Source organism: Mycobacterium sp. 2YAF39, from assembly GCF_052114565.1.
Classification (GTDB): domain Bacteria; phylum Actinomycetota; class Actinomycetes; order Mycobacteriales; family Mycobacteriaceae; genus Mycobacterium.
Genome location: NZ_JBFREZ010000011.1, coordinates 1 through 112,948, shown reverse-complemented (window position 1 = coordinate 112,948; position 112,948 = coordinate 1). Strand labels below are relative to the sequence as shown.

Here is a 112,948-nt window from a genome sequence, read left to right as displayed (position 1 = left end):
CTGGACGGCGGCACGATCACCCACATCGGCACCCACGCCGAGTTGCTCGCCACGGTCCCGCAGTACCGCTATCTGCTGGCCGCCGACGATGAGCTCGACGACGGCTGCGAGCGTGCGTGCGACTGGCAGGAGGACGAGGACCGCGGCAGGCTCGGCCAGGCCTACGAGGAGGCCGAAGCGCTCGACCGTCAGCGCGTCGAGCGGCGGTTCGTGACGTCGGAGGCTGAGGGCCGATGACCACGACCGAATGGCGCGGCAAGTTCGACGAGGACCAGAGCGACGACCTGCCGATCGACGAGAACCTCCCGCGGCGCCGCGAGGCCCGCGCGCTGCTGGGCTCGCTGTTACGGCCCTATAGCGGCACCGTTGCGCTGCTCGCGCTCGTCGTCGTGGTGGAAAACGCTGCACGCCTTTCTGTTCCGCTTCTGGTGCAGCGGGGCATCGACCGCGGCATCCCACCGATCGTCGATGGCGGTTCGGCGCGCATCCTCATGACGGTGGTGGCGACGCTGGGCGTCGTGGTGCTGGTGCAGGCCATCAGCAGGATGTTCTTCCTGCGGCGGTCGGGCCGCATTGGGCAGAAGGTTCTGCTGGAGTTGCGCCGCCGCGTGTTCCGGCACTTCCAGCGCCTCGACATCAAGTTCCACGACCGCTACACCTCGGGCCGGGTGGTGAGCCGGTCCACCAACGACGTCGAAGCCATCCAGGACATGCTCGAGACGGGTTTCGACAGCCTGATCACCGCGGTGCTCACGCTGATCGGGACGTCCATTCTGCTTGTGACGCTGGATGTTCGGCTCGGCCTGATGTGTCTGGCCGCCTTCCCGATCCTGGTGGCGCTGGTCTGGTGGTTCCGCGCCGAGTCGGCCAAGGTCTACCGCAAGGTCCGCGAGAGCGCGGCGCTGGTGATCGTTCAGTTCGTCGAGACGATGACGGGCATCAAGGCGGTGCACGCGTACCGGCGTGAACCCCGCAACCAGGAGATCTTCGAGGACATCGCCGACGATTACCGCGAGATCAACGAGAAGACCTTCCGGTTGCTCGCGATCTTCATGCCTGGCGTGAAACTGGTCGGCAACGTCACCACCGGTGTGGTGCTCCTGTACGGCGGCTACCGCGTGCTGCACGGCGAGATGACCATCGGCACGCTGGCGGCGTTCCTGCTCTATCTGCGGATGTTCTTCGAGCCGATGCAGGAGATCTCCCAGTTCTTCAACACCTTCCAGTCCGCCTCCTCGGCGCTGGAGAAACTGGCGGGCGTGCTCGCCGAACGGCCGGGAATCAGCGACCCGGAGCACCCCGTCGCGCTCGATAAGGTGCGCGGTGACGTCGCGTTCCACGATGTGCAGTTCTCCTACGTCGAGGACCGTCCGGTCCTACCGGACCTGGACTTCGCGGTGCCCGCGGGCCAGACCGTCGCACTTGTGGGGACCACCGGGGCGGGCAAAACGACGATCGCGAAACTCATTGCGCGCTTCTATGATCCGGTGTCGGGGTCGGTGACCCTTGACGGCGTGGACCTCCGTGACCTCGCGCAGACAGAGCTGCGTCGCCACGTCGTGATGGTCACGCAGGAGAACTTCATGTTCGACGGAACCGTGGCCGACAACATCCGGTTCGGCAGGCCCGACGCGACCGATGAGGAGGTCGTCGCGGCGGCCGCGGCGGTCGGCGCGGACCGGTTCATCGACGCGCTTCCCGACGGCTACGACACCGATGTCGCCAAACGCGGCGGACGCCTGTCGGCGGGCCAGCGCCAGCTGGTCGCCTTCGCCAGGGCCTTCCTTGCCGACCCCGCGGTGCTGATCCTCGATGAGGCGACGTCGTCGCTGGACATCCCCAGCGAGCGGATGGTGCAGCGCGCGCTGGAAACGGTGCTGGCCGACCGCACCGCACTGGTCATCGCGCACCGGCTGTCCACGGTGCAGGTCGCCGACCGGGTGCTGGTGCTCGAGCATGGCCGGATCATCGAGGACGGTGCGCCCGAGGAGCTGATCACGCGCGACGACGGCCGGTATGCCGCGCTGCACCGCGCCTGGGTGGAGTCGCTCGCCTGAGCGATTTGTGTGCGTTCGGGAGCGCTCACCGCTCCGAAACGCACACAAATCACGTGTCGGCCTGCGCCAGAAGGGTTTCCAGCTTGTCGTTGATGATGGGCATTTGCGACGTCAACACGGAGATGATCTTCTCGCGGGCCTTCTCGCTCACTCCTCCGGCGACGTGGTGCAGCACGTTGAGCCGCGACCTGTCGACCCACGCCATCATCTCGGGGTCGGTGAACCACTGCAGCTGGTTCTTGTTGAACGCCCGCATCATTCGCAGCCAGTCGATGGGATCGGACGGATAGGGCACGGGGTTGCAGTACGCGTTCTTCGTGGCGTCATCGGGGTACGTCGCTTCGACATGGCCGATGACGGCGGCACTGAACGCCGGTTGGCAGGTCCGCACCGCCTGCAGCGCGATCTGCTCATCAGTGAACACCGTCGCCGGTTCGATGTGGGCGAAACCGTCTGCGCTGCAGTCGATATAGAGCGCTGAGCCGTCGATGTCGAGGGTCCCTCCTTCGAGGGTGATGTGGCCCGGTTCGATCGACTTGACGTGGCCCATCCGGACGACGTCGGAAATCCGCCGGAGCTCTTCGACCTCGGCCTGCGACAGAATCGCGCACCGGTACATCGTGGGATCGATGGAGGCGTCGATGCGCATCAGGCAGCCCTTGGCCTCCAGACGGTCGAACAGGTCGGGAAGCGACTCCGCCTCGAGCACCGCGTTGAGCTGGGCGGAGAAGTCGCGCAGCACACGCTTGGCGAATTGCGAGCCCGGCTGAATCGCGGCGCGGTCCAGGATCCAGGAGTCGCGGGGTTTGATCCATGTCAGCCGTTCGGGCGGGACGCCGTGGCGCAGCAGCCACACGCACGAGTCCATCGCGGTCTTGCCCGCGCCGACGATGACGTAGCGATCGCGGGTGTCGCGGATGCGCGGCAGGTCGTTGGGCGGCACGCACTGGACACGATCGTCGACGGCGTAGGACGGGCCGCGCATCGACGGCACGATGATCTCGACGTGGGTGGTGACGAGGCGCTGCGCGCGCACTTCGAAGTCCTCGCCGCTGAATGTGCGCACTCGGCCGTCGCCGACGTACTCGCTCATCGGCAGGTAGGTCACCCGGCCCGTCGGCAGCAGATGGTTGCGCATCACGGCGTCGAAGTAGGCGCAGACCTCGCCGCCGCTGGCCAGCTCGTAGTAGCCCGCGTTGAAGCCGGTCTGGTCGATGGTGTCGCTGCCCAGGTTTCGCGAGTTCACACCGTAATACGCCGACGGCTGATGAAGCCGCACGAACGGATAGGCCGTGGTCCAGTGGCCACCGGGCTGATCGTGGCGATCGACGATCACCACCGTGGCGTCGGACTCGGCCACCAACGTGTCGGTGAAGGCCAGCCCCATCGCGCCCGCGCCCACGACGAGGTAGTCGGCCTCGATCGTCTGTCCCATTTAGCGGATCCCGTCGAAGAAGGTGGCCACGTCGTCGACGAAGAGCTCCGGCTGTTCGAACGCCGCGAAGTGGCCACCGCGCGGCATATCGGTCCAGTGGGTGATGTTGTAGCCGGCCTCGCACCACTGGCGCGGTGCCTTGAGGATCTCCTTCGGAAACGACGCGATTCCTGTCGGCAGTTCGACACGGTCGAACCCGCCGAAGAAGTTGAAGCTCTCCCAGTACAGCCGGGCCGACGACGCACCCGAGGCGGTCAGCCAGTAGAGCATCACGTTGTCGAGCATCTCGTCCTTGGTCAGAACGTTCTCGGGGTCGCCGTCGCTGTCCGTCCAGGACCAGAACTTCTCGACGATCCACGCCAGCTGGCCCACCGGGGAGTCGACCAGGCCATAGCCGACGGTCTGCGGACGTGTCGACTGCTGCTTGGAGTAACCGGAGTCCCAGTCCGCGTAGTACTTACCCGCCTCCAGCGCGGCCTTTTCCTCCTCGGTCGGGTTGTCCAGATTGCCGGAGGGAAAGCCGAGCGGCATGTTCACGTGGATCGCGGCGCAGCGGCCGATGTCGCCGCCGGAGCGGCTCCGGCGGCCGCTATTGCGCCCGATCTGGGTGGTGACGGCCGCGCCCCAGTCACCGCCTTGGGCGCCGAAGCGCTCGTAGCCGAGCCTGCCCATCAGCGTGTCCCACGTCGTCGCGATCTTCTCGATGCCCCAGCCCGTGCCGGTGGGCTTGCCTGAGAAGCCGTATCCCGGCAGTGACGGGCACACCACGTCGAACCCCTGCTCGGTGAGCGGCTCGATGACCTTATGGAATTCGACGATCGATCCGGGCCAACCGTGGGTGATCAGCAGGGGAAAGGCATTCTCGCGCTTGGACCGCTGATGGATGAAATGGATGTTCAGACCGTCGATTTCGGTGGTGTAGTGATCGAAGCGGTTCAGCGCTTCTTCGCGGGCGCGCCAGTCGTAGTCGTTGGCCCAGTACTCGGCCAGCCTGCGGGTGTAGGCCAGCGGTATGCCCTGGTTCCAGTCGTCGACGCATTCGGGGTCCGGCCATCGCGTGCGGGCCAGGCGGGCCTTCAGATCGTCGAGATCGGCGTCTGGAATCGCGATGCGAAATGGGTTGATCAGCGAGGACTCGGCCATGCCCCCATCCTGAACCCCTTCGATGCCGACACTGCGGCCAGGGCGCGTATTTCTGCCGAATCGCGATCTGTGCGCAGTTTCGAGGCGACGATGAGTCGATGAGGTCATCCGACGCGGGCCCCACAGACATCCAGATCCTCGAGGAGACGATCGGCGCGAACTTCGAACGCACCGTCGAGGCCAACCGCGACGGTGATGCGCTCGTCGACATGGCAAGCGGCAGACGCTGGACATACGCCGAACTCAACGATGAGGTCGACGTGATCGCCCGCGGTCTGATGGCGCTGGGAATCGAGCGCGGCGAACGGATCGGCATCTGGGCGCCAAACTGCCCCGAATGGACGATCGTGCAGTACGCCACCGCCAAGATCGGCGCGATCCTGGTCAACATCAACCCGGCGTATCGGACGCACGAACTCGCCTACGTGCTGAAGCAGTCGGGTATCCGCACCCTGGTCTCTGCCACGGCGTTCAAGACGTCGGACTACGTCAGCATGGTCGACGAGGTGCGAGCCGACGCACCTGATCTGACCGAGGTGCTTTATCTCAGCACCGACGACTGGCGCGATCTGCACCGGCGTGCCGACTCGGTGCCCGCCGAGGACCTGCGGGCGAGGTTGGACTCGCTCGACAACAACCAGCCCATCAACATCCAATACACCTCGGGCACAACCGGTTTCCCGAAGGGTGCCACGCTGTCGCACCGCAACATCCTCAACAACGGATACTTCACCACCGAGCTCATCAACTTCGGCCCTGGCGACCGGCTGTGCATCCCGGTGCCCTTCTACCACTGCTTCGGCATGGTGATGGCCAATCTCGGGTGCACCAGCCACGGTGTCACGATGGTCATCCCCGCGCCGGCATTCGATCCGGCACTCACCCTGGATGCCGTCGAATCCGAAAGGTGTACCGCGGTTTACGGGGTGCCCACGATGTTCATCGCCATGCTCGGGCAGCCCGATCTCGCGCAGCGCGACCTGTCATCGCTGCGGACGGGCATCATGGCCGGATCGGTCTGTCCCGTGGAAGTCATGAAGCGCTGCGTCAGCGACATGAACATGACCGAGCTCGCCATCGCCTACGGGATGACCGAGACGTCGCCGGTGTCGTGTCAGACGCTCATCGACGACGACCTCGAACGGCGCACCAGTTCGATCGGCCGGGCGCATCCGCACGTCGAGATCAAGATTGTCGACCCCGAGACCGGTGAGGTCGTCGAGCGCGGGCAGACCGGCGAATTCTGCACGCGCGGTTACTCGGTGATGCTCGGCTACTGGCAGGACGAGGCCAAGACGTACGAGGCGATCGACGCCGACGGATGGATGCACACCGGCGATCTCGCCGTCATGCGCGACGACGGCTACTGCAATGTCGTGGGGCGCATCAAGGACATGGTGATCCGCGGCGGCGAGAACATCTATCCGCGCGAGATCGAGGAATTCCTGTACACCCATCCCGATGTCGACGATGCGCAGGTCATCGGAGTCCCCGACGAGAAGTACGGCGAGGAAGTCTGCGCGTGGGTGCAGATGAAGCAGGGCAAGCCCCCACTGGACGCGCAGGCGTTGCGCCAATTCGCCAGCGGCAAGCTGGCCCATTACAAGATCCCGCGGTATGTCCACGTGGTCGACGAGTTCCCGATGACGGTCACCGGCAAGGTGCGCAAAGTCGAGATGCGCGCGGAAACGATCAAACTTCTCGGACTCGACACTGAAGAGGGATGAATTCTGACGCCCGCCGGAGTCTCCATCTGTATGACATCAACGGTTGCACGACGCGCATGCGCGGCGCTTGCCGTCGCATCGGCTGGCCTACATGCGGCGATGCTGGGTCATACGTCCAGCGTCGTCGCGGCGGGGCTGCTCGCGGCGATGATCGTGGCATGCCTGTACTGCGCGCGCGAGCTGTGGCGTGACGGCACGGCGCGGGCCTGGGTGGTCGTCGCCCTGATGAACCTCGCGATGATCGCGCTCCACCTGCCCGCTCCCGCGCATCATCACGGTGTCCCGAATGCAGAGGCACCACCGTCGTCGACGCTCATGACGGTGGCGACTCTGCTGGCGCTTGCCGAGGTGACGGCCGCGGCCACCGCGTTGTACGTCGGCAGCCGCGGGCGCGTGATCCAGTTCAGCGGTACACCAGACCGCTGAGCCGGCGGGCGAGCGCGACGCGAACTGCAGGTATCCGCCCGACCAGGCTGATGACGGCATTGCGAAGCGGACGTGCCGCCCGCGGCAGCGTCGCCAGCCGGGTCAGTCGATCCGTCATCGCCACAACGTCTTTCGCGATCGGGCGGCGAACAGCGCTGTAGTCGTCCAAGACACTGTCCGGCGCACCGCCCAGCACGGCGGCGAGCGCGTCGCCCAACGCGATCGCATCCTGGATGCCCAGATTCATGCCCTGCCCACCGGCGGGGCTGTGCACATGGGCGGCGTCACCGGCGAGCAGCAGACGACCCGCCCGGTAGGTGTCGGCGACACGGTGATGAACGCGGAATCGCGAACCCCAGATCACGTCGGTGACCACCAACCGGCCCGAGCCGACGCGGCTGTCGAGCACCTGCTGAACGAACTCCGCCGAGGGCTCCTCGGGTGCATCGGCGACGGGCGCGACGATTCGGTAGACGCCATCGGGCAGCGGTGCCACCACGGTCAGGCCGGCGGTCGCCCAGAACAGGATGACCTCCTCGTGCGGCGCATCGCCGGTCAGCCGAACGTCGGCCAGCATGAACGACTCGTCGTACACGTCACCCTCGAAACCGATACCTGCCTGTTGGCGCACGATGCTGTGAATGCCGTCGGCGCCAACGGCGTAATGCGCCCGGATGATCTCGCCGTCGTCGAGTGTCGCCGTCACGCCGTCGGCGTCCTGGGTGATCGCGGTCAGCGCCCTCGGCCTCATGACGGAGCCGCCGAGTTCGACGAGCCGCTCGAGCAGCAGCCGTTCGGTCGTGGCTTGCGGGACCATCAGTGAGTACGGATACTCCGTCGGCAGCCCGCTGAAATCGATCGGGATCAGGGTGGCGCCGCGGTCGCGGATCGTGAACACCGGCGCCACGACCCCTTCCTTGACGAGCCGCCGGGACACGTCGAGGGGTTCGAGAACCTCCAGGGTGCGGGCGTTCACCACCGCGGCGCGTGACGTGTTGGCACCCTCGGGCGCGCGGTCGACGACGGTTGTCTCGATGCCGTGGGCCACCAGCGAGGTGGCCAGCGCCAACCCGGTCGGACCTGCACCTATGACCAGAACCTGAGTGGTGTTCATCTGCTTCTCCTTCACTCTGTTTGTCAATGCCAACGCTTGTTGGCATTGACTATTCCCCGACATGCCGCGTATGTCAACACTTGTTGGCCTACAATCGTTGGCATGCGCAGATCGTCCGAACAGACCAAGGCCGTGATCCTGTCGGCGGCCAGGGACAACTTCGCCAAGTCGGGGTTCGAGCGGGCCACGATCAGGGCCATCGCAGCGGACGCCAACATCGACCCGTCGATGGTCATGCGGTACTTCGGAAGCAAGGACCAGCTGTTCGCCGCGGCGGCCGATTTCGATCTGCAGCTTCCGGATCTGTCGGACATCGATCGCGACCAGTTGGGTGCGGCGCTGGTTGACCACTTCATGAACAGATGGGAACGCGATGAGGTACTCGTCGTGCTGCTTCGGGCGAGTGCCACCAATGCCGAAGCGGCGCAACGAATGCGGGCGATGTTCGCGAGCCAACTGCTGCCTGCCGTCGCAAAGATCAACCCCGACCAGCCGGAACGTCGCGCGGCGCTGATCGCCACGCAGACGCTGGGACTGGCGTTGTGCCGCTATGTGCTGGCGCTTCCGCCGATCGTCGCCATGCCCCACGACGAGGCGGTCGCGTGGCTGGGGCCCACCGTTCAGCGCTATCTCGACGCACCCTAGACAATCGGTGGTGATGTGGACCCCAACGCTCGTCCTGATCGCCGCCGCCGCCCTCGTCGCCTGCGCGCTGCTCGGGGGCGGCCTTTACGAAACCGTGGTCGTCGACCCGGCCTGGCCCAAGCGGCCAGGCATCATCCAGGCCCACAACGGCGGGATCTCCCGGCGCCGGTTCTGGATCCCCGCGCACACCGTGTTCGAGGTGCTTCTGATCGTCGCGCTCATTGCCACCTGGCGTGACGCCGACGTGCGGCTGGCGCTGCTGGTGGCGTTGGCCAGCCATGCCGTGATGCGGGTGTGGTCGCTTGTCGACTTCGTGCCCAAGGCGGTGGAATTCGAGAAGGCGGATCCGGCGGCCGTCGACGAGACCGCCGCGGTGGCGTGGACCAGGCGCAGTCTGGTGCGGATACCGCTGGATCTCATCACCTGCGTGGCGATGCTCGCGGCACTGGCGGTCGCCTAGTCCGAAAGAGCCTAGGCCTCGATCTCGCCTGCGATCTTGCGTTCGATGCTGGCGCGGGTGACAGCGGGCAGCACGATCAGCCCGTCGAGTTCCTTGCGGGCGCGCGCATACGCGGCCTTGCGCTCCTCGTTCGTCGCGCCGCCGTCCGATGCCAGGCGCAGCAGGTGCTGAGCGCGCTCGAGGCGCTCCTGTGCTTCGGCCGAGAAGTCACTACGCCGTCTGCGGGTCGCTTCGGCTTCGGCCACGTCGAATGCGGTGACGTACTCGTGCACTGCGTCGCGGTACTCGAGCTGCGCGCCGCGGTCGTCGAGGATGTCGTCGACACTGTCCGGGCGCATCAGGTCCGCGTGGCTGCGGGCCTTGTGGAAGGCAATGGTCAACGGGTCCCGCATATCGGTCATCAACGGGAAATCCAACAGTCTGGCGACGTCGATCTCGTACTCCAGCCAGCGGGCGTCGGTGTTGTCGTGGCGGGCCAGCACTTTCGTCATCTCGCGGCGGTTGGCGGCCTCGTTGGTGCGCGCTCGTCCCGATGCCTCCGCGAGCGCGACCTTGGTCTGCTGTTTGATGCGGTAGCGCTCGAGTCGTCGCTGCGCACGTCGCTCATTGGCCGTCTGTACCGCCCGCAGGCCACCGCCGATCACACCACTGAGCGGGAAGATCACCCACCAGTAGTTGCCCGCGAAATGAAGCAGAGCTTCCACGTTCCCAGAATGCCACGCGCGTTGGTGCTGAGGTGTCCCGCCGGTTCCGGTCGTGCCGCGCTGCTGATCGCGTCAGAGCCCGATCCGGCGGTAGCGCACCAACCTGGCGGTCAGCCGATCGGAGTCGGGCATCGCCCGCAACGCGTGCAGTTCGTTGGCGATGGTCGCCGACAAGCGTTGCGTGAACGCCAGCGGCTCGTCGGCCGCATCGGGTCGTTCGGTCACGATCGCGTCGACGATGCCGCTGCGTAGCAGGTCGGCCGACCGGATTCCTTGCGCCGTAGCGAGTTCCGGGGCGTGCTCGGTGTCGCGGAACACGATCGCGCTTGCCCCTTCCGGGGGCAGCGGAGCCAGCCAGCCGTGCAGTGCGGCCAACACCCGGTCGGCGGGCGCCATCGCCAGCGCAGGCCCGCCGCTGCCCTGGCCGAGCAGAACCGACACCGTCGGCGTGTCCAGCGTGACGAGATCGGCTAGGCACCTGGCGATCTCACCGGCCAGACCGTCCTGCTCGGCCTCGACCGTGAGCGCCGGTCCGGCGGTGTCGATCACGAGCACGAGAGGCAACCGCAGTCCCGCGGCCAGTGCCATGCCCCGTCGCGCTTCGCGCAGCGCCGCCGGGCCGACACGGAGGGCAGGAGCGGAGTGACCCGGGATTGAACCTGGGCCGCCGAGGACCCGCTGCTGACCCAGTACGACGGCCGGCTGGCCGCCGAACCTGGCCAGCGCCAGCAGCGTGGTGGCATCTTCGCCTCGGCCGGTTCCCGACAGCAGCACCCGCTCGGATGTGCCGTGCCGCAGCAGATAACCCACACCGGGACGGTCCGGCCGACGAGAGGCCACCACCGACTCCCACGCCGGCACGTCGGGTACCGGCACGGCATCGGGCAATGGCGGCGGAGACTCGGGAGGGTCGGCGACGACCTTGAGTGTGCGGTCGAGCACCGAGCGCACCGCCTCGAGGGGAACAACCCCGTCGATCACGCCGTGGCGTTCCAGGTTCTCGGCGGTCTGCACGCCCTCGGGGAACGGTTCGCCGTAGAGATGTTCGTAGACCCGCGGGCCGAGGAAGCCGATGAGCGCGCCCGGTTCGGCGCCGGTGAGATGGCCAAGCGAGCCCCACGACGCGAACACCCCGCCGGTCGTCGGATGGCGCAGGTACACCAGGTAGGGCAGATGCGCCCGCTTGTGCAGTTCGACGGCCGCCGCGATCTTCACCATCTGCAGGAATGCGACGGTGCCTTCCTGCATGCGCGTGCCGCCGGAACTCGGCGAAGCGACCAGCGGCAGCCGTTCGGCCGTCGCACGAGCCACCGCGTTGGTGATCCGCTCCGCCGCGGCCACCCCGATCGAACCGGCCAGGAAGTCGAACTCGCAGGCCACCAAGGCCACACGTCGACCGAAAACCGTGCCCTCGCCGGTGAGCACCGACTCGTCCAGGCCCGTCTTGGCGGCCGCGGCGGCCAGTTCGCGCTGGTACTCCTCGCTGCCGTCGACAGCAAGCGGTGTGGTGTCCCAGCTACGGAACGAACCCTCGTCCAGCACGGCATCGCGCAGGTCAAGGGCACCGATCCGGCTCACCCGCAGAGGCTATCGTGGCTACTCTGATTCCATGGCCACAGAGCTGCGCTATGAGCGTTGGTTTCTTCCCTTTTCGGTGCCCTTTGGTCTGGGACCGAAGCACAGTGAGGTCCGCATCGCGGACGGCATCCTGCACGTCAAGTTCGGGTGGGGCTTTCGCACCGCCATCCCGCTGTCCACCATCACCAAGGCAGAGCCCGCTGAAGGTCGGGTGACTTCCTGGGGTGCGCACGGGTGGCGCGGCCGTTGGCTGGTGAACGGATCGTCGAAGGGGATGGTCGAGCTGACCATCGACCCTGCGACGAAAGCTCACGTCATGGGAGTGCCGGTCACCTTGAGCACGCTGTGGGTGAGTGTCACCGAGCCGGAGGCATTGATCGAGGCCTGCACCGCCACGGCCTGACTCGGGTTGTCCCGATAGGGTGGCGCCATGATTGGTGTGACCCGCGACGGCGATGTGATGACGCTGGAAATGCAGCGCGCCGACCGTCGCAACGCGCTCAACGGCGCGCTCGTCGACGGCCTGCGTGAAGCGGTCGAGAAGGCCGCGAGTGACGACGTCCGGGCCATCGTGCTGACCGGCCAGGGCCACGTGTTCAGCTCGGGCGCCGACCTGACCGACGCGGCGGGGGTGGCCGAGGAACTGCCCGACAAGGCCAAGGCATTGAACATCGCGATCGACCAGGCGCCCATTCCGGTCATCGGGGCCATCAACGGACCCACGATCGGTGCCGGAGTCATCCTCTCGATGATCTGCGATCTGCGGGTCGTCGCGCCCGAGGCATACTTCCAGTTCCCCGTCGCGAAATACGGTCTGGCGCTGGATAACTGGAGCATCCGGCGGCTGACCTCGCTGGTCGGGGCCGGGCGGGCGAGGGGCATGCTGCTCGGCGCGGAACGGCTGACCTCCGAGGCTGCACTGCACACCGGTATGGCCAACCGCATCGGCACGCTGGCCGATGCCCAGGCGTGGGCCGCCGAGATCGCCGGCTACGCACCGTTGGCTCTGCAGCATGCCAAGCGCGTGCTTAATGACGACGGCGCCTACGAGGACCCGTGGCCCGGGCACACCGAGTTGTTCGACAGGGCCTGGGCCAGTCAGGACGTCATCGAGGCGCAGGTCGCGCGCATCGAGAAGCGGCCACCGAGGTTCCGGGGCGCCTGATGATCGGGGCGGCGCTGCGCATCGGCTTCGGAACGGCAACGCTTGCCGCCGGCGGCTGGGCATTGCGCGCGCTGCAAGGCACCCCGTCCGCGCTGGGGGCGTCGCCGGTCGAGATCGACGGCATCGCCAAGCGGTCCTCGAACTACCACGACGGCGTCTTCGTCAACCTGGAGCCGGCGAGTCCGGCCAGCCTGACTCGCCAGGAGCAGTTCCTGCTCGTCCGCGAGGTCGTCGGAGGCAGCTCGCGCCAGCATCCGTCCGAACCCGTCCCGCTGGTCACGCCGGACCCCAGCCTGGCAGCGGGCGATCTCGCCGTCACCTGGTACGGCCACTCATCGGCGGTGATCGAAATCGACGGTTACCGTGTGCTGGCGGACCCCGTATGGAGCGACCGCTGCTCACCGTCGAAGACCGTCGGCCCCCGGCGGCTGCATCCGGTGCCCGCCCCGCTGGAGGCGATGCCCGCGATCGACGCGGTCATCATCAGCCACGACCACTACGACCACCTCGACATCGACACCGTCAAACAAGTGGCGCGTACCCAGCGGGCCAAGTTCTTCGTCCCGCTCGGCATCGGTGCCCACCTTCGGGCGTGGCACATCCCCGCCGACCGAATCGTCGAACTCGACTGGAACGAGAGCGCCCGGTTGGGCGACCTCACCCTGGTCTGCACCCCGGCGCGGCATTTCTCCGGTCGCTTTCTGACCCGCAACACCACCCTGTGGTCGTCGTGGGCATTGATCGGACCCGGCCATCGCGCCTTCTTCGGCGGCGACACCGGATATTCGAAGAGCTTCGCCGACATCGGCGCAGAACACGGACCGTTCGACCTCACCCTGATGCCGGTGGGCGCGTATCACCCGGGCTGGCCCGACATCCACATGAATCCCGAGGACGCGGTCCGCGCGCACCGCGACGTCACCGACGCCGGCCTGCTGGTACCGATCCACTGGGCGACGTTCCGCCTCGCGCCGCATCCGTGGTCCGAGCCGGTGGAGCGGCTGATCAAGGCCGCTGAATCCGACACGGTGGCGGTGGCGGTGCCGAAACCGGGGCAGCGGGTGCAGCCCGACACGGCATTGGCGGACGACCCGTGGTGGCGCCTCTAGCCGTGCGCCGAGCGCACGCTTGTTGACGGGTCCACTCGCGATTCGTGTCCAACAAGCGTGCAGTCGACGGGATACGGTGCACGTCATGAATGCACTGGCCAGGCTGGCCGTCGTGGGGTTGATCGTCCTGCTGCCCGGCTGCACAACGGAGAAGCCCGCCGAACCGGCGCCGCCGGCCTCCCCGGCTGAATCGGACATACCGCCGCCGCTGGTGCCCGCGATGCCCTTGCCCGAGAACGCCGTCGACAAGGCCGTCGCCAAACTCGACGGCATCGCCGAGGACCTGATGCGCAAGTCCGGCATCCCCGGCATGTCGGTCGCCGTCGTGCACGGTGGGAAAACCGTGTACGCCAAGGGGTTCGGCGTCAGGGATGTGAAGACCGGCGAAAAAGTGGACGCCGACACCGTCTTTCAGCTCGCCTCGCTGTCCAAGCCACTGACGTCGACGGTGGTCGCGCATCAGGTCGGGGTGGATGCGATCGGCTGGGACACGACCCTCGTGTCGAAGCTGCCCTGGTTCGCCCTCTCCGATCCGGTGGTGACACGGATGGTCACGGTCGGCGACATGCTCTCGCACCGCTCCGGACTGCCCGATCATGCAGGCGACATGCTGGAGGATCTCGGCTACGACCGCCGACAGGTGCTCGATCGGCTCCGCCAGCTTCCGCTCGATCCTTTCCGGATCTCGTACGCGTACACCAACTTCGGGTACACCGCCGGTGCAGAGGCCGTGGCGGTGAGCGCGGGCAAGCCGTGGGAGACCCTCGCCGACGATGTGTTGTTCGACCCGCTAGGCATGACCTCGACCAGTTACCGGTTCGCCGATTACGCGGCCGACCCCGACCGGGCCGTCGGCCACATCCACGTCGACGGACGGTACGAGCCGCAGTACGTGCGCGACGCGGACCAGGAGGGGCCGGCAGGCGGCGCGAGCTCGTCGGTCAATGACATGACCCGCTGGCTGGCGATGGTACTGGCCAACGGGAAGCACGAGGACAAGCAGATCGTCCCCGAGGAGGCACTGTTGCCCGCGGTCACACCCCAGATCGTGTCCAGCCCGGCGAGCGAGCCCGCGATGCGAACGGGCTTCTACGGCTTCGGATTCAACGTCGGCACCACCTCCGGCGCGCGGACGCAACTCAGCCACTCGGGTGCCTTCGAACTCGGAGCCGGGACTAACTTCGTGATCCTGCCCTCGGCCGACGTGGCGATCGTGGCGCTCACCAACGCCACCCCGTCGGGCGTGCCCGAGTCGCTCACCGCCGAGTTCGCCGACCTCGTGCAGTTCGGCGAGGTACGCGAGGACTGGTACAAGCTGTACAGCGCGGTCTTCCAGAAGATGGAGCAGCCGGTGGGCTCGCTGGTCGGTCAGAGCCCGCCCGCGAATCCCGCGCCCGCCGCACCCTTGCCGACATACGTCGGCACCTACAACAACGACTACTGGGGTCCGGCGAAGGTCACCGAGGCGGACGGCAAGTTGACGCTGGCAATCGGCCCGAAGCTGAAGGTCCCTCTGGAGCATTGGGACGGCAACGTCTTCACCTTCAAGTTCGTCGCCGAAAACGCCCCGCCCGGAACGGTTTCCAAAGCCACGTTCGACGGCACCAAGCTGATGCTCGAGTATTACGACGAGGGTGGCAAGGGGACGTTCTTACGATGAGCGCTTCCCCGCGAGTCGAGGCCGCCGGTCTCACCGATGCCGAAGTCGCGCAGCGTGTCTCCGAAGGCAAGACCAACGATGTGCCGACCCGCGCAGCGCGCAGCGTCTCCGAGATCGTGCGGGCAAACGTATTCACCCGCATCAACGCCATCCTCGGTGTGCTGCTGATCATCGTGCTGTCCACCGGGTCGGTGATCAACGGCGCGTTCGGTCTGCTGATCATCGCCAACAGTGGGATCGGCATCATCCAGGAGCTGCGGGCCAAGCAGACGCTCGACAAGTTGGCCATCGTGGGCCAGGCGAAACCCTTGGTGCGCAGGCAATCCGGTACCAAGCCGGTGCTCCCCGGCGAGGTTGTGCTCGACGACATCATCGAACTGGGACCGGGCGACCAAATCGTCGTCGACGGTGAGATCGTCGAAGACGCCAGCCTGGAGGTTGATGAGTCCCTGCTCACCGGCGAGGCTGATCCGATCGTCAAGAGCGCGGGCGATCCCGTGATGTCGGGCAGCTTCGTCGTCGCGGGCAGCGGCGCGTACCGGGCCACCAAGGTCGGCCGGGAAGCGTACGCGGCCAAGCTCGCCGACGAAGCCAGCAAGTTCACGTTGGTGAACTCCGAACTGCGAAGCGGTATCAACAAGATCCTGCAGTTCATCACGTACCTACTGATCCCCGCGGGTCTGCTGATCATCTACACCCAGCTGTTCACCACTGACTCGGGATGGCGTGAGTCGGTGCTGCGGATGGTAGGTGCACTGGTGCCGATGGTGCCCGAGGGCCTCGTGCTGATGACGTCCATCGCGTTCGCCGTCGGCGTCGTGCGGCTGGGCCGCAGGCAGTGTCTGGTCAACGAACTGCCGGCCATCGAGGGACTGGCGCGCGTCGACGTCGTATGCGCTGACAAGACCGGCACCCTCACCGAAAACGGTATGCGAGTCGCGGATCTGAAGAAGCTGGACTCACGTGCCGTGGCGGACATTCTTGCTCAACTCGCCGCCGACGATCCACGACCCAATGCGAGCATGGAGGCCATCGCCGAGGCGTACAAGATGCCGCCCGGGTGGCAGCCCTCGGCGATCGCACCGTTCAAATCCGCCACCAAGTGGAGTGGTGCGTCGTACGGAGAACACGGCCACTGGGTGATCGGTGCGCCCGACGTACTGCTCGAGCCCGGCTCCGAAATCGCCAAGCAGGCTGAGGAAATCGGCGCACAGGGAATGCGGGTGCTGCTCCTGGGGTCCTGCGACGTCGAGGTCGACCACGACGACGCCCCGGGTCACGTCACGCCCGCGGCGTTGGTGGTCCTCGAACAACGTGTAAGGCCCGACGCCCGCGAGACCCTGGATTACTTTGCGGAGCAGAAGGTTTCGATCAAGGTGATCTCGGGCGACAACGCCGTTTCCGTCGGTGCGGTCGCCGGATCGCTCGGTCTCGAGGGTGAGACCATTGATGCGCGTCAGCTGCCCGATGCGCCCGAGCAGTTGGCGGACACCCTCGAGGAATACACCACGTTCGGCCGGGTGCGGCCGGATCAGAAGCGGGCCATGGTGCACGCCCTGCAGTCACGTGGGCACACGGTCGCGATGACCGGCGACGGAGTCAACGACGTGCTGGCCCTCAAGGACGCCGACATCGGTGTGGCGATGGGCTCGGGCAGTTCGGCCTCCCGGGCGGTTGCCCAGATCGTGTTGCTGGACAACAAGTTCGCGACGTTGCCGTATGTCGTCGGTGAGGGCCGCCGGGTGATCGGCAACATCGAACGGGTCTCGAATCTGTTCCTCACCAAGACCGTGTACTCGGTGCTGCTTGCGATTCTCGTGGGCCTCGGTGGGCTGTCCTCCAAGCTGTTCGGCACCGATCCGCTGCTGTTCCCGTTTCAGCCCATCCACGTCACGATCGCCGCCTGGTTCACCATCGGCATCCCCGCATTCGTCCTGTCGCTGGCGCCCAACAACGAAAGGGCGCATACGGGATTCGTGCGGCGGGTCATGACGGCGGCGCTGCCGTCGGGGCTGGTGGTGGGTGCCGCGACGTTCACCTCCTACCTGATCGCCTATCAGGGGCGGCAGGCCACGCCGGTCGAGCAGACGCAGGCGTCGACCGCGGCCCTGATCACCCTTCTGGTGACCGGCGTCTGGGTGCTCGCCGTCGTGGCGCGGCCATACCAGTGGTGGCGCATCGCGCTGGTCACCGTGTCTGGTCTGGCGTATGTGGTGATTTTCTCGATTCCGCTGGCCCGAAAGGCGTTCATGCTCGACCCGTCGAACCTCAAGACCACGTCGATGGCGTTCATCATCGGCCTCGTCGGTGCCGCGGCGATCGAGGTCATCTGGTGGGTCCAGGGAGCCGTACTGGGAGAACGACGGAGGCTGTGGCGCTCAGAGTAGGGTTGGGCGCATGGCATTTCTCGACAAGCTGAAGAACGTGCTGGCCAAGAACGCCGACAAGGTGGACACCGCGATCGACAAGGCCGGTGACCTGGTGGACAAGAAGACGCAGGGCAAGTACGCCCAGCACGTCGACAAGGCGCAGGGCGCCGCCAAGAAGGCGGTGGAGGACAACGCCACCGCCCAGAACCCGCTGACTCCGCCTCCGCCCGCGCCCCCCGCCCCGCCGGCTGCGCCGAACCCCTAGTACGTATGGCGAAACTCTCCGTCTCCGTCGACGTCCCGTTACCGCCGGAGCAGGCGTGGGAGAGCGCGTCCGATTTGTCGCGCTACAGCGAGTGGCTCAGCATTCACAAGGTCTGGCGTAGCAAGCTGCCCGAAACCCTGGACAAGGGCACGGTCATCGAGTCGATCGTGGAAGTGAAGGGCATGCCCGTCCGGATCAAGTGGACCATCGTGAATTTCAAGCCGCCCGAGACCATCACCCTGGACGGCAAGGGCGAGGGCGGTGTCAAGGTGAAACTCATCGGAAAGGTGAAGTCCTGCAAGAAGGTCAAAGGGGGCTCGTCGGTCACCTTCGACGTGCATCTCGGCGGGGCCGCGTTGTTCGGTCCCATCGGCATGGTCGTGGCCAGTGCCTTGAAGAGCGACTTCCGAGAGTCGTTGGACCGCTTCAAGACTGTGTTCGCGCCGGCCTGAGCGCATGCAATTCGAGCGCGCCGTTCCTGTCCTCCGCATCTTCGACCAGGCCAAGGCCGAGGAGTTCTATCTCGATTATCTGGGCTTCACCACCGACTGGGAGCATCGGTTTGCGCCGGACTTTCCGCGGTATGCCCAGATCAGCCGATCGGAGCTGATCATTCACTTGTCCGAGCATCACGGTGATGGCACACCGGGCAGTGTCGTGTTCGTCCCGATGCGCGGCATCCGAGCATTCCACGCCGAAATCACTGCTCGCGATTACCGATTCGCGAAGCCCGGCCTTGAGCATGAGCCTTGGGGGCTGACTGTCGACGTGACCGATCCGTTCGGCAACCAGCTGCGATTCTGCGAACAGGCCGCGGACTGACTCCGGCGAGTGTTGGCTTTTGTCACGATTTTCGTCGCGAAGCGTGACATAACCCAACACTCGAGCCGTGCTTGGCTAGCGGCGAAAGCGCTTGCCGACCAGCTTGGCGAACTCGACCGTCGAGCGGCGGACTGACTCCAGTTCGAGCGACACCAGCAGGGTGTCGACCATCGCGAACGGCAGCGTGGTGACCACCGCGCCCCGGCCGTACTCGATGTGCCACGAGCCGGGGTGGATGGTCAGTCCACGGGCATGACCCTTCTCCAAGCAGGTGTGCTCGCCGGGAAGTAGCGGGGGCAACGGGAGGGTGTCTTCGGATTCGAGGTCGTAGGAATCGATCCGGCCCGCAATCAGGAACTTGTGTATCTGAACGTGCTTATATCGACCCGAGAACCCTTGCGTCCCCGTGGGAGAGCCGAATATCACGATGTACTCACGTGGACTGAAGTAGAGGAAACGGACCTTGCCGAGGATGCCGCCGGCCTTGCTCCCCACCCAGTTCCCGGGCGCGGCGTCGATGAGGTCCGGATATTCGTCGGCGAGCATCTGGGTGGCCCGGGTGATGAGTTCCCCGCCCTCCAGCGGTATCCCGACAACCTTCTTGGCCACCTTCAGCAGCACGTCGGGGTCGATCTTGTAGGCCATCGCCGAACCTTATGTCAGGGCCGGATGACACCGCGGAGCGGCATGAGGCCGAGTTCCCTATGGCTCATGAATCCTGGTGGCGCGTCGACGACCGCGGGTATCGCGTTGGCGGGGCCCATCGCGGTCCAGGTGTATCCGGGCAGCGCGTAGGCACCGTTGGGATCTTGCGCCCCTTGCAGGATCAATTCCGTCGATGCGTCGCCCTCGATCACGATGCGGTAGTGGTAGTGCTGAGGCCAATCCTCCTGCGGCTCAATCGCATCAAACGTGTCCATCGTGTAGATCTCGTGGAACGTGATGAGAGGTTTGCCCTCCACCCAGGTCGTCCACTTGTGATGCTGGCGGGCGACGGTACCCTTCTTGATCACGCCTTTGAAGCCGGGCATGTCGCTGGTCTCGCCCCCTTCGAAGGGGATGTCGCGGGTGGCGACCCCGAGTTCGACGTCGGTGGTGTATCTCTCGACCGTCTTGCCCATTCCCTCGACGATCATGACCATCGATTGAGCGAACAGCGGCCATGCATTTCCGAGAAGGTTCGGTCCCTCGTGGAATTCCTCGGGGGTGTTGCCCATGCCCATTTCGAAGAGGTACTTCAACGTGTCCCTGCCGAAGTTCACCACCTCGTAGATGTGGATGGCGTCGATCTGGCTGACGATCCGGGCCAGTGTCAGCACGAGCAGGTCACCCGCGAAACCGGGATTGACACCGCCCGCATGGAAGGATGTGCCGCCCTCCAGACATGCTGCGTGGATCTTGTCGATGTCGGCCTGGCTGTGCTCGGTTCGGTACCACCACGCGCCGCCCGACGCGACGACGTTCTTACCGCCACGCAGCAGGCGGCATACCTCATCGGGGTCTGACCACAGCGGCGCATAGAACACGCAGTCGGCGTCGAGTGCCTCGATCGCGTCTTTGTCGTTGGTTGCGAGCACGCCGGTTGGCGCCTTGCCGCAGAGTTCGCCGGCGTCCTTGCCGACCTTCTCCGGACGATTGCAGAGCACACCCACCACCTCGTAGGCCGGGTTGTGGACGAAATGGCGCAACGCGACCGTTCCGACATTGCCGACACCCCACTGGATGACGCGGTACTTCTTGTCGGCGGGCGACTTGGCTGTCACATTCTCCGCTTCACTGAGTGTCGTCACTGCATCTCCCTCGCGTGGTTTCGGCGTGCAAGAGACTGATTCTAGTCAGTCAGTGCATCCGGTGCGGCGAAACTGACTGTACGAGTGCTGGTCCACTGCGGCGATTACGGCTGCGCCGAATATCGGCCGCAACGTGCACTATTGGCAGGCAGCATCCTTGCCGACCGTGCAGGCCGTGCACAGGAATCTGTCCGTGTCTTGCCAGCCGCTAGTTGACTGAAGTCATCTGAATCCAGCCGCGTGAATCTCGGTCTACACGGATTTGTAGGGCTTCGGAATGATGCCCAACTGCGCAGCCTCACCGGTGCCTGGGGCTGCCTCCCAGAAGTCGGGAACGATGACCGTCGTGGACTTGTCTACGATGGTCGCGAGGTTGTCCCGTACCGCCTCGGTGGTGAGAGCGACATCGTGGAAGCCGGCATTCATGCCGAAGACCCGCATGGCGACATTCCCGGCACCGACCTCGAGGTAAGACCCAGACACTTCGCACTCCTCATGAGCGAGATACGCCACCGCAGGCGACACGAGGTCGACCGGAAAGTGTTCCTCCATCATGGTATTGAAAGCGCAGTCCTCGTTGAGGTGGTGCATGGCGGTGGTGTTGGCGGCAGGCCCGAGCGCATTGACCTTGATTCCGTGCACGGCGCCTTCGATGGCAAGACTCCGCGTCAGCCCGAAGATGCCGCCCTTCGCGGTGCCGTAGATGGATAGGTTCTCCTGTCCGAACATTCCGCCGGACGTGGTGTTGACGATGCGGCCGTATTCGGCGTCCCGCATGACAGACCACGCCGCACGGCACATCCACAGGGTGCCCATGAGATGCACGTCGATCACTTTGCGGATATCGGTGCTGGAGATCTCATCGAAGTGGGCGATGTGTGCGATGCCTGCGTTGTTCACCAGGATGTCCAGGCGGCCCCATGTGTCGAGCGCGGTTTGAACGATTTCGCGTGCGCCGGCTTCGTCGGCGACGCTGTGCGCATCGGCAACCGCGTCGCCGCCGGCCGCCCGAATCTCGTCGACGACCTGTTCGGCGTTCGACCGGAGGGTGCCGCGCCCGTCTGGGCCGACGCCGAGATCGTTGACGACGATCCTGGTGCCGCGGTCGGCGAGCAGTTTGGCGTGCGACCGACCGAGGCTGGGAGGCTGGCCGCCCGCACCGGTCACGATGGCGACCTTGCCGTCGAATCTCATCTCGCTCACTGCTTCTCCTTCCGGGCAGCGGGCAGCGGCGCGTGGTCGAACTCGACGATCAACTCGGTCGGTCCACTCATGCCGAGCATCGGCTTCCACGGTGCTTGTCCGATGCGGCGCGGGTTCGGCATTCGACCGGCGAGGACATTGAGCGCTCCGGCCAGCTCGATCCTGGCCAGGTTGGCGCCCAAGCAGTAGTGCACGCCGCCGCCGAAGGTCAGTATCGCCGGTGGCGCCTCGCGGCTGATGTCGAAAACGTCCGGATCGTCGTACACGTCCGGATCACGGTTGGCCGCAAAGGTATTGAGCATGATGAACGTGCCGGCGGGGAATGTGTAACCGCCGTACGTCACATCCTCCGACACGGTGCGAACTGTGCTGCACACCGCGGGTGAATGCCGCATGGTCTCCTCGACCGCGCGCATCGCCAGGTCTGGCTGCTCGATCAACATCGCCCACTGCTCCGGATGATCGCACAGGACCTGTACCGACGCGGACAGCTGGTTTCGGGTGGTATCCGTTCCTGCCATCAGCAGGCTGGCTACTGTCATGCGTAGTTCTTCGGCGCTGAGACGGTCGCCGTCATCTTCGGCGCGGATGAGCTCGGAGAGCAGATCGTTGGTCAGACTCTTTCGGCGTTCGTCGATCATCCCGTCGACATAGGCGTCGAGTTCGGCCCATGCCCTCATCACGTCGTCTTGTTCTGCCACGAGATCGGCCTCGAAGTTGGCGAGCTTGAAGATTATTTCTGCCCACCCCGCGAAGGTCGCCAAGTCTTCCTGAGGCGCCCCGAACAGCGTGCAGATGACCGGGAGTGGGTAGGACCGCGAGATGTCGGCGACCACGTCGCATCGGCCGGCGTCGGCCACGCGGTCGAAAAGGTCGTTGATCACCGTGTCGATCGTGTTCTGCAGGCGGGATGTCGCGCGCGGCGTGAAGGCCCGCGACACCAGGCTGCGCAGCCGATGATGCTCGGCGCCCTCTTTACACATGATGCTTGATACGACCTTGTCCCACAACGGACCTGACGTGACGCCCTGTGCAGCGAGATGGATTCCCGGTGGGATCACGAACCTGTTGTCACGCAGGAGACCTCGGGTGAACTCGTAGGAGAGCACTTCGGGGCCCATGGGTCCCATCACGATCGGAGACTTCTGCTGGGCTGCCCGGAGCCGGGCGGATACGTCGAAGGGTGTCTCGGTGACGTCGTATGTCAGCGTCGGCAGGCCCGCGTCGAAGACGCTGGGTGAGGCGGTGTGGACCGTCATAGGAGTTCCCTTCGACCGAGCTCGGTGCTATTCGATGCCAAATTCGATTGGCAGGCTGGTCGGTCCGCTCATACCCAGCAGCGGCTTCCATGGCGGGAATTCGCCACGGCGCGGGTTCGGTAGGCGCCGGGAAAGAATCTTGAGCGCTTCGGCGAGTTCGCGTCGCGCCAGGTTGGCGCCGAGGCAGTAGTGCGCCCCGCCGCCGAACGTCAGGATGGGCGGCGGCGCATCGCGGGCAATGTCGAAGCGAGCTGGATCGTCGTAGATGGTGGCGTCACGGTTGGCCGCATAGGTGTTCACCAGTATGAAAGTGCCTGCGGGAAAGGTGTAGTCGCCGATCGTGATGTCCTCGGTGACACTGCGCACGGTGCTGCACATTGACGGCGAATGACGCATCGTCTCCTCGACGGCGCGCATGGCGAGATCGGGCTTCTCGCGCAGCAGCGCCCACTGGTCGGGATGGTCGCAGAGCACCTGCATCGATGCGGCCAACTGACTGCGCGTGGTGTCGGTACCTGCAATCAGGATGCTGAACGCCAACATACGTAGTCCGCCGGCGTCCAAGCGGTCGCCCGCGTCCCCGATCCGAATCAGTTCGGAGAGTAGATCGTCCGTCAGGTGGCGACGCCTGTCGGCGATCATCTCGTCCACGTAGTCGTCGAATTCACCCCAGGCCCTCAACACCGTGGATTCCTCGGCGGCGAGGTCGATATCGAAGCTCACGATCTTGAAAATGTCCTCGGCCCACAGGGAGAACTGCCGCCAGTCCTCGCGCGGCGCACCGAGTAGCGCACAGATGACCGGGATGGGATACGGCCGGGCGATGTCGGCGACGAATTCGCAGCGCCCCGCGTCGGCGACCTCGTCGATGAGCTCGTTGATGACGGCGTGAATGGTGTCGTCCATTCGTGCCGTCGCGCGCGGGGTGAATGCCTTGGAGACCAGGCTTCGCAGCCGACGGTGTTCGCTGCCCTCCATGTTCAGGATGCTGCCGGTGACCCTGTCCCACAGTGGACCTGACGTGATGCCGTGGGCGGACAGGTGGATTCCGGGAGGGATGACGAACCGTGGATCGCCGAGGACGGTCCTGGCCATCTCGTACGAGAGTACTTCGGGCCCAATGGGTCCCAATGCGATCGGCGCCTCGATCTGAGCGTTTCGGAACTGCGGATAGATCTCCTGCGGGGTGTCGGTGACGTCGTAGGTCAGCGTCGGCAGCCCGGCTTCGAAGACACTCGGTTTGGCGACGACGGTCATGGCACGTTGGTCGACAGCATGGTAAGTGGAAGGCCGAACACCGCCAGTTCGACTTCGTGAAGGTAGGACCCCTCGCCGTCGAAGCTCTGCCGGAAGCGGGTGGTGGACCCGTAGCGCTCAGTGACGGATTCGGCCGCGGAGGCGTCCGGGACCCGAAGCACGACGGTGTACACCCCGTCGCCGTGCCGGTCGAGGAACTCGTTCACCGAGGCCGCCACCGACGCTGTGGAGCCGGGAACCGGGCTGATCAACTCGATGCCGCGATCCCAGTCCAGTGCAACGGTGACACCGAGTTCGGTCAGTTCGGCGGCGTTGAAACTGAATCCGAGGTCGCTGAACATCTGCGCGACCGTCGCCTGCCGCTCCGCTGCCACGGCGAACACGACGTGGTGCAGTTGCGAGGGCTGTGGCTCGGTCACGGGCGCACCAGCCCACGGGGTTTGACGAGGCCGAGATCGAAGTGGTTGACCCAGCCGGGCGGGGCGTCACAGACGTCGGGTATCGCATTGATGGCGCCCATCGCCGTCCAGTCGTAGCCGGGGTGCGTCATTGTCCCGTCCGGCTTTTCGACGCCCGCGAGGGTGAGCTCGGTGTCCGGATCGCCCTCGATGAGGATGCGGTACTGGGTCGTGCCCCAGTCCCACGCCGGGTCCACCTTGTCGCCGGACGTCGTCGTGTACTTCGCGTGGAAGACGATGAGTGGGCGACCGTTCGCCCAGCCCGTCCATTCGTGGTGTTGCGCGGCGACGGTGCCGCGGGGGATCGCACCGAGTTCGTGTGGGATGTCCTCGGTCGCGACGGCCGCCTTCAGGTCCGACGTGACCTCGTCGATCGTGACTCCGAGGCCTTCGGCGATCATGTACATCGACTGCGCAAAGAAGATCTTTCCGAATCCCAGAATGGTTGGCTCGGAGAGGAACTTGTCCTTTTCCTTGCCGAACCCCATCCAGTCGATGTGATCCAGCGGTGCGTCCGTAAGCACGTTGACCACCTCCTCGACCACCACCTTGTCGATCCTGCTGGCCACCCGTGCCAGTGTCAGCGGCAGGATGTCGCCCGCATAGCCCGGGTGGATTCCGCCTGCGTGGAACGACGTTTCACCGTCCCGGCAGGCCGCGCGGATCCGTTCGCCGTCGTCCCGGAAGTCAGGGGAGGGATGGAAGAACCCGCTCGTCGTCACGACGTTCTTCCCCGACCGCAGGAGGCGGCACACGGTGTCGACGTCCATGATGATCGGCGTGTAGAACACACAGTCGGCGTCGGTGGCGATGATCGATTCGACGTCGTCGGTGGCGATCAGCCCGATCGGATCGACACCGGCGATCTCACCGGCATCCTTGCCGACCTTGTCCGCGCTGTGCACCAGCACCGCGACGAGGTCGTACACCGGGTTGTCCGCGAAATGCCGCACGCCGACCTGCCCGACATCGCCTGTCATCCACTGAATGACCCGATATGTCTTGTCAGGCATGGAGAACTCCCCGTGGCAGTAATAGCGGCAGATCGTTGTATGTCGCGATCCCGGGTGGCGCCGCGACGACGGCCGGTATGGCGTTGACGGCGGGTACCGCCGTGATGGTCAGGCCGAGCAGGATGTACTCCTCGATCGTCTCCGCCACGAAATCCGCAGGAGGTTCGAAGGCCAGGGTGGTCTTGATCGTCGGCCGCCCTTCGACCGTGATGTTGTACCCGAACCCCATCTCCCAGGTAGGTTCCAGGGCTTGGCCTTTGGTCCATACTGCCCGTACTTCGACGACGTCTCTGCCTCCGGCATAGCCCTTCCAGCTCACGTCGATGCCCGCCACGCAGCCCTTGGCGATGACCCAGTCGCCGGGCAGGTTGACGTCCTCGGTGGCCTGGGCGTACTTGGCTTCGCAGCGGATGTCGTCGAGGTCCACCCCTAGGGCGTCGGCAACGAGCATGACCGCTTCGCGGAAGATTCCCGATCCCTCCTCGGTCACCGCGAGCAGATTGGGGTGATCGATCGGGTATCCGAACCCCATGATCTTCTCGGTCTCCGGCGAGTTGTAGATCGTGGTGTCGAAGGACTCCTCGATGTACACCCGATCGATTCGATCCGACAGCCCTGCCGACACAATCGCGAAGAGCTGGATGAAGCCGGGGTTCAGTCCGCTGCCGAAGATCGTCGAGCCACCGAGTTCGCAAGCCTTGGCGACGCGTTCGCGTCCGGCGCCGAGCCGGTGGCCGGTGATGAACTCCGATGTGGTGACGACGTTGATGCCCGCTTCGAGAATGCGAACCAAATGGTCGACGTCGGCGAACATCTGGTTGTAGACCACGCAGTCGGGCTCGAGGGCGATCAGCGCATCGACGTCGTCGGTGGCCAACACCCCGAGCGCTTCGATGCCGCACAGTTCCCCCGCATCGCGGCCCACTTTGTCCGGTGACCACGCGTAGCAGCCGACCAGCTCGAGCAGCGAGTTCTCGACGATCGCGTGCACCGACTTCGTGCCGATGTTGCCGGTCGTCCACTGAACGATTCGGTAGGTCATATGGTGGTCCGCGCGCCTGGAGTGAACACGACGGGTATCTGCCGGAACCCGCGCGTCACCGAGTTCCCATGGAAGACCGCAGCATTGCTCGACGCCAAAGTGCAGTCCGGCATCCGAGCCAACACCTGCTCGAGGCCGACGACAAACTCCAGTCGTGCCAGATTGGAACCGAGGCAACGATGGACGCCTGCTCCGAATCCGAGGTGCCGATTCGCCTGCCGATCGAGGACGCAGCGATCGGGATCCGGGAACTCCGAGGCGTCACGGTTCGCCGAGGCGTAGTTAACGATCACCGATTCGCCGGGGCAGAAGGTATGGCCGCTCAGCTCGACGTCCTTCGCGACCGTCCTGGGTATGCCGTGGATCGATCCCGCGAACCGGATGAACTCCTCGACGGCTTTCGGCATGATCTCGGGCTCGGCGATGAGTCGGTCGCGTTCCTCGGGATATGTTGCGACATAGTGGAATGCGAACGACATTGCGCTCGCCGTCGTCTCGAGACCCGCCTGCACGAGGAGCATCGCGTTCGCGACGACGTCGCCGAACGGCAACTTCTCACCGTCGATCTCTGCGGAGAGAAGTACGTCGATCATGTCGTCTCGCGGGGGCTCGCTGGTGCGTGCCGTCACGGCGTCGTGGAGATGCTGATACAAACCGCCCCAGGCGGCCATGCGGGATTCTTCGGTCAATCCGTTGAGCGCTGTGTCAGTCAACTCGATGCACAGGGGGACGTCGTCGATGGGCATGCCGAGCAGGTACTTGAAAAACACGATGCCCGGCTGTCGCCACGCGACCTGTGCGAGATCGCCCTTTCCCTCCTCGATGAAGCTGTCGATCAGAAGGTCGGTCTCGGCTCGGATCTGGGGTCGCAGCGCCTTCATCCGAGCCGGTGAGAAGTACGGGTTGAGGACCTTGCGGAACTTCTGCTGTCTCGGTGGGTCGAGCGTGATCACGAGATCACCCGCGAGTTGTTCGGCTCCTGCGGGGGTCGGATTGCTCGAGAAGTTCTCCCAGTCCTGCAGGATCTTGTAGCACTCCGCATAGCGATTCGCCACCCACGCGCCACCGGGGGTGGCGCTCAGGAACGGTGTATCGGTGTGTGAGAACGGCGTATTCCGTCGCATCACGTCGTACACGTCGTACAGAAAATCGTTGTCGTTGAAGTCCTCGTGGCGAAGGTCCAAGTTCGCCGCATGGTCTTCGGGCGATTTCATCGTCACGGTGCCGCAGCGCCTTCCTGCTCCGCCGCCTGCCGGGCCATCCGCTCGTCATGGATGCGCACCAGTTCGCGCCAACCGATCCGGTTGTACTTCGGCACAGGCTGAATGCCCCATTCATCCTGGGCGGTGTCCTTGCCTTCGGCTCCTTCGGGCGGTCCCAACGGCGGATACGGCACCTTGCATTCCAACGCGTCGTCGGAGTAGCGGACCTTGAGCAGTTCACTGCAGATCTCGGTGAGGCTCAGCGTCGGATAGCCGTAGTACACGGCCATGAACGGCAGCGTGAAGGCGCCTTCGATGACGAGGGCGATCAGGCATACGAGCACCGCCCGCTTGATATACCGGTGCATGCGCGCGTAGTACGGGGTGGTTCCGGCCGGAAGATCCTCGGCCCTTTCCTCTGTGGCCTCGGGTGTGGTGGTCACGGCGCTTCTCCTTAAATCTGTTCAGTCGGTGAAGATTTCGCGATTTACCGTGTGTAGATACGGGATCGCGAGAAAGGGGGTGATGTAGAAGATGTCGTAGAGCCACCAGCCGATGACAGGGAACACGACCCCGGCGAAGCGCACGTCGGCGTACATCGTCATGTTCCATACGTAGACACACCAGATCAGTACACCCATCCAGCAGGTGATGATCATCCACTGGTGGCCCCATCGCTTCATTTGCAGGAATCCGATCGCCGCGGCGCATCGCATCGCGAAGACCGTGAGAATCATCCCGAACACCATGGACTTCTCGCCCGGCCCTGCGGCGCCGCCGACCCAGAATTCGTTGTAGTGCCAGAAATAGCCGCCGTCGAACATGGCACCCCAGCCGACCATAAGGACGCGGTTGATCAGCGTGTGGTTGGCGACGAGGTCCAGGGCCCAGCCCAAGCTGTTGAGCATCCCGTCGATCAGCACCAGATAGCCGATCAGGGTGACAATCATCGGCCGGACCGACAGACCGGCACGCAGCGCTTGTCGCTGCAGCCAGACGCCACGCATGAAGATGGGGAATCCGATCAACCCGGGTGCCCACATCCCCATCAGTGCGGCGCCGACGATCATCCACTTGTCGGCGCGGCGCTGAGCAAGCCGGGATGCGTCGTGGTGTTCCTCGAGGCTGACGGTCCCGTCCGGCGGGGTGACCGACTTGTTCCCCGAAATGCGGTTCAGCAGTGGAAGGTTCACAACTCCCACCACCCCCGTGCGAACGACATGTAGAGCTGGATGCCGAACATCAAGGCCAGATAGCCGTAGACCACGATCTGCAGGATGATGAGCGCCTTCTTGCGCTGCCTCTCCTTTTGGTCCATATCGGGTAGCTCCTTCCTAGTGAGGCGTGCTCGAGCGACCGGCGCCGGCCAGGCTGGCCACCGCGATTTCACGTAGTCCGTCGGTGATCGCACCGTCGGTGGACAGAGGCGCCAGAATGCAGGCCTCGGCGGCTTCCAGTTCGGTGGCACCGGCGGCAATCAACTGCGCGGCGGTGACCAGAACACGGGTGGAGGGTGGCTCGAAGTGGAAGGCGTCGTCTGCGGTCCGGATGGCTGTGGCGCAGGCGACGAGGCGTTGTGCCGACGGCAGCGCGACATTCGCCTCGGCGACAATCACCTCGGCTTCGCGGTCGGCCGGTAAATACCTCATGGGAAGGGTGACGAACCGCTGGCGGAAGGACGGCTTGAGCTCTTTGAGAGAACTGCGGTATGCCGGGTTGTAGGAACAGACGAGCATGAATGTCTCAGGCGCCTCGACGACTTCGCCCGCTCGGTCGAGATAGAGGGATCGGCGATGATCGGTCAGCGAATGAAGGATGGCCAACGAATCGTGGCGCGCTTCCACCACCTCGTCCAGGTAGCAGATGGCACCCGACTTGACCGCGCGAGTGAGGGGGCCGTCCGTCCACACCACGTCACCGCCGGTCACCATGAACCGGCCGACGAGATCCGAACTGGTCAGATCGTCGTGACAGCTGATGGTGACCACGGGCCGGCCGAGTAAGAGGCCCATGTGCTCCACCAGGCGCGTCTTCCCGCATCCGGTCGGGCCGGTGAGCATGACAGGCAGACGTCGATGGTAGGCCTGTTCGAACAACTTGACTTCGCTGTCGTTCGAGTAATAGGTGTCGTTGGTCATCGCTTCCTCGGATGTGTTTCGGTCATGCGGAGACAAGTTGGCGGTGGACGTGGGCAAGCACTCGGGGAAGGTCCTCCACCCGCCGGATACGTTGGGAGCGGCGGGGTCCGAATACCTCGGGCAGCGGGTCGACCCGGGTCGGTCCGACGCCGACGTAGTAGATGGAGACACCCGCGTCGTTGGCCTCCTCGACCGCATGTGCTGCGTCGGCCCACGCGTAGCGGCCCTCGTAGCCCTCATCGGATATCAACCCGTCTCCGATCACGATGAGCAGGCGACGCTCGGACGGTTGAGCCAACAGTCGACTCGTCAAGTGGCGCAACGGCGCACCGAGCCTGGTGTATCCGCCGGTGGCCAGGCCCAGCCGGCTCGGGGGTACGAATCGCCGATCCTCGAAGTCCTTGAGGCAGCTGACTTCGACGCGGTGGCGGGTGTTGCCGGTGAAAACGAAAATGCCGTGCCGTTCGCGCGCGAGCGACATCGCCTTGGACAGCGCATCGGCACAGGCCAGCTCGAGTTTGAAGATCGTTCCGCCGTGCACTCCCAACGACGAACTGCCGTCCAGCAGTAGAGCCGTGGTGACGTCGCGGCTACTGGGTAACAGCTCACGGAAGATGCGCGGCTCGATCGCCTCGCCGGTGGTGAGGTCGATGTAGTGGCGCACGTACTGCTCGACGTCCAGGTCGGAACCATCCTCGAGGCGGCCTTGCATCGCGCGATGGGTGTGTTCGGAGAACCACTTCCGGAGTTCGGCGGATGCCGCTTCGGTCTCGCGGGTCCGGCTGACATGTGCACGTTCGAGGACGGCAACGTGGTCAGGCATGAAACTCTTTGTCCAGGAGTTCCATTCGGGATATGGAATGCCCGGCCGGTGCTCGGGCGTGATGTCGAGGTCGTTTTCGTGCGGCCGGCTCGGCGGCGGCAGATTGGGGTTACGCACGCCCCCGTCGCCGCCGACGGGGACGGAGTGCGCCCGCGGTAGGCGCTTCTGCGTCGTTGTCCAGGGCAACCTGCCGAAGCTGCGGCGCAGCTTGTCGGTCAGACCCTGCGGTGCCGTATAGGCCAGCGGCAATCTGCCCAGCAGCGGATGAAGACTCAGCGGCTGGCTGGCACGCGCCAACGAAACTGCGCGGTCCAGCATCTCGTTGCCGTCCATGTCGGCAGGCAACACCGATAGGCCGGGTAGCACCCGGTGGGCTTCATCGAGCAGACCGGGCCAGTGCGACGCGATCCAGCCCAAAGCGACACCGCCTTCGACGAGGGTCAGTGCGCGGAGTTCGCGCGCCGACAACTCGTTGAGCCGGAATGCGGTGAGCCTGTCTTTGGACGGCGAACATTGAAGAGCGATGCCACAAGTGAGTGTTCGGCGCGTCCAATCGCGTTGTATCGACGGGTACGGGACATGCACGAAGTCCAGGCTCGAACTCAGGCTGAACTCGCGATGCTGACCGGTCACCAGACGCACACCCTCGCGACGCTGGTCGCTCAGGGCGACAGCGGTCACGGCGCAACTGCGTTCGACCGCCATTGCGTGCGCGTCGGAGAGGTCGGTCATCGATGCCTAGAACGTGCCGAGGCTCGAGAACATCCAGTACCAGAACCAGATGACGAGTCCGGTTCCGCCCCACGCTGCGACGTAGCGCAGGATTTCCCAGATCCAGTCCATTGTCAGACCTCCTTGATGATGCCGCGGACGGCGTTGTCGACGAGTTTCGTGAGCATGGTGTCGCGCTGGTCGGCGTCGTCAGTGGTGGTCAGCACGCCGTACACGCCGAGCAGGAAAAATATCGCGGTGTAGAACGCGTCCACCTCAGGATGTACCGAGCCGTCGCCACGGACTCGCTCGATCTCGCGGACCAGCAGCACGATCACGGGATGATCGGTCCAGTCGTCCGCATGGGGCCGGGTCGGTGAAAAGTGCAGCGCTAGTAACTCCTTGAAGAGGACTGGACCCACGCTCTGCTCGAGGCCCTTGATGATGCCGGCTATCTCGGTCAATATCGCACGAAGACTGTGAGCACCTTCCAGGAAGCGCTCGAAGTCGGCGGCCATGCGAGCTTCTTCGCGGTGCTCCAATTCGTAGAGCACGTGTTCCTTGCTCGGGAAGTGGAAGAAGAAGGTGCCGTGAGCCACTCCCGCAGCGGCGGCTATCGCGTTCACATCCGCGCCGCTCATTCCTGAGCGCTTGAACTCGGCGAGTGCGGCGCCGAGTACGCGCTCCCGCGTCTGAAGACGGCGCAACTCGCGCGTCGTCGTCTTGGTCTGTGACGTCATCGTCTGCCTTTTTAGCGCAGTTACTGACCAGAGTCAATGAGTTAAGTCATTGAGTGCTCGATTCAGTCGGTGAATATCTCGCGGTTCACCGAATGCAAGTAGGGAATCGCCAGGAACGGCGTGATGTAGAAGATGTCGTAGAGCCACCATCCGACCACCGGCAGAACGACGCCGGCAAACCGTACGTCGGCGTACATGGTCATGTTGAAGACGTACAGACACCAAATGAGCACGCCCATCCAGCAGGTGATGATCATCCACTGGTGGCCCCAGCGCTTCATTTGGAGGAATCCGATCGCGGCGGCGATCCGCATCGTGAAGACCGTGAGAATCATTCCGACTTCCATGGCTTTCTCACCAGGGCCCGCGGCACCGCCGATCCACAGCTCGTTGTAGTGCCAGAAATAACCGGCATCGAACATTGCACCCCAGCCGTTCAACAGGATTCGGGCGAGAATCGTGTGATTGGCCACCAGATCGAGTGCCCATCCGACGGTGTTGATGGCGGCATCGATGATGACGAGATAGCCGATCAGTGTCACCAGCATCGGCCGGACGCTGAGGCCTTCGCGCTGTGCCTTGCGCAATAGCCACACTCCCCGCAGGAAGAGCGGGAGGCCGAAGATGCCGAGGGCCGCTGTGCCGATGAGGATACTGCCGGAGATGAGCCACTTGTCGGCCTGCCGCTGGGCCAGCCGCGAGCGTTCCATGTGCTCGTCCAGGCCGCTGCCTGACAGTTTCGCCGGCGCAACGGCATCGCGTTTACGGCCCAGATTCAACGTGGGCAAATTCATGGAGACTGACTATAGTCAATCAACTGAAGTAGTCAATCGGCTACTTCGGAGCGATGCTGCGAAGTGTCCTCGTCACGTAGTCCTCGATCATGGCGGTCTGGCCGGGCCAATCGTGTGTCGTCGTCAGCAGCGCGTACAGCCCCAGCAGGAAGAACACCGCGCTGTTCATCGGGGTCACCCCGGGGTCGACATCACCGCGCTTCTGCGCCTGCTCGATCTCCTGGGCCACTTCCACGATCACCGGATGCTGATGGCTCTCGTCCGATGGTGGCCGGGTCTGTGAGAAGTGCAGCGCAAGAAAGTCTTTGAACAAGACGGCACCGAGCCGTCGTTCCAGTCCCATGACGAGACGGACCGCCTCGGTGAGTGTGGCGGGCAGGTCGTGCTTCGCCCCGGTGGAGCGCGCGAGCTGCTTGGCGATCCGCTGTTCCTCGCGCTGCTCCAGCTCGAGCAGCACGTGCTCCTTGGTGGGGAAGTGGAAGAAGAAGGTGCCGTGTGCGACGCCCGCGGCGGCGACGATCGCGCCGACATCGGCGTCGGCCATACCCGCGCGTTTGAACTCGGCGATCGCCGCTCCCATCAGGCGTTCGCGGGTCTGCAAACGCTTGGTCTCCCGCGCGGACGGCTTGTCTACCACTGTCATACACCGACTCTACCGTCTGCAGGCGACAAAGTGCCCCCCGCTCGATTGACTTCAGTCAATTAAGGCCGTTAGATGATCAGCACTCGACGGAGAGGACCGGTATGGCGCTGGAGCAGTTCAATCTCGACGGACAGGTGGCGATCGTGACAGGCGCCGGAAAGGGCGTCGGCCAGGGCATCGCGAGGGTCCTTGCCGAGGCGGGTGCGACCGTTGTCGGCACCGCGCGAACCGAGTCCGACATCGTGGGAACGATCGAGGGAATCGAGAAGGCCGGCGGCAAGGGACTGGCGATTGTCGCCGACGCCATCAGCCGGCCCGACGGTGAACGCGTCGTATCGACGGCGATGGAGCGGTTCGGCCGCATCGACATCCTCATCAACAATGTCGGCGGCTCGTCGTACGCCCGGTTCCTGGACATCACCGACGAGGACTTCAAGCACACGTTCGACTGGTGCGTGACTTCGGCGTTCATCATGAGTCAGCTCGTCGCGCCCCACATGATCGAGGCCGGCCACGGCAACATCGTGAACATCTCGTCGGGATCGGCCCGTTTCGGCATCCGTGCGCTGACGGCCTACTGCGTCGCGAAGGGCGGACTCGAGGCCCTCACGCGGGCCATGGCGCAGGAGCTCGCACCGAAGATCCGCGTCAACGCCATCGCGCTGGGGTCCTTCGCCACCGACGGACTGCAGGGCAGTCTGGACATGATGCCGGGATCGCGGGAGAAAATGGAGGAGACCACGCCCCTGCACCGTCTCGGCGACGTCGCGGACCTCGGGCGGTTGTGTGTTTACCTGTCCACGCGTGACTGCTACGCCACGAACGCTATCTTCCATGTGGACGGCGGCATCGATTCCAACAACTCACCGCTGCCCATCCCCGACTACTGAGCGAGGACCGAGATGCGAAGAGTGGTGCAGTTCTCCACCGGCAACGTCGGACAACATTCACTGAAGGCCATCATCGGGCGGCCCGATCTCGAGCTGGTGGGGGTGCATGCCGCGAGTCCCAACAAGGTCGGACGGGATGCCGCGGAACTGTGCGGGTTGACCGAGCCGACGGGCATCATCGCGACCGATGACGTCGACGCGCTGATCGCGCTGAAGCCCGATTGCGTCGTCTACACCGCACAGGCCGAGACGCGGCCGATGGAGGCCATCGAGCAACTGTCGAAGCTGCTGGCCGCAGGCATCAACGTCGTGGGCTCGTCGATGGTGTGGCTGGTGACACCGAGCCAGGCCGATGACTGGCTGCGGGGGCCGCTGGACAAGGCCTGCGCTGAGGGCAACTCGTCGTTGTATGTGAACGGGATCGACCCGGGCTACTCGGGCGACACGGAGGTGCACACCGCGCTGAGCCTGGTCACCCGCGCTGAGTCCATCCTTGTTCAGGAGATCTTCGACTACGCGAACTACGATGACTTCGAGTTCACCGGCAAGTCAATGGGTTTCGGCCTGACCGCCGATGAGGAACAACCGATGTTCTTCCTGCCCGGCGTGCTGACCACGATGTGGGGTGGACCGGTCCGCAACCTCGCCGACCAACTGGGCATCGAGCTCGACGAGGTGCGGCAGCGGATCGAGCCCTGGTACACCGACAAGAAGATCGAGTGCAAGATGTGCACGGTAGAGCCCGGTGGCATGGCCGCCGTGCGGTTCGCGGTCGAGGGTGTGCACAACGGAGTGCCGGTGATCACGATGGAGCACATCACCAGACTCACCGCCGTTTCCGCGCCGGATTGGGAGTACCCACCCGATGGCAAGCCCGGTGTTCACCGCGTGGTGGTCGAGGGCGAACCTCGCGTCGAACTCAACACCCACGTATCCGATCCGGTCCTCGACGTGACTGAGGCCGGGTGCGTCTCCACCGCGGCCCGCGTCGTCAACGTGATCGACTGGGTCTGCGCCGCCCCTGCGGGATTGATTGCGATCGAGGATATTCCGCAGGCAGAGGTCATCCGCGGCTTGATGTGGTGAGCGCATCTCCCGCCGGACGGGTCGCCGGCAAGCGGGTCCTGATCACCGGCGCCGCGCGCGGTTTGGGCCGCAGCCACGCGGTGAGACTGGCCGAGGAGGGCGCAGACCTCATCCTCGTCGACCTGTGCCGGTCTCTTCCCGAGATCGAATATCCCCTGGCGACCGAAGAGGATCTCGCGGAGACGGTCCGGCTGGTCACTGACCTCGGCCGCCGATGTGTGGGCCGCGTCGTCGATGTCCGCGACGAGGTAGGTCTGAAGTCGGCGGTCGACGACGGCGTCGCAGAATTGGGAGGGTTGGACGGAGCGGTCGCCAACGCCGGTGTCCTTACCGGCGGGCAATGGCACGAGACGACCGGCGAGCACTGGCGCACGGTTGTCGACGTCAACCTCATCGGGGTTTGGAACACGTGTGCGGCGGCGATACCGCACATCCTGAAGCAGGGCGGCGGCAGCTTGGTGACTATCAGCTCGGCAGGCGCTGTCGCAGGATTTCCGCTCCAGGTGCCCTATTCGGCGGCCAAGCACGGAGTGATCGGATTGACCCTGTCGCTAGCCAACGAGCTTGCCGCACAGAGCATCAGAGTCAACACCGTGCTGCCGACGGGTGCACCCACCGGGATGCTTCCGGTCTCTCTTGGCAACGCCCTCGGCGGCGAACGGGCGGACTTGGTACCTCTGTTCATCAACGCGATGCCCACACCATGCGTCGATCCGGTTGATGTGAGTCATGCGGTGCTGTATTTGATCTCCGACGAGTCGCGATTCGTCACCGGACTGCAGTTCAAGGTCGATGCGGGCGTGACGATCAACTAGCCGTGGCGTTGGCGACGGCCTCATCGATCGGGGTGTCACCCGAGATCACTTCGAACGTGTGACCTGTGGTAGCCGGGGTGTCGAGCACCGCGACCAGTACCGCGGCGACATCCTCGCGGGGAATGTCACCTCGGCCGGTCTCGTCTGACAGTTCCACTCGACCCGTCCCTGGGTCGTCCGTGAGATGCCCGGGACGCACGACGGTGGCGTCGAGTGCCTTGCGCGCCCGGATCGCTTCGTCGGCAGCGCCTTTCGCGCGCAGGTATGCCACGAAGACCGGATCGCCGATGTCGTCGGGTGCTTCGACGTCGGCGCCGATCGCGGAGATCAGCACGTACCGCCGCACACCCGCGGCCTCGGCCGCGTCGGCGAGCAGAATGGCGCCGTCGCAGTCGACCGTCTGCTTGCGCTCTGCTCCGCTGCCCGGTCCCGCTCCGGCTGCGAACACCACTGCGTCGGCGTCCTGCAGGTGCGTCGCGATATCGGCGGGGGTGGCCGATTCCAGGTCGACGACCACCGGTTGGGCGCCGACCGCTTCCAGGTCGGCGGCATGGTCGGGGTTTCGGATCAGCCCGACGGCCGTGTCGCCGCGCTGGGACAGCAGACGTTCGAGGACGAGGGCGATCTTGCCGTGCCCACCGGCGATGACGACGCGCATCCCCCTACGCTAGTCGCTCGCGCAACTCCCGCTTGAGGACCTTGCCGTAGCTGTTCTTCGGCAACTCGTCGATGTACTCGTAGCGCTTGGGCCGTTTGAAGCGTGCGATCCGCTCGAGCAGGTGTGTGTCCAACTCGCCGGGCGACGCCGAGCCGACGATGAATGCGACGACGACCTCGCCCCACTCGTCGTCCGGCGCCCCGACCACGCCTGCCTCCTCGACACCAGGATGCTCGAGCAGGATCTCCTCGACCTCGCGCGGATAGATGTTGCTCCCGCCGCTGATCACGACGTCCTTGGAACGGTCCCGCAGGGTGAGAAAGCCCCGCTCGTCGAACGACCCCATATCGCCGGTGCGCAGCCAGCCGTCCTGCAGTGTCTTGCCGGTGGCGTCCGGATTGTTCCAGTAGCCCACCATGACAACGTCTCCGCGACAGACGATCTCGCCGATCTCACCCGGGACGGCCGGTGTGCCGTCGTCGCGCAGCACTGCGACGTCAACGCCCGAGCGGGCGTAGCCGACCGAGCCTAGGATCGCGTCGTCGGCACCGATGTGGTCGGCACGGCGCAGACCCGTGATCGTCATTGGCGCCTCGCCCTGACCGTAGAGCTGCACGAAGACCGGCCCGAACGCCGCCATCGCCTTCTTGAGGCTGTCGACGTACATCGGACCGCCGCCGTAGACGATCGTGCGGAGATCGGTCGGGCAAGGACGCTTCGTCTGCACCAGCCGCTGCACCATCGTCGGCGCGAGAAACGCGCTGCAGCCGGGATGGTGCTCGCACAAGTCCAGGAACTCATCCGGTTCGAACGCTGCCGACTCGGGAATCACCTGCCGTGCACCGCGCAACACATAGGGCGGGATGTACAGCCCCGATCCGTGTGACATCGGCGCCCCGTGGATCAGGCTGCAATTCTGATCAGGCGCGTCGAAGTCGGCGAGGTGCGACACCGTCATCGCCATCAGATTGCGGTGCGTGAGCATCGCACCCTTCGAGCGCCCGGTCGTCCCGCTGGTGTAGAACAGCCACGCCAGCGTCGCCGGATCGGTGACACGTGGCCGATTTGCCGCAGCGCCCGCCAGGCGGGCCGAATACTCCTGTGAATCAACGGTTTCGACGGGCACGTCGGTGAGGGACGTCAGCTGCGCACCGATCTTGGATGATGCGAAGACCAGCGCGACGCCGGCGTCGTCGAGGATCTGCACCATCTCGCGCGGATGAAGTTTGAAGTTGATCGGCACGACCACGCATTCGGCGGCCCAGGTCGCGAACATCAGCTCGACGATCTCGGGGCGGTTCTCGCTGGCAACGGCGATGCGGGTGCCCGGCGCACCGAGCGTGGCCGCGAGTCGCAGCGCACGGTCGCGCAGTCCGTCCCACGTATGCAGTTGGCGTTCGCCACAGAACACCGCGCCGCGCTCGCCGAAGCGGTCGGCGGTCTGATCCAGGAGGCCGAACAGGTTCACGATTCTTCGCTCTTCCCGCAAGCGCTCATCACTGCCGCTCGATCCAATCGGCGTTGAGCGCGAAGTCCGAGAGGTACTTGGTGGACGTCCAGCCCCCGTCGACGGCGATCTCCTGCCCGTTGATGAAGCCTGCCCCGTCGCTGCACAAGAACGCGACGGTGCTCGCGATGTCGTCGACCTCGCCCAGTCGCGGATACGGCGTCATCTCGGTGTTGATCTTGCGGAACCTCGGGTCTTCGAGGCGCGTCGCCACCATCGGCGTCAGCGTCACCCCGGGGGCGACGGCGTTGCAGCGGATACCCTGCGGCCCATACTGCGCGGCGATGTGTCTGGTCAGGGATGTCAAACCGCCCTTGGCCGCCGAGTACGCGCCGCCGCGCAACCCACCCACGATCGCGAACGTCGACGTGATGTTGATGATCGCCGAGCCGGACTGCATGTGCACGACCGCCTCCCGTGCCAACCGGAACGGCGCGCGCAGCATCAAACCCAGGAAATAGTCCAGTGATTCGTCGTCGGTCTCGTGCAGCGGCTTGGGGCTGCCCACTCCCGCGTTGTTGATCAGGAAGTCGATGCGACCCCAGCGTTCGATCGCCGCATCGACGATCCGGCGTGGTCCATCGTCGGCGGTGAGGTCGACGGCGAGGGTCTCGATATGGTCCGGGTCGCAGCTCTTGAGCTCCGCGAGCCTGGCTTCGTCGCGGCCCGTCCCGAGGACCGCCATCCCCTGCTCGGCGAGCTTTGTCGCGCACCCGTGGCCGATACCGCTACTCGCACCGGTGACGATCGCAACCTTCATGTCAGTCCACCTTCGCTAGCGTCGCTCGGATCTGATGTTTGAGGACCTTGCCCGCGTCGTTCTTCGGCAGTGCGTCCCAAATGACGATCTGCTCGGGAATTTTGAACTTGGCCAGCCCCTCGGCGATCAGAAGTTCGGCAAGGCCATCCAGTTCGGGTGCGCGTTGACCGGTCGTCACGATGACCGCGCATGCCCGTTCGCCGGTGCGCTCGTCGGGAAGCCCGACCACCGCGATCTCCGCGATGCCCGCATGCCCGATCAGAAGGTCTTCCACTTCCTTGGGCGAGATGTTCTCACCGTTGCGGATGATGATGTCCTTCGCTCGGCCGGTGACCACCACGTAGTCGTCGTCGACCCATCGGGCGAGATCGCCGGTGCGGAAGTATCCCTCGTCGTCGAACGACGCGGTTTCGTCCTCGGTGTGGAGATAGCCGACGAGCATCTGCGGGCCCCGCGCGCGGATCTCACCGTCGACAAGCTGGATGTCGGCGATGCCGCCCCGACCGTCGGTGTCCGCAGCATGATTTACATCGTCGAGAGAACCCACCGTCGTGACGGGCACCTCGGTCGATCCGTACACCCGGGATACCGCGGCCTTGTCGAAATAGCCAGCCGCCCTGCGGATCAGCGACGGTGGCACCGAGGCTCCGCCGCAGATGAACACCTTGAGATCGGGCAGCGTTGTGCCTGCCCGCTCGGCGGCGTCGAGCAGCCCGACGAGAAACGGTGTGGCTCCCGCCATATGCGTGCAGCGTTGGCTGAGCATCAGCGAGACCGCGCGGTCCGGGTCCCAACGGTCCATCAGCACCGCGGCGGTACCCAACAGCAGGGGGCATTCGAACGCATAGATCGATCCACCGATGTGCGCGATCGGGGATGGCACGAGGAACGTGTCGCCCTCGGTCACCAGCCAGTGCTTTCCTATCTGACGGATCAGCGCGTGGATCGAATTGTGAGTGTGCAGAACGCCCTTCGGACGTCCCGTCGTACCGGACGTGTAGAGGATCATGCGCACCGCATCTGGATTCAGCACCGGTAGCACCGCTGCGGCGCCGCCGTCGAACAGCGACGCATACGGCGTGTGACCGTCACCGCGGACCACGATGACGTCCGGCGGCGAAGGCATCTGCGCCGTCACCCGATCCAGCATGGCGCCGTAGTCGTGATTGCCGAAGGTCGACGGCACGAAGATCGCGCGACTGTCGGCGTCGGACAGGATGAAGGCGAGTTCACGGTCCCGTAGCGACGGCAGGATCGGGTTCACGACCATGCCCGCCAGGGTCGCGCCGAGGTAGATGACGGCGGCTTCATGCCAGTTGGGCAGCATGAAGGACACCACGCTGCCCGCGGGCATCCGCGCCAACAAGGTCTGGGCCAGAGCGGTCGCCTGCCCGTGCAAGTCCTTGCAGTCGATCCGAACATCGCCGTCCACCAAAACCGTTCGGCCTGGTGTCGCCCTTGCGGCGTCGCGCAGTGAGTCGGCGAGCGTCTCACGCACCCACAGCCCGGACCGGTAGGCCTCGGCGGCGTGCCGTTCGTCGACCCTCACTGTCCGGCCTGCCCCTTGACTCGGCGCATGGTCATCGAATGCCGGTATCGCGATGACGGGTGGGTGTTGACGGTGACCTGTGCGACCTCACCGTCGGACGTCATGTACGTGCGCTGCATCTCCAGCGCTGCGGTGCCGATCTCGACCTGGAGCGCGGCCGCCAATTCGGGTGACACCGCGATCGCGGAGATCTCCTGACGCACTTCGACGATGCTGACCCCGAACAGGTCCTCGATCAGCGGGAAGATGGGCCCCGAATGTCGTTGCAGCAGACGGCCGACCGCGGCGAATGCGCGGTTGATGTAGTACTCCGTCGTGCAGACCGGCGCGGCGGTACCGTCCGCGCGGTGGCCGCGGACGGCGAGCCATTCGGTTCCCACACCGAGGCCGGTGCGCTCGGCGAGGTTTTCGTCGACGACCACCGTCGCGTTGCTCTCGATCGTGAGCTGCGCTCCAGAGGCGAATGCGAGTAGATCGTTGATCGACATCACGTCCTGGGCATAGCTGTTCGCCTCGGGACGCGGCACCACCAGCGTGCCTGCGCGTGGCCGGGATGCGACGAGGTTGTCGTCACGAAGCCGTCGCAATGCCTCGCGAACGGTGTAGCGGCTGACCTCGAACCGCTCGCACAGTTGTTGTTCCGTCGGCAGTTGGGAGCCGACGGGGTACACCCCGTCGACGATCTCCTTGCGAAGGGTTCGCGCGACCTGCAGGTACCGGTGGTCTGCCGGCGTGACCGTCATGTGCGTCGCAATGCCAGAACGCTGCCGTCGCCGTCGGCGGACACATACAGGGTGCCGTCGGGACCCGCGGTGATGCCTGCGAAGGGTCCCTGAGGTCCGGAGAACGGCGGCATTCCCTTGAGCGGCTTGGGATCGACACCGGGCGGAGGTCCGACCGGCAGGCCCGCGGCGACGGTGTGGCGCTCACCGCTGGCCAGCTCGACCGCGACGACCTCTTTCGCTCCCGCGTCGACGATGTACAGCTGACCGTCGGCGACGTGGATACCCTGCGGCCGCTGCAATCCGTCGACGACCGTCTCGGTCGAACCGGCCAGCCGCACGACACGGCCGGCACCGGACTCCGCCACCAGCGGCACCCCGTCGGGCCCGAACGCGACACCGACCGGATCGGCAAGTCCGGACGCGAGGAGTTCGACGTTGCCCGACCGCAGCGCGTGCACGCTTCCGGTGCCCAGCTCGGCGAACACGATGGTGTCGCCGGGACCGATGGCGACGCCGTAGAGCTGGTCGAAGCCGTCTGCGAGGTAGTCGGTTTCGCCGTCGCGCGGACGGTAGCGGCCGATTTGGCCGCCCGACGTCGCGACCACGAATGCCCCTCCGCCCGCAGGAGCCAGCCCGCGCAGAAAGCCGGGATACCCCGGTGTGAACAGCATTCCGACGGTCTCCAGCGAGCCGTCGTCGCCGACCGCGTAGAAGTAGGTGCCGTCGGCGACGTAGAGCCGGCCGTCGTCGCCGACGACCAGGTCCAGCGGCCAGTTCAATCCGCCGGCCAGCGCCGTGCGCGTTTGACCTCCGGCAAGGACCTCGGTGATCTCGCCGGTGAAGTTGGAGACGAAGAGCCGGTCACCGACGAAGGTCAGGTTGTCCAGGCCGGGCTGCAGCTGTGCCAACAGCGTCTTGTCGCCGGTGCGCGGATCGATGCGCAAGACCTGACCGCTGGCCACCTGCGTGGACACGATGTTGCCCTTTTGATCGAACTTCAGTGCATCGGGTACGCCGAGATCGCCCGTCACCCGTTGCGGCGCACCGCCTTCGGGGCTGATGCGCCAGATCTCGTTGGCGGTCATCAACGGGTAGTACAGCATCCCGTCGGGCCCGACCTCCATCGCGTTCGGTGATGGCAGATCCTCCAGCAGGATGCGCGAGGCGCCGGTCGCCCGGTCGAGCTCCATCAGCCGTCCGCCGTCGCGGCATTCGTTGATGAACAACCGGTCCTGGAAGACGGTGATGCCGTTCGCGCATGGCAGGTCGTCGCGAAGCACGCGGGCCGCACCGCCGGCGTCGCGCACGCTCACCCGCCCGTCCATCACCTCGGTCGCGTACAGGTGGCCGTTCGTGTCGAAGGCGACGTCGTCGGGCGCGATGATGTCGCTCCCCTTGGGACTGACCGCCTCGACACCGCCGTCAGCCAGATCCAGGGCACTGATCTGGCTGCCGGTCACCTGCGCGACGTACACGCGTCCGTCGGGACCGGTCCGCAGCCCGTTCGCCCCGAACAGGCGGCTCGGTGTCGTGAGCCGCTCGAGCCGCCAACCGTCGGCGGTGGTCGGGTTGGTCGCGATATACCGGGAGGGTGCCGTCGCGGGAACAGTCATGACCCCGGACGCTATCAAGCCCGCCTAGTCCAGACAATAGTGTGAAGCGCCAGCCTGCCTGGCCTTGACGAGGCGATAACCGCTGCGGAATAGTGTTCTGCAATATGCAGAGCACCATATGTTGTCCGGACAAATGACTATGGACGACCTTCTGAAGCTCGACGGCCGCATCGTCGTGGTGTCCGGCGCGGGTGGTGGCGGCATCGGCACGACGATCACGCGGATGGCGGCGCAGGCGGGCGCCACCGTGGTCGCGGTGAGCCGGTCGAAGGAGAACCTCGACGAACACATCGCGCCCCTGGCCAAGCAGGGGTTGCCGGTTGTGCCCGTCGCGGCCGACGCGTCCACCGACGAGGGCATCGCCGCCGTCATGGACCAGGTGCGCCGGACCGATGGTGCGCTGTACGGATTGGTGAACATCGCGGGCGGGGCGGCGCCGTCGACGTGGATGCCCGCGACCCGGGTGACGCGCGAGGACTGGCGGGCGCTGTTCGCCGCGAACCTCGAAACCGCGTTCTTCATGAGCCAGGCGGTGAGTCGGGAACTCCGCAGCCAGGCCCTGAAGGGGTCGATCGTCTCAGTGTCTTCGATCAGCGGGATGAACACCGCGCCGTTCCACATCGCCTACGGCACCGCGAAGGCGGCGGTGGTGGCGATGACGCGGACGATGGCCGCCGAACTCGCACTGGACAACATCCGCGTGAACGCCGTCGCGCCCGGTGTGACAGCGACGGCCGCGTCACGTACGTACGTCGACGACGATCCCGACCGCGACCGCACCGCCATCGCGATGGGCCGTCGCGGCACCCCCGAGGAACAGGCGGGCGCGATCCTGTTCCTGCTTTCGGACCTCTCGAGCTACATCACCGGCCAGACCCTGCTGGTGGACGGCGGCCTCAACCTCAAGTGGACCCACCTCGGCGCCGACAACACCTCGCTCTTTCTCGCCGACGCTTCCTTCCGAGAAGCCATTAGGAGGACCTAGTGACGCACACCGAATCCGATCTCGACGCCACGATCGAGGTCGACGCAGCACCGGACGACTCGACGGGCGAGATCCCTGAAGACCTGTCGTCGCCGACGACCATCGGCGTCGAGGCATACATCTCCCACGAGTACGCCCGCGCCGAACGAGACAGGCTGTGGCGCAAGGTATGGCAACAGGTCGGCCGCGTCGAGGAGATCCCCGAGGTCGGCAGCTACCTGACGTACGACATCCTCGACGACTCGATCATCGTGGTGCGGACCGGACCCGACGAATTCACGGCTCACCACAACGTGTGCATGCACCGCGGCCGGAAACTGGTCGACAATCCTGTGGGCGCCAAGAACGCCGTCGGCCGGGCACGAAAGTCCTTCGTATGCGGATTCCACGGCTGGACATACGGTTTGGACGGCGCCTGCACCCACATCCGCGAACAGGACGACTGGAAGGGTGCGCTGACACCGGACAACACCCACCTCGTTCCGGTCCAGGTCGACACCTGGGGTGGCTGGCTGTTCATCAACATGGATCCCGACTGCGAACCGCTGGTCGACTACCTCTTTCCCGCGTCGAAGATCCTCGACCCGTTCGGTCTGGAGAACATGCGCTACAAGTGGCGCAAATGGCTGTACTTCGACTGCAACTGGAAGGTCGCGATGGAGGCCTTCAACGAGACCTACCACGTGTTCACCACGCACCCGGAGTTCAACAAATTCGGCGAGTTCAAGGGCTGGGCCAAGGCGCAGGGCAAGCACAGCAACATCGGCTACGACGCGCCGAAGGGGATGGACGAGACCAAGTCCAAAATCCGCCTCGGCACCGGTGATCCGCGGATCTCGACGGCCGAGATGCAGGTCTACACCATGGAAGAGACCAACGCGACCACCACCAATACGCTCGTCAACGCGGCCAAGCGGCTGGTCGACGAACTGCCCGAGGGCACGCCTGCCGACGAGGTGCTGCAGCATTGGCTGGCCTCCGCGCGCCGCGACGACGAAGCGCGCGGGGTGGTCTGGCCGACGATCCCGCCCGACATCCTCGGCCAGAGCGGCACCGCCTGGCAGATCTTCCCGAACTTCCAGGTGGGGCAGGGCCTGACGAGCGCGCTGTGCTACTCCGCCAGGCCCGATCCGAGCTACAACCCCGACAAGTGCATCTTCGAGGTGGCGGTCTACGAGCTCTACCCCAAAGGTCAAGAGCCCCAGACCGAATGGGCCTACGAGCCGAAGGATTCCCCGAACTGGCTCTCCGTGCTGCCTCAGGACTTCTCGAACATGGCGGCTGTCCAGCAGGGCATGAAGTCGGCAGGCTTCCCCGGCACCAAGCCCAACCCGTACCGCGAGCGCAGCACCGTGAACCTGCACCACCAACTGTCCAAGTACATGGGCACCGGCGAACCACGCGAACTCTAGGAGAACAGCGACCTTGACGACCACCGAGAACACCTGCGGGCCAACTGATACGCCGACCGACATCGACATCCCCGCAATCCGGGAGAAGTACGCCGCCGAACGCGCCAAGCGTCTGCGGCCCGAGGGCGGTTCGCAATATCTGGAACTCGAAGGCGATTTCGCCGATTTCTATGAGGTTGATCCCTACACGACGGTGACCGAGCGCGAACCGATCGTCGAAGACGCCGACGTCGTCATTCTCGGCGGTGGCTTCGCCGGACTGCTGGCGGGCGCGTATCTCAAGAAGGCCGGCGTCGACGGTATCCGCGTCATCGAGATGGCCGGCGACTTCGGCGGGGTGTGGTACTGGAACCGATTCCCCGGAATCCAGTGCGACAACGACGCTTACTGCTACATCCCGCTGCTCGAAGAGCTGGACTTCATGCCGTCGAAGAAGTTCGCCGACGGCGCCGAGATCTTCCAGCACTGCCGCAACATCGGTAAGCACTTCGGCCTGTACGACGGCGCGCTGTTCTCCACCCAGGTTCGCGAATTGCGTTGGGAAGACTCGACTCAGCGCTGGCAGATCAGCACCGACCGTGGCGACGACATCCGGGCCCGGTTCGTCGTCATGGCACAAGGCTCGTACAACCGGCCCAAACTGCCCGGAATCCCCGGTATCAAGGACTTCGCCGGCCACGTGTTCCACTCGGCGCGCTGGGACTACGACTACACCGGCGGCGACGCCGACGGCGGCCTGGACAAGTTGGCGGACAAGCGCGTCGCACTCGTCGGCACAGGGGCCACCGGAATTCAGCTGGTACCGCACCTCGGCCGTGATGCCAAGCAGCTCTTCGTCTTCCAGCGGACACCGTCATCGGTGGATTCGCGCACCAATCCCTCGACCGACGCCGAATGGGCCGCCTCGCTGCAGCCGGGCTGGCAGGAAGAGCGCAAGCGCAACTTCCACAACTGGTCGCCGTTCGTCGGGGTGGTGTTCGGCGAACCGGATCTGGTGTGCGACTTCTGGACTGAGCTCGGCCGCAACCTCACCGCACGCATTGCCGGCAGCGATGATCCCGCGGCGGTGACCATCGAGCAGATCATGGCCTTCCGAGAAGAAGAAGACTACAAGATCATGGAGCGGCTGCGTCGTCACGTCGACGAGATCGTCGACGACCCCGACACTGCGGAGACGCTCAAGCCCTACTACCGGTTCATGTGTAAGCGACCGACGTCCAGTGAGCAGTACCTCGCCACCTTCAACCGGCCCAACGTCACGCTCGTCGACGTGTCCGCGTCCAAGGGCGTTCAGCGGCTGACGGAGAACGGAATCGTGGCCGACGGAGTCGAATACGAGGTCGATTGCGTGATCTTCGCCAGTGGCTTCGAGATCTCGACCGAGATCAGCCGCCGCTACGCCATCGACCGCATAGTCGGACGTGACGGCCTCTCCCTCTTCGACTACTGGCAGGACGATTACAAGACCCTGCACGGAATGACCAGTCGCGGATTCCCCAACCAGTTCTTCATGGGCTTCATCCAGGGTGGCGTCTCGGCCAACACGACGGCGATGTTCGAACAGCAGGCCAAGCACATCGCGTTCATCATCGCGGAGGCGCAGAACCGGGGAGCCACCACGGTCGAGCCCAGCCAGGAGGCGCAGGACGCCTGGGTGCAGACGGTCCGCGAGGTCGCAATCGACAACTCGGCATTCGAACTGTCCTGCACACCCGGCTATTACAACAACGAAGGCAAGGGCGGAGCCGTCAAGAACGGCGCGTTTCTCGGCGACTTCTATTCGCCCGGTTTCTACGCCTTCGACGAGTTGATCGCCGAGTGGCGCGACAAAGGTGACCTCGATGGCCTCGAACTCAGAAACTAGCGATTTGTGTGCGTTGAGGAGCGGTGAGCGCTCCCGATCGCACACAAATCGGAGGTTTAGATGGATGACCTGAGGTTTGACGGCCGCGTGGCGGTCGTCACCGGCGGCGGCAGGGGTCTTGGCCGCTCGTACGCACTGCTGCTGGCGTCGCAGGGCGCAAAGGTCGTGGTCAACGATTCCGGCGGAAGCCTCACCGGCGGTGACACCTCCCACTCACCTCCCGGAGCGGACGCTAGTCCCGCCGACGACGTGGTGCGCGAGATCACCGCCGCGGGTGGAGAAGCGGTCGCCAGCGTCGACTCGGTGGCCAGCCCCGACGGCGGCAAGGCGATCATCGACACCGCGCTGGACAGGTTCGGCCGCATCGACATTCTCATCCACAACGCTGGGAACGTCCGGCGCGCGCCGCTGCGGGAGATGTCCTACGAGGACTTCGAGGCCGTCCTCGATGTGCATCTGCGCGGCGCGTTTCACGTTGTGCGACCGTCATTTCCGGTGATGTGCGACGCCGGTTACGGGCGCATCGTGCTGACGTCGTCGATCGGCGGGCTCTACGGCAACTACGACGTCGCCAACTATGCCGTCGCGAAGGCGGGCGTGATCGGGCTTTCCAACGTCGCGGCGATGGAAGGCGCGGCGCACGGCGTGAAAAGCAACGTCATCGTCCCTGCCGCCGTCACGAGGATGGCCGAGGGCATCGACACGTCGGCCTATCCGCCGATGGGAGCGGATCTGGTGGCCCCCGCGGTCGCATGGCTGGCGCACGAGAACTGTTCGATCACCGCAGAGATCCTGATCGCCCTGGCCGGTCGCGTCGCCACCGCGGTGATGGCGGAAACCCCTGGGGTGTACCGGCCCTCGTGGTCGATCGAAGACGTCGGCGAACACATTGACGCGATCCGCGACGACACGCAACCGTTGGTCTTCCCCGCGGTGCCCGACGGGCACGGCGACCATATCCGCTACAGCTTCGCGATGGCTGCGCGCGAGTCCGAGGAGGCGAACCATGCGTAGCGGGCCCCTGACGGGTGTGCGAGTGGTCGACCTGACCGCGATGGTGATGGGGCCGTACTGCACACAGATCATGGCGGACATGGGCGCCGAGATCATCAAAATCGAACCCCCGCAGGGCGATAACACGCGATTCATCTCGGTCGGTCCGGAATCGGGCATGAGCGGGGTGTTCGTCAACGTGAACCGCGGCAAGCGTGGGGTCGTCCTGGACCTGCAGACCGACGCGGGCAAGACGGCGCTGCGTGCGCTCATCGAACGCGCCGACGTGTTCATCCACTCGATGCGGTCGAAGGCGATCGTCAAGCTGGGGTTCGGCTACGACGACGTCGCCGCGATCAACCCGTCGATCGTCTACACGAACTGCTACGGATACGGTCACCGCGGCCCTGACCGGGACCGGCCCGCCTACGACGACACGATCCAGGCGGAGTGCGGAATACCGGCCCTGCAGCAACAACTGACAGGTCAGGCGGACTACGTCGGCACCATCATGGCCGATAAGGTCGCGGGCCTGACCGCCCTATATGCGACGACCATGGCCCTTTACCACCGCGAGCGCACGGGGGAGGGACAGGAGGTCGAGGTCGCCATGTTCGAGACCATGGCATCCTTCATGCTGGTCGAGCATGCCAACGGCGCCATGTTCGACCCCCCGCTCGGACCGGCGGTCTACCCACGCACGGTGGCGCCCAATCGCAGGCCGTATCGGACCAGCGACGGCTACATCTCCGCGTTGATCTACAACGACAAGCACTGGAACGCGTTCATCAACGCGGTGCAGCCGGCCTGGAACAGCGACAAGTACGCGACCCTCGAATTGCGTGCAGGCGACATCGACGCGGTCTACGGTCTGCTGGCCGAGACGTTGAAGGAACGCACCACCGACGAATGGCTTGTGCTGTTCCGCGAGCTCGAAATCCCGGCCGCTCCGCTCAACACACCCGATGCGTTGTTCGACAACCCGCATCTCAAAGCCGTCGGCCTCTTCGAGACGGTCGAGACGCAACACGGTCCGGTGCGGTTTCCCGGTGTGCCGACCTGGTTTTCGCGAACACCCGGACGGGTCACCGGCCCCGCGCCGCGGCTGGGCGAAGACACCGACGACGTACTGAAGGAACTCGGGCTCACCGACTGTGAAACGACGGGATCGGAATAGGCCATGGATTTCACGATGGGGCAGAAGGCGGATTCGCTGCGGGCGGAGCTGCGCGAGCTGGTGAACAGCAATGTGCCCGAACACTTTCTGGGCGCGTTCACCGACGACCCCGCCGACCTGGAGACGGCTCAGGCCTTCTGCCGGCTGCTGGCCGAGCGCAACCTGCTGTGCCTGTCCTGGCCGGAGGAGTTCGGCGGCGGTGACGCGTCGGTGTGGGAGCAGACGGTGGTGCGCGAGGAGATGTGGGCGCATCACGAGCCGCGCGGCGCCCAGTACATGGGGGTCAACTGGGTCGGGCCGATCATCATGCGGCACGGCACAGAAGAGCAGCAGCGCCGACACTTGCCGCCGATCGCCCGCGGCGAGGTGATCTGGTGTCAGGGCTTCTCCGAACCCGAGGCGGGGTCGGACCTCGCATCGCTGCGAACCTTCGCGCGGCGTGCCGCCGACGGTTCGGACAGCTGGCTGGTCAGCGGTCAGAAGATCTGGACGTCCTACGCGACCATGGCCCAATGGTGCTTCCTGCTCGCCCGCACCTCGAAGGTAGGAGAGGGCGCAGCCCGGAAAAAACAAGAGGGCCTGACGATCTTCCTGGTTCCGATGGACGATCCCGCGATTCAGGTCCGGCCGATTCGCTGCATGATGGGTCCGCACCACCTCAACGAGGTGTTCTTCGACGACCTGCGAGTCACCGAGGCCGATGTGCTCGGCACCGTCGATGCGGGCTGGTCGATCGTGCAGGACGTGATGTCGTTCGAGCGGGTGGGCATCGCCCGCTATGCCCGGTGCGAACGCCTGCTCGCGGCGGCGCCCACCGTTATCGGCGAGCGCTGGGACGAGCTGTCCGCAGAGTTGCGCGGCCGATGGGTGCGCATGCTGACGCACTGCCGCCGGGCCCGTCTGCTGGCATACCGCATCGTCGAGTTGCAGAGCAGCGGACGTATCCAACCGGGCGACGCAGCGGCATATCGTATCGCGGTCACCAAGCTGGACCAGGACAGTGCCGAGGTGCTGATGGACATCGCCGCGGAGGTCTCGCACGACGACCCGCGTGCGGCATGGTTCCTCGGCGAGGTCGAGGACCACTGGAAGTACTCGCAGGCCTCCACCGTGTCCTCTGGAAGTATCGAGATGCAGCGCATCCTGCTGTCGCGCAGCTTGCTGGCGGGCGCGAAATGAGCGGGATGATCCTGGATTTGTCCGAGGACGCCAAAGAGTTTGGCCGTCAGGCGCTTCGGGCGTTCGAAGCCGCAGGTGGCGATCAGCTCGTGCAGGATGCCGAAGCCAAACCCGAGACCAGGGAGTCGCTGGCCGGGCCTGCGCTCGCCGGACTCGGTGCGTGGGAACTCGACCCCCGCAACGACACCGACGGTCTCGAGGCGGCTGCGGCGCTGTGCCGCAGTGCTGGGTATTGGGCGCTACCGTATCCGGTCGCCGAACGGCTGGCGGCTCCTGGTGACCTCGACGTCGACGGTCTGATCGTCATCGCGGGTGCACGACCGGCGGGTGCGCTCGCAGGTCTCGAATCCCGTTGGGTCACCGTGACGATGGAGGGCGCACGGTCGAAGGTGACCGGACTTGGCGCCGCCGGTCCCGCGTTCGTCGCCGAACTCGAGCTGTCCGCGCTCGACGATGCGGGCGCCAACGATGTGGCGCTGGGTCTCGCGCTGCCGTGCTGGACGCTGCTGGGCATGCTGGACCGCGCGATCGAGCTCACCATCTCGCACATCGGTCTGCGCAAGCAGTTCGGCCAGACGTTGTCGTCGTTCCAGGGTGTGCAGTTCCAGCTGACCGATGCCGAGGTCGAGCGCAGTGGGCTGGACATCCTGGCCAAATACGCGCTGTGGAGTATCGGCTCGGGTAACTCGGAGGCGCTCAACGATGCGCTGGCGCTGCGGATGTCGGCGATCGAGGCGGCCGAGGTGGTCTTCCGAGTGTGCCACCAGCTGCACGGTGCGGTCGGGTTCTGCGACGAGACCACGTTGTCGTGGCTGTCGCGCTACAGCCAACCCCTGCGTCGCCTGCCGCTGGGCCTGTCGGCCACCCGCGACGAGCTGACCCGCCGTGTCGGTGGCAGCGGTCTGACGGGACTGTTCGCATGAGGGTCGCGGTCATCGGCACAGGGTTCGGCAAGCACGCCGCCGCGCCCGCATACGAAAGCCTGGGATTCGACGTGGAGGTCATCAGCCCGCGGGATGACTCCGCGGTGCAGAAGGCAATCGCGTCCGACGTCGACCTGGTCTCCGTGCACTCGCCGCCGTTCATGCACGTCGACCATGTGACAGCCGCGATCGACCATGGTCGTGCGGTGTTGTGCGACAAGCCGTTCGGTCGAAACGCCGCCGAAGCCGAGGCGATGCGCGACCGCGCGCGTGACGCCGGCATCCTGCACTTCCTGAATTTCGAGTTTCGCTTCAACGAGTCGTGGTCGCGGCTCAAGGAGCTGACGCTCGCCGGGACGATCGGCACACCCACGCATTTGAACTGGACGTTCTTCGGCAGCGGGCTGCGCGGGCGGAAGTACGGCTGGATCAACGACCGCGAGCTCGGTGGCGGGTGGATCGGGGCGTACGGGTCACACCTGATCGACTTCACCCAGTGGCTGTTCGACAGCACGGTGGCTGACTGCGGCGCTGTCACCCGGATCGAGGGATCGCCGCCGGATGCGACGGCCGAAGACGCGTACTCGGCGTTCTTCGTGATGGAAAACGGCTGCACCGCAGTACATGACACCGCATTCGCGGCTGCCGTTCCTGCCACACCGCGGGCCACCCTGATGGGTAGCGCGGGCTCGATCGAGCTGATCGGCGATACGAAGCTCATCGTGCGAAAGCCAGGGGAGGAACCCGAAACGATCGAGTTCCCCGCGCCACCGCGCAAGGCGCCGCCGCCCGCGTTGTCGACCTTCCTGGGCAAGGTGGCCGAGGCGATACAGACCGGAACCCAGATCATTCCCTCGTTCGATGACGGTGTCGCCGTCGCCCGCACCATGGACCTGCTGAGGGCCAAGGCCGTATGAGCGACGACATCGACGACTTCCGGGCCCGGGTGCGGAAGTGGTGCACCGAGAACATCCCATCCGACTGGCGCGAAACCCAAACGGGTGCAAGCGAAGACGAATTCGCCTCATTCCAGAAGGCGTGGTTCGCCACGCTGCATAGCGCCGGTTACGCCGTCCCGCACTGGCCACACGAGTGGGGTGGCGGTATGTCGGTCGCCGAGCAGGTCGTGCTGTACCAGGAGCTGGCCGCGCACGATGCGCCCCGGCTGGTGCTGGCGTTCGTCGGCATCCATCACGCCGCGTCGACGCTGCTGGTCGCGGGTACCGAAGAACAACGTGCGCGTCACCTTCCCGCGATCCTCGACGGTGAGATCTGGGTGCAGGGCTTCTCCGAACCCGAGGCCGGATCTGACCTCGCGAGCCTGCGCACGACGGCGCGCCGTGACGGTGACACCTTCATCGTCAACGGTCAGAAGTTGTGGGCCAGCGGCGGGATGCACGCCGACTGGTGCCTGTTGCTTGCCCGTACCGACCCCGATGCCCCCAAGCGCAAGGGCATTTCGTACTTCCTGCTGGACATGACGACACCCGGTGTCGAGGTGCGGCCGATCCGCAACGCGATCGGGGATTCACACTTCTGCGAGGTGTTCCTCAATGACGTCACGATTCCCGCGGCGAATCTCGTCGGCGACGAGAACGCGGGCTGGCAGGTCGCCCAGGCGACGCTGGGGGCCGAACGTGGTATGACGATGCTGGAGCTCGCCGAGCGTCTGGGCAATGCGGGTTTCAAGTGGCTGCTGCAGAGCTGCCCGGTCGGCGATCCGATCGTCGCCGACCGCCTCGCGCAGTTCGAAACCGAGATCGCCGGACTGCGCGGCATATGCCGAAAAGTGGTCGAGGAGAACGAGTCGGGGACTGCGGGGCCCGCCGACGCATCCATCGTCAAGCTGTATTACAGCGAACTGCTGCAGAGGATGACCGACTTCGGCGCCGAGATCGGGGGACTGGCCGCCCACACCGAGTTGGCCAAACCCATGTCGAGCGGCTGGGAGTCGGGCGCCTGGATGCTGGACTTCATCGGCTCGTGGGAGTGGACCATCCCCGGTGGGGCGAGCGAGATCCAGCGCACCATCATCGGCGAGCGCGGGTTGGGCCTGCCGCGGGAACCGAGTGCCGTGTGATGGCCCCCGACTATTCCGAGTTCCACGACGAGCTGCGCTCGGTCGCCGGCGATCTGCTGGCCAAGGACCGCGCCGTGGACTGGCCGGTGCTCGTCGACGCCGGATGGGTCGGCCTGGAAGTGCCCGAGCAGTTCGGCGGTGCGGGAGCTACATTCGCCGAATCGGCGGTGCTCTGCCAGGAGATGGGCCGCGCCGCCAGCGTCAACAGCTACCTGGGCAGTGCTGTGCTGGCCGTCGGCACCCTGAAGGCATTGCAGCCCAGCGCAACCCGTGACCGGCTGCTCACGGATGTGGCATCGGGTGCGGTGCGGCTCGCCGTCGCGGTGGATTCGGATTTCGTGCCGGACGCCGAGGGTGCCGACCGTGTTCTCGTCCTCACCGACGACGGGGTCGCCGACACCACCCCGACGGTTACCCCAACGCCGGTGCTGGACGAGACGCGCAGGCTGGCCACCGTCGCGACTGACGGCACGTCAGATCTGCTGGCCTTCGACGGGGACCCCGCGGCCGCGGTGCGCCGGCTGCGGGACCGCGCGGCAGTCGCGATCGCGTGCGACAGCCTGGGCGTATCGGAGGCGATGCTGTCCGCGACCGTCGGCTACGCGAAGGTGCGCGAGCAGTTCGGCAGACCCATCGGCTCGTTCCAGGCGGTCAAGCACGCGTGTGCCGACATGCTCGTCAGCATCTCCGTGTCTCGGCAACTCGTCGGTGCCGCAGTGCAGGCCATCGCCGAGGATCAACCGGATGCCGATGTGGCCGCGGCCATGGCGAAGTCACACGCGTGCGCATCGGCCGTCGACATCGCGGGGAAGGCCATGCAGCTGCACGGCGGCATCGGCTATACGTGGGAGAGCGGCATCCACGTGTATCTCAAGCGCGCCGCTCTCAATCGTTCGCTCTTCGGCTCGCCCGCAGCGCATCGCAAATACCTAGCTCAACGCTATTTATAAGGGAATCAAGGAGTTTCACATGGGTGTACCCGTTTACAAGCGCATTCTGGACCTGTTCGAGGCCGAGGGCATCAATACGCTGTTCGGCATCCCGGACCCCAACTTCGTGCACATGTTCTCCGAAGCCGAGGCCCGCGGCTGGTCGGTGGTGGCACCCCACCACGAGCTGAGCGCCGGGTTCATGGCGGAGGCCGCGTCGCGGATGACCGGCAAGCCGGGTCTGTGCATCGGCACGCTCGGGCCGGGCATGGCCAACATCGCCGGGGCGATCCAGTGCGCCCTCGTGGAGAACTCGCCGGTCATCTTCCTTGGCGGTCAGCGTGCCCGCGTCACGGAACGCCGAGTGCGTCGCGGGCGCATTCAATTCGTACGCCAGGAACCACTTTTCGAGGCTTCGGTCAAGTACAGCAGCTCCATCGAGTATGCCGACCAGACCGACGAAATCATCCGCGAGGCGATCCGCCGGGCGATGTCCGGAACCCCGGGACCGTCCTACGTCGAGTTCCCGTCGCACGTCATCCTCGACGAGCTCGATGTGGCAGAACCGTTGCCGCCCAACCGGTATCGCCTCGTCAACCAGGGGGCAGGCGCCCGTGAGGTCGCCGAGGCCGCGAAGTTGATTCGCGAGGCGAAGAGTCCGATCCTGCTGGTGGGCCACGGCGTGCACACCTCCCGCACCCAGCAGGAGGTCAAGGAGCTGGCCGAACTGATGGCCTGCCCGGTCATCCAAACCTCCGGAGGTACGTCGTATATCCCGGGACTGGAAGATCGGACGTTCCCCTACCTCTTCTCGCCGGCGGCCAACGAGGCCGTCGAGGAATCCGACCTGTGCGTCGCGCTGGGAACCGAACTCGGCGAGCCCATGCACTATGGCCGGACCCAGCACTGGGCAGGCAACGACGCCAACCGCAAATGGGTGTACGTCGAGCAGGACCCGGCCGCCATCGGCGTCAACCGTCAGTTCGATGTGCCACTGGTCGGCGACCTGCGCGGTGTCGTGCCGCAGCTCGTCGAGGCGCTCCGGGACACCCCGCGTGACACGTCGCCCAACCTGGACCGCCTGGTCAAGGCCGACGCCGAGGAACTCGCGCAACTCGCCGAGAGTGCGCCGTCGGGACGCTCGCCGATTCACCCGGCGCGCTACGTCGTCGAGGCCACGAAGGCCTTCAAGGATCTCGAGGACGGGATCATGGTGCGCGACGGCGGCGCGACTGTGATCTTCCAGTGGACGTACTCGCAGTCCAAGCCGCGCGACGTCATCTGGAACCAGAACTTCGGTCATCTGGGCACGGGTCTTCCTTACGCCGTGGGCGCCTCTGTCGCCGAGGGCGGCAAGCGTCCGGTCATGTTGTTGACCAGCGACTCGGCATTCCTGTTCCACATCGCCGAACTCGAGACGGCGGCCCGGCAGAACCTGCCTCTGGTGTGTGTGGTCGGTGTCGACCACCAGTGGGGCCTGGAGGTCGGCGTGTACAAGCGCACGTTCGAGCAGCCGTCCCCGCAGCCCGGCGTGCACTGGAGCAAGGACGTCCGCATGGACAAGATCGCCGAGGGCTTCGGCTGCCACGGCGAATACGTCGAGAAGGAAGATGAGATCGGACCGGCCATCGCCCGCGCCTACGCCAGCGGGAAAGTCGGTGTCGTGCACGTGTGCATCGACCCGAAGGCCAACTCTGAAGAGATGCCCAAGTACGACCGATTCCGCACCTGGTATGCAGAAGGCACCCAGTAGGCGCTTCGACTAAGGAAGAGTGCAAGGTATGCGCGAATATGTGAAGTTCTACATCGACGGCAAGTGGGTCGACCCGGTCGAGCCGAAGACGCTCGACGTCGACAATCCGACCACCGAGAAGGTGTCCGGCAAGATCGCCATCGGCGGCGAAGCCGATGTCGACAATGCGGTCAAGGCCGCGAGGAAGGCATTCGCCACCTGGTCGGTGAGCAGCCGCGAGGAGCGCCTCGATCTGTTGCAGGCGATTCTGGCCGAGTACCAGAAGCGGTCGGCCGATTTGGCCGAGGCGGTCTCGGAGGAAATGGGTGCACCGCCGTCGCTCGCCTCCGGCGTCCAGGTCTATCTCGGGATGGGCCATCTGAGCGGTGCCATCGATGCGCTGAAGAACTTCGAATTCGAAGTGCCGCGTGGCGCGGCGATGATCTTCAAGGAGCCCATCGGTGTGTGCGGCTTGATCACGCCGTGGAACTGGCCGATCAACCAGATCGCGTGCAAGGTGTTCCCGGCGCTGGCCACTGGTTGCACCATGGTCCTGAAGCCGTCGGAGGTCGCGCCGTACTCCGGTCAGATCTTCACCGAGGTCATGGACGCGGCCGGCACGCCTGCCGGGGTGTACAACATGGTGTTCGGCGAGGGCCCCGGTGTGGGCGCTGCGCTATCGAGCCATCCCGACGTCGACATGGTGTCCTTCACCGGGTCGACGCGCGCGGGCATCGACGTCGCGAGGAACGCCGCGGCGACGGTGAAGCGGGTGACTCAGGAGTTGGGCGGTAAGAGTCCGAACATCGTGCTCGACGACGACGACTTCGCGCAGAACGTCGCTGCCGGCGTCGCGGCGATGATGCCGAACTCGGGCCAGAGCTGTAATGCCCCGTCGCGCATGTTGGTGCCGAAGTCCCGCAAGGACGAAGCCATAGCCGCCGCAAAGGCCGCAGCCGAGCAGGTGAAGGTCGGCGACCTCGGGGACAAGACGGCCATCGGTCCGGTGGCGTCGAAGGCGCAATTCGACAAGATCCAAGGCCTGATCCAGAAGGGCATCGAGGAGGGCGCCACGGTTGTGGCGGGCGGTCCCGGCCGACCCGACGGCCTCGAGACCGGTTACTACGTCCGGCCGACGGTGTTCGCCGACGTGACCAACGACATGACGATCGCGCGCGAGGAGATCTTCGGACCGGTGTTGTGCATCCTCGACTATGAGGACCTCGACCAGGCCATCGAGATCGCCAACGACACCGACTACGGACTGGCGGGTTATGTCTCGGCGGCTGACCTCGAAGCCGCGCGTGGAGTGGCCCGCCGGATCCGCGCGGGCCAGGTCGCGATCAATCACGCGTTCGACCTGAACACTCCGTTCGGCGGTTACAAGCGCAGCGGCAACGGTCGCGAATGGAGCGAGTACGGCTTCGACGAGTACCTGGAGATCAAGGGCACACTCGGCTACACGCCTGCCTAGATCTTGACCAGCGGGATGGCCGCAAGCACCGACCAGGTGGCGGCGTTACTCGACCGCGAGCGAATCCGCGACTGCGTCGCGCGGCTCGCTCGGGGGGAGGACCGCCGTGCCAGCGAGCTCATCCGTGCGTGTTTCTGGCCGGACGCGACCATCGACTTGGGAATCTTCGCCGGATCTTTCGACGAGTACCTCGCTTGGGTAACACCCGGTTCACCCGCCATCCGCGTGACTCAGCATGTCCTGGGGCAGTCCGTAATCGAGCACGACGGTGAGACTGCGTGCGCCGAGACCCATGTGACGGCGTACCACCGCGTGGCTCAGGACAGTGGAGACCGCGACACTGTCATCGGCGCCCGATATCTCGATCGACTGAGCAAACGCGGAGTGTATTGGCGGATCGGGCATCGGACCATGGTCTACGACTGGTACCAGGATCTCGGCTTGTCAGTCGACTGGTCCGATGGCCTGATGGGCGTGCCGTTCACTGCTGAGCACTACATCGGCAGGGGCGTGGGAGATCACAGCGAGACGTTCTTCGGCCGAGGCGCGGAATGGGTTCGCTGACAGGCAAAGTCGCGGTGGTGACTGGGGCGAGTCGTGGCATCGGTAAGGGCATCGCGCTGGCGCTCGGCACCGAAGGCGCAACCGTCTATGTCACCGGGCGGACCGTCGCACCCGGCTCGTATTCACTGCCCGGCACGGTGTACGAAACCGCCGACGAAGTCAACCGCCGCAGCGGTATTGGCATAGCTCTCCCGGTTGACCACGCCGATGACGAGCAGGTGGCTGCCCTCTTCGACCAGATTCAGCGTGATCAAGGCCGACTCGACATCCTCGTCAACAACGCCTTCGCCCTCCCAGAGGATCTGACTGAGCCGGGCCCCTTCTGGGAGAAGCCGTTAAACCATTGGGGCATGGTTGATGTCGGCGTCCGTTCGAACTATGTTGCGGCCCGCCATGCCGCGATGTTGATGGTTCCGCAGCGGTCGGGGCTGATCGTCGCCGTTTCGGGTTACGCCGCGGTGACCTACACCTACGGCGTCGTCTTCGGAATGTGCAAGTCGGCGGTCGACCGGATGGCGCGGGATATGGCCGTCGAACTCGAGCCGTACAACGTCGCTTCGGTATCCCTGTGGCAGGGCCTGACGTTCACTGAACGCGCAGAACGAAACCTGCGACGCAATCCCGAGATGACGAAGAAGACGGTGACCGACCCGACCGTCGGATGCTCGCCGGAATTCCCCGGCAGGGTGATCGCGGCAATGGCCAACGATCTCGACGTGACGAGACTTTCCGGCGGCACGTTCATCGCTGCCGAGATGGCTCTCGATTACGACGTCACCGACATCGATGGCAGACGAATACCGTCACTGCGCGCTGAGCGCGGCGCGCCGATCTGGGAGCCCATCGAAAGGAGTAGCCGTGGACGCTGACCGGGCGGCCCGGATGGATCAACTGCTCGACCGGCAGGACATCCTGGACTGCCTCACACGCTTTTGTCGCGGGATGGACCGCTTCGACCATGAACTATTTGTGTCGGCATTTCACCCCGATGCGGTGATCGCCGCCGGTGATTTCGTTGGCGGGCCGGTCGCTCTCTACGACTGGGCGTCGGCCATGCACGAGAAGGGCCAGGTCGCCACCCACCACAACCTGCTCAATCACACGTGCGATATCGACGGCGAAACCGCGCACACCGAGACCTATTACCTATTTGCCGCGCGAAACCGTGATGAGACCAACTGGCTCGCCGGAGGGCGTTACCTCGACCGGTTCCAGCGGCGCGACGGTGACTGGCGCATCGTGGTGCGGACCAACGTCATCGAATGGTCGGGCATCGTCCCGACCATGGCGCTGCCCTTTGCCGATGTATCGGACATCCACGGCAACGGCGCGCCGGCGCGCACCACGGCCGACCCCTCCTATCAGCGCCCTCTGGTGAATCGACGCGCCGTTACTGAGGTTTGAGCAGCGGTCGCAGGTCGTCGAGTCGCTCGAACAGGTGCCAGATGTAGGACGACGACCCGTTCTCGCGGTGGGTGTGCAGATCCGCGAGCTCGGGGTCGTTGCAATAACCGTCGAACGCTTCTCGTGAGTCCCATTCGACGAGGATCAGCACCTTGCGCGGTTCGATGTCGCCGGTGATCGCGTCGTTGAACTGACCGAGCGCGACGACGCGTCCGCCGTGCTTGCCGACTTCAACCGGTGAGCGCTTCGAGTACGCAAGGTACTCCTCGCGATCGGCGATATCGAACAGGTTGAGCGCGTATATCGTCACGTGCGTGACGGTACAGGGCGAGAAGTACGAGTACGGAATCGATTTCGACCGGGTCGCGGCCATCGACATCCATACCCACGTCGAGGTCGACGGCCACGGCCAGAAGGCGTACGACGACGAACTGGTCGACGCGGTGGGGCAGTACTTCAAGCGTGGACCCGGCGCGCTGTCGAGCGTCGACGCGCTCGCCGACGAGTACCGGCGGCACAACACCGCGGCGGTCGTCTTCACCGTCGATGCGCGCACCGGCATGCGGCACGTGCCGAACTCGATCGAAGACCTCATCGCCGGTGCGGTGCGCAACAACGACGTGCTGATCCCATTCGGCAGCGTCGACCCGTGGCATGAGCGACGTGCCGTGCACCGCGTCCACGAACTCGTCCGGGATTACGGGGTGAAGGGCTTCAAGTTTCATCCGAGCATGCAGGCCTTCGAGCCGAACAACCGCAAGTTCTATCCGATCTACGAGGCGATCACCGAAGCCCGCGTGCCCGCGCTGTTCCACACGGGGCAGACGGGAATGGGTGCGGGACTGCCCGGTGGACACCGCATCAAACTGCGGTACTCGGATCCGATGTTGCTCGACGATGTGGCCGCCGATTTCCCGGATATGACGATCGTGATGGCACACCCCGCGGTGCCGTGGGTGGACTCGCAGATCGCGATCGCCACGCATAAGGCCAACGTCTACATCGACCTGTCGGGATGGTCGCCGAAATACTTCCCGCCTCAGCTGGTGCGCGCCGCGAGCCGCCAACTCAGGACGAAGGTGCTGTTCGGAACGGACTATCCGTATATCCAGTTGGACCGCTGGCGCCGGGATTTCGAGGACCTCGACGTCGACCCGGCGGTGATTCCGTTGATCTACAAAGAGAACGCGCTGCGCGTCCTGGGCATCACGTCGTAGCGCGGGCGATGAGTTTCTGACGCGGTGATGGTCTGCATCGATGACTGGATGTCGCCGCCGGGGCGGCTCCGGGACTGACCCACCACGTGAAGGAGACCATCGTGCCCGCTCGCAATTCCACCCCTGAGGGTGCGCCCATCTGGATCGACCTCGCGTCGTCGGATGTCGACCGCAGCCAAGAGTTCTACAGTTCGGTGTTCGGCTGGACCTTCGAGTCCTACGGACCCGAATACGGCGACTACCGCAACGCGTTCAAGGACGGGCGACCGGTTGCCGGACTGATGGCCAACGACCCGCAGTGGGGTTTTCCCGACGGCTGGACCACCTACATCCACACCGCCGACATCAACACGACATTGGAGAAGGCCATCGCCACAGGCGCGTTCGCCTGTGCCGAAGGGGCGAAGCCCATGGAGATCAAGGACAAGGGCTGGATGGGCCTGCTGGTCGATCCGTCCGGCGCATTCTTCGGGCTGTGGCAGCCGACGGGCCACCGGGGCTTCGAAGTCGTCAACGAGAATGGCGCGCCGACGTACTTCCAGCTGTCCACGCGCGAGTACGGCAAGGCACTCGACTTCTACCGCGAGGTGTTCGACTGGAAGACCGACACCGTCTCAGACACCGACGAATTCCGCTACAGCACAGCGACGTTCGACGGTGAGCCGTTGCTGGGTCTGATGGACGGCACCCACGATCTTGCCGAGGGCGTGCCCTCGAACTGGTTCTTCTTCCTCGGCGCCGACGATGTCGACAAGACCGTGCAGTTGGTCTTGGACAACGGCGGCAGCGTCATCCGCGACGCGGAGGACACGCCCTATGGCCGGTTGGCGGCGGTCGCCGATCCCACCGGTGCAGGCTTCAACCTGTCGTCGCTGAACTGAGTCCTAGGCGATCATCAGGGAGTCGGCGCCGCCGACGTAGACGATGCCCGACGGGTTCGCGGCGTTGGCGGCGTTGACGATCGCCCCGGCGAACGTCGGGTCGCCTTCGTCGCCGGACACGACAGTGAGGCGGACACCGGCGTTGCGGAACTCCGACCGCATCGCGTAGAGCGCGGTCTCGCCCGCCCATTTGCTCGCGGCGACAACCGTCTGCCCCTTCGGCACCGCGCGGTGAGGGAAGAAGTGGGCGGCGTGGCTGGTGACGAAGACGAAGCGTCCGCCGACCGGCATCAGCGGCACGGCCCGCAGCGCGAGACGTCGCTGGGCATCGCGGTTGAGGCGCTTGGCGTATCCGAGATTGGTCCCCGGGCCTTGGCCGACCGAAGCGTTGAGGATCAAGGTGTCCAGTCGGCCGAACCGGACCGCGATGGTGTCGATCATCGCCGCGGACTCGATCTCGTCGGAGATGTCGGCGCACAGCGTGGAGGCGTGCCCGCCTACATAGCGAATTGCCCGGGCGATCGACTCCGCGGGACCGCGGTTTGCGCGGTAATTCACCACGACGTGGGTGTCGGGACTGGCGAGCTGTCGGGCGACCTCCGCACCGGTACCCCTCGAGCCACCGGTGACCAGGATGATTCGTGCAGGTTCCTGATGCATGTCGGGTTCCTTCCGTCGCTGCATTGCGTGCGCCTGGGGTCTCACCGTACACCAATTCTTAAGAAAAATAAGGCCTATTTAAGGTCACAATAAGGCAATGGTCGGGTCTAGCTCTGGTGTCGAAGACTCGCAGCAAAGTGGGTACGAGCAATTTTTAACGAGACAGCTAATACGCTTGAGAAGAGGGTTTTCGCCGCGCTATGAGGAAGATAGCAAAATAGTGATCTTGACCATATGCTCGGCCGTATGGGTTACGCGAAGCACGTCGGTCGGGTCGGCGCGTTGGCAGTGGCGTTAGGTGTCGGCTCGGCGATTGTGAGCCTGCCCGCGGTGGCTTTGGCTTCGACGGACGGGGACTCGACGTCGTCCGACTCGTCCAACGACTCCCCCAAGGACACCTCCAAAGACAACGACTCCAAAGATTCCGGCAGCCCGAATACCGGTGCCGGCGCCTCGAACACTGGGAACAACACCGGCTCGCCGACGACCAGGACGGGCAACGGACGAGGCGGCGAGGCGGACGAGAAGGACGTCGACGAGAAGGACCCGGACGAGAAAGACCCGGACGAGAAAGACGCGGACGAGAAGGACGCGAACGAGAAGGACGCCGACCATGAAGACGCTGACAACCGTGGGGCTGTTGAACTATCGGAACCGGTCGACGAGACTCCGGTCGAGGTTGTCGACTCCCCGAACGGCAAAGACCACACGCCACTGCAGGGCAACCACGTAGAAGTACCAGAGCCGCCGGGACCACTCGTCACCGATGACGAAGAAGAAGTGATCGAGCAGGAACCGCCGCCGCCACCACCGATCGAACCGATCGTCGTCCAGCAGCAGATCGTGGATACCCGGACCGAATCGCGAGGCGTCAATACCGATCCCGTGATCGTCGAGGATCCGTCGGAAACCTCGTTCATCTCTCTAGGGACCGGTCGCTTCGAGGGGCCGGGCGAGCTGCCGGGGCCGGCCGACCCACTCGAGTCGCCGGCGATGTTGGCGATGTTCGCGTTGACGCGGCGTACCGAGACCGAAGAGGTCGGTTTGCAGTCCGCCGATGAACTGCAGACAGCCAATTCGCTGGTGTCCATCACTGCGGTGCAGCCCGACCCGCCGATCATCTTCATGATCCAGATCGGCGATTTCACCTTGACGTCCACTGGGTGGGGATCGTTCGCTCTGTCGATCGGTGCAGGCGCGAAGGCGTATGCGAGCGGTTGGGGCAGCCATGCCATCGCCATCGGGGTCAATGCATCTGCGAGGGCAACCGGCGGAGTCGGCAACCGGGCGTTCGCGTGGGGGACAAATGCGACTGCAGAAGCGGGCGGCGACGGGGAGGGCAACAACTACAACCGTGCGATCGCGTTCAACGGTGGCCATGCGATCGCGGGAAATGCGGGTGATGGCAACGACTTCAACTGGGCGTACGCCAACTACTTTGGTCTTGCCATCGCCGGGGGAGGCGGCTGCGGGTGCCAAAGCGACGGCAACGACAACAACGCAGCCAGCGCCGTCGGCGCCGGGACCGTGGCGTACGCCGGGTACCGCGGAGAGCGAAACAACGGCAACCAGGCGGCTGCGACAGGTGGAGGGCAAGCGGTGGCGGGTTCACTTGGTGACGACAACACCGGAAACATCGCCACCGCCGCCGGAGTCGGAAGCTTGGCTGACGCGGGGACCGTCGGGAACGGTAACTCCGGAAACATCGCCACCGCGACCGGTGGAGGGATGGCCGAGGCGGGTTCGTATGGCGACAACAACACCGGCAATACCGCCACTGCCGCCGACGACTCGAGTTCCGCCAAGACGGGGATCGACGGGAGCGGTAATACCGGCAACGTCGCGAACGCGACCGCGGGCGGTGTAGCCGTGGCGGGCGGTGGTGACTGTGGGTGCCAGGGCGGCTATGACAACGCCAACAACGTCGCCACCGCTGACGGTATCGGGAGCCAGGCGTACGCCGGGTTCGGCGGCGAGCGGAACATCGGCAATAAGGCAACGGCGACCGGGGGTGGGTACGCGCAGGCGGGCTCGCTGGGCAACGACCTCGTCGACTTCGTCGCCGTGGCTGGCGCCGGCGAGATCGTGGTCATGCCCTGAATTTGCGACCTGCTTTTGCAGCGCCCAGCCCCGACTACCTAGGCCATGATGGATGGCGTGGAGTCGACCAGGGTGGACAGGTGGCTGTGGTCGGTCCGGCTGGTCAAGACCAGGCCCGACGCCGCCGACGCGTGCCGCGGTGGCCACGTCCGAGTGAACGGCAGGCCCGCCAAGCCGGCGACCACGGTGGCACCGGGCGATGAGGTGCGCGCCTTGGTGGGCCAGACGACGCGGGTCGTCGAGGTGGTGCGGGTCATCCAGAAACGTGTCGGTGCGGCCGATGCCGCGACCTGTTTCCTGGACCGAACGCCCAAACCCGAACCCGTCGACACCGTTGCCATCGCCGTCCGCGACCGCGGCGCGGGCAGGCCGACGAAGCGGGATCGCCGGCGACTGGACAAGCTGCGCGCCGGCAGACTCTGACTCAGGCCGTCGTGGCCCGGTCGGTGCGCTGCCGCCCCTTCCGCAAGGTGTCGAGGAGTTCGCGGTAGGGACCGACGAGGTAAGCCGTGTCTCCGGCACGCAACCTGGTCTCGCGGCGGGGATGCAAGCGCGGTGCGGTGCCGGGTCGGGTGATGGCGATTGCTCTTGTCTGCGTCGACAGCTCCGCCATCCGCAGTCCGTCCAGCAGGCTGCCCGGGTTCACGTACACACCGCCCACCATGAACGACCGCTGACCGACGGAGAACGTACCCGTCACCTCCAGCCCCAATGCCGCGCCGATGAACCACGGTGTCGCGAGATCCACTGTGGAACGGACATATTCGAAGTCAAACCGTTGACCGACAGCAGCGCCCAGCGCCCGGTCGTACACCCGCAACACGATCGGAACGTCAGGGCGGTTCACCTCTGGCAGCACACGCGGGCCGAGCATCTCCTTGAGCACGATGCTGGTTTCGATGTTGATCATGTCGCTGGGGGTCAACACCGCTACCGCGCGCGCTTCGTGGATACGCGCCGATTCCAACGTCTGACGCAGCGTGGAATCGCCGAAGATCACGGGCACGTCCAAGCGCGCCGCTGTGGCCAAGAAGCGATTGTTGTCGTCGCGTTCGATGACCGCCACGTCGTAGCCCGCCTCAGTCAAGTCGCTGATCACGCGCACGCCAAACGAGCCCAGTCCGACGACGATCACATGCCGGTGGAGGTGGCGCACTTTGCGCCGTCCTGCGGATTGGGCGATGCGGCGCGAGAGCAGCACGTCGGCGATGAACGCGACCAGGATCGCGGTGGTCGTCACGCCGGCGAACATCAACACGATGCCCCAGACGCGGAGCCAGGTCGGCTGTTCGATGAAGCTGAAATCCCCGTATCCGACGGTGGCGATGGTCTCGGTGCTGAAATACAGCGCATCGATCCATGTCATGCCGGGTGGATGTTGATAGGCGAACCGCAGCAGCACTGTCGAGCCGATCAGGAGGCTTAGCGAGATGGCCAGCGCCCGATAGAACATCGGGTTGATGTCATCGCGGACCATGCGCAGGGCGTCGATCAGACGGCGCACCGGCGTTCTTCGTTTTCGGCTGTGGGACAGGGGCGCAGACACCGCGATGCCCCGCTCGCTCAGTTCGTCCGCGGTGCCGATCATGGCGATCCAGTCACCCTCGCGGACGTGGAAATCCCGACCCGGGCAGGCCACCACTTGGCCCGGCGTCGGTGAATTGTCACCATGGATGACGGCTACGGGCGCCAAGTCGCCATAAATGTCTCGCAAGGTGGCGTCGCGCATGGCATCCGCCCCGGAGACGACGAAGTCGATGTCTGCCACTGAAATCGTATGAGTGGTGCGGGCCAGGCACGCCTCGACTACCGACGAGGCCGTCAGGTCGGCGACGTCGAAGATTGCGCCAGGGCCGTTGTCCGGTGTCATCGCCTCGCGCAGAACGCTGTTGGAGAACCGGGCTACGACCCGCACGTCGGGATTGGCCTGCCGCGCCAGCAGGGCCATCTCGAGGTTGAGCGCCTCGTCGTCATCGGCGCAGATCACAGCTTGCGCGTTCGCTATGCCCGCCGCGGCCAGCCCTGCAGGCGACTGCAGCGCCACGACCTCGGCGCCGGTGGTGTTGAGCTCTTCGATGATCCGCAGGCCCAGCGCATCGTCACCACAGACGATGATGTGCCCTTCCATGACGGGACACGCTACTGCGGAAACGTCGGCCGCGACGGGTCAAGATGTACTCATGACGGTGGAACCCAAGATCTATGTCAAGGCGTGTATCAACGGCGCCCGTACTCCTGACCAGCACCCGAACCTTCCGGTCACCCCGGATCAGTTGGCATCGGCGGCGCTGGACGCACACCGCGCGGGCGCCAAGGCGGTGCACATGCACCCTAAGACCGCAGACGGAGTCGACTCGCTGGAGCCGGCAGTCGTCGATGCGGCGGTATCGGCGGTCCGACACGCGGTTCCCGGACTGCCTCTGGGAGTGACGACCGGCTACTGGGCACTGCCTGACGCCGACGCCCGGTTGCGCGCCGTCGACGGGTGGAGCGAGCTGCCCGATTTCGCCTCGGTGAACTGGCATGAACCAGGCGCCGAAGAACTTGCCCGGCTCCTGCTCGGCAAGGGCCTGGGCGTCGAGGTCGGCATCTTCCACGCCGAGGCGGCGGCATCGTGGGCGGCGTCGGACATCGCCGCACACTGCATGCGGGTGATGATCGAACTGCAGGGCGATGGCGACATCGCCACCGCCGACAGCCTGCTCAGTCAGGTGATGGCGGTGGAGTCCCCGGCGCCGGTGCTATTGCACGGGCTCGACGAAAGTTGTTGGCCGCTATTGGAACACGCGGGTCAGCGCGGGGTGCAGACCCGAATCGGGCTGGAGGACACGGTTCGCCTGCCCGACGGTTCGCTGGCTTCGGGGAACGCCGACCTCGTGTCCGCTGCGGTGGACTTGCTCAGTCGCTAGAGGCGCCGAGCGCGAAGTCGGCGAAGTCGAATCCCGGGACGACGACACAGCTGACGAGGCAGGGCTGATCGTCACGCGGACGGGCGCGCTGCCAATGGCCCGGCGGCACGACGAACTGCGGATGCTCGCCGGATGAGATGTCGGCTCCGAGCAGATGTGTTGTGGCGGTGTCCTGTTCGTGGCCGACCTCGAGGAGCAATGGGCCTCCGGAATGGTAGAGCCAGACCTCGGCGCTTCGCACGGTGTGCCATGCCGATTGCTGGCCCGGCATCAGAAGAAAAAGGATGGCCGTTCCCGCACTGCGTGGCCCGGTGTAGTCCGGCGGAAGCGCCGATTGGGGCACCGTCAATTCGCTGCGCCAGGTCTCCCTGAACCATCCGCCCTCGGGGTGCGGAGCCAGGTCGAGTTGGCGCGCCAAGTCGGGAAGTTCGGTCATGGGCATACCGTAGTCTCGACGCATGTCGCGCCTGCGTCCCGGTTGGCTGGTCGCACTGTGTGCGGCGATCCTCGTGGTGAATGCGTGGCTGCCCTGGCTGACGGCCTCCGGTGCGCGCGCGAGTGCGATAGGCGGCGTGGTCGGAAACATGGATGAGCTCCGGAACCGGTTGTCCGGGTTCGGGGTGGGTCAACTGATCGTTCTGTTGGCCGCGGCCTTGATCGTCGCGGGAGCGATGGCGGCCCGCGGGCTGTCGGCCCGCGTGGCGGCGTCAGCAGCGCTGACCATTTCGGTGCTGCTGGTGGTTCTCACCGTCTTCTACTACCGGCTCTACGTGTACACGCCGGTGTCTGCCGGTTACGGCCTTTATATCGGCGGCGTCGTGGCGATCGCGGCGGTGCTGCTGTCGGTGTGGACGATGGTCGCCGCGTGGTCGGCGGCCACGGTTCGAACATCGTGAGCGGATTCATCGCGCCGGTCTCGATGACCGGTGACCGGTGGGTGACGCTGGAACCGCTTAGCCGAGAACATGTTCCGGAGATCGGCGCCGCAGCTGCCGACGGCGAGTTGGGGCGCCTCTGGTTCACTGGAGCGCCGGCTGCCGAGGAGGTCGAGAAGTGGGTCGATGCGCGGTTGTCGGTCCAGACCCCCAACACGGGGCTGACGTTCGTGGTGCGCAGTCTGGACGGCTCGCTCGTCGGGTCGTCGAGCTATATGAACGTCGACCCTGCTAACCGTCGGCTGGAAATTGGGAACACCTGGTACGTGGAGTCGGCGCGGCGCAGCGGAGTCAACAGCGAGACGAAGCTGCTGATGCTGGGCCACGCGTTCGATCAGTTGAATTGTGTGGCAGTCGAATTCCGGACGCATTTCTTCAACTTCACCAGCCGCGGCGCCATCGAACGCCTCGGCGCGAAACTCGACGGGATACTGCGCAGCCACCAGGTGCTCGCCGACGGGTCGCGGCGCGACACCGTCGTCTACTCGATCCTGGACATCGAGTGGCCGTCCGTGCGCAACAACCTGTTGTATCGGTTGAACCATCACACGTGACGAGCGGCCTGCTGGACGAGATGGATGCGCGAGGTCAGTCCCAGCTTCGCGTAGACGTGTGTGAGATGGGTCTGCACGGTCCGGGGGGAGATGAACAGTCGTTCGGCGATGTCCTTGTTGCCGATTCCCTCTGCGACAAGCCGGACGACGTCGCGCTCGGTCGGGGTGAGCGAATCCCAGCCACTGCTGGGCCGCTTGCGCTCCCCGCGCCCCCGCTGGGCGTAGGCGACCGCCTCTTCTGTCGAGAGCGCGGCGCCTTCGGCCCAACCCGCGTCGAACTCCCTCTGTCCCAACGCTTCCCGGGTCGCATCGACGGCTTCGTCATGTCCTCGGGAGAGCGCGGGTATGCGGTTGACGCCAATCCGCTCCCGTGCTGCTGCCGCCGCGCCGAACAGGCGAGCGGCGAGCAACTGGTTACCTGCATCTGCCGACAGGCGAGCGAGACAGTCGAGCGCATCTGGAACCTGCAGGTATGAGTGTATTTCCTGAGCGATTGCAAGCGACTCATGTGCGTCATCGCCGGCCTGCTCAGGCTCACCTTGTGCGATCGCGATATACGCACGCGTGACGAGCGCGTGGCAGCGGAACCATCCCGGCACGAATGTGAGGTTCTCGTCGACCCATCGGCGCGCTCCGACCACATCGCCGGTTCCCATCAAAGCCTCGGGCATCGCCAGCGACCCCCGTACATACATGACTCGTAGCGGGACGCTGCACCGCATCGAAGCCTCGGCGGCCTCTTTGGCAGCGGCGCAGTCATCGGCGAACACGGCGGCGAGGGCGGAAATCCCGAAAATGGCGTCCTCATGGAACCCGCCCATGCTGGCTGTCAGTTGATGAGTTGATCGCGCTACTTCTGCTGCTGCCGACACATTCCCCGCGAAGGCATACGCGGTACACAGACCCGCACTCCCGATCAGAGTCAACATCCGTTCGTTCGCCGCCTCTGTCTCTTCGAGCAGCGAGGTGAAAACATCACGCCCTTTGGAGATGTCGCCCTCGGCCACGAGCGCCATGCCCTGCCAGATGCGACAGAACCGGGACATGAAGTCATCGCGGATCGTGTCCGCGATGTCGCGGCCCTCCTCGGCGGCCAACCGTGAGATCAGTGGCTCCCCTGCGACATTGGCGGAAAAGGCTTGATAGCCGCGAATATGACAGAGCATGGGCAGGTTATTCGCCGCCTGAGCCAGCTCCGCAGCCTCCGTGAAGTAGCGCCGTGCCGATTCGGGACTGTAATAGCTCATGCCCCCGCACGCGGTGAGGGTCCAGATCACGAGATCCTGGTCGCCGAGTTCGCGCGCTGCCGCCAGAACCTCCTGGGCGCGCTCGAGGCTGGCCGGCACACCGATCCACGCCGCCAGGACGTCCTTATCCGCCTGCGCGCGGACCCAGATTCGTGTGGCGACGTCGGAGTCGCGATACCGCCCATCGGTGAAGATGGCGTCGAATGACGCGATGCCTTCAAGAAAGCGGCTGCGATTGACCCACAGCTGCTGAAGCGACGAGACGAAGCCAAGCGCCGTCTCGAACTCCGCTTTGTCGACACTCCACGTGTGCGCCGCCCGAATATTGTCGATCTCTGATTCAGCCCACTCGACCAGTGCATCGCCGGGCTCGCACGCGGCGGCGACCGCCACGTAATGGTCGCGATGGCGATTGCGCACCTCGTCGGCTTCGCCTGACTCACTGAGCTTCTCGAGTGCGTACTGCCGCATCGTCTCGAGCAGGCGAAACCGCATGACTCCGGATTCGTCGTCGGCGGTGACCAGCGACTTGTCGACCAGCAGGCTGAGCTGGTCGAGGACCTGAAACTGCTCTGCTTCCGTGATAGCCGCGACAGCCTGCGCAGCTTCGAGATCGAAACCGCCCATGAATACACCGAGTCTGCGGAACAGGGTGCGCTCGGCGTCAGTCAGCAGAGCGTGAGACCAGTCCACCGAGGCCCGCAGAGTCTGTTGGCGCCGCAACACGTTCCGGGCGCCGCCGGTCAGTAACCGGAACCTGTCGTTGAGGCTGTCGGCGATCTGACGCAGTGAGAGCGCTCGCACCCGCGCCGCCGCCAGCTCGATCGCCAGCGGCATGCCGTCGAGGCGGCGGCAGATGTCCGCAACCAGGTCGGCGTCCTCACCCGCGGCGCGGAAGGTCGGCCGCGCCTGCCGGGCGCGGTCGACGAACAGACATACGGCGTCATCATTCACCGACAGCGACGGCACGCGCCAGGTGACCTCGCCGGCAACCGATACGGTCTCTCTGCTTGTCGCCAGGATGGTCAGCTGCGGGCAGCCACTGAGGAGCGTCGTGATCGTCTCGCCGCAGACATCCAGTAGGTGCTCGCAGTTGTCAAGCAGCAGAAGCACTTTCCGGTCACTGATGAAGCGCAGCACGGTCTCCATCGGGGACCGCCCCTGCTGGTCGGGCAGCCCGAGGGTGCGGGCGATGGTGACCGGCACTACGTCGGGGTCGGCGACCGGCGCCAGGTCGATCCACCACACACCGTCTTCGAATTCCGCGGCGAGTTCTCCCGCGGTCTGGATGGCGAGGCGCGTCTTGCCTGCGCCGCCCGCGCCGGTCAGTGTGACGAGCCGGTTGCCGCGCAGCAGCGCGCCGACCTCATCGATCTGCTCGGCACGTCCGACGAAGCTGGTGAGCTGGGCCGGGAGATTATGGGAACGTGCGGCTTTCGCGGTACGCAGAGGGGGGAACTCGTTGCGGATGTCGGGATGGCAGAGCTGGACCACCCGCTCAGGCCGCGGTAAATCCCGGACCGAATGCGTGCCGAGGTCAGCCAACCAGGCTTCTTCTGGAATTCGGTCCTGCACCAAATCCGCGGTAGTCCCCGACAGAACCGTCTGCCCGCCGTGCGCGAGGTCGCGAATACGCGCCGTGCGGTTGATGGTGGGACCGATGTAGTTGGACTCGTCACGCAATTGGACTTCGCCGGTGTGCAATCCGATGCGCAGCCGGATGGGCGCAAGGGGCGCCCGCTGGAGATCAAGCGCGCATGCGACCGCGTCACTGGCCCGTCCGAAGGCGATGACGAAACTGTCGCCCTCACCCTGTTCGACGGGGCGCACCCCGCCGTGGGTGCCGACCAGCGCGGCCAACGCCCGGTCGAGGTTGGCGAACGCGGCCGTCATCTCGTCGGGCTGTGTCTCCCACAGCCGCGTGGAGCCCTCGACGTCCGCAAGCAGCAGCGTCACCGTTCCGGTCGGCACCAACTCGCTCACGCCCAGATCGCTCCAGTTCAACGGTGCGTTAATTTCGCTCATGCTAGCCAGCCTGCGGCTATCCGGGCTGACAAACATCAGCGTCGACGCGTAGATCTACAGCGAAGGGGCGCGTAGATATGCCGAGACTGTCCCCGGCGAAGCCGGGGACAGTCTCGATTGGAGGGATTACCCGGAGTCGACGGTGGTTGGCTCTATCGACTGTTGGCCGCCGCCATGAGCGACTTCGATCTTGCGCGGTTTGGCGCGTTCGGCGACCGGAATCGTCACGGTGAGCACACCGTTCTCATACGTTGCCGTAATCGCCGTCGCATCAATGCCTTCGCCGAGTGATAGCTGCCTGCGGTAGGTGCCGAAGAACCTCTCGCTGGCCAGCCACTGAGCTGCGTCCTCCGAACGGGCGGTGCGACGCGCCGAGATCGTGAGGGTGCCGCTGTCGACGTCGACATCCACCGACCCCGGGTCGATACCGGGAAGGTCTGCGGTCAGCAAGTAGTGGTCGTCGATCTTGCACAAGTCCATCGGCATGAACCGAGGGGTGCGATTCGATCCGGTCTGGCTGGTCAGCAGGCCCCGGGTCAGAGTGTCAAGGTCACTGAACGGATCAAAACGAAGCACAGTAATCCACCTCCTATGTCACTCAAGGCCCGCCACCCTGGCGGGCGACCAATCACTGTGCAGCGACGAGATTAGCACTCTCATGCGGAGAGTGCCAGATTATTTTCGGGCCTTTTTCGGGCCTTTTCAGACGGCGTTGACCCGCTCGCCCCGCAGCGGTTCTGAGCACTGATCGCACGTCAGGACCATGGCGAATCGACCCCCGCATGCTGTGTGCGTGAGGATGACCGCAGGGCCCTCGGGCGCCTCGTACCACTGCTGCGCCCACTGCAGTGCGGTTACCAATACCGGGAACAGGGCGAGGCCCATCTCGGTCAGCCGGTACCTGCCGTCGGACATGACGAAGATGCCGTTGGCGGTGAAGATCCCCAGTCGGTCGGCGAGGGAACCCGGCGGTGCGCCGAGCTGAGTCTGGAAGTCGGTGAATCGGCTCAGCCCGACGAATGCGGCGACCAGGAGCGCGAAGCCCCATCTGTTGCCCATCACCGCCATCGTCTGCGGGAACAGAACGGCGCCTTGATCGTCTGACGATCGCCGCCGGGTCGCCGCGACCGGGATGGACCGCGGCCATGACCCGCTCGGGCCCCACTGCGCGACGACGTCCTTTTCATTGGCCGACTCCTCACATGAACCGCAGATCACCACGGGAGCGAAGTTCTTGCCGCAGTCCAGGTGTCGCATCGCGGGCAGCGGGTCGGTGTGGTCTGGCACCCAGCGACGTTCCCATTCCCAGATCGACACCAGCACGGGCCACAGCGCGCGCCCGCGCGGTCTGATGAGGTACTCGGACCGCGGTGGCTTGTCCTGATAGACGCGACGCTCGAGAAGGCCTTCGTCGGCCAACGTCTGCAACCGGCGGGTCAGCACCGAGTTCGAGATCGGCAGCCGCGCTTTCCATTCCGCATACCGGGTAGCGCCGAGCAACGCCTGCTGCATGACGAGCAGCGTCCACTCGTCGCCCAGCAAGCCGAGCATGCGCGCGACGGCGTTGGGCTGCGCCACCTACAGGCCGATCGCTCCCGCCGCGGTGTCGGCGTCCCGCCAGCGTCGCAACTCCGAACCCGCAGCCCAGGTGGAATGCGTACCGCTGGAAATCCGTTCCGGCAGCGCGAGTTTGCACACCGGGCCATCAGCGACCCGAGCGGCGTCGAACACCAGGCAGAACGAGGCGTCGGCGGTCATGTCGGTGGTCAGCGTCACCAGATAGCCGTCGTCCTCAGCGCTGCTGCCGATGCGGGGCGCCATCGCGGTCTCACTGCCGAAAACACCGTCGCCGAAGGCGAATCGCTCTTCGCTACCGGTCTTCACGTCGTGCTTGACCAGACCGTCGAACAGGAACCAGCCGGGCTTGCCCGTCGCGGCATAGGTGTAGCGGTATTTTTCGCCGGCGTAACCGCCGTTGATCATTCCGAACTCGGTCAACGAGTCCGACAACTCCTCCTCGCGGGTTTGACCGGTGACGAGATTGAACCGCCACCGGTGCAGCCGCGTTTGCAACCCGTCAAGGGCGAGGTACCGGAACGCCTTCTTGTACTTGTCACCGGTGAGTGTGTCGACGGGATTCGGATCGCCCTCGAAGAACCCGTCGAGCACGATCTCGTCGCCGTCCTCGTACGCGTTGACCCAGTGCAGCACGAACGTCGGATCGGCCTCGAACCATCGGATGTCATCAGCTCCGCCCCGGCGCGGGATGACCGCGAACCGCGAGGGCATGTCGCGGTGGAACCCGGGCAGGTGAATCCCGGCCTCTAACAGCTTCGGATCCCAGAACAGCGGAAAGTCGTTGAGGATGGCGTAGTTCTCAGTGAACGCCATATCGTGCGGAAGCCGCGGCCCCGGCAGCGGCACATCGGTGAAGTGCACCAGGTTGTCGTCCGAATCGACGACTCCGTAGCGCATGTACGGCGCTTCCTTGCTGTAGCTGAAGAACAGCAGTTCGCCGGTTTTGTCGTCGACCTTCGGATGCGCCGACACGCCCCAGTCGGACGGGAACTTCCCGCCCCAGTCCGCCTTGCCGACGGTCTCGCCGGAGAAGGGGTCGACGCGATACATGTCGCCGCACTGGTAGTGGCTCGTCAACGCGAAGCCACGGTGGACGATGACGTCGGTGCTCGACGCGTCTTTCATCAACGTTCTTGCACCCCAGCCATAGTCGCGCTCGGCGAGCTGGATGGGCTCGGCAAGGCCGGGCCACAGCGGTCCGCCCGCATCGTTCTCCTCGGCGAAGGCGTCGGTCTTGACGAATCGGTTGCGGTAGAACGCTTTTCCGTCGCGGAATCCGACGACGTGCACCATGCCGTCGCCGTCGAACGGGTGGTAGAACTTCAGCGCGGGATGCAGCGGGTTCTCGGTGTTGCGCAGGTACACACCATCGAGATCCTCAGGTATCTGCCCCTCGACGACGGTCAGGTCGTCGGCGTTCCACTCGGTGGTCTGGGGACGCCACGGCCCTGTGCGGTAGGGGTGGTCGTCCTCCTCCGGCAGCGTCGACAGGTACTTGCCGACGACCTCGACATTCACACTCATTTCACACTCCACTCACGACGAAACTAACGGTGGTGGCGGTACTACCGCCGAAGTTCAACGTGCCGAACGTCTTTGCGCCCTCGACCTGGTAGTCGCCGGCCCCGCCGCTGACCTGTTTGGCGGCGTCGAGAAGCATCCGCACGCCTGAGGCGCCGACGGGATGCCCACCGCCGATCAACCCGCCGCTGGGATTGATCGGGAGGCGACCTCCGATCTCGATCTCGTTGTTCTCGATCGCTTTCCAGGATTCCCCGGGGCCGGTGAGCCCGATGTGGTCGATGGCCAGGTACTCACTGGGGGTGAAGCAGTCGTGCACCTCGAAGCCGTCGAGGTGATCGAGCGTGACGTGCGCGCGATCGACTGCGTCGAGCACTGCCCGGCGCACGTGGGGCATGACGTACGGATCGTCAGCGGAGTGGTCGAGCTTCTGTTGCAGACCCAGTCCGACTGTCCGGTGGCCCCAGCCGTCGATCCGCCCGATCGGACGCGCACCGGGATGATCGCGCAGCCACTCGTCGGTGACGAGAACGAGGCCGGCGCCGCCGTCGGTCATCTGGCTGCAGTCGAAGCGACGGATCCGTCCCTCGACAACCGGGTTGTCGGCATCGTCGTCGGTGAGCGGGTCGGGCACCGTCCACTCGCGGGTCTGTGCGTTGGGATTCTTGCGCGCATTCGCGAAGTTGAGCGCGGCGATCGCGCGCAGATGTGTCCCGTCGATGCCATATCGGCGGTCGTACTCGGCGGCGACCTTATCGAACATGTGCGGCCACATGAATTTGGCGTCGGTGCCCTCGTGGTCTGTCCACGCGGCAGCGCCCAGGTGTTGCGCGGCGGTGTCGCCGGGGACTGTCTTCTCGAGTTCGACGCCGATGACGAGGGCTGTTCTGTACGCGCCGGACCGCAGATCCGCGATGGCCGCAAGCGCGGCGACGCTGCCCGACGCGCAGGCGGCCTCGTGCCGGGATGCGGGTACGTCCCACAGACCGTCGTTCACGGTCGCAGGCATCGCGCCGAGGTGCCCCTGACGGGCGAACATCTCGCCGAAGGCGTTGCCGAGGTGCACGACCTCGATGTCGGATGAGTCGACTTTGGCCGCGGCGAGCGTGGCGTCCACGACCTCGCCGGTCAGACCCGCGAAATCGCGCCCCTCGCGGGTGAGGTTTCGAGCGAAGTCGCTCTGATACCCGCCGAGAATCCAGATGCCTGCGGTGCCCATACGCCGACGTTACTACAACTAAGAGAGTGACTAAAGGAGCTTGGTTAAATCGATAAGGGACGGCCCCGCCGGCACGAGGTCTGAACCGGCGGAACCTCGGCTGGCGTAGTGGTCGACCGCCACGCGAGCCTCTAAAGAGGCTGCCCGTTGTGTGAGATGGCAAACGTTCGTGTACTGGACAGCCGGATTGGGAAGCCTGTACCGATGGCGCAAATAGGAACTCACGATTTGGCTCGGCGGATGGGCGAGCTGGCGCGTGCTGCCGCGGCGCCGCGCACGGTCGAGGAGGTTCTTTCAGACGTCACCGCGACGGCGCAAGAACTGATCCCGGGAGTCGGCACCGCTGGCGTGCTGCTGATCGGCAAGGCGGGCAAATACGAGTCAGTCGGGGGCACCTCAGACCTGCCGCACACGCTCGACGACCTCCAGATGAAGTTCGACGAGGGACCGTGCGTACAGGCGGCGCTCGACGACCTGATCGTGCGGACCGACGACTTTCGGAGCGAGGACCGGTGGCCGCAGTACGCACCCGCGGTCGTCGAACTCGGCGTGCTCAGCGGTCTGTCGGTGAAGCTGTACACCGCCGACCGCACCGCAGGGGCGCTGAATCTGTTCGCCTTCGAGGCGAACGCCTTCGACGCCGATGACGAGACGGTCGCGACCATCCTCGCCGCGCACGCCGCCGCGGCGATTCTTGCCAGTCGGCAGGGTGAGCAACTGCAGTCGGCGTTGTCGACCAGGGACCGCATCGGCCAGGCGAAGGGCATCATCATGGAGCGCTACGGCGTCGATGACCTCAGGGCATTCGAGATGCTCAAACAACTGTCGCAGGACAGCAATACACGGCTAGCCGATGTCGCGCAGCAGGTGGTCGACACACGGAGCAATCATTGACGCCGCGCCGTTGAAAGACGAAACCCCCACTGGCGGAGACCAATAGCGCGTCGAGTTCCAAGGCGATCCGGGCGGAATCGATAGCGGATCGAAGTTCGTCGAGTTCGACCGCCTCGCGGCTATTCGTAGGTCCTGATTCCTGACTCCTCACCCCAATTTTCCGGCGCGCTCATGTACGGGTGACTTCTGTGCGAGAGTTGCCTGCGTGACATCCATGCGATGAGGGAGGCCACGTGCATGCGGTGGTGGTGCTGCTGGCCTTGCTGGCCGCATTCTGCATGGCCGTCGGCATGGTCAATCAGCACCGCGCGACCACTGATGTCCCCACCGAAAGGGGCATGACCTCAGATATCGCGGTGGCCATGGCGCGCAGTCCGCTGTGGTGGGCAGGCATGTTGACGACGACCCTCGGGTACGGATTCCAGGTGCTCGCTCTGGCCTGGGGCTCGCTTCTGGTGGTTCAACCGCTGTTGGTGTCGTGTTTGCTGTTCGCTCTGCCGATGAGTGCGCGATTAGGGCAGCGAAAGGTCACGACGAGCGAGTGGACGTGGGCGCTGGTGCTGACCGGCGCGCTCGGCGTCTTCATCCTGCTGGCGCGTCCGAAACCGGTTAACCGGCCGCCGATGCTCACGTGGACGACCTTGGCGCTCGTGTTGCTGCCCATTCTGGGCGTATGCGTCGTCGTGGCGGCACGCAGCGGCCGACGGCGACGCGCGGCGCTGTTGTCCATCGTGGTGGCGGTCCTGATCGGCATCGTCGCGGTGCTGACTAAGGTCTGCCTTGACGCGTTGGCCGACGGCGGGCTTTCGGCGATGTTCTCGATCCCGGCACCGTACGCGCTGGTGCTACTGACGCTGGTGGCGACGGTACTGAAGCAATCGGCGTTCAACGCTGGGGCACTACAGGTTTCGGTACCGACCATCTTGGCCGGCGAGCAGTTGGTGGCTGTTGCGCTCGGCCTGGTGATCCTGGGTGAGGACCTCGCCTTGTCCCTGTCCGACGGCGTCGTCATTGGAGTGGCGATCATCGCCATGATCTCCGCCACCATCGCACTCGGCCGTCGAGAAGGTGCCGTCGAAGCGGAACTCGATGCCGCCGCGGTGCGCAGCCAGACGACCGCGTGACACCCACGACTCGATGCCGTTTCTGCGCACAGGGTTTGACGCCATTGCGCAATGGCAGTCAGCACCGCTCAGGACAATAAAGTGCCCGCCGAAAAGTGGGCGGTGCAGCGTCGGCGATGAAATACTGCGACGAGTCGTCGGGACTGAGTCCACGTGGAGGTAGGGCAATGTCCGTTTCATCTGTGCTCCTGTCGGCAGATTCGCAGGAGGCGGCTGCGCCGAGGTACTCGCTGCTGCTGTCCACCGACCCGGTACACATCGAAGCAGCACAGAAACTGCGCTATGACGTATTTCGCTCGGAGCCGGGGTTCACGCTTTCGGCATCGGACGACGTAGATCGTTTCGACCAGTACTGCGACCATCTGCTCGTACGCGATGATGATTCCGGCGAACTCGTCGGGTGTTATCGGATGCTGCCTCCGCCGGGAGCCATCGCCGCCGGCGGCCTGTACACGGCCACCGAGTTCGATATCGGCGAGTTGGACCCATTGCGTGGGTCCCTCGTCGAGATGGGCCGGGCTGTGGTGCGCGCCGATCACCGCAACGGCGCCGTCGTGCTGCTGATGTGGGCCGGAATTCTCGCCTACCTGGACCATTGCGACTACAACTACGTGGCGGGCTGCGTATCGGTGCCGATCCAAGGCGTCGGCGAACCCTTCCAGCAGGCCCGCGGCGTGCGCGACTTCGTGATGAAGCGGCACCGCTGCGCATACACCGTCCACCCCTATCGGGCGGTCTCCCTCGGCGACGTCATGCCGCCCGCACGCCCCGTGGTACCGCCGCTGATGCGCGGCTATCTGAGGCTCGGCACCCAGGTGTGTGGCGAACCCGCCCACGATCCCGATTTCGGCGTCGCCGACTTCCTTGTCCTGTTGGACAAACGTGAAGCCGACCTGCGCTATCTGAAACGCCTGCGGTCGGTGGGCGCCGCCAGCGAGATGGCGGAGGAAATCCGGTCATGACACATGCCTGGGTACCCGTGTCACCGTGTGATGAGAGCTGCGTGCGCGACGACCCGACCGACACCACGGGTCGCGTCGCGCGCTTCGCCCGAGGATGGGGACGTATCGCGCTGATCCTGTCGGTGTTGCCCGTCATGCCGCTCACCGCGATACCGCACCCCAGGCAGTACCTCTGCGTCCGCCTCTACAGCCGACTTCTGCTGCGTTGTTCAGGAGTTCGAATAAGACTGTCCGGCAATGAGATTGGCGACATGAGAGGAGTCCTGGTCGTCAGTCCGCACATCTCCTGGATCGACGTGTTGGCGATCTGGTCGGTGATGCCGGGACTGTTCGTCGCGAAGGCTGACATGGTCAAGTGGCCCGGCATCGGCCTGATGGCTCGCCTGTTGGGCGTGGTCCCGATCGATCGCACGAAGTTGCGGCCGCTGCCCGGCATCATCATCGAGCTGACGGCACGACTGCGCCTGGGCCAGACTGTCGCGACCTTCCCAGAGGGAACGTCGTGGTGTGGGATGGCGTACGGCCGGTTCCGCCCGGCGATGTTCCAGGCCGCAATCGATGCCGCCCGACCCGTGCAGCCGCTCCGCTTGAGCTATCACCATGCCGACGGCCGGCGCTCCACTGTTCCCGCTTTCGTGGGCGAGGACACACTGACGCGTTCGATCTGGCGGGTGGTCGCCACCCCCCAGACGATCGTCGAAATCCACGTTGCGGACCTGCAGGCGCCGGGTACCGATCGCCGCGAGTTGGCCCGTCGTTGCCAGGCCGCGGTCTGCGATTCAGTGGAGGCGGCGACCACTGTGCACGTGGCCGCCTGAGCTCCCTACTCCGTGGGGCTTGCGCCAATCTGATCTGCCGCCGGCTCCGCCAGGCTGCGCCCCGGCCATCGCAGGATTTGGGCGTTGGCGTCTTTGACGTACGGACTCTTTCGCATCAATGCCATGACGCCGCTTCGGACAACGGTGCCCGGGAAGCGTTGTGGCCGTGCAACATGCATCATCAACACGACTCGCGGCTCATCGGTGTCATTCCAGGCTTCGTGCATCCGCATGTCGTCGAAGACGAAGACCTCGCCCTCCGTCCAGCTGTAATCCTCGCCGTCGACGGTGATGTGGCATCGCTCGCGTTCCTGAGGAACGCGTAGGCCCAGATGACCGGTCATGATCGCCTTGGTGGCTCCGTTGTGCATCGGGATGTGGGTGCCCGGAGTGAGGATCGAAAACAATGCGGTCTGCATTCCCGGGATCTGCTCGACGAGCTCCGCTGTGCGCGGGCAGCGTTGGCAATTGGGGTCGACACGAACGCCGTAGCCCCACAGGAAGAACGACCGCCACTTGTCGTCGATGGCGATCTTGTGGTGATCGTCGGACAGTCGGCGCAGGGGCGGCACCAGGTCTGCGTTGCGGAGGATCTCCTCTGCCTCGTCGCGGATCGACTGCCAGTTACGTTCCAATTCGGCGGCCCACGGAAGCTCAGTGGTATCGAAGCGCGCTGGGTCACCGAGCAGCGAGTACCGGACCAGGATCCGGTCCACGGCGGTCAGCGCCACGATCCCGGCCCGAATCGTCAGCGGGCGCAACCGACCGAACAAGTCCATGAAGCGCTCCCGGTGACGACAAGTGCGCAGAAAATAACACATGCCGCGGTGCGTTACGGGCAAAGAGATGTGCCGATTCGCCGGTGTGCTCTAGGTTGACTTCATGGTGGGTCGTAACCAGCGCACCGATGGCCTCGAAGACACGATGGGCCGACCAGGACTGGTAAACCGTGCGCTCAGCTCGATGGTGGATTGGGCCGAGGATCTCAACCGCAAGTACGCGAAACACGGCGATCACCCGGTTCTGGACACCGCCGACTTCCCGTGGAGCGCCGATGTCGAGCGCGAGTGGCATCTGGTGCGCGCCGAACTCGATCAGCTTCTGGTCCGCAAGGCGGACCTGCCGGGCTTCCACGAGATCATCAGCGAGGTCCGGTCGATCAGTGCCGACCAGGGGTGGAAGACGTTCCTGTTTACGGGATTCGGCGCGACCTCCGACGAGGCCGCCCACCTGTGTCCGCAGACCTGGCGCGTGTCGAACACTATTCCCGGCCTGAAGACCGCACTGTTCTCGATCCTCGAGCCGGGTAAGCATCTTCAACCTCACCGCGGCGCCTACAACGGTGTCCTACGGCTACATCTAGGACTCCTCGTGCCGGACGGTGGACCCGACGAACTGGCGATCCGGGTCGGCGACGAGGTCTGCCAGTGGCAGGAAGGCAAGGCGCTGATCTTCGATGACTGCTTCGAGCACGAGGCGTGGAACCATTCGGATCAGGTCCGCGTCGTTCTGATGATCGATTTCGTCAAGCCGCTTCGCTTCCCCGCCTCGGCGGTGAACTGGCTGATCCTGCATCTCGCTCCCTTCACCCCGTACATCCGGGAGGCGGCGAAGGCTCAAAAGCAGTGGGAGCGAAAGTTTCTGCAGTCCGGGCCGACCGACGCTAGGGCGACCTGAGGCGGATCCGCCAGCGGACGAAAGCGCCGTACACGAAGCAGAGAACGAAGAGCATCGCGATATCCAAGAGCCAGGCCGACTGTTCGTGCTTCCAATGGGAGTCCTTCGGCGAGATCTTGCCGGGTGCAAGCGTCCACATGTCCACCGTGGCAGCCGTGGCGGCGTAGCCCCAGCGGGCCGGCAATAACCACGAGAGTTGATCCAGCACAGGCCGGCCGGTGATCGTGATGGCCCCGCCGGAGAACACCAACTGGCACATGACCGTCACTATCAGAACAGGCATAACCTGCGAGTTCGTCTTGACGAATGACGACAGCGCGAGCCCCACCATCGCCGCAGCCACGCAGGTCAACGCCACGCCGAACCACAACTCGAGGTGCGGACTCCCCAGCACGACCGCACCTTGGGTGGGTGCGCCTTTGCCGACCATCATGATTGCCACCATGATGGTCGCCTGTACGACTGCGACCACCGCGAATACGCAGATCTTCGCCAATAGGTAAGCGTTCGTGGACAGCCCGACTGCCTGCTCACGCAGGAAGATTGCGCGTTCTCCGATGAGAGTCCTGATGGTCAGGGTGGTCCCCATGAGAAGAGCGCCCATGTTGAGCATCACCAGGATTGTCGGAGCCTCGTTGCCCGCTTGGCCGTTGGGGTCCTTGATGGCGAATCCGGCGTCGCCCGGCGCCGTGATGGTCAACGCGCCCATGATGAACGGCAGTAGCGCGAGAAAGACGAAGTACCCGCGGTCGGCCAGGATCAAGCTGAACTGACGCCGCGCGATGGTCGAGAACTGCCGCCAGAGACTGGATTTCGCTGGACTGCCGAGATCTGTGGGTTCGACGGCGGGGGGCTGCGGCTTCGCCGGGCCGTTCTGTTCGAGAAAGCGACGATGCACCGCATCCGGATCGTCGGCGACCGCACTGAAGATGTCCGCCCAGTTCTTGGTGCCCATCGACGGGCCGATCTCGCTGGGCGGCCCGAAGAACGCCGTCTTGCCGCCGGGCGCCAGCAGCAGCACCTGATCGCAGATGTCGAGATAGGTCAACGAATGCGTCACCACCATCACGACGCGGCCCGCGTCGGCGAGTTGGCGAAGCATCGTCATCACCTGACGGTCCAGCGCGGGATCCAAACCGGTCGTCGGCTCGTCGAGGATCAGCAGCACCGGCCCCGTCAGCAGTTCCAGCGCCACCGACGCACGCTTACGCTGGCCGCCGGACAGCTTGTCGACGCGGGTGTCGGCATGCTGGGTCAGCTCCAGCTCTTGAAGAACCTCGGCGACGACCTTGGCGCGGTCCGCTTTCGTGGTGTCGGGCGGCAGTCGCAGTTCCGCCGCATACGCCAGCGCCTGATTCACAGTGAGCTGGGCGTGCACGACGTCGTCCTGCGGGACCATGCCGATGCGGGTGCGCAGCGACGCGTACTCGGCGTGGATGTCGTGTCCCTCGAATGCGACGGTCCCGGCCGTCGGGTGGGTGTAGCCGGCCACCAATTTCGCGAAGGTCGACTTGCCCGCGCCCGACGGTCCGATCACGGCCGTCAGCGTGCCGGGACGCGCCGAGATGGAGATGTTGTCGAGTAGCTTCTTGTCGCCCTCCACGGTGAAGGTGATGCCCTGAACTTCCAAACCGCCTGTGCGCGTTGCGGGATCGCTCTCGAGACGCCTGACCAGGGTGCCGTTTTCGAATACCAGGTCGACGTTGCCTATCGTGACCGTGTCGCCCTTTTCGAGGTACGCCCGGCCGATGCGCACGCCGTTGACGAAGGTGCCGTTACTGCTCCGTTCGTCCTGAATCTCCATGCCCGACGGGCCCGGCATCAACGTGGCGTGCAAACGCGACACCAAGACGTCGGGGATGACGATGTCGTTGTCGCTTTCGCGGCCGATCGTGATCGCTCCCACCGGACGGGATCGGATGGTGCCGCCAAGGAGACGGCGAACCCCGGTCGCGCCGCGACTGACTCCTCCTGACCGCAGCTGTGTCTTCTGCGCCCCGCTGCTCCTTGGCGCCGTCGGCGGGCGTCCCACGGCTTGCTGCGGTCCGCTTGGCGGGCCAACCGGGGGTCTCGGCGGCGAAGGCGCGCGCGGTGGCTGCGGCTGATATCCCCGCTGGCCGGGCGGAGCCTGGAGCGGTCCGCTCGGCGGAGCGTAGATCGGACCGCTGGGCGGTGCGTGGATCGGACCGCTGGGCGGTGCGTGGATCGGGCCGCTCATCGGAGCCTGTATCGGGCCGCTGGGCGGTGCCTGCATCGGGCTGCCCAGCTGTCGCAATTCAGCGGGAATCCTGTACTCGACCGTCCTCTGTGGCGGAGAACCGACCGAACCCGCTTCCCTGCCGACCTCGAACGTCAGTACAGGACCGTCCTCGATACTCCCCAGCTGAATGGCCTGGCCGTCGACAAGGTCGACAGACGGCACCCGCCGCCGGTCGACGTAGATTCCGTTGCGGCTGCCGTTGTCGGAGGCCACCCATCGCCCGCCATCGAATCGCAGCGTCAGATGAGCCCGCGACACCATGGGATGGACGACCCGGACGTCGGCGCGCAGGTCCCTGCCGACCACGATCTCGCTGCCGGCGGCAAACGTCTGTCGCGAACTGCCCGTGAGGACGGTCAGCGCCGGCGGCGATGGTTGGCCCATCCGGAAACTTTATCGACAACGTTGTTCGCCGTAACGCTAACCGGCAACCTTTAATTCGGTTGTCATCACAATGCCAACGGGCAGTGGCGGCGCTGGCAGAAAGAGTGCCCCTGTTCAGAGTCGGTTGATCGTTGACCGATCTAGTTCGGTTGATCCTTGACACTCTGTGTGGTGTTAGGCCTGCTCGCGGGTGCGGGCGGCCCGTTTCTTTCTTACCTCGCCGCGGCTGGTCCTTGCGGCGGTCTTGACCAGTTCGTCGCCTATCCACAACCGCAGCAGGTCGCCATCGACATGGACGTCGCACCGTGCACCTGCGCGATGAACCCCGACCGACACCTGTTGCCAGGACACGCAGACGATGCCATTGGCGCAGACTTTGCGGCTGACCCAGTGTTCACCGGTGCGGTCATCGGTGCTCACCGTTGCCATCGAGGGTGGGTGGGTCGGGCCGGCGGCGCTGAATCGCTGGTCGGGGGTGTCCATCTTCAACGACTGATGAGGCCGCGCGGTGTTGTAGTAGTGCACCCATTCATCAAGGGCCTGCTGGGCAATCTTCACGGTGGCGAAAACAGCATGCTCACTGAGGAACTCGGTACGCAGGCTGCGATGAAACCGCTCGATCTTGCCCGTCGTGGTCGGGCTGCGCGGCTGAGTCAACAGGTGCTCGATCCCATGCTCACGACAGATCGCGTCGAAGAGCACCTCCACCGGCGGATGGTGAAACCGCCCGGTGAACACCTTGCCGTTATCGGTCAAGATCTGCTCGGGTGCCCCGAAGGTCCCCAGCGCAGCGCGCAACCCCTCGCACACCGCCCGGGTGCGCTCGGCGACCATCACCGTCGCGCAGACACACATCCGGGAGTGATCGTCGATCCCGGTCAACACCTTGGCGCTGGTGCCATCAGCGATCGGCAACCCGCCCACGACATCCATCTGCCACAGTTCCATCGGCGCGCTGCGTTCCCAGCGTTTCCACTTGCGCGAGCGCCGATCCCGCACCGCCGGGTCGATCATCGCCGCCCGTACTAACGCCCGGTACACCGCCGACTCCGAGGGCACCGGCGACACCTTGCGTTTGGCCAGCTCGAACACCAGCCGTCGCGGCCCCCAATACGGCCGCGATCGCCGCAACTCCAACATCGCCGCCTCCACCGCCGCCGACATCTGATGAGGACACGACGACGGCCGATGCGATCGATCCACTAACCCCTCAAGACCCTCGGCCTCATAGCGGGCCAACCAGGAGTGCAGCGTCTGCCGCGACACCCCCACCTTCTGGGCGACCTGCGACACCGACAACCCATCACTGATCACCGCCAACACGGCCTGATACCTCTGCTCGGCCACGCTCAACTCCCTCATCAAGGGAGTGTCAAGGATCAACCGAAGCAACTGTCAAGCATCAGCCGAAACACTGTCAGCCATCACCCGACATGAAAACGTCAAGCATCAGCCGACGTCATACAGCAGAAAGAGTGCCCCCGGCAGGATTCGAACCTGCGACACCGGCTTTAGGAGAGCCGTGCTCTATCCCCTGAGCTACGAGGGCTTGACCGGTGGGAGCTTACCGGTCGGGAACGCGTCCGCCGGTACGGCCCGATACCAGTTTTGGCAATTTTGACAAAACTAGTTCCGAAGCCGTCGCCCGACCCAGTAGCCTCCAGCCGTGGAGTTGAAGTTGCAGCGCGTCGGCGCATGGGCCGGAACGGTCATGATCCTTCTGTACGGCACGTCGTTCTCGGGGATCGCGATGCTCTTCCCGCCGCTGTCGCCGACGGCCTCGGCCGAGGAGATCGCGACGTTCTTCGTCGACCACAAACTCTGGGTGCGCTTCGGCGTCGCGGGCTCGATGCTGACCGCGACGATCGCGCTGCCCTTCCTCGCGGCGTTGCTGCTGCGCCTGCGGCGGGCCGAGGGCCGATTCGGCATGTTGTCGATGACCCAACTGTTCGCCGCCACCATCTTCGTTCCGGCCCTGCTGTTTCCTTTTCTGTTCCTCGCAGCCGCCGCATTCCGGCCCGAGCAGCGCTCGCCGGAACTCACCCAAGCGCTCAACGACGTGTTCTGGCTGTGGTTCATCGGCATCGTCGGCACCATCGTCATGCAGAACATCACGCTGGCGATCGCCTCGTTCACCGACAAGTCCGACCCGCCGACCTTCCCGCGCTGGTATGGATATCTGAACCTCTGGGTCGCAACACTTTCCATGCCGGGCTGCGTCGTCGTCGTGTTCAACGACGGGCCGTTGGCGTGGAACGGGGTGTTCGCGTTCTACATCCCCGGATTCGTTCTGGTGATCTGGTTGTTCGCCACCACCTTCGTCATGCTGAAGTCCATCAAGGCGCAGGAAGCCGCCGAGCGCCAACTGGCATCGACGCCGTGACAGCGGCGACGACGCAGCCGGGTGAACCGTCCACCCGGCGGATACCCGGCGAGTCCGGCACGTGGGTGTTCCTGTTTGGCGACATGCTGGTGTTCGGCGTCTTCTTCGTCACCTTCATGGTGGAGCGGGCCAAGGCGCCCGAGGTGTTCGACGCCGCCCGCACCTCGCTGCACATCGGCGTAGGCGTCACTAATACCTTGGTACTGCTCACCAGTTCGCTCTGCGTCGTGGTCGCCCTCGGGGCGATCCGCGCGGGCGCGAAATCCATTGCCACCAATGCTGTTTGCGCGGCCATCGGATTTGGCCTGATCTTCATCGGCCTCAAGGTGTTCGAATACGTCTCACTGGCAACCAGCGGCCACGGGCCCGGAGCGAACCATTTCTTCCTCTACTACTTCATCCTGACCGGACTGCATCTCTTCCACGTGTGCATCGGCATCGGGGTGCTGACATTCGTGCTGACGCAGACCCGCCGCGCCGAACTCACGGCCAACCGGATGGCCCTCGTCGAAGGCGGCGCGTGCTTCTGGCACCTGGTGGACCTGTTGTGGATCTTCCTGTTCGCACTGCTGTACCTGGTGAGCTGATGAAGGGTCCTTCGGTGTTGGAGCTGGTTCGCAACCGCGCGGGCGTCTCGTGGCTGATCCTCGTCGCGGCGACGGTCGTCTCGTGGGCCGTCGGCGCCGAACACGGCACCGGCTCGCTGGTGGCGGTCGTCGTGCTGGGCATCGCGGCGATCAAGGTGCGCCTTGTCGGCCTGGACTTCATGGAGCTGCGCCACGCGCCGATACCGCTGCGCCTGATGTTCGAGGCCTACTGCCTCGTCATGTGGGCGGTGCTGTCCGGCCTCTACCTTTGGCTTTGATCAGCGCAGTTCGGCGATGACCTTCGCGAACTCTTCACCGTGTTGCTGCTGCACGGTGATATACGTGACGCCGTACTTGTCGCGTAGACCCCGGATCGTGTCAGCGATGTCCCGTGGCGTGCCCGAGAACACCGCGGGCGTGGCCAGCATCTCTTCTTCGGACAGATCGGGCAGGAACCGTCGCACGAGCGACAGATCAGGAAAGCCCGAGTTGTCGGTGGGCAGGGCGATCACCGAGAGGTTGAGTTCCAGCTCGTCGAAGCGGTCGCCCGCGGCCTGTCGGACGAAAGCGATGCGGTCGGCGAGCGGATCGGCGCCCCCGATGATCGGGTAGCCGCCCGTCAGCCCGATGATGTCGGCGCGCTGCGCGGCGAGCGTGAGCAGCTTGTCGCCGTTGCCCGCGATGAGGATCGGCACGTCACCTGCGTGCTCGTTCATGTGCTCGGTGACGTGACGCAGCCACGCGACGCGTTCGCCGGCCGTCGGGTACGGAAGCTCGGCCTGCTCGAACTCCTCCTTGACGTAGCCCGCGCCGAGGCCGAGATCGAATCGGCCGCCGGACAGGTCGCGCAGCGATGTCACGTCGCGTGCCAGCAGCGCGGGCCGGTAGAAGCCGGCGTTGAGTACGAAGGTGCCCACGCGCAGCTTCTCGGTGGCCATCGCCATCGCCGTCATCATCGGGAATGGCGCCGTCGTATAGAGGTGGTCGGCCATGTGGATGACGTCGTACCCCATGTCTTCCGCGCGGCGAGCCCAGTCTTGAACTGACTTTTGACGTCGCGCGGCCTGCAGGCCGACACCGAACCGGAAATCCTTGACCATCTTGTGATCGTAGAAGTTCTGCAGTCGATGTTTAGCAGGTGTCGGTCCCGGGCATCATTTTGCCGCCGACTTCAGTCAATGAAGGCCCCCGGCGCCTACAACTAAGGACTTGTCACCCCGATCCGGTCCGTCGTGAGCCCGCCTCCGACGGACCGGATCAATTTTCAGACCGGATCATATTGAGCTCATGGCCACTCACCCCACGATCGGCGTCGAGGAAGAGTTTCTTCTCGCCGATCCCGCGTCGGGCGAGCCGGTCGCCGTCAACGAGACGGTCGCCGGCAATGCCGCCGAGCGCGGGGTGGAGCTGCAGCTCGAGCTGACCAGCTGCCAGGTCGAGACGGCGACGGAGGTTGTCGGTGGCAGCCGTGAACTCGCCGACCAGCTCCATAGGTTGCGCCGTGTCGCGGCGGAGGCCGCCGAGGCCGCTGGAGCCCGGCTGTTGGCGGTCGGACTGCCCCCCACGGTGCCGCGCGAGTTCCCGATCACCGACAAGCCCCGCTATCACAAGATCGCCGAGAGGTTCGGCATGATCGCGCACGAGCAGGGCATCTGCGGGGCCCATGTGCATGTAGCTGTGCCGAGCCGCGAGGCCGCGGTCCGGATCAGCAATCGGCTGCGGCCGTGGCTGCCGCTGCTGCTCGCCCTGACCGCGAACTCGGCCATCTACCGCAACACCGACACCGGCTACGCCACCTGGCGCAGTGTGCTGTGGGCACGCTGGCCCAGTGCCGGGCCGCCGCCCCACTTCGACTCCGTCGACGAGTACGACGCCGTCGTTCAGATGCTGCAGGATGCGGGGGCGATGCTGGACGACGGCATGGTCTATTGGGATGTGCGCCCGTCGGCGAACTTTCCGACCATCGAGGTTCGCGTCGCCGACGTTCCCGCCACGGTGGCCGAGACGGTGCTGATGGCCACGCTGATCCGCGCTGCGGTGATGACGGCGCTCGACGACGAGCGGCGCGGCGTTCAGATGCCGCCGCTGACCCCGCATGCGCTGCGGGCGGCGTATTGGAAAGCGGCGCGCGACGGCCTGGACGGGGAAGCGCTGGACCTGACCGACAGCCACCACTGTGTGTTGACGCGGACCTTGTTGGACCGCATGGTCGAACACGTCCGGCCTGCGCTGGAGGCGGTCGGCGACTACGACCTGGTCACCGGAGAACTGGACCGCCTCGCCGAAGAGGGCAACGGCGCGATGCGTCAACGCCGGGCATGGCAGCGTAGGCACGACGTCGCCGACGTGATTGCCGAGGCCGCCGCGGCCACCCTCGCCGGGCCCTAGCCGTTCCCTACGTCAGGGTCAATGCCGCGAAGGGCTCAGTGGTGGGCTGTGCCGAACCCCCGGGGGGCTCGATCGTGAATGCCAGAGTGCTCGACCCGTCCAGATTCGGGAGCACCGCGGTCGTCGACGGCGCTACGGCCTTGGCGTCCATGGTTCCCGCCGAGTGCGGCCCGGCGTCGTTGATCAACCACATCTGGTAGACGGTGCCTGCGGACGGAGGCGTCACGTTGTTCATCACGAGCACGCCCGCGTTCTTCTCTCGGGAGAAGACCACCGTCGCGATTCCGCCTCCGGGAATCTCACCGGAAACGGTGCGCACGTCCGGCGAGGCGAAGATCTGCTCGGCGGTCGACACGGTCGGCGCGGGCCGCAGCGCGTATCCGACGCCGAGCGCTCCGAGTCCGATCACTACCGCGGCGGCGGCGGCCAGAATCGTCGCCCGCCATGGCCGGGGCTTGCGCCGCATCGGGACAACTGGCGCCGTCCTGATCTCGGCGAGCACCCGGTCGCGGAGGTCGTGCGGAGGCTCGACTGCGGTGGCGGCCGAGATGACCGCCATGGTCTCGCGGACCGCGCGGACTTCGTCATCAAAGGCACGCGCGACGTCCGGCGGTGCGTCCGCGACACGTCGCTCGATATCGGCGCGTTCCGCGGCGGGAATCGCGTGCAGCGCATACGGCGTTGCGAGAGCGGTCAGGTCGTCTATCGGTTGTGTCATGTCAGCCCCAAACACCGGCGTAGGCCGCGAATGGCGTCGCGCATCCGCGATTTGATCGTCGCGAGGTTGGCCGAGAGTCGCTCGGACACCTGGACGTAGGTCAGGCCGTCGTAATACGCGAGCTGGATGGCCTCTCGTTGCGTGTCGGTCAGCGACCCCAGGCAGTCGGCGACTTGACGCCGCTCGTCGCTGGATATCACCGAATCGGCGACCTGGTCGGACGGCCGGTCGACGTTGGCTGCCCCGTAGCGGGACTCGCGTTGACCGGCGGCCTGCTCGGACCGCACACGGTCCACGGCCCGGCGGTGCGCGATGGTCATCAGCCAGGACAACGGGGACCCCGCGGCGGGGTTGTAGGCGTCGGCGGTACGCCATACCTGCAGGTAGATGTCCTGGGTGGTTTCTTCGCTGTAGCCGGGATCACGCAGCACACGGGTTACCAGGCCGAACACCCGCGCCCGGGTCTGGTCATAGAACGTCGCGAACGCGTCGACGTCCTGCCGCGCCACCTGGCGCAGCAGGCCATCGAGGTCGGTTGTCACAAGCCGTAGCCTATCGACAGCTTCAAGAAGCGTCATGATATTCGCGATCTGGGCGGTCGTGGGACGAAAAATGAAGTGCGTGAACGATATTCATCGAATCCATCGCGTTTCGCCATGTACTTCTCGGTGAGCCGGGCGCCGGTGGCGTACACCAGGAAGTACGTCATCAGCACCGGGGACAAGACGGTGGCGAGCGAAATCCAGCCCGCGATGGAGGTCAGCCACAGCCCCCACCACACGCATGCGTCGCCGAAATAGTTCGGGTGCCGTGTCCACGCCCACAGTCCGCGGTCCATGAGGACGCCCTTGTTGGCGGGATCGGCCTTGAATCGGCGCAACTGGTGGTCACCGACGGCCTCGAAGGTCAGGCCCAGAGCCCACACCGCGACCCCGACGATCATCACCGGCCGAAGCATCGCAGGCGTCGGACCCAGTACGGCCGAAAGTTGCAGCGGCAGCGAGACGAACCACGTCGCCGCCGCCTGGATCAGGAACACCTTGCGGATCACATGACCCGCCGAGACGTCACCGCGCAGCAGGTCTTTGTAGCGCGGGTCTTCGCCCTTGCCCGCCGACTTGACGATCATGTGCCAGGCCAGGCGAAGCCCCCACACCGCGACGAGGACGAGCAGCAGGATCCTGCGGAACGGATCACCCGTACCGACCGCGGCGGCAACCGCCGCCACGGCGACGAAACCCACACCCCATGCGGCGTCGACGACGTTGTACCGGCCGATCCGGCGGCCGATGAGGAACGTCGTGGTGTGAACCACGACGAGGATGGCCAGCGAGGCCGCGGAGACCGCTATGAATTCCATTGCCGACGCCCGGACGGTGCGAACGTCCACTGATAGACATCGAGATATCCCGACCGGAAACCGGCCTCGGAGTAGGCCAGATAGAGCTCCCACATCCGGTGGAAGACGTCGTCGAAACCCAACTCCGCCACGGTATCCCGTCGTTCGACGAAACGTTTCCGCCAGATCCGAAGCGTTTCGGCATAGTCCCGTCGCAGTGAGAGCATCTCGACGGTGCGCAGCCGGGTATCGCCTTCGGTGATCTCGATGATCGCCTCGGTCGACGGCAGCAGGCCGCCCGGGAAGATGTACTTCTGCATCCACGTGTGGGTGTTGCGGCTGGCCAGCATCCGGTCATGTGGCATGGTGATAGCCTGAATCGCTACCCGGCCACCGGGTGCAACAAGACGGTCGAGAGTCTGAAAGTACCTGGGCCAGAATCGGTATCCGACTGCCTCGACCATCTCCACGGACACCACGGCGTCATAGTGACCCGAGGCATCGCGGTAGTCGCACAGGTCGATTTCGACGCGGTCGGACAGGCCCGCCGCGGCCACCCGCTGCCGGGCCAGTCGCTGCTGCTCGGCCGATAGGGTGACCGAACGGACGTGTGCACCTCGCATCGCGGCGCGGATGCACAGTTCGCCCCAGCCCGTGCCGATCTCGAGCACCGTGCTGCCCGGTCCGACCTGAGCGGAGTCGAGGAGTCGGTCGATCTTGCGGCGTTGCGCGTCTGCGAGGTTCGTGTCGACGGCGGGCAGGCCATCGAACAGCGCACTGGAATACGTCATGGTCTCGTCGAGGAACTCGGCGAACAGCGCGTTGGACAGGTCGTAATGCTCGGCGATATTGCGGCGCGCCTGCGTGCGGCTGTTGTGTTGCGATCGCGGTTGGCGCACCACGGCGAGGGGCCGGAAGCGTTGCAGAACGGGAGGAATCAGCTCGGACAGCCGCTTGCCGAACTCGGTCAGCAGACCGGCGATGTCGGTGGAGCTCCAGTCGCCTGCCATGTACGACTCGCCGAAGCCGATGAGGCCGTACCGACCGACGCGGCGGACGAGTGCCTCGGGCCGGTGGACCACCATGGTCGGCAGCGTCGGGTCGGCGGCGCCGATGACTGTGCCGTCGGGATAGACGACCCGGATGGGCAACCGGGCCGCGGCGCGGCGGAACAGCCGGTCCGCGATGGCTCCGGTCACGGCGCTCGCAGGGCCGCCGGGTACCTCGGCCACGGCGGGCCATTTACCGGAATCGATTGTGGCCGAGGGGGCCAGCGTCAGATCGATGGTCACTAGTGGTCGACTCTTTCTTTCTCGTTGGACTCTCGGGGAACGACGGGAACTCGGCGCAGCCAGAGCGTGATGCCTTGTATCCGAATCCCGATGGCACCCATCAACGGTGCGAGCGGCGCTATCAGTTGCATCCGGATCACCTCGGCGATGCCTGCGGTCCGCCGTTGCCCGCGCATCGTGACGACGAATGCGGGCTGGTTCTCGCGGTGCAGTGAGATCCGGACGTCGAGGTTCTCTTCCGGCCGAGGGGCATTCACCAGGTAGTAGCCCTCCACCTCGTTGAACGGCGACACGTACAGCTTCTTCATCACGATCGCGGGATGGTCACCGTCGGGCGGGAGCAGGTACGCATGGCGTCCGCCGTAGGTGTTGTGTACCTCCGCGATGATGTGCCGAAGTGTCCCTTTGGCGTCGTGGCACCAGTAGAGGCTGATCGGGTTGAACACGTATCCGAGCACCCGTGCCTGTAGGAGCGCGGTGATCCGTCCGCCCCGCAGATCGACACCCTTGTCGGCGAGAAACGCGTCGATGCGCTGCCGCAGAGTGTCATTGGGATCATCGGCGTCGTCGGCCACGAAGTGGTCGCGCGCTTCGAATCGCGCGAACGGCCGCAGCCACCGTGGCAGCTTGGGCAGATCGTCCACGTCGACGAACCAGCTGTACCCGCGATGCTCGAAGTAATGGTGCACCGGTGCACGACGTAGATGGGTGATCCGCGTGCGGTAGATCGCAGGTGTCAGCATGGCACCGCCTCGAGGGTGACGGCAGGCCATTCGGCACCGAGACGCTGTGCCGCCCGCAGTCCAGAGGCCGCGCCGTCTTCATGGAAGCCCCAGCCGTGGTAGGCGCCTGCGAACACCACGCGGTCGTCGTCCAAGGTTGGTAGAAGCTGTTGAGCGGCAACAGACTCCGGGGTGTACATCGGATGGCTGTAGGTCATGTCGGTGAGGACCGTGGCGGGGTCGACGCGGTCCTCGCCTCCGAGTGTGACCAGGAACCTGCGGTCACCGCTCAGCCGCATCAGCCGGGTCACGTCGTAGGTGACCAGAACCTGTTGGTCGTCGGGGGTGGCCAGGTAGTTCCACGAGGCACGGGCGCGGCGATGTTTGGGCAGCACCGATTCGTCGGTGTGCAGCTGCGCATGGTTGGTGCTGTAGCCGATGGCGCCGAGCACCGAGCGCTCGGCCGACGTGGGCTCCGCGAGCATGAGCAGCGCCTGGTCGGGATGCGTGGCGATGACAGCGGCGTCGAAGTGCCGCGGCCCGGAGATCGCGTCGGTCACCTCGACGCCGTCGGCCACCCGGCGCACCGAGCGCACCGCGGCGCCGGTACGCACCTCGTCGATGAGGTCGGCGACGGCGTCGACATAGGTGACAGAGCCGCCGACCACCGTCCGCCACGTTGGCGAGTTGAAGACCGAAAGCATGCCGTGGTGCTCAAGGAACACGAACAGATAGCGCGCCGGGTAGTTCAGCGACTGTCCCGGCGGCGACGACCAGACCGCGGCGATCAGTGGTGTCATGAAGTGGTCGACGAAGTACCGGGAGAAGCCGTGACGGTCGAGGAACTCGCCGACGGTCGCATCGTCCGAGTCACCCTCGAGCAGGCGCAGCGCCGCCCGGTGAAAACGCTTGACCTCGGCGAGCATGAGCAGGTAGCGCGGATGCGCCAGCGACGACCAGGACGGGAACAGCCCGCCGAACCCGCGGGCGCCCGCGTACTCCAGCCCGCTGGCGTCGTCGCGGACCGACATCGACATGTCGGTCTCGCGGGTGGCGATTCCGAGCTCGTCGAAGAGCCGGCACAACGTCGGATAGGTGCGGTCGTTGTGGACGAGGAAGGCCGAGTCGATGCCCACGGTGTAGTCGTCGTCGCGGTTCAGCGGGATCTGGTGGGTATGGGCGTGGCCACCGAGCCGGGTATCGGCTTCATAGAGGGTCACGCGGTCGCGAAATGCCAGGACATAGGCGGCGACCAGGCCGGATACCCCGCTGCCGATGACGGCTACGGAGCGTTGATCGAGGTTGAAACTTTCCACATCCGGTATTCGGAGCGGGGGCAGTCCCGGATGGGCTGTTCGGTGGGGATTAAGCCGGTGGCGTTTCCCATGAGTGCGCGGTCGCGACCAGGCCCTGCACCAATGCGGAGGTGGCGGGGGAGATGCCGTCGTCGCCCGGCAACTGGCTACGCGGGCTGATGCCGCGGACCCGCGGGGTGAGTTCGAGCTGTGTGCCGCCTCCGGCCACACGGTTCACCGGGTTGTCCGGGTGCAGGCCCCTCAGCTCACGGGGGATCGAACCGATGTCGGTGACGACCTGGTAGCCGGGCACGCTGACGTGGCGCGCGAGATGTTCGGCGAGCGCGCGGTTGCGCCCGCCGGCGAGCAGCTGCGTGCTGCGTCCGATCCGGCCGTACCCGTGCAGCGACACCGCGACGTCGACGTGCTCGAGGAATTCGGCGAGCCGTTCGGACTCCTCCGCGCGATAGCGCGCCGACGGCAGGTGGTGCGGATAGTGGTCGGGATGACGGACCACGTACAGCGACGCGTCCGCCGCGTCAGCGGCCCGCTCGGCGATCACATCCGTCATCTGTTCCAGGCCGCCGCCGTGGATCGCCATGAACCCGAACCGCGACCGCAGCGTGACCTCTTCGGTGACGCCGGGTTCGGCGAGTAACTCCGAAAGCGACTGTGGTGATGGTGAATTCGACTTGGTGTTCCTTCCCGGCCACTGTGCGGGGTCCCATCGCCTCAGGAAGTCGACCCAGCGTTGCGGGAGGCCATGGTGCAGGGCGCCGTCGATGATGCGCTCCAGGTAACCCTCCCGCGGCGGCCCGGGTTCGACCCTGTGATCGATGTAAACCCACGCCTGTGAGGGCCCGTCGTCGGTGTGCACCGTGAGCTGGTCTCGGCGATACCGCACCGGAACACCTTCAGCGCTGTCGAGGGTGGCGAGGTCATTATCGGTGAGCTGCCAGACCACTCCATGCACCTGCGAGCCGTCGAACGGTTCGACGGTGGCCACTCCGCGCTCGTTGATCAGCCAGTCGTGGTCGGCCAGCGTCGCCGGCCGGGGGTCGACTGCGCCTGGGCACCGCCGCGCCATCTGCCGAACACACAGGTTCGACCCGTAGGCGAAGTAGGTGTGCGGAGCCGCCCCGGCGGCGACATTCGGCGGCGGCATTCAGCCCTTCACGGTCAGATAGATGAGCACCACGTTCAGCACAGTAATCAAAGCGGCGACAAGCCACCCGAGCGCGGTGGTCACCCGGTGGTTGGCGTCGTCGCCCATCAGGGCGCGATCGCTGGTCAGCCGCACCAGCGGGATCAGTGCGAATGGGATTCCGAAGGACAGCACCACCTGGGACAACACCAGCGCACGGCTGGGGTCGACGCCTATCGCCAGAATCGCCAGCGCCGGCGCGAGGGTGATCAGCCGCCGCGCCACCAACGATATGGACACGTGCAGAAGGCCCTGCATGATCATCGCGCCGGCATATGCGCCCACCGACGACGACGCGAGTCCCGATGCCAGCAGGCCGATCGCGAACAGCAGCGCGACCGTCGGCCCCAACTCGCCGCCGACCGCGGCGTGCGCGCCCTCGATCGAATCGGTGTTGTCCAGCCCCTGCAGGTTCGTCGCCGCGACGAGGAGCATCGAGAGGTTGACGGCACCCGCGATGATCATGGCGATCCCGACGTCCCAGCGGGTGACCCGCAGCAGCATCCGGCGCATCGGGCCCGCTTCGGGGTGGCCGTGACGGTCCCGCGCGAGGCCGGAGTGCAGGTACACCGCGTGCGGCATCACTGTCGCCCCGAGCATCGCCGCCGCCAGCAGCACGCTCTCCGGGCCCGCGAACTTCGGCACCAAACCGCCCGCGACCGCGTCCGCCGGGGGTGGTGAGACGAACAGGCTGGTGAAGAATCCGATCGCGATGACCAGCAGCAGGCCGGTGATGACCCGCTCGAACAGCTGCTGTCCGCGACGATCCTTGAGCATCAGAAGCATCAGTGAAACGGCCCCCGTGATGACCCCGCCGGCCAGAAGGGGAAGGTCGAAGAGCAGGTACAGCGCGATGGCACCGCCCATTACTTCGGCGAGATCCGTTGCCATCGCGACCAATTCGGCCTGCAGCCAGTAGGCCAGCCGGGTCGGGCGCCGCATCCTGTTGCCGATGGCCTCGGGCAGCGACAGCCCGCTCACCAGGCCCAGCTTCGCCGACAGGTATTGCACCAGACAGGCCATCGTGTTGGCCACGACGATGACCCACACCAGCAGAAAGCCGAACTGCGCACCTGCGCTGACATTGGCGGCGACATTGCCGGGATCGACGTAGGCGATCGCGGCGACGAATGCCGGACCGAACAGCATCCAGCTCGGCCGCACCTTGACGTCGGCGCCCTGTGACAACCAACCCACCTTCTATCGGACTTGCGAATAGAAAAGTTAGGTTAGCCGAAACCTGCCAGGGCCCGAACTAGCGGGGTCTTACCAGCCCCAGCCGCCGATGCCGATGACCAAGCCGCCGCCCCAACCGCCATAGCCGCCGTAGCCGCCATAGTTGTTGTTGACCGGGGGCGAGGTGACGATTTGGGCGCTGCCGTTGGTCTGGCATTGCGTCGTGGTCGGACCGACGTAGATGCATTCGGGTGTGGCCGTCGCTGTCGGAGCAAGACCAACGGCGCATGTGCCCAGCATCGTGAAAAGCGTTGCGGTATAACGAAGTCTTGGCCGCATTGTGGGCCTCCTTAAGGCCGCATTAGTTGTGGTCAGCGGCCGCCGTGGCCGCCACCACCTCCGCCGCCACCACCTCCGTGGAAGCCGCCGTTGCCATTCATGAGCAGCGCGGGGCCGTAGAACTCGTCGTCCCACGGATACAGGAACTGCGTCTGGGCCGGAGTGGCGTCGATCTGCACGTTGCCCGGCGTTGCGCATTCCGTCGTCGAGCCGCCCAGGGCCTCAGCCCCACCGGTATCGGTGCACTGGGGCAGGCCGGATCCGGTTTGGGCGCCCGCCACCGGCGCAGCCAATGCCGCACTGATGCAGACTCCTGCGAAAGCTGTTGTGAGACAGCGAATATTGATTCGCATTGGTGTCTCCTAGGCCGTGATGATAGCCCCGATCAGGGGAAGAAGTAGCCGTCCCCGCCGCCGAACATGTCGCCCCAAGGGCCGACGTACTCCTGCTGGGCGGGCGTGTCGTTGATCTCCACGTTGCCCGGCGTTGCGCACTCGGTCGCTGAGCCGCCCATGGCTTCGGAGCCGCCGGTGTTGACGCATTGCGGGAGGCCCGACGCCTGCGCAGGACGCTGTTCCTGCTGCTGCTGTTGGGGCTGTTCCTGTCCGGGTATCGGGGCAGGTGCGGGTGCGGGCTGGGCGCCGGCCGCGGGGGCGGCCAGGATTGCGGCTGCTGCTCCGGCAGCTGCAAACAGCGGAGTGAAGTATCGAAGTGAGTTCCGCATAGGCGCGCCCTTCATCTCATGAATGTCCCCGGCTTAAGGCACACAGTACAGCCCTTTTCCGGTGATGAGGGGAAGGTCGAGCGTCGTTCTGATGCCCGGAGGAGCTGCGACGACGGCGGGGATCGCGTTGACGACGCGGGCTGCCGTCGCGACCAGTCCGGCGTGGTTGTGATCGCCATTGGGACTACTCAGGCAGAGGTCCAATGCATAGGTGGGCTCACCGGTGATCTCGAGGCGATAGGAGCCACCTTCCTGGGCCGGCTGCGGCCAATCGGGACGCAGGTCGTCGCGCAACCGCGTGACGTGTTCGAGCACGACGGCGACCTTGCCGTCCTTCTTCCCTTGCACCTCGAAGCGCAGCGCCGCCGCCGTGCCCTTCTCGATGTGGCCGGACGCGATGTCGAAATCCTCGGGTGCGGGCTCGCGCACGTACGTCTCGGTCACCTCGTCGAGTTCGACGCCGATGCCCGCTGCCAACTGACGAACCACCGAACCCCAGGCGAGGCTCAGAACCCCGGGCTGCAACAGCATCGGAATGTCGTCCATCGGCCTGCCGAAGCCCATCACGTCGAACATCACGGTGGCGCTGTCGTAGGTGTCGTAGTTGATGATCTCCATGCAACGGATCTGCTCGATGCTCTGGCAGGTGCCCGCGAGGGCGAGCGGCAGCAGGTCGTTGGCGAATCCAGGATCGATGCCGTTGACGAACACACTGGACTTACCGGCCTGCGTCGCATCCTCGATCGGCTTCACCAGTTCCTCGGGCAGGACGCCCCACGGGTACTGGAGGAACACCGCGCTGCTACCGACCACGTTCACGCCCGCCTCGAGGATGCGCCGGTAATCCTCGAGCGCGTCGGGCAGGCGGTTGTCCGCCATCGCGGTGTAGACGGCGCATTCCGGCTTCGTCGCCAGCACGGCATCGAGATCTGTCGTGGCGGTGATACCTGTCGAGATATCAAGTCCGGCAAGCTCTCCGGCGTCCTTGCCGGCTTTGGAGTCCGAGGAGACCCACACGCCGGTGAGCTCGAACTGCGGATCTTTGATCAGCTGTGTCAGCGCCTGCCGTCCGACGTTGCCGGTGCCGATCGCGGCGACTTTGATCGTCATTTCTGGGTCCTCACAGATCTGGGATGGGCAGGTCGAGGTTCGGGAAGTTGAGGCCGCCGTCCACCTCTAGCGTCTTGCCGGTCAGGTAGGACCCCGCGGGAGAGGCGAGGTACACCGCCGCGGCGGCGATGTCCTCGGGTACGCCCAATCTGCGCATGGGCGTTACCTTTTCCATCGGTTCGCGCAGATCGTCGTTGGACGCCACCACGTCGAGCGCCGACGTGAGGATCGATCCGGGCGCGATCGCGTTGACGCGGATCCGGGGGCACAGGTCCAGTGCGGTGAGTCGCGTGTAGTGGGTGAGGGCCGCCTTCGCGGTGCCGTAGGCGGCGAAACCGCGCCCGGCCTCGCGGCCCATCGTCGAAGTGATGTTGATGATGCTGCCGCCACCCGAATGCTCGAGCATCAACGGGACGGCGGCGACAGTGAGCGCGTGCGCCGTGGCGACATTGAAGGTGAAGGCGTCGCGCAGGTCCTTGGTGGAGGTGGTCAGCAGCGTGTTGGGCATGGTGCCGCCGACGTTGTTCACGACGATGTCTAGTTTGCCGAATGCTTCGATGGCTTCGCCCGCGAGCTTTGCCGTGTCCTCAGGGTGAGCGAGGTCGGCGACCACGATGTGGGCTTTGCGGCCGACGCCCTTGATCTGTTCGGCGACCTCCTCGAGCTGGGACTGGGTACGGGCCGCAATGACAACGTCAGCACCGGCTTCCGCGAATGCCAAGGCCATCGCCGCTCCGAGCCCGCGGCCCGCGCCGGTCACCACCGCTACTTGGTCGTCCAGCCGAAATCTGTCCAGGATCACGTACGTTTCCTTTCCCTCGCCGGGCGAACCGTAGCAGGGCTAGGCAGTTCCTGGAAGCCGTTTCTGAAACACGTTCTAATTTTGTTGGCGGCGTGCCGGGGCGTCCGGGGCCAATATGTGTTTGTGCCAGCCTCGACGCGACTTTGTCGCTCGCCTACTACCGACGAGAGCAACATCGTCGACATAGTCGCGCGTAGTTTGGCGCAACAGCACATTCCCACCGGACCGGTCGGGCAGGACTGCTACTTCTTCGCGGCGGTTTTCTTGGCTGCCTTTTTGGCGGGCGCCTTCTTCGCGGCCTTTTTGGCCGGTGCCTTCTTGGCGGCCGCCTTCTTCGCAGGCGACTTCTTGGCCGGCTTCTCCGAACCGCCACCCTCGCGGCGGGCCTTGACGCTGGCCTCGAGTTTCGCCAACAGATCGGAGACGTCCTCGGTCTCGTCGAGCTCCTTGGGCTGCTCCTCGGTGGTAAACGCCTCGCCGCCTTCGAGTTTCGCCGTAATCAGCTCGTGCAGCTGTTCCTGGTAATCGTCGTGGTAGCGGTCGGGGTTGAAGTCGTCGGTCATCGACTCCACCACCTGGCTCGCCATCTTCAACTCGGCGGGTTTGATGTCGATCTTCGCGTCGAGCGAAGGGAAGTCGGGGTCACGGATCTCATCGGGCCACAGCAGCGTCTGGATGACCATCACGTCGCGCTTGGAGAAGTCCTGCACCCGCAGGGCGGCAAGCCGCGTCTTGTTGCGCAGCGCGAAATGCACGATCGCGACGCGGTCGGTCTCCTTGAGTGTCTTGGTCAGCAACACATACGATTTCGACGACTTGCCCTCCGGTTCGAGGAAGTAGCTCTTGTCGTACATCATCGGATCGATGTCGGCGGCGGGCACGAACTCCAGCACCTCGATCTCGCGGCTGCGCTCCTCCGGCAAGGTCGAGATGTCGTCGTCGGTGATGATCACCGTCTGCCCGTCGTCGGACTCGTAGGCCTTGGCGATATCGCGGAACTCCACGACCTCACCGCACACCTCGCACACGCGCTTGTAGCGGATGCGCCCGTTGTCCTTCTCGTGAACCTGGTGGAACTTGACGTCGTGGTCTTCGGTTGCGCTGTAGACCTTGACCGGGACATTCACCAGGCCAAAGGCGATTGAACCCTTCCAAATGGAACGCATAAGGCCACGTTAGCCGGGTTGGGACAACTCCGGGCCGGAGCTCGCCGCTGCGGCGTCCCGTGTTGCACGATCGGGCAGGTCAGCACCCGCGCGGGCGACGGTCAGCGCCGACGAGAGCGCGGCGGTCCGCACCACTTCGTTGAGGGCGTCGAGTCCGATGCTGCGCAGGTCGGCGCGTCGTCCGGCGCCCAGCAGGTTCAGCGACCAGAGCGCGTCGATCAGCCCGGTCATGAAGGCGTCCCCGGCGCCGACGGTGTCGACGACCTCGACCGGCAACGCCGCAATCCGCGCGGTGCCCGCCGCGCTCATGGCGAATGCGCCGCGGTCGCCCATGGTCACCGCGACGATCGACGGGCCCAACTCCAGCCAGGTCCGTGCGATCTGCTCGACCGAGCGGTTGGGGTCGAGCCACCGCATGTCCTCGTCGCTGGCCTTGACCACGTCGCAGCGCTCGATGAGCCGGTCGATCCGGCCGCGCGCGCCGGCATCGTCGTCGATGAGAGCCGGCCGCACATTCGGGTCGAACGTCACCGTGGCCGACGGGTGATAGGCGTCGAGCAGCGCGGCGGTCGCGCGACAGCCCGGCTCCAGCACGGTTGCGATGGATCCGGTGTGCGCGACGAGCGGCGGCGCTACCTCAGGGGTTCCCGAGAGTTGCCAGTCGATGTCGAACGTGTACTGCGCGGAACCTGCTTCGTCGAGCGTGGCGATCGCGGTCGGTGTGCGGTCGGCGGTCATGCTGCCCGAAACCAATTGCGCACCAGCGCTTTCGACATATTCGACGATGCGCCGACCGCGATCATCGTCGCCGATGTGGGTGAGGAAGTCGACCTCCCGCCCCAACCGGGCCAGGCCGACGGCCACGTTGAGCGGGCTTCCGCCGACGTGCTCGCCGGTCACCCGGCCGTCGCGCTCGACTATGTCGATCAGCGCCTCTCCGATGACCAGCGCCCTCATGGCATGTCCTTGCGGAGCAGCGTCTCCAGCGTCGCGCGGGCGCCGTCACGGTGCAGCGAGTCCAGTGCCCACGTATAGGCCTCGACGAACCGCGCATCGCCGGCGAGATCGCCGAACACCTCGGTGTTCTCGATGAATGCGGTCGGGTTGTCCCGTTGGGACTTCGCCAGCGGCACCAGGGTATCGGCGAGCTGATCCTGGACGTCGATCGGTTCATCCTGCTCGTCGACGCCTTCGGCGTATCGCGCCCAGCTGGCGACGGTCGCGGCCGACAGCCGCACGGACGCACCGGTTCTGAGGTTCTCCCTGATCACTGGAAGCAGCCACTTCGGGATGCGGTCCGACGTACCGAAGCACAGCCGCACGATGGTGTCCTTGACGCCCGGATTCGCGAACCGCTCGATCAGGGTGCGCTTGTAGTCCGGTAGGTCAATGCCCGGCACCGGCTGCAAGGTCGGCGTGGCCTCGGTATCCATGTACGCCATGAGGAACTCGGCGAACAGGGGGTCGCCCGCGGCCTCGTGCACAAGTCGATAGCCCGCCAGATAGGCGAAGTAGCACAGGCTTTGGTGGCTGGCATTGAGCAACCGCAGCTTCATCAACTCGTACGGAGTGACGTCGTCGACCATCAGCACGTCGACCTTCTCCAACGGTGGGCGGCCATCGGAGAAATCGTCCTCGAGCACCCACGAGGTGAACGGTTCAGCGGCCACCGGCCATTGATCTGCGACGCCGAACTCGTCATGCACGACGGCGACGACGTCGGGTGTGGTGACCGGAGTGATGCGGTCGACCATCGAATTGGGGAACTTGGTGTTCGCGCTCATCCATTCGCCGAGGCCGGGATGAAGCCGTTCGGCGTAGGTGGTGAAGGCGTGGCGGGCGACCTCACCGTTGCCTTCGATGTTGTCGCAGGACACGATCGTCGGTGAGGGGATACCGCGTTCGCGCCGACGCGCCAAGGCAGATGCGACGAGTCCGAAGACACTCTCGGGCCCCGCGGCGTCGATGTTGTAGCCGCCCTCGGTGATGGTCAGCGAGATGATGCGGGTGCTGGGCGCGGCCAGCAGTTCGATCACCGATTCGGGATCGTCGGGTGCGTAGCGATAGTCGACGATCGATCCGATCACCCGCGCGTCGCGGGTGCCATCCGGATTCTCGAGTAACAGCGTGTACAGCCCGTTCTGCGCGGCCATCACCTCGGCCATCTTGCGGTCCGCGGGCATGACGCCGACTCCGCAGATGCCCCAGTCTTTGGCGAGGCCCATCTCCAGGAGGCGGTCGATGTACATCGCCTGATGAGCGCGGTGGAACCCGCCGACCCCGAAATGGACTATGCCGACGTCGATCTCGTCGCGGTCATAGGTGGGCTTGCTGAGGGTCATGACACCGTCACCACCGACTTGACGGTACCCGGGATCCGGTCTGAGTCCAGAGCCTCAGCGGCCTTCTCCAACGGAAAGCGGCCAGTCACCATGGCGTCGAGGTCGACGCGACCGGACTCGACCAGTGCGATAGCCGTCGGCCAGGTGTTGGCGTAGCGAAACACACCCGTCAGCACCAGCTCCCGGTTCTGGATCAGCTGTGTCGGCAGTTTCATCGTCTCGGCGCCCGAACCCACCAGTACCACCCTGCCCGCCGGCCGCACGGCACGAATGCCTGCGGCGACGGCCGCCTCGGCACCCGAGGCATCGATGAAAGCGTCGACCGCGAGGTCGGCGGTCTGATAGACGGTGGGGTCGACGGCCGTGGTGGCGCCGAACGAGATGGCTCGTTCGCGTCGGGCCGGATCCGGATCACTGACGACGATCTCCGTCGAACCGTAGGCTCGCGCGAGTTGGGTCATGACGATGCCGATGGGTCCTGCGCCGGCGATGAGCACCCGCGACCTGCCGTCGAGTTCAGCCTTGCGAACCGCGGCGATCCCGACGGATAACGGCTCGCACAGCGCCGCGGCATCGTCGGACATCGAATCCGGCACCGGATGGGCGAACTCCGCGCCGATGGTCACGTAGTCGCACAGCGCGCCGTCCACCGGTGGGGTGGCGAAGAAGCGCATGTGCGGGCAGAGGTTGTAGTGGCCGCGGCGCGTCTCATCGCTGTGAGGGTCTGGCCGTTGCGGTTCGATCGACACCCGCTGGCCGACGCGGGAGGGGTCGACCGATTCGCCGACGCCGACGATCGTGCCCGCCGCCTCGTGCCCGAGGACCAGCGGCGCCTCGACAACGAAGCCACCCACCCGGCCGTGCCGGTAGTAGTGCGTATCCGAACCGCATACACCCACCGACGAGACACGTATCAGCACGTCACCGGGCTGCGGCGTCGGCACCGGCCGCTCCTCCATCTCGATGCGGCCCTGCTCGATGAGTACCGCGGCCCGCATCCGGGTATCGGGCGAAAGTGTTGTCTGCGTCACAATCACCATGCTAGCGTTATGAACATCTACTCGCATCCCTGAGCAAATGCTCACGCGGTTCGAGAGGAAGTGAGGTCAGCATTCGTGACGGCATTGACGTCGAACGGACAGGTGTCAGGGCAGATCCGTGCCTCTGCACCCGAGGACCTTCGACTCGCATTGCGGGCAGCGACGCTGTACTACCTCGATGGTCTGACCCAGGCCGAGATCGCCTCACGTCTCGGCGTCTCGCGGCCGACGGCGGGTCGGTTGGTGGCCCGGGCCAAGGCCAAGGGGCTGGTGCGTATCGAGGTCGTCGTGCCGCCGGATATGCGCGACGATCTCCACGCCGACGAGGAGCGTGAACTCGAACGGCGGTTCGGCCTGACCGAAGCGGTGGTGGCCGGACACGGCGTTGACGTCGGTTCGCCCGGACGACCGGCCGCCTTTGCGAGCGTGGGTCGCGCCGCGGCCGCATTGCTGATGCGCCGGCTCGCGCCCGACGATGTTCTCGGATTCACCTGGGGGCCCGAACAGGTCGCGGTTGCCACCGCACTGGCGCCGGGCGTGGCCAGCTGCCGGGCAGTGGTGCAACTCGACGGTGCGATGTCGACCGCGGCCTACCAGACCGGTACGGAGCTGATCCTCAGCCGCTGCGCAGACGTCCTGCGCGCCAGCACGATCCGCCTGCCTGCCCCGCTATACGCCGATGCCTCGACCGTCGCCTCGATGCGCAGCGACTCGCTGATCTCGCGGACACTCGAGGCGGGAAGGCGCGCCGACGTCATGCTGTTCGGCGTTGGCGCTGTCTCGACGTCCACGACGCTGTTCGAAGGCAGCTATCTCGACATCCGCATGCTCGACGAGCTGATCTCGCTGGGCGCGGTCGGGGAGATCGGCGGGCGCTTCTTCGACGCGTCGGGTGCGCCCGTCGACACAGAACTTCAGCAGCGCGCGGTGTCGGTTCCACTCGAAGACATCCGTAACTGCCAGAAGACGATCCTGATTTCAAGCGGAGCGACCAAGTATCCGGCCATTCTCGGCGCGTTGCGCGGGCATCTGGCAAGACTCCTGGTCTGTGACATCGATTGTGCCCGTTGGTTGCTGGCCCAGACATGATCCAGTGAAAGGTAACGAGATGGTGAAAGCGCTTAAGAGACTGGCCGCATGCACGGCGGTGGCGGGCGTGACGTTGGTGACCGGTTGCTCCGGCGCGGGCAGCCTGGGAGCGACGGACAACGAGGTCACGATCGCCCTGGTGTCCAACTCGCAGATGACCGACGCCCAGGAGCTGTCGACGGAGTTCGAGAAGGAGAATCCCGGCACCAAGCTGAAGTTCATCACGCTGTCGGAGAATCAGGCGCGCGCCAAGATCACCATGTCGACCGCAATGGGCGGCAGTGAGTTCGACGTCGTGATGATCAGCAACTTCGAAACCCCGCAATGGGCCAAAGACGGCTGGCTGCTCAACCTTTCGGAATTTGCGAAGAACACCCCGGGGTACGACGAGAGCGACTTCATCCCGTCACTGCGGGATTCGCTGTCGTACGAGGGCAACATGTACGCGGTTCCCTTCTACGGCGAATCGTCGTTCCTGATGTACCGCAAGGACCTTTTCGAGCAGGCGGGCATCAAGGTCAATCAGGATCCGAACTACCAGCCGCAATGGCAAGAGGTCGCCGAGTGGGCGAAGATCATCAAGGAGAAGAAGGCCGCCGACGCGGGCATCTGCCTGCGCGGCAAGCCGGGCTGGGGTGAGGTGCTCGCCCCGCTGGACACGGTCATCAACACGTTCGGCGGACGCTGGTTCGACGATCAGTGGAACGCCCAACTCAACAGCCCCGAGGTGAGCAAGGCGGTCAACTTCTACGTCGATCTGATCAACGACGCAGGCGAGATCGGTGCCTCGTCGACTGGATTCCAGGAGTGCGCAAACCTTTTCGGGCAGGGCCAGACGGCCATGTGGTACGACGCGACGTCGGCGGTCTCGGTTCTGGAGGACCCGAAGACCTACCCGGAGCTCGTCGGCAAGATCGGATACCTGCCCGCTCCGATCGTCGAGAAGCCCGACTCGGGGTGGCTCTACACCTGGGCACTGGGAATTCCCAAGGGCGCCAAAAATCCCGAGGGCGCATGGAAGTTCATCTCGTGGATGACGGGCAGGGACTACATGAAGCTGGTCGGCGAGAAGCTGGGCTGGGCCCGCGTCCCACCGGGTAGCCGGACGTCGACCTATAAGGATCTGCCGGAATACGAGGCGATCTCGAAGTCCTACGGACCGCTGACCCTGCAATCGATCACCAACGCAACCCCGGACAAGCCGACGGTGCAACCGGTTCCGTACACCGGCGTGCAGTTCGTCGGGATCCCGGAGTTCCAGGATCTCGGAACGCGAGTGAGCCAGCAGATCAGCGCAGCGATCGCCGGTGACAAGTCGGTGGACGACGCGCTCGCCCAAGCTCAGGAATATGCCGAGGTCGTCGGCCGGACATACCAGGAGAAGTGATGACTCTTACCGCTGAAACTGAGTCGGATGCCACCGATAGTGCAGTGGCGGAACGGGTCCGCAAGATCCGCGAGGCCCAGGGCGCAGGCGTGAGCCGGGCCGAAGGATGGCGCAGGCGTGGGCCGCTTCTTCCCGCGTTGATCTTCATGATCGTCGTGACGCAGATCCCGTTCCTGTTCACGCTGTATTACTCGACGTTGTCGTGGAACCTGGTGCGGCCGGGGTCACGCGAGTTCGTCGGGTTGTCGAACTATGTCGCTGTGGTCAAGGACAGCCAGTTCTGGTCGGTGGCATTGAACACCGTCATCCTCATCGTCGGCGTGGTGCTGATCTCGGCGTTCTTCGGCTTGCTGCTGGCGCTGCTACTCGACCGGGCGTTCCTGGGTCGAGGGGTGGTGCGCACGCTGCTGATCACGCCGTTTCTGATCACACCCGTTGCGGCAGCGCTGATCTGGAAGACCACCATCCTCGATCCGAACAACGGCATCCTGAACTGGGTGCTGTCCCTCGTCGGCATCGGCAAGGTCGACTGGATCGGTGACTTCGGATTGCCGATGGTGATGGTGGAGCTGATCTGGCAGTGGACGCCCTTCATGATGCTGCTGATCCTCGCGGGCCTGACGTCGATGCCTCGCGACCAACTGGAGGCCGGCCGGGTCGACGGTGCGGGTGCGTTTCAGCTCTTCCGGGAACTGACGCTGCCCCACCTTCGGCGGTTCATCGAACTCGGCGTCGTGCTCGGCGCGATCTACCTCGTCAACACCTTCGACGCCATCTACATGATGACCCAGGGCGGGCCCGGCGTCTCCAGTGCGAACCTGCCGTTCTACATCTATCAGCGCGCGTTCCTCGGCTTCGACATGGGCCAGGCCGCGGCGATGGGCGTGGTCGTGGTGATCTTCACGATGTTCATCGCATCGTTCGCACTCCGGTTGATCTTCAAATCGTTCTCCGGCAAGGAAGAGGCGGCCTAGACATGACGACCACAGTGCAAAAGCCGACGGCGACAGGCGATACCACGCCGGTGCGGAAGAAGAAGTCCCGCAAGTTCAGCCCATGGGGAGTTGTGGCGTGGATCGCCGCGCTCGGGTTCTTCTTCCCCGTGTTCTGGATGGTGCTGACGTCCTTCAAGCAAGAGGGGGATGCGGCCACCAATCCGCCGACACTGTTCTTCACCCCGACGCTGGATCAGTACGGGAAGGTCTTCGATCAGGAAATCGGTCCCGCGATGCTGAACTCGGTGTGGGCCACCGGTGTTTCGACGCTCCTGGTGCTGCTCCTCGGCACGCCCGCGGCGTTCGCGTTGTCGCTGCGTCCGGTCCGCAAGACCTCGGATGCGTTGTTCTTCTTCATGAGCACCAAGATGCTGCCGATCGTGGCGGCGATCCTGCCGCTGTACGTGATCGTGTCCAATATCGGCTTGCTGGACAACATTTGGGCGCTGGTCATCCTGTACACGTCGATGAACCTGCCGATCGCTGTGTGGATGATGCGCTCGTTCTTTCTCGAGGTACCAGGCGAACTGCTCGAGGCGGCGAGCCTTGACGGCGCCAGCCTCTGGCGGTCGGTGCGCGAGGTGATTCTGCCGCTGGTGTCGCCGGGTATCGCCGCGACGGCGCTGATCTGCGTGATCTTCGCATGGAACGAGTTCTTCTTCGCGGTGAACCTGACCGCGGTGAACGCACAGACCATGCCCGTCTACCTCGTCGGCTTCATCGCCGGTGAGGGTCAGTACTGGGCCGTGCTGTCGGCGGCCGCAACGATGGCCGCGCTGCCCGTGATCCTCTGCGGGTGGTTCGCCCAGAACAAGCTTGTTCGTGGACTGTCCTTCGGCGCGATCAAATAGGAGAAAAACCCATGGCTGCAATCACTTACAAGAACGCCTCGTGCATCTACGAGGGTTCGGACAAGCTCGCGGTTGACTCGCTCAACCTCGACATTCAGGACGGCGAGTTCATCGTCCTGGTGGGCCCCTCCGGCTCGGGCAAGAGCACGGCGCTGCGCATGCTGGCCGGACTCGAGGACATCGACGAGGGTGCCATCGAGATCGGCGGCAAGGACATGACCGGTGTGCCGTCCAAGGACCGTGACATCGCGATGGTGTTCCAGAACTACGCGCTGTACCCCAACAAGACCGTCGCCGAGAACATGGGCTTCGCACTGAAACTCCGCGGGGTGTCTGCCGGCGAGCGACGCAAGAAGGTCGAGGAGGCGGCCAAGATCCTGGACCTGACCGAGTTCCTGGACCGCAAGCCCGCCAAACTGTCCGGCGGTCAGCGCCAGCGCGTGGCGATGGGACGCGCCATCGTGCGCGAGCCCCAGGTGTTCTGCATGGACGAGCCCCTGTCTAATCTCGATGCCAAGTTGCGCGTTCAGACCCGGACTCAGATCGCCGCTCTGCAACGACGTCTGGGCACCACGACCGTCTACGTGACGCACGATCAGGTCGAGGCGATGACGATGGGCGATCGGGTGGCCGTGTTGCGTTTTGGGAAACTGCAACAGTTCGCCTCCCCGAACGAGCTGTACGACAGGCCCGCCAACGCGTTCGTCGCCGGCTTCATCGGATCGCCCGCGATGAACCTGGTGACGCTGCCGGTCAGCTCGGACGGCGTAAAGATCGGTGACTCGACGCTGGAACTCGATCGCGACGACCTGGCCAAGGTGAGCGAAGCGGGTCTGTCGGAGGTCACGTTCGGAATTCGGCCCGAGCAACTGGAGGTCACCGATTCGGGCGGCGTCGAGGTCGTCGTCGACCTGGTGGAGGACCTGGGCAGCGAAGCATATGTGTACACGCACGCGGGCTCGGGGGTCGAACTGGTGGCGCGGTCACACCCGCGCAAAGCGCCGAAGCTGGCAGACACTGTGCGGCTGCGCCGGAACCCTGACGGAGCGGTGCACCTGTTCCACCCGGAAACCGGCCAGCGCCTCAACTGAGAATGCGCGCGCCGTCCGGCGGGCAGGAGCGAAGCGACCCGGGGAGATGACGGAGTTCCGGCTCCGGGCACCGACTCCCGGACTTCTCGGCCTGCCGTGGGACAGGCCGCTCGAGGAGTGGACCGTTCCCGACGTGCCGTTGCGCGATATCGCGGTGGGACCGAGCCGTCACCTGGTGAAGTTCGTCGACGCCGACGGCGCGCTGTGGGCGGTCAAGGACATGCCCCCGCGGATCGCGGTCAAGGAGTACGAAGTGCTGCGGCGGCTCGAGGAGATGGGGTTGCCCGCAGTGCGTCCGGCAGGTGTGGTGCTGCAGCCCGAGTTCGACACCGCGATTCTCGTCACCCGCTACCTCGAGGGGTCATGGCAGTACCGCCGGCTGTTCATGCGGCTACCGCCGGACCAACCGAAACACCGTGCGCGGCTGCTGGATGCGATGGCCGGCCTGTTGGTCGAGTTGCACCGGCACGGTGTCTTCTGGGGTGACTGCTCACTGGCCAACACGCTGTTCTCCCGCGATGGCCAGCTTCTGCAGGCGTGGCTGGTCGACGCCGAGACGTCTGAAGTGCATCCGTCGTTGAGCCGAGGGCAGCGCAGGCATGACCTCGAGATCATGGTGGAGAACGTGGCCGAGGGCCTCGTCGATCTCGCCGAGCGGCTCGGGCGGCCCGAGGTGTTGCACGAAACCCTCATCGCCGAAGCCGAACACGTGCAGGTCACCTACGGCGAGCTCTGGGACGCGCTGCATGCCGAGCCCGTCTTCGGCTTTACCGACCGCTACCGGGTCGAGGGCACCGTCCGCCGCCTCAACGAGCTCGGATTCGCCGTCGACGAAGTGACGCTCGCGCCGATCGACGACGAACCGAGCCAACTCAGAATCCGTGTTGCCGTTGGTGATCGGCGGTTTCACGCCCAGCGACTGCAACAGCTCACCGGCCTGGATGTGGGCGAGGGGCAGGCGCAGATTCTGCTCGGCGACCTGCTGGCCTATCAGGCGCAGCTGTGCCGCGAAGCCGGTCACGATGTCGACGAGTCGACCGCGGCGCGACTGTGGGTGATCGAGGTGCTGACCCCGTATGAACAGCTGGCGCATGACGTCGTCAACCGCATGGGCACCCCGATCCAGGCGTACTGCGATCTGCTCGAGGTGCGGTGGCTGTTGAGTGAGCAGGCCGGGCACGACGTCGGAACGAACAAGGCTTTGGCGGCGCTGGCCCGCGATGTCATCCCCACCGACTCCGCGGCGAAAATGGCGATCGCCGAGGTGCCGACCGCGCCGTTCGAGGTGCTAGCACTCGACGACGATGTGTGACAACGGGTTTGGCCTGCCGGAAGTTCTCATGGAATCTTTCGGAAACGCATCTGTAAGGTCTTAGAGTTCGAACATATGTTCGAGTCATGAGTGCAGAGGCGGTGCAGGCAGCGGTGACCGCGTTGCGCGCCGCGCATGACCAGTTGGCTGCACTGCCGATCGATGCACTCACCACACGCGAGTTGCTAGGTGCGCTCGATGAGATGGAGACGTTGTCGTGTCAGCTGCCGACCCAGAGTCACCGGATGCTGGCGCGGCTGCAGACCGAGACCACCGCTAAGGAGATGGGCGCGAAGTCCTGGCGGCAGGTGTTGGCGATCCGGTGGCGCATCTCCACCAGTGAGGCCGGCCGCCGCCTGGACGAGGCGGCGCTGTTGGGGCCGCGGCGCACCCTGACCGGAGAACCGCTGGACCCGGTGTTGCCATGCACCGCTTCTGCTCAAGCGCGCGGGCTGATCAACGGTGAGCATGTGGACAAGATTCGCGAGGCGATGGACCGGATCCCGGGATTTGTCGATATCGCGACGCGTGGGGCGATCGAGGCGGACTGGGTGCACGTC

The 112,948-nt window shown here is 65.3% G+C and carries 113 protein-coding genes and 1 tRNA gene (1 of these 114 cut by a window edge); 55 read left to right on the top strand and 59 right to left on the bottom strand.

The window, feature by feature from the left end; all coding sequences use genetic code 11:
• Positions 1–237, top strand: the final stretch of a protein-coding gene (locus AB4Z42_RS25325; RefSeq protein WP_442011982.1) for an ABC transporter ATP-binding protein. Its footprint begins 1,686 nt before the window's first position; the window shows 237 of its 1,923 coding nt (coding positions 1,687–1,923); its start codon lies beyond the left edge, outside the window; the stop codon is at positions 235–237.
• Positions 234–2,057, top strand: a complete 1,824-nt coding sequence (locus AB4Z42_RS25320) for an ABC transporter ATP-binding protein (protein ID WP_442011981.1) — start codon at positions 234–236, stop codon at positions 2,055–2,057. The genes AB4Z42_RS25325 and AB4Z42_RS25320 overlap by 4 nt, the downstream gene beginning before the upstream one ends.
• A 49-nt stretch (positions 2,058–2,106) precedes the next feature.
• Here AB4Z42_RS25320 and AB4Z42_RS25315 read toward each other — a convergent pair whose 3' ends face one another.
• Both AB4Z42_RS25315 and AB4Z42_RS25310 read right to left on the bottom strand, forming a co-directional pair.
• Positions 2,107–3,492, bottom strand: a complete 1,386-nt coding sequence (locus tag AB4Z42_RS25315) for an NAD(P)-binding protein (RefSeq protein ID WP_442011980.1) — start codon at positions 3,490–3,492, stop codon at positions 2,107–2,109.
• Positions 3,493–4,635 carry an epoxide hydrolase family protein gene (locus AB4Z42_RS25310; protein WP_442011979.1) on the bottom strand — a complete coding sequence of 381 codons (1,143 nt, stop codon included), beginning with the start codon at positions 4,633–4,635 and terminating at the stop codon, positions 3,493–3,495.
• A gap of 98 nt (positions 4,636–4,733) precedes the next feature.
• On the opposite strand from AB4Z42_RS25310, the gene AB4Z42_RS25305 reads away from it, so the two are divergent.
• Positions 4,734–6,362: an AMP-binding protein gene (locus AB4Z42_RS25305; protein ID WP_442011978.1), complete on the top strand. Its 1,629-nt coding sequence runs from the start codon at positions 4,734–4,736 to the stop codon at positions 6,360–6,362.
• A gap of 30 nt (positions 6,363–6,392) precedes the next feature.
• Positions 6,393–6,788, top strand: coding sequence for a hypothetical protein (locus AB4Z42_RS25300; RefSeq protein ID WP_442011977.1), 396 nt, complete (start codon positions 6,393–6,395; stop codon positions 6,786–6,788).
• On the opposite strand, the gene AB4Z42_RS25295 is transcribed toward AB4Z42_RS25300, so the two are convergent.
• Entirely contained in the window at positions 6,766–8,025 is a 1,260-nt protein-coding gene (locus AB4Z42_RS25295) for an FAD-dependent monooxygenase (protein WP_442012027.1), read from the bottom strand. The two genes, AB4Z42_RS25300 and AB4Z42_RS25295, sit on opposite strands and share 23 nt — an antisense overlap.
• Between AB4Z42_RS25295 and AB4Z42_RS25290 the strand changes: the two genes are divergently transcribed.
• Together AB4Z42_RS25290 and AB4Z42_RS25285 are read left to right on the top strand one after the other, a co-directional pair.
• The gene (locus AB4Z42_RS25290) at positions 8,005–8,547 is read left to right on the top strand and encodes a TetR/AcrR family transcriptional regulator (protein ID WP_442011976.1); all 543 of its coding nucleotides are present in this window, start codon (positions 8,005–8,007) and stop codon (positions 8,545–8,547) included. The two genes, AB4Z42_RS25295 and AB4Z42_RS25290, sit on opposite strands and share 21 nt — an antisense overlap.
• A gap of 13 nt (positions 8,548–8,560) precedes the next feature.
• Positions 8,561–9,007, top strand: coding sequence for a hypothetical protein (locus AB4Z42_RS25285; RefSeq protein ID WP_442011975.1), 447 nt, complete (start codon positions 8,561–8,563; stop codon positions 9,005–9,007).
• An 11-nt stretch (positions 9,008–9,018) separates the two neighbouring features.
• Here AB4Z42_RS25285 and AB4Z42_RS25280 read toward each other — a convergent pair whose 3' ends face one another.
• Positions 9,019–9,711 carry a hypothetical protein gene (locus tag AB4Z42_RS25280; RefSeq protein ID WP_442011974.1) on the bottom strand — a complete coding sequence of 231 codons (693 nt, stop codon included), beginning with the start codon at positions 9,709–9,711 and terminating at the stop codon, positions 9,019–9,021.
• A gap of 72 nt (positions 9,712–9,783) precedes the next feature.
• Positions 9,784–11,289, bottom strand: a complete 1,506-nt coding sequence (locus tag AB4Z42_RS25275) for a carboxyl transferase domain-containing protein (RefSeq protein WP_442011973.1) — start codon at positions 11,287–11,289, stop codon at positions 9,784–9,786.
• A gap of 31 nt (positions 11,290–11,320) precedes the next feature.
• On the opposite strand from AB4Z42_RS25275, the gene AB4Z42_RS25270 reads away from it, so the two are divergent.
• The 8 genes from AB4Z42_RS25270 to AB4Z42_RS25235 all read left to right on the top strand — a co-directional run bounded on the left by AB4Z42_RS25270 (position 11,321) and on the right by AB4Z42_RS25235 (position 18,679).
• Complete coding sequence (locus AB4Z42_RS25270) at positions 11,321–11,692, top strand: hypothetical protein (RefSeq protein ID WP_442011972.1); 372 nt, start codon at positions 11,321–11,323, stop codon at positions 11,690–11,692.
• Between the two features lie 27 nt (positions 11,693–11,719).
• A complete protein-coding gene (locus AB4Z42_RS25265; protein ID WP_442011971.1) occupies positions 11,720–12,454 on the top strand; it encodes an enoyl-CoA hydratase in 735 nt (244 codons plus the stop codon).
• Positions 12,454–13,563 (top strand): MBL fold metallo-hydrolase, encoded by a 1,110-nt coding sequence (locus AB4Z42_RS25260; protein WP_442011970.1) that lies wholly within the window; start codon positions 12,454–12,456, stop codon positions 13,561–13,563. The genes AB4Z42_RS25265 and AB4Z42_RS25260 overlap by 1 nt, the downstream gene beginning before the upstream one ends.
• Before the next feature lie 85 nt (positions 13,564–13,648).
• Positions 13,649–15,223: a serine hydrolase gene (locus tag AB4Z42_RS25255; protein ID WP_442011969.1), complete on the top strand. Its 1,575-nt coding sequence runs from the start codon at positions 13,649–13,651 to the stop codon at positions 15,221–15,223.
• A complete protein-coding gene (locus tag AB4Z42_RS25250; protein WP_442011968.1) occupies positions 15,220–17,610 on the top strand; it encodes a cation-translocating P-type ATPase in 2,391 nt (796 codons plus the stop codon). Before AB4Z42_RS25255 ends, AB4Z42_RS25250 begins: the two co-directional genes overlap by 4 nt.
• A 10-nt stretch (positions 17,611–17,620) precedes the next feature.
• Positions 17,621–17,857, top strand: a complete 237-nt coding sequence (locus AB4Z42_RS25245) for an antitoxin (protein ID WP_442011967.1) — start codon at positions 17,621–17,623, stop codon at positions 17,855–17,857.
• 5 nt (positions 17,858–17,862) lie between these two features.
• Positions 17,863–18,309, top strand: a complete 447-nt coding sequence (locus tag AB4Z42_RS25240; RefSeq protein WP_442011966.1) for a type II toxin-antitoxin system Rv0910 family toxin — start codon at positions 17,863–17,865, stop codon at positions 18,307–18,309.
• A gap of 4 nt (positions 18,310–18,313) precedes the next feature.
• Positions 18,314–18,679, top strand: coding sequence for a glyoxalase superfamily protein (locus AB4Z42_RS25235; RefSeq protein WP_442011965.1), 366 nt, complete (start codon positions 18,314–18,316; stop codon positions 18,677–18,679).
• A 75-nt stretch (positions 18,680–18,754) separates the two neighbouring features.
• Here AB4Z42_RS25235 and AB4Z42_RS25230 read toward each other — a convergent pair whose 3' ends face one another.
• The 17 genes from AB4Z42_RS25230 to AB4Z42_RS25150 all read right to left on the bottom strand — a co-directional run bounded on the left by AB4Z42_RS25230 (position 18,755) and on the right by AB4Z42_RS25150 (position 33,752).
• Positions 18,755–19,324, bottom strand: coding sequence for an isomerase (locus AB4Z42_RS25230; RefSeq protein ID WP_442011964.1), 570 nt, complete (start codon positions 19,322–19,324; stop codon positions 18,755–18,757).
• Positions 19,325–19,338: 14 nt separating this feature from the next.
• A complete protein-coding gene (locus tag AB4Z42_RS25225) occupies positions 19,339–20,442 on the bottom strand; it encodes an NAD(P)H-dependent amine dehydrogenase family protein (protein WP_442012026.1) in 1,104 nt (367 codons plus the stop codon).
• Between the two features lie 279 nt (positions 20,443–20,721).
• Positions 20,722–21,663, bottom strand: a complete 942-nt coding sequence (locus AB4Z42_RS25220; protein WP_442012025.1) for an SDR family NAD(P)-dependent oxidoreductase — start codon at positions 21,661–21,663, stop codon at positions 20,722–20,724.
• Positions 21,664–21,668: 5 nt separating this feature from the next.
• The gene (locus tag AB4Z42_RS25215) at positions 21,669–22,931 is read right to left on the bottom strand and encodes a cytochrome P450 (RefSeq protein WP_442011963.1); all 1,263 of its coding nucleotides are present in this window, start codon (positions 22,929–22,931) and stop codon (positions 21,669–21,671) included.
• Between the two features lie 27 nt (positions 22,932–22,958).
• A complete protein-coding gene (locus AB4Z42_RS25210; protein ID WP_442011962.1) occupies positions 22,959–24,188 on the bottom strand; it encodes a cytochrome P450 in 1,230 nt (409 codons plus the stop codon).
• On the bottom strand, positions 24,185–24,529 hold the full coding sequence (locus tag AB4Z42_RS25205; protein ID WP_442012024.1) for a hypothetical protein: 345 nt from the start codon (positions 24,527–24,529) through the stop codon (positions 24,185–24,187). Before AB4Z42_RS25205 ends, AB4Z42_RS25210 begins: the two co-directional genes overlap by 4 nt.
• Before the next feature lie 74 nt (positions 24,530–24,603).
• Complete coding sequence (locus tag AB4Z42_RS25200) at positions 24,604–25,659, bottom strand: NAD(P)H-dependent amine dehydrogenase family protein (RefSeq protein ID WP_442011961.1); 1,056 nt, start codon at positions 25,657–25,659, stop codon at positions 24,604–24,606.
• Positions 25,652–26,701, bottom strand: a complete 1,050-nt coding sequence (locus AB4Z42_RS25195; protein WP_442011960.1) for an NAD(P)H-dependent amine dehydrogenase family protein — start codon at positions 26,699–26,701, stop codon at positions 25,652–25,654. Before AB4Z42_RS25195 ends, AB4Z42_RS25200 begins: the two co-directional genes overlap by 8 nt.
• Positions 26,698–27,915, bottom strand: a complete 1,218-nt coding sequence (locus AB4Z42_RS25190; RefSeq protein WP_442012023.1) for a cytochrome P450 — start codon at positions 27,913–27,915, stop codon at positions 26,698–26,700. The genes AB4Z42_RS25195 and AB4Z42_RS25190 overlap by 4 nt, the downstream gene beginning before the upstream one ends.
• Positions 27,916–27,917: 2 nt before the next feature.
• Positions 27,918–28,346: a hypothetical protein gene (locus AB4Z42_RS25185; RefSeq protein ID WP_442011959.1), complete on the bottom strand. Its 429-nt coding sequence runs from the start codon at positions 28,344–28,346 to the stop codon at positions 27,918–27,920.
• A 21-nt stretch (positions 28,347–28,367) separates the two neighbouring features.
• Positions 28,368–29,096: a hypothetical protein gene (locus AB4Z42_RS25180; protein ID WP_442011958.1), complete on the bottom strand. Its 729-nt coding sequence runs from the start codon at positions 29,094–29,096 to the stop codon at positions 28,368–28,370.
• Entirely contained in the window at positions 29,093–29,221 is a 129-nt protein-coding gene (locus AB4Z42_RS25175; protein ID WP_442011957.1) for a hypothetical protein, read from the bottom strand. Before AB4Z42_RS25175 ends, AB4Z42_RS25180 begins: the two co-directional genes overlap by 4 nt.
• A 16-nt stretch (positions 29,222–29,237) precedes the next feature.
• The gene (locus AB4Z42_RS25170; protein ID WP_442011956.1) at positions 29,238–30,041 is read right to left on the bottom strand and encodes a CbbQ/NirQ/NorQ/GpvN family protein; all 804 of its coding nucleotides are present in this window, start codon (positions 30,039–30,041) and stop codon (positions 29,238–29,240) included.
• A 22-nt stretch (positions 30,042–30,063) separates the two neighbouring features.
• Positions 30,064–31,596 carry a nitric oxide reductase activation protein NorD gene (locus tag AB4Z42_RS25165; protein ID WP_442011955.1) on the bottom strand — a complete coding sequence of 511 codons (1,533 nt, stop codon included), beginning with the start codon at positions 31,594–31,596 and terminating at the stop codon, positions 30,064–30,066.
• Positions 31,597–31,709: 113 nt separating this feature from the next.
• The gene (locus AB4Z42_RS25160) at positions 31,710–32,315 is read right to left on the bottom strand and encodes a TetR/AcrR family transcriptional regulator (protein ID WP_442011954.1); all 606 of its coding nucleotides are present in this window, start codon (positions 32,313–32,315) and stop codon (positions 31,710–31,712) included.
• Between the two features lie 62 nt (positions 32,316–32,377).
• Positions 32,378–33,025, bottom strand: a complete 648-nt coding sequence (locus AB4Z42_RS25155) for a hypothetical protein (RefSeq protein ID WP_442012022.1) — start codon at positions 33,023–33,025, stop codon at positions 32,378–32,380.
• A 124-nt stretch (positions 33,026–33,149) separates the two neighbouring features.
• On the bottom strand, positions 33,150–33,752 hold the full coding sequence (locus tag AB4Z42_RS25150; RefSeq protein WP_442011953.1) for a TetR family transcriptional regulator: 603 nt from the start codon (positions 33,750–33,752) through the stop codon (positions 33,150–33,152).
• A 101-nt stretch (positions 33,753–33,853) separates the two neighbouring features.
• Between AB4Z42_RS25150 and AB4Z42_RS25145 the strand changes: the two genes are divergently transcribed.
• Genes AB4Z42_RS25145 through AB4Z42_RS25135 form a run of 3 tightly spaced genes read left to right on the top strand, consistent with a single transcriptional unit; the run spans position 33,854 to position 36,543 of the window.
• On the top strand, positions 33,854–34,642 hold the full coding sequence (locus AB4Z42_RS25145) for an SDR family NAD(P)-dependent oxidoreductase (protein ID WP_442011952.1): 789 nt from the start codon (positions 33,854–33,856) through the stop codon (positions 34,640–34,642).
• A gap of 12 nt (positions 34,643–34,654) precedes the next feature.
• Positions 34,655–35,728, top strand: coding sequence for an NAD(P)H-dependent amine dehydrogenase family protein (locus AB4Z42_RS25140; RefSeq protein ID WP_442011951.1), 1,074 nt, complete (start codon positions 34,655–34,657; stop codon positions 35,726–35,728).
• On the top strand, positions 35,725–36,543 hold the full coding sequence (locus AB4Z42_RS25135) for a mycofactocin-coupled SDR family oxidoreductase (protein WP_442011950.1): 819 nt from the start codon (positions 35,725–35,727) through the stop codon (positions 36,541–36,543). The genes AB4Z42_RS25140 and AB4Z42_RS25135 overlap by 4 nt, the downstream gene beginning before the upstream one ends.
• Here the strand turns inward: AB4Z42_RS25135 and AB4Z42_RS25130 are convergent.
• The 6 genes from AB4Z42_RS25130 to AB4Z42_RS25105 are packed head-to-tail and all read right to left on the bottom strand — an operon-like array spanning position 36,536 to position 43,355.
• Positions 36,536–37,201 carry an SDR family oxidoreductase gene (locus tag AB4Z42_RS25130; RefSeq protein ID WP_442011949.1) on the bottom strand — a complete coding sequence of 222 codons (666 nt, stop codon included), beginning with the start codon at positions 37,199–37,201 and terminating at the stop codon, positions 36,536–36,538. The genes AB4Z42_RS25135 and AB4Z42_RS25130 overlap by 8 nt on opposite strands.
• Before the next feature lie 4 nt (positions 37,202–37,205).
• Positions 37,206–38,669: an acyl-CoA synthetase gene (locus AB4Z42_RS25125; RefSeq protein WP_442011948.1), complete on the bottom strand. Its 1,464-nt coding sequence runs from the start codon at positions 38,667–38,669 to the stop codon at positions 37,206–37,208.
• Between the two features lie 28 nt (positions 38,670–38,697).
• Positions 38,698–39,468 (bottom strand): SDR family NAD(P)-dependent oxidoreductase, encoded by a 771-nt coding sequence (locus tag AB4Z42_RS25120; protein ID WP_442011947.1) that lies wholly within the window; start codon positions 39,466–39,468, stop codon positions 38,698–38,700.
• Between the two features lies 1 nt (position 39,469).
• Entirely contained in the window at positions 39,470–41,017 is a 1,548-nt protein-coding gene (locus tag AB4Z42_RS25115) for an AMP-binding protein (protein WP_442011946.1), read from the bottom strand.
• Positions 41,014–41,760, bottom strand: coding sequence for a GntR family transcriptional regulator (locus tag AB4Z42_RS25110; protein ID WP_442011945.1), 747 nt, complete (start codon positions 41,758–41,760; stop codon positions 41,014–41,016). The genes AB4Z42_RS25115 and AB4Z42_RS25110 overlap by 4 nt, the downstream gene beginning before the upstream one ends.
• The gene (locus AB4Z42_RS25105; protein WP_442011944.1) at positions 41,757–43,355 is read right to left on the bottom strand and encodes an SMP-30/gluconolactonase/LRE family protein; all 1,599 of its coding nucleotides are present in this window, start codon (positions 43,353–43,355) and stop codon (positions 41,757–41,759) included. Before AB4Z42_RS25105 ends, AB4Z42_RS25110 begins: the two co-directional genes overlap by 4 nt.
• A 139-nt stretch (positions 43,356–43,494) precedes the next feature.
• Here AB4Z42_RS25105 and AB4Z42_RS25100 point away from each other — a divergent pair, with 139 nt between their 5' ends.
• From AB4Z42_RS25100 to AB4Z42_RS25030, 15 genes are read left to right on the top strand one after another with little or no spacing between them, the layout of a single operon-like run.
• Positions 43,495–44,340 (top strand): SDR family NAD(P)-dependent oxidoreductase, encoded by an 846-nt coding sequence (locus AB4Z42_RS25100; RefSeq protein ID WP_442011943.1) that lies wholly within the window; start codon positions 43,495–43,497, stop codon positions 44,338–44,340.
• Positions 44,340–45,752, top strand: coding sequence for an aromatic ring-hydroxylating oxygenase subunit alpha (locus AB4Z42_RS25095; RefSeq protein WP_442011942.1), 1,413 nt, complete (start codon positions 44,340–44,342; stop codon positions 45,750–45,752). Before AB4Z42_RS25100 ends, AB4Z42_RS25095 begins: the two co-directional genes overlap by 1 nt.
• 13 nt (positions 45,753–45,765) lie before the next feature.
• Complete coding sequence (locus AB4Z42_RS25090; protein ID WP_442011941.1) at positions 45,766–47,616, top strand: flavin-containing monooxygenase; 1,851 nt, start codon at positions 45,766–45,768, stop codon at positions 47,614–47,616.
• A gap of 60 nt (positions 47,617–47,676) precedes the next feature.
• The gene (locus AB4Z42_RS25085) at positions 47,677–48,630 is read left to right on the top strand and encodes an SDR family NAD(P)-dependent oxidoreductase (RefSeq protein WP_442011940.1); all 954 of its coding nucleotides are present in this window, start codon (positions 47,677–47,679) and stop codon (positions 48,628–48,630) included.
• Positions 48,623–49,786, top strand: a complete 1,164-nt coding sequence (locus AB4Z42_RS25080; RefSeq protein ID WP_442011939.1) for a CaiB/BaiF CoA transferase family protein — start codon at positions 48,623–48,625, stop codon at positions 49,784–49,786. The genes AB4Z42_RS25085 and AB4Z42_RS25080 overlap by 8 nt, the downstream gene beginning before the upstream one ends.
• Positions 49,787–49,789: 3 nt before the next feature.
• Entirely contained in the window at positions 49,790–50,965 is a 1,176-nt protein-coding gene (locus AB4Z42_RS25075; RefSeq protein WP_442011938.1) for an acyl-CoA dehydrogenase family protein, read from the top strand.
• Between the two features lie 5 nt (positions 50,966–50,970).
• The gene (locus AB4Z42_RS25070; protein ID WP_442011937.1) at positions 50,971–51,888 is read left to right on the top strand and encodes an acyl-CoA dehydrogenase family protein; all 918 of its coding nucleotides are present in this window, start codon (positions 50,971–50,973) and stop codon (positions 51,886–51,888) included.
• A complete protein-coding gene (locus tag AB4Z42_RS25065) occupies positions 51,885–52,805 on the top strand; it encodes a Gfo/Idh/MocA family protein (protein ID WP_442011936.1) in 921 nt (306 codons plus the stop codon). Before AB4Z42_RS25070 ends, AB4Z42_RS25065 begins: the two co-directional genes overlap by 4 nt.
• On the top strand, positions 52,802–53,968 hold the full coding sequence (locus tag AB4Z42_RS25060) for an acyl-CoA dehydrogenase family protein (RefSeq protein WP_442011935.1): 1,167 nt from the start codon (positions 52,802–52,804) through the stop codon (positions 53,966–53,968). Before AB4Z42_RS25065 ends, AB4Z42_RS25060 begins: the two co-directional genes overlap by 4 nt.
• Positions 53,968–54,918, top strand: coding sequence for an acyl-CoA dehydrogenase family protein (locus AB4Z42_RS25055; RefSeq protein WP_442011934.1), 951 nt, complete (start codon positions 53,968–53,970; stop codon positions 54,916–54,918). The genes AB4Z42_RS25060 and AB4Z42_RS25055 overlap by 1 nt, the downstream gene beginning before the upstream one ends.
• A 19-nt stretch (positions 54,919–54,937) precedes the next feature.
• Complete coding sequence (locus tag AB4Z42_RS25050) at positions 54,938–56,650, top strand: thiamine pyrophosphate-binding protein (RefSeq protein WP_442011933.1); 1,713 nt, start codon at positions 54,938–54,940, stop codon at positions 56,648–56,650.
• 28 nt (positions 56,651–56,678) lie between these two features.
• Positions 56,679–58,103 (top strand): aldehyde dehydrogenase family protein, encoded by a 1,425-nt coding sequence (locus tag AB4Z42_RS25045; protein WP_442011932.1) that lies wholly within the window; start codon positions 56,679–56,681, stop codon positions 58,101–58,103.
• 15 nt (positions 58,104–58,118) lie between these two features.
• A complete protein-coding gene (locus AB4Z42_RS25040) occupies positions 58,119–58,667 on the top strand; it encodes a nuclear transport factor 2 family protein (RefSeq protein WP_442011931.1) in 549 nt (182 codons plus the stop codon).
• 17 nt (positions 58,668–58,684) lie between these two features.
• Positions 58,685–59,536, top strand: coding sequence for an SDR family NAD(P)-dependent oxidoreductase (locus AB4Z42_RS25035; protein WP_442011930.1), 852 nt, complete (start codon positions 58,685–58,687; stop codon positions 59,534–59,536).
• 13 nt (positions 59,537–59,549) lie between these two features.
• The gene (locus AB4Z42_RS25030; RefSeq protein WP_442011929.1) at positions 59,550–60,071 is read left to right on the top strand and encodes a nuclear transport factor 2 family protein; all 522 of its coding nucleotides are present in this window, start codon (positions 59,550–59,552) and stop codon (positions 60,069–60,071) included.
• Here the strand turns inward: AB4Z42_RS25030 and AB4Z42_RS25025 are convergent.
• Complete coding sequence (locus AB4Z42_RS25025) at positions 60,058–60,381, bottom strand: DUF1330 domain-containing protein (protein ID WP_442011928.1); 324 nt, start codon at positions 60,379–60,381, stop codon at positions 60,058–60,060. The genes AB4Z42_RS25030 and AB4Z42_RS25025 overlap by 14 nt on opposite strands.
• Positions 60,382–60,385: 4 nt before the next feature.
• On the opposite strand from AB4Z42_RS25025, the gene AB4Z42_RS25020 reads away from it, so the two are divergent.
• Positions 60,386–61,288, top strand: coding sequence for an amidohydrolase family protein (locus AB4Z42_RS25020; protein WP_442011927.1), 903 nt, complete (start codon positions 60,386–60,388; stop codon positions 61,286–61,288).
• Positions 61,289–61,389: 101 nt separating this feature from the next.
• Complete coding sequence (locus tag AB4Z42_RS25015; protein ID WP_442011926.1) at positions 61,390–62,169, top strand: VOC family protein; 780 nt, start codon at positions 61,390–61,392, stop codon at positions 62,167–62,169.
• A gap of 3 nt (positions 62,170–62,172) precedes the next feature.
• On the opposite strand, the gene AB4Z42_RS25010 is transcribed toward AB4Z42_RS25015, so the two are convergent.
• Positions 62,173–62,829 (bottom strand): SDR family oxidoreductase, encoded by a 657-nt coding sequence (locus AB4Z42_RS25010; RefSeq protein ID WP_442011925.1) that lies wholly within the window; start codon positions 62,827–62,829, stop codon positions 62,173–62,175.
• Between the two features lie 246 nt (positions 62,830–63,075).
• Between AB4Z42_RS25010 and AB4Z42_RS25005 the strand changes: the two genes are divergently transcribed.
• Positions 63,076–64,929: a hypothetical protein gene (locus tag AB4Z42_RS25005; RefSeq protein ID WP_442011924.1), complete on the top strand. Its 1,854-nt coding sequence runs from the start codon at positions 63,076–63,078 to the stop codon at positions 64,927–64,929.
• 45 nt (positions 64,930–64,974) lie between these two features.
• Positions 64,975–65,352 (top strand): RNA-binding S4 domain-containing protein, encoded by a 378-nt coding sequence (locus tag AB4Z42_RS25000; protein ID WP_442011923.1) that lies wholly within the window; start codon positions 64,975–64,977, stop codon positions 65,350–65,352.
• A 1-nt stretch (position 65,353) separates the two neighbouring features.
• Here the strand turns inward: AB4Z42_RS25000 and AB4Z42_RS24995 are convergent, their stop codons facing one another.
• Entirely contained in the window at positions 65,354–67,057 is a 1,704-nt protein-coding gene (locus AB4Z42_RS24995) for a potassium channel family protein (protein ID WP_442011922.1), read from the bottom strand.
• A 52-nt stretch (positions 67,058–67,109) separates the two neighbouring features.
• Between AB4Z42_RS24995 and AB4Z42_RS24990 the strand changes: the two genes are divergently transcribed.
• Complete coding sequence (locus AB4Z42_RS24990; protein WP_442011921.1) at positions 67,110–67,838, top strand: 3-keto-5-aminohexanoate cleavage protein; 729 nt, start codon at positions 67,110–67,112, stop codon at positions 67,836–67,838.
• On the opposite strand, the gene AB4Z42_RS24985 is transcribed toward AB4Z42_RS24990, so the two are convergent.
• Complete coding sequence (locus AB4Z42_RS24985; RefSeq protein WP_442011920.1) at positions 67,828–68,274, bottom strand: cupin domain-containing protein; 447 nt, start codon at positions 68,272–68,274, stop codon at positions 67,828–67,830. The genes AB4Z42_RS24990 and AB4Z42_RS24985 overlap by 11 nt on opposite strands.
• Before the next feature lie 22 nt (positions 68,275–68,296).
• On the opposite strand from AB4Z42_RS24985, the gene AB4Z42_RS24980 reads away from it, so the two are divergent.
• Both AB4Z42_RS24980 and AB4Z42_RS24975 read left to right on the top strand, forming a co-directional pair.
• Positions 68,297–68,734 (top strand): hypothetical protein, encoded by a 438-nt coding sequence (locus tag AB4Z42_RS24980; protein WP_442011919.1) that lies wholly within the window; start codon positions 68,297–68,299, stop codon positions 68,732–68,734.
• Positions 68,731–69,327, top strand: coding sequence for a GNAT family N-acetyltransferase (locus AB4Z42_RS24975; RefSeq protein WP_442011918.1), 597 nt, complete (start codon positions 68,731–68,733; stop codon positions 69,325–69,327). The genes AB4Z42_RS24980 and AB4Z42_RS24975 overlap by 4 nt, the downstream gene beginning before the upstream one ends.
• Here AB4Z42_RS24975 and AB4Z42_RS24970 read toward each other — a convergent pair.
• From AB4Z42_RS24970 to AB4Z42_RS24950, 5 genes are all read right to left on the bottom strand, one after another.
• Entirely contained in the window at positions 69,318–72,599 is a 3,282-nt protein-coding gene (locus AB4Z42_RS24970) for a LuxR C-terminal-related transcriptional regulator (RefSeq protein ID WP_442011917.1), read from the bottom strand. The two genes, AB4Z42_RS24975 and AB4Z42_RS24970, sit on opposite strands and share 10 nt — an antisense overlap.
• Before the next feature lie 126 nt (positions 72,600–72,725).
• The gene (locus AB4Z42_RS24965; protein ID WP_442011916.1) at positions 72,726–73,175 is read right to left on the bottom strand and encodes an Hsp20/alpha crystallin family protein; all 450 of its coding nucleotides are present in this window, start codon (positions 73,173–73,175) and stop codon (positions 72,726–72,728) included.
• A gap of 126 nt (positions 73,176–73,301) precedes the next feature.
• Positions 73,302–74,150 (bottom strand): winged helix-turn-helix transcriptional regulator, encoded by an 849-nt coding sequence (locus AB4Z42_RS24960; protein ID WP_442012021.1) that lies wholly within the window; start codon positions 74,148–74,150, stop codon positions 73,302–73,304.
• A gap of 27 nt (positions 74,151–74,177) precedes the next feature.
• Positions 74,178–75,695, bottom strand: coding sequence for a carotenoid oxygenase family protein (locus AB4Z42_RS24955; protein WP_442012020.1), 1,518 nt, complete (start codon positions 75,693–75,695; stop codon positions 74,178–74,180).
• Positions 75,696–75,702: 7 nt separating this feature from the next.
• Positions 75,703–76,917, bottom strand: coding sequence for an acetyl-CoA acetyltransferase (locus tag AB4Z42_RS24950; RefSeq protein WP_442011915.1), 1,215 nt, complete (start codon positions 76,915–76,917; stop codon positions 75,703–75,705).
• 204 nt (positions 76,918–77,121) lie between these two features.
• On the opposite strand from AB4Z42_RS24950, the gene AB4Z42_RS24945 reads away from it, so the two are divergent.
• The 4 genes from AB4Z42_RS24945 (at position 77,122) to AB4Z42_RS24930 (ending at position 80,715) form a co-directional block, all read left to right on the top strand.
• Positions 77,122–77,811, top strand: coding sequence for a GAF and ANTAR domain-containing protein (locus tag AB4Z42_RS24945; protein WP_442011914.1), 690 nt, complete (start codon positions 77,122–77,124; stop codon positions 77,809–77,811).
• 233 nt (positions 77,812–78,044) lie between these two features.
• The gene (locus AB4Z42_RS24940) at positions 78,045–78,935 is read left to right on the top strand and encodes a DMT family transporter (RefSeq protein WP_442011913.1); all 891 of its coding nucleotides are present in this window, start codon (positions 78,045–78,047) and stop codon (positions 78,933–78,935) included.
• A gap of 167 nt (positions 78,936–79,102) precedes the next feature.
• Positions 79,103–79,897 carry a GNAT family N-acetyltransferase gene (locus AB4Z42_RS24935; RefSeq protein ID WP_442011912.1) on the top strand — a complete coding sequence of 265 codons (795 nt, stop codon included), beginning with the start codon at positions 79,103–79,105 and terminating at the stop codon, positions 79,895–79,897.
• Entirely contained in the window at positions 79,894–80,715 is an 822-nt protein-coding gene (locus tag AB4Z42_RS24930; RefSeq protein ID WP_442011911.1) for a lysophospholipid acyltransferase family protein, read from the top strand. Before AB4Z42_RS24935 ends, AB4Z42_RS24930 begins: the two co-directional genes overlap by 4 nt.
• Positions 80,716–80,720: 5 nt before the next feature.
• On the opposite strand, the gene AB4Z42_RS24925 is transcribed toward AB4Z42_RS24930, so the two are convergent.
• Positions 80,721–81,494, bottom strand: a complete 774-nt coding sequence (locus AB4Z42_RS24925; protein ID WP_442011910.1) for an aspartyl/asparaginyl beta-hydroxylase domain-containing protein — start codon at positions 81,492–81,494, stop codon at positions 80,721–80,723.
• 103 nt (positions 81,495–81,597) lie between these two features.
• Between AB4Z42_RS24925 and AB4Z42_RS24920 the strand changes: the two genes are divergently transcribed.
• A complete protein-coding gene (locus AB4Z42_RS24920; protein ID WP_442011909.1) occupies positions 81,598–82,392 on the top strand; it encodes an aspartyl/asparaginyl beta-hydroxylase domain-containing protein in 795 nt (264 codons plus the stop codon).
• Here AB4Z42_RS24920 and AB4Z42_RS24915 read toward each other — a convergent pair.
• The 3 genes from AB4Z42_RS24915 to AB4Z42_RS24905 form a co-directional block, all read right to left on the bottom strand.
• Positions 82,379–85,036: an FHA domain-containing protein gene (locus AB4Z42_RS24915; RefSeq protein ID WP_442011908.1), complete on the bottom strand. Its 2,658-nt coding sequence runs from the start codon at positions 85,034–85,036 to the stop codon at positions 82,379–82,381. The genes AB4Z42_RS24920 and AB4Z42_RS24915 overlap by 14 nt on opposite strands.
• Positions 85,037–85,210: 174 nt before the next feature.
• On the bottom strand, positions 85,211–86,398 hold the full coding sequence (locus AB4Z42_RS24910; RefSeq protein WP_442011907.1) for an IS481 family transposase: 1,188 nt from the start codon (positions 86,396–86,398) through the stop codon (positions 85,211–85,213).
• Between the two features lie 114 nt (positions 86,399–86,512).
• Positions 86,513–86,585, bottom strand: a tRNA-Arg gene (locus AB4Z42_RS24905).
• 162 nt (positions 86,586–86,747) lie between these two features.
• Between AB4Z42_RS24905 and AB4Z42_RS24900 the strand changes: the two genes are divergently transcribed.
• From AB4Z42_RS24900 to AB4Z42_RS24890, 3 genes are read left to right on the top strand one after another with little or no spacing between them, the layout of a single operon-like run.
• Positions 86,748–87,419, top strand: a complete 672-nt coding sequence (locus tag AB4Z42_RS24900) for a hypothetical protein (RefSeq protein ID WP_442012019.1) — start codon at positions 86,748–86,750, stop codon at positions 87,417–87,419.
• Positions 87,416–88,006 (top strand): cytochrome c oxidase subunit 3 family protein, encoded by a 591-nt coding sequence (locus tag AB4Z42_RS24895; protein WP_442011906.1) that lies wholly within the window; start codon positions 87,416–87,418, stop codon positions 88,004–88,006. The genes AB4Z42_RS24900 and AB4Z42_RS24895 overlap by 4 nt, the downstream gene beginning before the upstream one ends.
• Positions 88,006–88,284: a cytochrome C oxidase subunit IV family protein gene (locus AB4Z42_RS24890; RefSeq protein WP_442011905.1), complete on the top strand. Its 279-nt coding sequence runs from the start codon at positions 88,006–88,008 to the stop codon at positions 88,282–88,284. Before AB4Z42_RS24895 ends, AB4Z42_RS24890 begins: the two co-directional genes overlap by 1 nt.
• Here the strand turns inward: AB4Z42_RS24890 and AB4Z42_RS24885 are convergent, their stop codons facing one another.
• Positions 88,285–89,106, bottom strand: a complete 822-nt coding sequence (locus AB4Z42_RS24885; protein WP_442011904.1) for a TIGR03621 family F420-dependent LLM class oxidoreductase — start codon at positions 89,104–89,106, stop codon at positions 88,285–88,287. It lies immediately after the preceding gene.
• Between the two features lie 187 nt (positions 89,107–89,293).
• On the opposite strand from AB4Z42_RS24885, the gene AB4Z42_RS24880 reads away from it, so the two are divergent.
• Positions 89,294–90,394, top strand: a complete 1,101-nt coding sequence (locus AB4Z42_RS24880; RefSeq protein WP_442011903.1) for a glutamate--cysteine ligase — start codon at positions 89,294–89,296, stop codon at positions 90,392–90,394.
• Between the two features lie 7 nt (positions 90,395–90,401).
• On the opposite strand, the gene AB4Z42_RS24875 is transcribed toward AB4Z42_RS24880, so the two are convergent.
• From AB4Z42_RS24875 to AB4Z42_RS24795, 17 genes are all read right to left on the bottom strand, one after another.
• Positions 90,402–91,112 carry an anti-sigma factor gene (locus tag AB4Z42_RS24875; RefSeq protein ID WP_442011902.1) on the bottom strand — a complete coding sequence of 237 codons (711 nt, stop codon included), beginning with the start codon at positions 91,110–91,112 and terminating at the stop codon, positions 90,402–90,404.
• Positions 91,109–91,690 carry a sigma-70 family RNA polymerase sigma factor gene (locus AB4Z42_RS24870; RefSeq protein WP_442011901.1) on the bottom strand — a complete coding sequence of 194 codons (582 nt, stop codon included), beginning with the start codon at positions 91,688–91,690 and terminating at the stop codon, positions 91,109–91,111. Before AB4Z42_RS24870 ends, AB4Z42_RS24875 begins: the two co-directional genes overlap by 4 nt.
• The gene (locus AB4Z42_RS24865) at positions 91,687–92,472 is read right to left on the bottom strand and encodes a DUF1295 domain-containing protein (protein ID WP_442011900.1); all 786 of its coding nucleotides are present in this window, start codon (positions 92,470–92,472) and stop codon (positions 91,687–91,689) included. Before AB4Z42_RS24865 ends, AB4Z42_RS24870 begins: the two co-directional genes overlap by 4 nt.
• Complete coding sequence (locus AB4Z42_RS24860) at positions 92,460–93,743, bottom strand: class I SAM-dependent methyltransferase (RefSeq protein WP_442011899.1); 1,284 nt, start codon at positions 93,741–93,743, stop codon at positions 92,460–92,462. The genes AB4Z42_RS24865 and AB4Z42_RS24860 overlap by 13 nt, the downstream gene beginning before the upstream one ends.
• Positions 93,743–94,486: a DUF1365 domain-containing protein gene (locus AB4Z42_RS24855; protein ID WP_442011898.1), complete on the bottom strand. Its 744-nt coding sequence runs from the start codon at positions 94,484–94,486 to the stop codon at positions 93,743–93,745. Before AB4Z42_RS24855 ends, AB4Z42_RS24860 begins: the two co-directional genes overlap by 1 nt.
• Positions 94,480–95,781 (bottom strand): NAD(P)/FAD-dependent oxidoreductase, encoded by a 1,302-nt coding sequence (locus AB4Z42_RS24850; protein WP_442011897.1) that lies wholly within the window; start codon positions 95,779–95,781, stop codon positions 94,480–94,482. Before AB4Z42_RS24850 ends, AB4Z42_RS24855 begins: the two co-directional genes overlap by 7 nt.
• Positions 95,782–95,830: 49 nt before the next feature.
• Complete coding sequence (locus AB4Z42_RS24845) at positions 95,831–96,925, bottom strand: poly-gamma-glutamate hydrolase family protein (RefSeq protein ID WP_442011896.1); 1,095 nt, start codon at positions 96,923–96,925, stop codon at positions 95,831–95,833.
• Positions 96,926–98,152: an Nramp family divalent metal transporter gene (locus AB4Z42_RS24840; protein WP_442011895.1), complete on the bottom strand. Its 1,227-nt coding sequence runs from the start codon at positions 98,150–98,152 to the stop codon at positions 96,926–96,928.
• A 78-nt stretch (positions 98,153–98,230) separates the two neighbouring features.
• Positions 98,231–98,479 (bottom strand): hypothetical protein, encoded by a 249-nt coding sequence (locus AB4Z42_RS24835; RefSeq protein WP_442011894.1) that lies wholly within the window; start codon positions 98,477–98,479, stop codon positions 98,231–98,233.
• A 32-nt stretch (positions 98,480–98,511) separates the two neighbouring features.
• Positions 98,512–98,760: a hypothetical protein gene (locus tag AB4Z42_RS24830; RefSeq protein ID WP_442011893.1), complete on the bottom strand. Its 249-nt coding sequence runs from the start codon at positions 98,758–98,760 to the stop codon at positions 98,512–98,514.
• Between the two features lie 104 nt (positions 98,761–98,864).
• Positions 98,865–99,203 (bottom strand): hypothetical protein, encoded by a 339-nt coding sequence (locus AB4Z42_RS24825; protein WP_442011892.1) that lies wholly within the window; start codon positions 99,201–99,203, stop codon positions 98,865–98,867.
• Positions 99,204–99,236: 33 nt separating this feature from the next.
• Entirely contained in the window at positions 99,237–100,313 is a 1,077-nt protein-coding gene (locus AB4Z42_RS24820; protein WP_442011891.1) for an NAD(P)H-dependent amine dehydrogenase family protein, read from the bottom strand.
• Between the two features lie 10 nt (positions 100,314–100,323).
• The gene (locus AB4Z42_RS24815; RefSeq protein ID WP_442011890.1) at positions 100,324–101,115 is read right to left on the bottom strand and encodes an SDR family oxidoreductase; all 792 of its coding nucleotides are present in this window, start codon (positions 101,113–101,115) and stop codon (positions 100,324–100,326) included.
• Positions 101,116–101,357: 242 nt separating this feature from the next.
• The gene (gene ku, locus AB4Z42_RS24810; protein WP_442011889.1) at positions 101,358–102,281 is read right to left on the bottom strand and encodes a non-homologous end joining protein Ku; all 924 of its coding nucleotides are present in this window, start codon (positions 102,279–102,281) and stop codon (positions 101,358–101,360) included.
• Between the two features lie 9 nt (positions 102,282–102,290).
• Positions 102,291–103,238, bottom strand: coding sequence for a carbohydrate kinase family protein (locus tag AB4Z42_RS24805; RefSeq protein ID WP_442011888.1), 948 nt, complete (start codon positions 103,236–103,238; stop codon positions 102,291–102,293).
• Positions 103,235–104,623, bottom strand: a complete 1,389-nt coding sequence (locus AB4Z42_RS24800) for a mannitol dehydrogenase family protein (protein ID WP_442011887.1) — start codon at positions 104,621–104,623, stop codon at positions 103,235–103,237. Before AB4Z42_RS24800 ends, AB4Z42_RS24805 begins: the two co-directional genes overlap by 4 nt.
• Positions 104,620–105,621 carry an NAD(P)-dependent alcohol dehydrogenase gene (locus AB4Z42_RS24795; protein WP_442012018.1) on the bottom strand — a complete coding sequence of 334 codons (1,002 nt, stop codon included), beginning with the start codon at positions 105,619–105,621 and terminating at the stop codon, positions 104,620–104,622. The genes AB4Z42_RS24800 and AB4Z42_RS24795 overlap by 4 nt, the downstream gene beginning before the upstream one ends.
• A 117-nt stretch (positions 105,622–105,738) precedes the next feature.
• On the opposite strand from AB4Z42_RS24795, the gene AB4Z42_RS24790 reads away from it, so the two are divergent.
• The 7 genes from AB4Z42_RS24790 to AB4Z42_RS24760 form a co-directional block, all read left to right on the top strand.
• Positions 105,739–106,752 carry a sugar-binding transcriptional regulator gene (locus tag AB4Z42_RS24790; protein WP_442011886.1) on the top strand — a complete coding sequence of 338 codons (1,014 nt, stop codon included), beginning with the start codon at positions 105,739–105,741 and terminating at the stop codon, positions 106,750–106,752.
• A 19-nt stretch (positions 106,753–106,771) separates the two neighbouring features.
• Positions 106,772–108,139 (top strand): ABC transporter substrate-binding protein, encoded by a 1,368-nt coding sequence (locus tag AB4Z42_RS24785; protein WP_442011885.1) that lies wholly within the window; start codon positions 106,772–106,774, stop codon positions 108,137–108,139.
• On the top strand, positions 108,139–109,113 hold the full coding sequence (locus AB4Z42_RS24780) for a carbohydrate ABC transporter permease (protein WP_442011884.1): 975 nt from the start codon (positions 108,139–108,141) through the stop codon (positions 109,111–109,113). Before AB4Z42_RS24785 ends, AB4Z42_RS24780 begins: the two co-directional genes overlap by 1 nt.
• A gap of 2 nt (positions 109,114–109,115) precedes the next feature.
• Entirely contained in the window at positions 109,116–109,985 is an 870-nt protein-coding gene (locus AB4Z42_RS24775) for a carbohydrate ABC transporter permease (RefSeq protein WP_442011883.1), read from the top strand.
• A gap of 11 nt (positions 109,986–109,996) precedes the next feature.
• A complete protein-coding gene (locus AB4Z42_RS24770) occupies positions 109,997–111,076 on the top strand; it encodes an ABC transporter ATP-binding protein (RefSeq protein WP_442011882.1) in 1,080 nt (359 codons plus the stop codon).
• Positions 111,077–111,122: 46 nt separating this feature from the next.
• Positions 111,123–112,388 carry a DUF4032 domain-containing protein gene (locus AB4Z42_RS24765; protein WP_442011881.1) on the top strand — a complete coding sequence of 422 codons (1,266 nt, stop codon included), beginning with the start codon at positions 111,123–111,125 and terminating at the stop codon, positions 112,386–112,388.
• Positions 112,389–112,474: 86 nt separating this feature from the next.
• A partial coding sequence (locus AB4Z42_RS24760; RefSeq protein ID WP_442011880.1) for a DUF222 domain-containing protein occupies positions 112,475–112,948 on the top strand: 474 nt, incomplete at its 3' end.

Excerpts from the sequence above, each read along its gene's own strand:
- AB4Z42_RS25320 (WP_442011981.1), top strand. The coding sequence starts at position 234 with ATGACCACGACCGAATGGCGCGGCAAGTTCGACGAGGACCAGAGCGAC.
- AB4Z42_RS25315 (WP_442011980.1), bottom strand. The coding sequence starts at position 3,492 with ATGGGACAGACGATCGAGGCCGACTACCTCGTCGTGGGCGCGGGCGCG.
- AB4Z42_RS25310 (WP_442011979.1), bottom strand. The coding sequence starts at position 4,635 with ATGGCCGAGTCCTCGCTGATCAACCCATTTCGCATCGCGATTCCAGAC.
- AB4Z42_RS25305 (WP_442011978.1), top strand. The coding sequence starts at position 4,734 with ATGAGGTCATCCGACGCGGGCCCCACAGACATCCAGATCCTCGAGGAG.
- AB4Z42_RS25300 (WP_442011977.1), top strand. The coding sequence starts at position 6,393 with ATGACATCAACGGTTGCACGACGCGCATGCGCGGCGCTTGCCGTCGCA.
- AB4Z42_RS25290 (WP_442011976.1), top strand. The coding sequence starts at position 8,005 with ATGCGCAGATCGTCCGAACAGACCAAGGCCGTGATCCTGTCGGCGGCC.
- AB4Z42_RS25285 (WP_442011975.1), top strand. The coding sequence starts at position 8,561 with ATGTGGACCCCAACGCTCGTCCTGATCGCCGCCGCCGCCCTCGTCGCC.
- AB4Z42_RS25270 (WP_442011972.1), top strand. The coding sequence starts at position 11,321 with ATGGCCACAGAGCTGCGCTATGAGCGTTGGTTTCTTCCCTTTTCGGTG.
- AB4Z42_RS25265 (WP_442011971.1), top strand. The coding sequence starts at position 11,720 with ATGATTGGTGTGACCCGCGACGGCGATGTGATGACGCTGGAAATGCAG.
- AB4Z42_RS25260 (WP_442011970.1), top strand. The coding sequence starts at position 12,454 with ATGATCGGGGCGGCGCTGCGCATCGGCTTCGGAACGGCAACGCTTGCC.
- AB4Z42_RS25255 (WP_442011969.1), top strand. The coding sequence starts at position 13,649 with ATGAATGCACTGGCCAGGCTGGCCGTCGTGGGGTTGATCGTCCTGCTG.
- AB4Z42_RS25250 (WP_442011968.1), top strand. The coding sequence starts at position 15,220 with ATGAGCGCTTCCCCGCGAGTCGAGGCCGCCGGTCTCACCGATGCCGAA.
- AB4Z42_RS25245 (WP_442011967.1), top strand. The coding sequence starts at position 17,621 with ATGGCATTTCTCGACAAGCTGAAGAACGTGCTGGCCAAGAACGCCGAC.
- AB4Z42_RS25240 (WP_442011966.1), top strand. The coding sequence starts at position 17,863 with ATGGCGAAACTCTCCGTCTCCGTCGACGTCCCGTTACCGCCGGAGCAG.
- AB4Z42_RS25235 (WP_442011965.1), top strand. The coding sequence starts at position 18,314 with ATGCAATTCGAGCGCGCCGTTCCTGTCCTCCGCATCTTCGACCAGGCC.
- AB4Z42_RS25230 (WP_442011964.1), bottom strand. The coding sequence starts at position 19,324 with ATGGCCTACAAGATCGACCCCGACGTGCTGCTGAAGGTGGCCAAGAAG.
- AB4Z42_RS25220 (WP_442012025.1), bottom strand. The coding sequence starts at position 21,663 with ATGAGATTCGACGGCAAGGTCGCCATCGTGACCGGTGCGGGCGGCCAG.
- AB4Z42_RS25215 (WP_442011963.1), bottom strand. The coding sequence starts at position 22,931 with ATGACGGTCCACACCGCCTCACCCAGCGTCTTCGACGCGGGCCTGCCG.
- AB4Z42_RS25210 (WP_442011962.1), bottom strand. The coding sequence starts at position 24,188 with ATGACCGTCGTCGCCAAACCGAGTGTCTTCGAAGCCGGGCTGCCGACG.
- AB4Z42_RS25205 (WP_442012024.1), bottom strand. The coding sequence starts at position 24,529 with ATGTTCAGCGACCTCGGATTCAGTTTCAACGCCGCCGAACTGACCGAA.
- AB4Z42_RS25200 (WP_442011961.1), bottom strand. The coding sequence starts at position 25,659 with ATGCCTGACAAGACATATCGGGTCATTCAGTGGATGACAGGCGATGTC.
- AB4Z42_RS25195 (WP_442011960.1), bottom strand. The coding sequence starts at position 26,701 with ATGACCTACCGAATCGTTCAGTGGACGACCGGCAACATCGGCACGAAG.
- AB4Z42_RS25190 (WP_442012023.1), bottom strand. The coding sequence starts at position 27,915 with ATGAAATCGCCCGAAGACCATGCGGCGAACTTGGACCTTCGCCACGAG.
- AB4Z42_RS25175 (WP_442011957.1), bottom strand. The coding sequence starts at position 29,221 with ATGGACCAAAAGGAGAGGCAGCGCAAGAAGGCGCTCATCATCCTGCAG.
- AB4Z42_RS25170 (WP_442011956.1), bottom strand. The coding sequence starts at position 30,041 with ATGACCAACGACACCTATTACTCGAACGACAGCGAAGTCAAGTTGTTC.
- AB4Z42_RS25165 (WP_442011955.1), bottom strand. The coding sequence starts at position 31,596 with ATGACCGACCTCTCCGACGCGCACGCAATGGCGGTCGAACGCAGTTGC.
- AB4Z42_RS25160 (WP_442011954.1), bottom strand. The coding sequence starts at position 32,315 with ATGACGTCACAGACCAAGACGACGACGCGCGAGTTGCGCCGTCTTCAG.
- AB4Z42_RS25155 (WP_442012022.1), bottom strand. The coding sequence starts at position 33,025 with ATGGAACGCTCGCGGCTGGCCCAGCGGCAGGCCGACAAGTGGCTCATC.
- AB4Z42_RS25150 (WP_442011953.1), bottom strand. The coding sequence starts at position 33,752 with ATGACAGTGGTAGACAAGCCGTCCGCGCGGGAGACCAAGCGTTTGCAG.
- AB4Z42_RS25145 (WP_442011952.1), top strand. The coding sequence starts at position 33,854 with ATGGCGCTGGAGCAGTTCAATCTCGACGGACAGGTGGCGATCGTGACA.
- AB4Z42_RS25140 (WP_442011951.1), top strand. The coding sequence starts at position 34,655 with ATGCGAAGAGTGGTGCAGTTCTCCACCGGCAACGTCGGACAACATTCA.
- AB4Z42_RS25130 (WP_442011949.1), bottom strand. The coding sequence starts at position 37,201 with ATGCGCGTCGTCATCGCCGGTGGGCACGGCAAGATCGCCCTCGTCCTC.
- AB4Z42_RS25120 (WP_442011947.1), bottom strand. The coding sequence starts at position 39,468 with ATGAAGGTTGCGATCGTCACCGGTGCGAGTAGCGGTATCGGCCACGGG.
- AB4Z42_RS25110 (WP_442011945.1), bottom strand. The coding sequence starts at position 41,760 with ATGACGGTCACGCCGGCAGACCACCGGTACCTGCAGGTCGCGCGAACC.
- AB4Z42_RS25105 (WP_442011944.1), bottom strand. The coding sequence starts at position 43,355 with ATGACTGTTCCCGCGACGGCACCCTCCCGGTATATCGCGACCAACCCG.
- AB4Z42_RS25100 (WP_442011943.1), top strand. The coding sequence starts at position 43,495 with ATGGACGACCTTCTGAAGCTCGACGGCCGCATCGTCGTGGTGTCCGGC.
- AB4Z42_RS25085 (WP_442011940.1), top strand. The coding sequence starts at position 47,677 with ATGGATGACCTGAGGTTTGACGGCCGCGTGGCGGTCGTCACCGGCGGC.
- AB4Z42_RS25080 (WP_442011939.1), top strand. The coding sequence starts at position 48,623 with ATGCGTAGCGGGCCCCTGACGGGTGTGCGAGTGGTCGACCTGACCGCG.
- AB4Z42_RS25075 (WP_442011938.1), top strand. The coding sequence starts at position 49,790 with ATGGATTTCACGATGGGGCAGAAGGCGGATTCGCTGCGGGCGGAGCTG.
- AB4Z42_RS25070 (WP_442011937.1), top strand. The coding sequence starts at position 50,971 with ATGATCCTGGATTTGTCCGAGGACGCCAAAGAGTTTGGCCGTCAGGCG.
- AB4Z42_RS25065 (WP_442011936.1), top strand. The coding sequence starts at position 51,885 with ATGAGGGTCGCGGTCATCGGCACAGGGTTCGGCAAGCACGCCGCCGCG.
- AB4Z42_RS25060 (WP_442011935.1), top strand. The coding sequence starts at position 52,802 with ATGAGCGACGACATCGACGACTTCCGGGCCCGGGTGCGGAAGTGGTGC.
- AB4Z42_RS25055 (WP_442011934.1), top strand. The coding sequence starts at position 53,968 with ATGGCCCCCGACTATTCCGAGTTCCACGACGAGCTGCGCTCGGTCGCC.
- AB4Z42_RS25050 (WP_442011933.1), top strand. The coding sequence starts at position 54,938 with ATGGGTGTACCCGTTTACAAGCGCATTCTGGACCTGTTCGAGGCCGAG.
- AB4Z42_RS25045 (WP_442011932.1), top strand. The coding sequence starts at position 56,679 with ATGCGCGAATATGTGAAGTTCTACATCGACGGCAAGTGGGTCGACCCG.
- AB4Z42_RS25040 (WP_442011931.1), top strand. The coding sequence starts at position 58,119 with ATGGCCGCAAGCACCGACCAGGTGGCGGCGTTACTCGACCGCGAGCGA.
- AB4Z42_RS25030 (WP_442011929.1), top strand. The coding sequence starts at position 59,550 with ATGGATCAACTGCTCGACCGGCAGGACATCCTGGACTGCCTCACACGC.
- AB4Z42_RS25010 (WP_442011925.1), bottom strand. The coding sequence starts at position 62,829 with ATGCATCAGGAACCTGCACGAATCATCCTGGTCACCGGTGGCTCGAGG.
- AB4Z42_RS25005 (WP_442011924.1), top strand. The coding sequence starts at position 63,076 with ATGGGTTACGCGAAGCACGTCGGTCGGGTCGGCGCGTTGGCAGTGGCG.
- AB4Z42_RS25000 (WP_442011923.1), top strand. The coding sequence starts at position 64,975 with ATGATGGATGGCGTGGAGTCGACCAGGGTGGACAGGTGGCTGTGGTCG.
- AB4Z42_RS24995 (WP_442011922.1), bottom strand. The coding sequence starts at position 67,057 with ATGGAAGGGCACATCATCGTCTGTGGTGACGATGCGCTGGGCCTGCGG.
- AB4Z42_RS24990 (WP_442011921.1), top strand. The coding sequence starts at position 67,110 with ATGACGGTGGAACCCAAGATCTATGTCAAGGCGTGTATCAACGGCGCC.
- AB4Z42_RS24985 (WP_442011920.1), bottom strand. The coding sequence starts at position 68,274 with ATGACCGAACTTCCCGACTTGGCGCGCCAACTCGACCTGGCTCCGCAC.
- AB4Z42_RS24980 (WP_442011919.1), top strand. The coding sequence starts at position 68,297 with ATGTCGCGCCTGCGTCCCGGTTGGCTGGTCGCACTGTGTGCGGCGATC.
- AB4Z42_RS24970 (WP_442011917.1), bottom strand. The coding sequence starts at position 72,599 with ATGAGCGAAATTAACGCACCGTTGAACTGGAGCGATCTGGGCGTGAGC.
- AB4Z42_RS24960 (WP_442012021.1), bottom strand. The coding sequence starts at position 74,150 with ATGCTCGGCTTGCTGGGCGACGAGTGGACGCTGCTCGTCATGCAGCAG.
- AB4Z42_RS24950 (WP_442011915.1), bottom strand. The coding sequence starts at position 76,917 with ATGGGCACCGCAGGCATCTGGATTCTCGGCGGGTATCAGAGCGACTTC.
- AB4Z42_RS24945 (WP_442011914.1), top strand. The coding sequence starts at position 77,122 with ATGGCGCAAATAGGAACTCACGATTTGGCTCGGCGGATGGGCGAGCTG.
- AB4Z42_RS24935 (WP_442011912.1), top strand. The coding sequence starts at position 79,103 with ATGTCCGTTTCATCTGTGCTCCTGTCGGCAGATTCGCAGGAGGCGGCT.
- AB4Z42_RS24930 (WP_442011911.1), top strand. The coding sequence starts at position 79,894 with ATGACACATGCCTGGGTACCCGTGTCACCGTGTGATGAGAGCTGCGTG.
- AB4Z42_RS24925 (WP_442011910.1), bottom strand. The coding sequence starts at position 81,494 with ATGGACTTGTTCGGTCGGTTGCGCCCGCTGACGATTCGGGCCGGGATC.
- AB4Z42_RS24920 (WP_442011909.1), top strand. The coding sequence starts at position 81,598 with ATGGTGGGTCGTAACCAGCGCACCGATGGCCTCGAAGACACGATGGGC.
- AB4Z42_RS24915 (WP_442011908.1), bottom strand. The coding sequence starts at position 85,036 with ATGGGCCAACCATCGCCGCCGGCGCTGACCGTCCTCACGGGCAGTTCG.
- AB4Z42_RS24910 (WP_442011907.1), bottom strand. The coding sequence starts at position 86,398 with ATGAGGGAGTTGAGCGTGGCCGAGCAGAGGTATCAGGCCGTGTTGGCG.
- AB4Z42_RS24900 (WP_442012019.1), top strand. The coding sequence starts at position 86,748 with ATGATCCTTCTGTACGGCACGTCGTTCTCGGGGATCGCGATGCTCTTC.
- AB4Z42_RS24890 (WP_442011905.1), top strand. The coding sequence starts at position 88,006 with ATGAAGGGTCCTTCGGTGTTGGAGCTGGTTCGCAACCGCGCGGGCGTC.
- AB4Z42_RS24885 (WP_442011904.1), bottom strand. The coding sequence starts at position 89,106 with ATGGTCAAGGATTTCCGGTTCGGTGTCGGCCTGCAGGCCGCGCGACGT.
- AB4Z42_RS24880 (WP_442011903.1), top strand. The coding sequence starts at position 89,294 with ATGGCCACTCACCCCACGATCGGCGTCGAGGAAGAGTTTCTTCTCGCC.
- AB4Z42_RS24875 (WP_442011902.1), bottom strand. The coding sequence starts at position 91,112 with ATGACACAACCGATAGACGACCTGACCGCTCTCGCAACGCCGTATGCG.
- AB4Z42_RS24870 (WP_442011901.1), bottom strand. The coding sequence starts at position 91,690 with ATGACGCTTCTTGAAGCTGTCGATAGGCTACGGCTTGTGACAACCGAC.
- AB4Z42_RS24865 (WP_442011900.1), bottom strand. The coding sequence starts at position 92,472 with ATGGAATTCATAGCGGTCTCCGCGGCCTCGCTGGCCATCCTCGTCGTG.
- AB4Z42_RS24855 (WP_442011898.1), bottom strand. The coding sequence starts at position 94,486 with ATGCTGACACCTGCGATCTACCGCACGCGGATCACCCATCTACGTCGT.
- AB4Z42_RS24845 (WP_442011896.1), bottom strand. The coding sequence starts at position 96,925 with ATGCCGCCGCCGAATGTCGCCGCCGGGGCGGCTCCGCACACCTACTTC.
- AB4Z42_RS24835 (WP_442011894.1), bottom strand. The coding sequence starts at position 98,479 with ATGCGGCCAAGACTTCGTTATACCGCAACGCTTTTCACGATGCTGGGC.
- AB4Z42_RS24825 (WP_442011892.1), bottom strand. The coding sequence starts at position 99,203 with ATGCGGAACTCACTTCGATACTTCACTCCGCTGTTTGCAGCTGCCGGA.
- AB4Z42_RS24820 (WP_442011891.1), bottom strand. The coding sequence starts at position 100,313 with ATGACGATCAAAGTCGCCGCGATCGGCACCGGCAACGTCGGACGGCAG.
- ku (WP_442011889.1), bottom strand. The coding sequence starts at position 102,281 with ATGCGTTCCATTTGGAAGGGTTCAATCGCCTTTGGCCTGGTGAATGTC.
- AB4Z42_RS24805 (WP_442011888.1), bottom strand. The coding sequence starts at position 103,238 with ATGAGGGCGCTGGTCATCGGAGAGGCGCTGATCGACATAGTCGAGCGC.
- AB4Z42_RS24800 (WP_442011887.1), bottom strand. The coding sequence starts at position 104,623 with ATGACCCTCAGCAAGCCCACCTATGACCGCGACGAGATCGACGTCGGC.
- AB4Z42_RS24795 (WP_442012018.1), bottom strand. The coding sequence starts at position 105,621 with ATGCGGGCCGCGGTACTCATCGAGCAGGGCCGCATCGAGATGGAGGAG.
- AB4Z42_RS24785 (WP_442011885.1), top strand. The coding sequence starts at position 106,772 with ATGGTGAAAGCGCTTAAGAGACTGGCCGCATGCACGGCGGTGGCGGGC.
- AB4Z42_RS24780 (WP_442011884.1), top strand. The coding sequence starts at position 108,139 with ATGACTCTTACCGCTGAAACTGAGTCGGATGCCACCGATAGTGCAGTG.
- AB4Z42_RS24775 (WP_442011883.1), top strand. The coding sequence starts at position 109,116 with ATGACGACCACAGTGCAAAAGCCGACGGCGACAGGCGATACCACGCCG.
- AB4Z42_RS24770 (WP_442011882.1), top strand. The coding sequence starts at position 109,997 with ATGGCTGCAATCACTTACAAGAACGCCTCGTGCATCTACGAGGGTTCG.
- AB4Z42_RS24765 (WP_442011881.1), top strand. The coding sequence starts at position 111,123 with ATGACGGAGTTCCGGCTCCGGGCACCGACTCCCGGACTTCTCGGCCTG.